This window comes from Lignipirellula cremea (assembly GCF_056501455.1).
The window spans coordinates 3,672,501-3,787,843 of record NZ_CM151415.1; the positions used below are offsets into that span (position 1 = coordinate 3,672,501).

Consider the following 115,343-nt stretch of genomic DNA (forward strand, 5'->3'; position numbering starts at 1 on the left):
GCTCAAGAAGGGGGACCGCGTCGTCGTTCCTTTCACGATCTCGTGCGGTCACTGCTGGTTCTGCGAAAAGCAGCTTTACTCCTGCTGCGACGTCTCGAATCCGAACGCCGAGATGGCGAAGAAGATGATGGGGCATTCGCCTGCAGGGATGTTCGGCTATTCCCATCTCACGGGCGGCTTCGCCGGCGGTCAGGCGGAGTACCTTCGCGTCCCCTACGCCGACGTCGGACCGCTCAAGATCGAATCCGATCTGCCCGACGAGAAGGTCCTGTTTCTGTCGGACATCTTCCCGACCGGCTACATGGCGGCGGAAAACGCCGAGATCGAGCCGGGCGATACGGTCGCCGTCTGGGGACTGGGGCCGGTAGGTCTCTTCGCGATCCAGAGCGCCTGGATGCTCGGCGCGGGACGCGTGATCGGCATCGACCGCGTGCCCGAGCGACTGGAGAAGGCGCGCAACCAGTGCCGCGCGGAGACGATCGACTTTTCCGAAACGAGCGTCTACGAAGCGCTGATGGAAATGACGAACGGGCGCGGGCCCGACCGGTGCATCGACGCGGTCGGGTGCGAGGCGCACGGAACGGGTACGCTCGACAGCGTCTACGATCGCGTCAAGAACGCGATGATGCTGACGACCGACCGGGTGCACGTCCTGCGCGAAGCCATCTTCTGCTGTCGCAAGGGAGGCACGATTTCCGTGCCGGGCGTCTACGTCGGCTTTCCCGACAAGTTCCCGATGGGGGCGTTCATGAACAAGGGTCTGACGATGAAGTCGGGTCAGACCCACATGCACAAGTACATGCCGCCGCTGCTGGCGAAGATCGAGGCGGGCGAAATCGATCCTTCGTTCGTCATCACGCACACCGTCTCGCTGGAGGAAGGCCCCTCCATGTACAAGACCTTCCGCGCCAAGAAGGACGGCTGCGTCAAAGTCGTCATCCAGCCTTAACTGCATCACCCGTTTCGAAGCGGGAGGTCTGTCGATCCATCGGTGGATCTCCCGCTCGTCGAGGCGTCGCCCCGAACGACCTACGCGCGAGCCTTGGCGTTCGCGGGTGCGGAGTTCGTCTGCCGGGCGCCGGACGAGACCGCCTGGCGAACGCCCTTCACGAACTCCTCGAAGATGCCGATGTCGAGCGCGGAGGCGCTCTCGGCTTCCGGATGGAACTGCGTGCCGACGGCGAACCAGTCGTGCATCTCGGACTCGATCGCTTCGATCACGCCGTCCGGGCAGCGGGCGGTGACGCGGAAGCCGGGGGCGAGTTCGTCGATCGCCATGTGGTGCGAGCTATTGACGCGGACCTCGCCGTCGCCGTAAACGCGTTCCATCAGCGTGCCGGGAACGACGTCCAGGCCGTGACGATGGTTGCGATCCTGCGAATCGCGGTGGGGCAGGGCTTCCGGCATGTCTTCCGGCAGATGGTAGAACAGGTTGCCCCCCTGCGAGATGTTCAGGAGCTGCATGCCGACGCCGATGGCCAGCACCGGAATGCGACGCTCGGCGAGGCAGTCGATCAGCATGCGATCGAAGCTCTCGCGACGGGGGTTCATCGGGCGAACCGCCGGGTGCATCAGATAGCCGTCGCGGCGCGGATCGAGGTCGCCGCCTCCGATCATCACGAAGGCGTCCAGCCGATCGAGCGTCGCATGGAGTTCGTCTTCGTCCTCGAACTGAGGGATGACGACGGGCACGCCTTCCGCAGCGCTGATGCAGTCGATGTAGCGAGCGGGCAGGTAAGAAATCGCCGGCGCCGAATCCGTGGCGGGGCGATAATCCATGTTCACGCCGATGATGGGCTTGCACGACATAGCGAACGATCCCTCGTTTTAGGGCCAGAGTTGGACCGCTCCGTCGCAGGGCAGAAGCGTACCCGGGATCCTCGAAAGAGGCGTTCCGTCGCCGAACAGGTCGGAGGGACGAGTCAAAGAGGGAGCGAGCGAGAGCGCCGAAGCTGGCGTCTCGTACCCGGTCGTCCCTGACCGTCGGCGATGCGGAGCTATCCGGAGACTTCGTGCAGTGTGCGTCGAAGCGGGCCGAGAAACAGACAATCCCTTCTGCGTTCGCCTTCGAGGCTGTTCGAGCGCTGCGTCGCGGATCGAAGTCGGGCGAACCCGGCGGCGATTCGAATCGCTGTGTCGGCGGCTCTCCTCAGCGAGCGAGCGTGGTTTTAGCCCTGTCGCTCCGGACGCCCAATAGGGACGCATCATGTCGTGGGTACGACACGAGATGCGCCGCCTCCTAGCGCTAGCAGGCACATGCTGTCGCGATGACGGCAGGCCCCTCCGCCGATGCGTTCGTAGTTCTTAAAGAGCCCTTAAACTCAAAGCGTCGCGGGATTTATCCTCTCCGGTGACCCCCTCAATCACGGCAGGGACTTCTTCTAGTGCTATACAAAAAGCCATGCCCTTAAAATTCTGAAAATCCGAAGAAAACCTCAAGACGTTAATAAGCCCCTAATCGGAAGGGGTTTACGAAAGTGGGTTACCGGACCTCATGAATCGATGTGGCCTTTTCCATTCGCCCGCTCTGCACGTTGCGCCGTTGACGCTTATCGCGATCTCGGCGAACGAAGACTCGTCTAGGTCCGTAGTAGGGCGTGCGGTAGAGTGACCGCCGTTGGGTTTCGCATCGCGCGGCGTCGCGGAGCCTGAAATAGTCGATCAGGGATGTCTCGAAGCAGCGGAGGCTGTCATGCGACTCGCCGCCTTTCTCGTCGGTCTTCTCGTCATCGCTTCGGCGTCGGCTGCGCCCGCCGTCGCACAGACCGTCGAGCCCGCTTCGTTCGTCAAACAGATTCACCAGCGCTATCTCGGTCGCGATCCGTCGTCCGACGAGTTGCGGTACTGGATCGATCAACTGAACCGCGGCGCCCCAGCCAACGACGTGCAAGCGGGCGTTCTCGGCAGCGAGGCCTATTTCAATCGCCATAAGCGCGACGCCGCCGCCTGGATCGACGGCGCCTACGCGATGGTGCAGAACCGCACGCCTTCCGAGGCGGAGCGAAACGCCTGGCTCGTCCGGCTGACGCAGCTCGGCAACGACCGCATTCGCTGGTCGAAGGAATTCCTGACCGCTTCGGGCGCTTCGGTCCCGTCGAACTCGCCTTCGGTGCCGGTTAACAGCGGCATGGCGACTCTCGCGAACCGGCTAGTGACGACCACGAAGCTGCTATCGGAATCTGTTTCGACGGAACTGCCCGGAACGCGTAACTGGCTCGTGAAGGTGCAGGCGACCAACCTGGAAGCGTCGGCCGCATCCTACCGCGGCGTGCTTTCCGACCCCGCGCGAGATCCCGCAGGCGCGCTGGCCGCGCAGCAGAATCTCGTGAAATCCGCCGATTCGCTCCGAGGAGCGCTGACTTCTTCGCAAGCGACGGCGCCGAGTTCCGGCTATTACCTGTCCCAGGCGGAAGAGCTGATTCGCTCGATCGGTTCCTCGCTGTCGGGCGGTCCGGTCGCGAAGCCTCCGCTCGTGCCGATCGTCAACGGCTACGATTCCCAGACAGTCATGCGGATCGATCAGGGGCTCGAACACTTGGCCAGCCATGCACGGGAGACGGCGCTGATCGCCCGCACGTCGGGGCTCCGCGATTACGAATTCGTCCGCGTGCAAAACGATCTCGACGCCTTCGCCGTGCAGACGGACGCCGCGAGGACGAGGCTGCGGACCAGCGCCGCCCGGGCGGACGTTCAGGCGGATCTGGCGTCGCTCCGAACGCAGGGCTCGGTCGTAACCGCGGGTCTGCAACGCAGCGCCGTCGACTCCCGCATCACGAACTCCTGGTACCACACGGTGCAGTCGCTCGATGCGGTTCTGTCCGTCGCTGGCGTCAGCGCTCCCTTCGTTCCGTCGCAACCTCCCGTGATTCAGCCGGTCGACTGGTCGAGCCCGACGCAGACCGACTGGACGAAGACCCAGCGCATCCGCGACGCGGTCGCCGCCGTCCAGGCCGAGTGCGACGCGCTCGTCGCGGCGGTCGGTCCCTACGCGTTCTACTCGTTCCACGTGCAGAGCATGCAGGACGAACTCCGTTCGCTGCGCAGCGCCATGGACGCCGTGAACCAGACCTCGCTCGCGGGCGGAACGGCTCAGCAACTATGGGAGCGGATCGCCGACTCCAACGGCGACTACGCCCAGGCGAAGTCGTACTGGAGGAAGGCTCAAAGCACGGCGGGATTGCAGAACCTGCCGACGCTCGACCGACTGAGCCAGGCGCTCAGCCGGCTCAACGCGGCAGCGGCAGGGGGCTGAGTTTCCGCTTCACGCGTCGGTTCGTTCGACCGACGCTCCCGCCGCCGAAGATTCGTTCGTCTGTTCGAGGATTCCCGCCATGCGCCGCCTGTCGATCTTCGCCCTGTCTTTGTCGGTCCTGAGCGCCTCATCCGGCGTCGCGATCTCCCAACAGGGGCCCGCGCTCGTCCAGGTCGAGGCGAGTACCGTACCGTCAGGCGCCGCGGACGGACTGGGCCGCTTCGAGGCCACGCTCCGGGCGTTCGGACAGACGCTCGCCGAAGCGCCTGCGTACGAAGTCGCGGCTGAAACTCGCTGGGCTGCCGAGCAGCAGGGGCAGACGAGCGAAGGCGCGACGACCGCGCGACTGGTGATGCAGAATCCGAACTGGCTCGCCCTCTCGATCGCCGCGCAGGGGGGAGAGGGAGCGAACTACCGCGTCATCGCAAACGGTTCCTACATCCTCCGCGAACTCGGCGGTCGAAAGGCTTACAGTCTCGACGCGGTCGCGGGCGATCCCCGTGCCGGCATCGAAGCCGACGGAGTGACGCTTCCCGCGCTGCGCTCCGCCGGGATCGACTTCCTCCTGCGCTCCGATCTGCACGGCGCGCTCGCGGCGCAGGCGCTCAGCGCGGTCGAAGGACCGGTGGTCGAGCAAGACGGTCAGAAACTGCAAACCTGGACGCTGACGCTGGCTGACGGCTCGCTGGTGGAACTCTTCGTCACCTCCGGCCCGCGCGTCGTGCCGGTCGCCCGCAACAGCGTCGTCAACGTGCCCCTGGCAGGAGGCGGCGCCTTCACGATGCGAACGTCGACGAGCCTGCGCTGGAACTTCGATGCGCGTCCGGCGCCGGAAACTTTCACGACGGCGCCCACCCCGGGATTCGAACGCGTCTTCGACCTGACGGGCCGCACCGCGCCGGGCGGAGATCGTCTGACCGGCCAAGCCGCTCCCGGCGCTGCGTGGCAGGCGATGGACGGCTCGGTCGTCTCGCTCGGCGAACTCAAGGGCAAGACGCCGGTCGTGCTGCTCTTCTGGGCCACTTGGGCGGCGCCGAGCGCGGAAGCGATGCCCGACCTGCGGAACTACGCCGCCGAGTTCGGAAAGAAGGGCGTGCGGATCGTGGCGCTGAACGTCGGCGAAACCCAGGATCAGATCGACGCCTTCGCGAAGCGGATCGGCTACGACGGCGAACTGGGACTCGATCCGCGTGCGGAAACGATGGCCGCCTTCGGCCTGGAATCGACCCCCTCGGTCGTCCTGATCGATCGCCAGGGCGTCGTCCGCGGCGTCTGGCAGGGCCTCGAAGGCGACGCGAAGAAACGGATCTTCGAGGCGACCGTCGGTATGCTGCAACAGGACGCCGCCGCTCAGGGTCGATAAGTACGTTGCCGCCGAACGTCGAGAATTCTTCGTGTGCCATGGCTGGCTCGCCCAGCCGTGAGGGCGCCCGCGATAGTTCGTCCCTTCAGATCGTCGCTTCCTGAAGCATTCCGTCTCCGTCGAAGAGACGGATTCGAGCCGAACTCGCTTTCCGGGTTGAATCGGTTTTCGCTGCATTGCACGGCTGGACCAGCCAGCCATGGCGCTCGGACCATTCGACGGCTAGACGCGCGAGCTGCGGCACGCCGACCGGCGACGCGTGCTTGATCTTTCGGCACGTTCCGACAAACTAGGGCGACTTCTCGTCCGGTCCGTCGGCGATGCAGGCGCTCCGTCCGGTCGGGGTTCGCCGGCGGCGTTTCGCGCGAGAGCAGCGGCTCCCGCGCCGCAGTCGCCTCGTTCGCCCTCGTCTCTGCCGCGCTCGCAACCGCGTCGATCCGACGTCCGCCATGGCTATTCAAGTCATCTGCACGGGGTGCAAAACCCGCTTCAAGGTCAGCGAGCAGTTCGCCGGTCGCAAAGGGCCGTGCCCCAAGTGCAAGGCGGTCATCCAGATCCCCACGAAGGAGCAGGAGGTCGTCATCCATGGCGCCCCTGGCGCCGGAGCCGTCGAAGGGACGAATGCCCCTGGCGGCTATCGTGCGATTCCGCAGCCGATCTTCCGCGAGGACAAGGGCGTCTCGCCGCTCGCGATCGGTATCGGCGTCGGATCGTTCGTCGCGATCCTGGTCGGTGCGCTTGTGCTGCGGTTCGCCGTGCTGGACATGGACGTCGATTCGCGGGGACGCGAGATCGGCCTGACGTTGCCCTCGCTGATGGCGCTGGCGATCGGGGCGTTCCTCGTCGGCATCCCCGCGTCGTACTACGGCTTCCGGGCGCTGGAGACCGCCGACATCGAGAAGATGCCGGTCCGCGAGGCGCTGCTCCGCTCGCTCATCTGCGCTGCCTGCTATACGGCGCTGTGGGGGCTCGTGTGGGTGTTCAAGGTCTTCGTCTTCGAGCACGGTCCGGGGAACCCGCTCGCCCTGTACGAGATCGCGATCTATGCCCCCGTGATGATCCTCGTCGCCGGCGTCGCGGCCACGGCCAGCTTCAATCTGGATTACGTGAAGGGCCTGCTGCACGGCGGACTCTACATCGCGCTCTGCGTCGCGATGCGACTGATCATGGGTCTGGACGCGTTCTAGTCCTCCCAGGCGAGCGGAGGGCGTCAGCCCTCCGTGTCCCTGCACGAACGGAATATCTCGATCTCGGGGGACTGTCGTCCCCCGCTCAGGGGCGGAAGCGAACGGACGGCATGCATTCCATCCCTGAAGTCGCCGCGTTCGACGGTCCGATCTCCAAGGTCCGTATCCCCGACCAGCTCGACGTTCCGTTCACCGACCGCGTTCGGGCGATCGTCGATTCGCCGCCGTTCCGCCGACTGGCGAAGGTTTCGCAGACGGGCCTCGTCGGGCTCGTCTTTCCCGGCGCGACGCACACGCGGTTCGAGCATTCGCTGGGCGTCCTTCGCAACGCGTCGCTCTTTCTCCGGCAACTTTCGCTGCAAGGGGAGTTCGCCGAGCGCGTCACGCGCGAGGGCGCCGAACGGTTCCTCGTCGCGGCGCTGCTGCATGACGTAGGACACTGGCCCTTCTGCCATCCCATCGAAGACATGCGCCTGCCCGGTTCGCCGCGGCACGAGGCGCTCGCGAAGGAGCGGCTTCTCGACGAGGACCTGTCGAGGGCCCTTCGCCGCGACTGGGGCGTGGAGACCGAGGACGTCGCCCGGCTGCTCGAGAATCGGGGCGAGTCGGTCGAGGAAAAGGTGCTGCAGAGCCTGCTTTCCGGGCCGGTCGACGTCGACAAGATGGACTATCTGTACCGAGATTCGCTGCACGCCGGCGTTCCCTACGGAAGGAACTTCGACGCCCAGCGGCTGATCGGCAGCCTGATTTTGAATCCGGCCGACTCGCGGCTGGCCATCACGCCGAAGGGTCGCACCGCCGCGGAGATGATGGTCTTCGCGCGGTACGTAATGTTCAGCGAAGTCTACTGGCATCACGCAGTCCGGTCCGCGACCGCCATGCTGCAACGGCTGGTCTATGCGCTGGCCCAGGTCGGACCGCTGGACGAATCGCTGACGGCCACGGATCGTCAGTTCGAAGAGCAGGCGCTTCGCGGCGCCGCTCCCCTCGGCGTCGCGCCGCTGGCGGAGGGACTGTTCGGCGATCGACGGCGACTGTTCAAACGCGTCGGCGAATTTTCGTATCGCGACGGACAGGAGGTCTACGACGCGATCGCTCGCCGACCGTTCGCATGGATCGTGCGCTGCAGCGAGCGCTTTCAAGAACTTTGGGAAGCGGACGCGGGCACGAAGCTTCCGCCCGCCGCGCTGTTGATCGATGCGCCGCCGCAGAAGCTGGAGGTGCAGTTCGCGATCGACGTCGGCAGCCCCGATCGCGGCTTTCGACCGCTGGCCGATTCGTCGCCCGTCGTCGAGACGCTCGCCCGGGAGCAGTTCGACCGGTACGTGAAGAAGGTCCGCATCTTCCTGCACCCCGACTTCGCCGGCACGCGGCGTCCCGTCGAACGCTGGCTGCCCCTGCTGATGCGGGCGGTGGAAGAGACGGCGTCGTAGCCGTCGCTCGCAGCCGAATCGAAAAAGGCTCCGGCGCGGAACGCGCGCCGAAGCCTTGCAGGCGAGTCGGGGAGAGATTCGCCTCGGACGGTCTATTCGAAGAAACGCTCGACTTCCGTTTCGGCGACGTCGGCCATTTCTCGATTGGAGAGATCGGCCTGCGAGTAGGCGGCGCCGCTGTAGGCGTACATGCTCGCGGTGAGCGCGTACTGATCGCCGCCGAGCGCGTAGGCTTCGGCGAAGCGTTCGTGCGCCAGGCTCGAGAGCTGCGACTGTCGCAGGCGGAGCGCGAGGTAGTCGCCCGTCGCGTCGGCGGATCCGTCGTCGCCAGCGAGCGTCCCCAGGAAGTAAGCCGCCGCGGCGTAGCTCATGCCCGCGGCGGCGACCGAACCGCCCTGGCCCCTGGCGACGCTCGCAGCGGCGTTGACGTACGATTCGCGAAGCGCGGCGTCGGCGACCATCGCGGAGGGTCGCTTCTTGACCAGCTTCTTCACGTTGACGATCAGCGTGTCGACCGAGACGGCGCCCGCTTCGTCGGTGATCGTCAGCTTGACCTTCGTCCTCTTGCCGACCTTGAACAGACCGCTGGTCTTGCCGGCGGCGGGAGCGGCGAAGCGTACGCCCGGCGCGGACCAGGCGTACGTCAGCGTGTGCCCGTCCGGATCGCTCGAACGAAGTCCGCTGACCGCGACGCGCAGCTTGGGCTTTTTGCTCTTCCGCACCAGGTCGCGACCTGCGCTGGCGAGCGGAGGCGCGTTGACGACGGTGACTCGCTGCGTCGAGGTCGCGACGTTGTTCGCCTTGTCGCGCACGGTCCAGAGGACGTTCGTCGTCCCGAGCGGGAACTTCGCAGGAGCGTCGTTGGTCACCGCGGGCGCAGGATCGACGACGTCGGTGACGCTCGGCGGCGCCAGCGCGACCGTCGCGAAAAGCTCGCCCGGGTCGACCTTCGCGACGAGGTCGGCGGCGACGATGACGATCGGCGATTTAGTGTCGCTGACCGTGACGGTCGTGCTCGCTTCGCCGTTCGCCTTGCCGTCGCTGACGACCACGCGGACAAGGCTCGCGCCGGCGGGATAGCTGAAGACGAAGTCGGAGGCCGAGCCGGGGACAACGTTCGTAACCGTCTGCCGTAGCGTCTCTCCCACGAACCAATGCACCGTCAGACGATCGGCGGCGTCCGGATCGTTCGCGATCGCCGTCAGTAGCACGTTCGTGACCGCGCCGCTCCCTTCGACGGACCTGGCTGCGAGGCCCGCGACCGTCGGCGCCCTGTTCGGCACCAGGACGATACGGAAGGCGGCCTCGTGTCCGGCGGAGGTCGTGCCCGTGCCGACGAGGACACGCCCGTCGTCGGAGCAGTCGTTAATTAAGTCGAACGACGTCCAAGCCGACAGATCGGCGCCGTAGACGGTCTTGAGCAGGTCGTACAGTTGCCGCGGCTGTCGGTTCAGCCAGATGGCGGCGGTTCCGCCCGGTCGCGAATTATTATCGCTCGCTCCGACGATCGTGCTGCCGTTCGCGGAGACGGCGTTGGCGTATGCGGTTCCGACGTTGTCCACGGGCGTCAGGCCCTTCATCCCCTCCGCCTGCGTCCAGACGAACGCGCTGTTCGTGCTCGTAAGTTCGACTTGGGAGTAGCCGACGACGATGTTGCCGTCGGTGGAAACGTCCTGAGCCTGACTATACGTATCGGAGACATTCAAGACCCCTAGGTCGTGTACCGGAACGCCCGGACCGCGGAAGATGCAGGCATGCCCTTCGCTGCCGTTGAACGAAGCCCCGACGATCACCGAGCCGTTCCCTGAAATGGCGGTCGCAGCGCTATTGCCGACGGCGTCGGAAATCGTCCCCAGATCGGTCGGCGTGACCCCGTTCCAGAGGATCGCGTGATTATCTACGAAAGGCGCTCGGCCGAAACCGACGACGATCGTCCCGGAGTCGGACACGTCAGTCGGCCTAGCGACTCCGTCGATGCCGCTCAAAGCCGGTAAAATCACCGATCCGGAGGAGGGGTCGCTACGAAACGCCCTCCAATCGTCGATGCCTGAAGCCTCTCCCCAGCCGATGACCACGGAACCATTGGGCGAGAGACCGGTCCCTTCGGCATAGCGATCCGGAACCGACGCAGCGGCAACGCCGCCGAGATCGACCATTCCGGACGCCGCCGTCCACCAGAAAACGTGCCGGCGCAAAGGGGCGGTGTTCGTCTGATTCGACTGCCCGGTAACGGTCGAACCGTCGTCGGATACGGCGACTCCGGTCGACCGGGGATCCGTCGGATCGAGCACGCCGAGGTTCTGCACGACGGCCGTTTGAGCGAAGAGCGAACTCGTCCAACAACCAGCCAGTCCCAGCATGATCCCTGCAAAGCGCCGCTGCATCTCGCTGACTCCCGCCATCCAGATCGTCGACCACGGAACGGACGAGGAAATTCGCCCCCCAGAAGCCGTAGGCTTGACCGTCAGAGTCTAGCCCTTCGGTAATCCGAAAACCGCGTTCTAATCCGCAAATTCATCTAATTCGTTAGATGAGGCTTCAGCGCGAAGCAGCGCCGCGCGACGTCCCGTCGAACGCTGGCTGCCCCTGCCGATGCGGGCGGTCGAAGAGACGGCGCAGGGCACGACTGTCCGACTACGCGTCGGTCAGCATCCACAGCGGGCGACGCGGCAAAGGGGCGCCCCGTCGTTCGCTGCGGGAGCTTCAACCATTGCTGTCGTCTCAACCAGTAGCCGGTCGCGACGATGACTCCGGGCTTCCGCACAGGGCCGGAACGGTTCCTAAGAAAGCATGCCGTTCGAGGATCAGCGCGGGCGCGGAACGCGTCGATGAGGAGAGCGAGCGCAGGGATTCGTGGCCGTCAGGCCGACCTGCGGCGTCTTCGAACCGCGAAGGGAACGATGCGAATCAGGAACATGGCGAAGCTTGTCGCGGGCGCCGGATTGCTCGCGGCGGTCATTTTCGGAATGACGCAGGCGGGATCGTCGACCAGGCGTCCCGACGGCGTCATCCTGGATGAGGGGGACGACTCGGGACCGATCGACGATCGTCAGCAAGTCGGAGATGCCAGGCAGACCCTGGAATCAGAAAAAAGCCGGCTTAGCGTGCCGCTTTCCTGAAGCGACGAATGGACGGCGGATCCGTGAGGACCTTACCTTGCCGCCAGTCGCCGAAGCGACAGCGAGCTCCTGGCACGGAGCCGCGGGTCGAAACTCGAAGCGGAGTTTCCCCGCAATGCGTCAGCGCCTGGAATCGGCGGAAATCGTGCTGACGATCTGGTCGAACTGGCCGCGAATTCCCGCGTTTTCCCGCTGATCGACGAGAAAAGAGTGGGCATTACAGGACTCGAACCTGTGACCCCCGCCGTGTGAAGGCGGTGCTCTAACCAACTGAGCTAAATGCCCGCGCTTGAATCCGAGAGGCGAGGCGCCTCTTCGATCCAGAGCAGGAAAGATTAGCCGACGTTCGCGCTTTTCGTCAAGCGACGGACGCCTTCGCGGATCGAGAACCGATCGGCGTTCTCCCGCCGGGAACGCGCTCTATTCGACGCCGCCGCCGCCCTGTTTCGCCTCGCGACGACGCTCCCGGGCGAGGCGGAGCCGCTCGGCGATCTCGCGTTCCTTGCCGCGATCGGTGGGGCGATAGTATTCCCGCTCGACGCCGAGGTAATCCTGCGTCCCGATCGCGTCGGGCTCGTCATGCGAATACCGGTAGCCTACGCCGTGGCCGAGCCCCTTCGCCCCGCCGTAATGAGCGTCGCGCAGGAACTTGGGCACGGGCAGCAGTTTGCCCTCGCGGACGTCGTGCCGGGCTTCGCCGATGGCCAGCGTCGCGGCGTTCGATTTCGGCGCGCAAGCGAGGTAAGTGACGGCCTGCGAGAGCGTGAGCTGGCATTCGGGAAGCCCGATCGTTTCGCACGCCTGGAACGTCGCCATCGCCAGGGGTAGCGCCTGCGGATCGGCGTTGCCGACATCCTCGCTGGCGAAGATGACCAGCCGCCGGCAGAGGAAGCGAAGGTCTTCGCCCCCCTCCAGCATGCGGGCGAGCCAGTAGAGCGCCGCGTCGGGATCGCTGCCGCGAAGGCTCTTGATCAGGGCGCTCGAAAGGTCGTAGTGCTGGTCGCCGTCCGCGTCGTAGGGAATCGTCTTCCTGCCTAGCGACTCCGCGGCGGAGGCGATCGTGATCGGCGCCGGCGTGGCGTCCGATCCCAGGACGCACAGTTCCAGCGTCGCCAGCGCCCGCCGCGCGTCGCCTTCGGACTTCTCTGCGATGAAGCGCAAGGCTCCCGGCTCGACCTGCGTGCGGATGCGTCCGAGCCCCCGCTCCCGATCGGCCAGCGCCCGCTCGAGCAGCCGCTCCAGCGTTTCGGTCGCCAGCGACTCCAGCGCGAAGATCTGGCTCCGCGAGACGAGCGCGCCCGTCACCGCGAAGAAGGGATTCGACGTCGTCGCCCCGATGAAGGTGACGATGCCGTCCTCGACCGCGGGCAGCATCGCGTCCTGCTGCGTCTTGGAGAAGCGGTGGATCTCGTCGATGAACAGCAGCGTCTTGCCGCCTGTCGCTTCCAGGCGGTTCGTCGCGTCGGCGATCGTCTCGCGGAGTTCCTTCACCGTCGCGGCGACCGCGTTGAGGGCGACGAACTTTCGCTTCGTCTCGGTCGCGATCAGTCGGGCGAGCGTCGTCTTCCCCGTGCCGGGCGGACCGAAGAAGATCGCCGAGCCGACGCGATCGGCCTGAATCAGCCGCCGCAGGATCTTTCCGTTTCCGAGCAGGTGCTCTTGGCCCGAGAATTCGTCCAGCGTGCGCGGGCGCATCCGCGCGGCCAAGGGCATGGCCGATTCGCGACGATCCCGTTCTTCGGACTCGAACAGCGACAAGTGCAGGCGCTTTCAATAACAGGCGAATTCGGGATCCGCAGAGACGCGGACGTCTGGATCGAAACTCAATCGCGGGGCAGATGCTCTTCGAGAACGAACTTCGGTCGCGGCTGGGAATCGACGTAGGCGGCGATATCGAGCGCGTCCTGTTCGGAGAGGCTGGGATCGCCGAGCGGCATGGCGACCTTGAGCCAGGCGGCCAGCTTCTCGGCATGGGCCAGTCCGGCGCCGTCGTTATACGATTTTTCGCCCCACACCGGCGGACCGTCGTCCGTCCCCAGTCCCTCGTCTCCGTGACAGGAGGCGCAGGATTCTTGATACAAGGTTCGTCCACGCTCTGCGTCTGCCTTGGACGGATCGACGTTAAGGGGCGGGACTCGCCGCGGTCCGAGGGGCGCCTCGGCATTCATGCCGATCTTTTCGTTCGTGGAGAGCCACGTGATATAGCTCGCCACGGCGACCGAGACTTCGCTGCCGCTTTTGGGGCGCGTTCCGTTCATGCTCCGCATGAAGCAGTTCGCGATACGGTCTTCGAGCGTGATCACCTGCTTTTCCCGCGGCGACCATGCCGGGTACGCGGTCGCCGTGCCGAGAAAGGTCGCGGCGTTCGCGTTCGTACCGGCGTCGAGGTGACACGAACTGCAGGTGAGCGAGTTCCCGACGTACGGCTTCGATAGCGGGTGCTCGTTCGTCGACTCCACGATCGAACGGCCAAGCTCCACCGCCTTGCCGAGTTCTCCCGGCGGCAGTCGCGTCGACCGCTCCGCTACCGCGGGATCTTCGGCCTTCGCTCGCGGAGACAAGAAGCAGATCGCCGCCGACGCTGCCGCACCGCAGGCCAGCAGGATGAAGATGCGGCGCTGGACGACGCTTATCCGACGTATGCAGATCATCGACTGCTCGAGTTCGAAGGAATGGGAATCGGCAGATTATTGGCGGATGACCCGATTCAGCGTAGCGTGTTCGTTCGGGAGCGGGCGTTGCGCCACGGGCTGCCGTGGGAACGCGTCGCTGACTAAACTGAGCCAGGCCGGTCGTTATGTGCCGCGAATCGAAGCGGGGCCATGTCTGGCCAGTCGTTCGATCGGTCATTCGAAGCATCGCCGCTCCCGTTCGCTGAATCGCCGTGCGTTCTCTCCCGCCTCTGCTCGCCGCGGTCGACCTGGGCAACTCTGCCGCGAAGGTCGCGATCGCTGCGCCCGATGCGGGACCGGCCGGCTGGCGCTGGACCGGCGAGGTGCAGCGGATCGGGAACTTTCAGCCGTGGGAAGACCTGGCGCTCCCGACCGAATCGATCGTATGGGCCGTCAGCAGCGTCCATGGGCCGAGACTGGCGAACCTGCGCGACTGGCTGGCCCTGCATCGTCCTGACGATACCCGGTTGGAACTGACCTGGCGGGACGTGCCGCTGGATCACGACGTAAGGTCGCCCGAGCGCGTCGGGATGGATCGCTGGATGGGCGTCGTCGCCGCGGCGAAGCGCTGGGGGCCGCGGGCGAGCGGTCTGGTCGTACTTGCCGGAACGGCGATCACGGTGAACCTGCTTCGCGAGGGCGTCTTCGCCGGCGGAGCCATCTTGCCCGGCTTCGACATGGCGCTCGGTTCCTTACATCACGGAACGGATCGTCTGCCCGATCTGGCGGGGCGACTCGATCGGCTGGAGCCGCTGCCCGGTCGCGATACCGCATGCGCCATCTACGCCGGCGTCGGATGGGGGACCGTCGGCGCCGTGCGCGAGATCGGGCGGCGGCTAACGCAGGGGTTGCCAGAGCCTCGCTGGATTCTCTCGGGCGGCAATGCCGAGATGCTTGCGGAAGGTCTCGAAAGCGACGCGGAGGTCGTGCAGACGCTGACGCTCGAAGGGGTCGTCGAAACGTTTCTCGCCAGCGATCGCGAGCCCGATGCGGTTCGTCTGATCGAGCAGGACGACGAGCGATGAGCGCCGTCGAGGTCGATCGATCTCAGGGCGACGACTTGCCGAAGCTGGTTCGCCTGACGGCGCGCGGTCGCGGCGCCGTCGCAGCGCTGAAGCTGGAAGGGGAGGGCGCCGTCGCCGCGGTAGAGCCGTTCTTCCGGCGTCTCGACGGAGAGGCGTCCGCGGCGGAAGGTCTTCGCGAGATCGGCCGCGTCCGGTACGGGCGCTGGCGTCGTACGCCCGGCGAAGGGAGCGCTCTCGCGGAGGATGTCGTTCTCTGTCAGGTCGAGCCCGGCGTGGTGGAGATCCACTGTCATGGCGGCGAACAGGCTCCCACGGCGATCGTCGAAAGCCTCGTCGAGAGCGGTCGCGCGATCCTGATCGAACCCCTTGCGGAGATCGAGCGTCGGTTCCCGGAAGCATGGCGACGCGAGGCGTTCGTGCAGTTGCAACTCGCGACCGCTCCGCTCGCGGCGCGGATTCTGTGGGATCAGTTCCAGGGCGCCTGGCCGCGGCTGCTGAATGACCTTGCGTCGATCGCTTCCGCTGCCGGTTCGCCGGAAGAAGCGATCGATTCCGTGCGCAGCTTGATTGAGCGGGCGCTCTCGTTCGAGAAGCTGGGATCGCGACTCGTCGAGCCGTGGCGGATCGTCCTCGCGGGACCGCCGAACGTCGGCAAGAGCAGCCTGGTCAATCGGCTGGTCGGCTACGAGCGCTCGATCGCGTACGACCAGCCCGGCACGACTCGCGATGTGCTGCTCGTTCGCAGCGTGCTGGCGGGACTGCCGGTCGAGTTCAGCGATACCGCCGGCCTGCGCGACGCCGCCGACGACCTGGAAGCAGAAGGGATCGAGAGAACGCGCCGGGCGATGGCTTCAGCGGACCTCGTGCTGCTGCTGGCCGATGCGAGCGAGCCGTGGCTGTCCGAGTACGACGAGCTGCTCGCGTCATCGCCTGCGGCGATCGTCGTTCATCACAAGAGCGATCTGGCCTTAACTGATTCGGGCGATCGACCAGCGGGACTGGCCGTGAGTTCGCTTACTAACGCAGGCGTCGAGGACCTACTTCGCGAGATCGAGCGCAGTATCGTTCCGACGATGCCCGAGCCTGGCGAGGTCGTGCCGATCAGCGAGGAACAACTCGCGGCGCTGAAGGGGTTGCGCGTGGCATGCGAGGGTGGCGTCGATGCAGTTCAGCAGGAACTACGAGCGCTCAGCGCCGACGGGCCGATGAACGGCGGCGACCTGCTGTAGCCCTGAGCGGAGGGCGTGAGCCCTCCGAGTTTCGATGGATCGTCGTGGCTAAGACTCGGAGGGCTCACGCCCTCCGCTCAGAAGAACTGCTTCTGGCGATGTTCAATCCTCGATGCCCACCGCTGCCCGACGAAAGCGCTTGCCGAGCTTGAGGAAGTCGATGCCGTCGAAACGCGGCTGGCTGCCGTAGCGGACGTCGGCGAGCAGCGGCGGAACGCAGTACTTCTTCAGGTCGGCGGCGTTCGTGCTGATCGAGGCGTCGTCGTCCGCGGCGGGGCGAGGCTGATTGAGCACGATGCCGGCGATCTCGATGCTCTCCTGAAACGCGCTGGCCGCGATCAGCGTCTGCAGCGCCTGGTTGATCGCGCCGAGCCGATTCTCCACCACGACCAGCAGGGGGAGGCCCAGATCGTAGGCGACGTCGGCGTTGAACTCCTCTTCGGCGAGCGGCGACATCAGGCCGCCCGCGCCTTCGACGATGACGAAGTCGCTGTCGGCTTCGATTCGCGCCAGGCCCTCCCGCAGGAGCGCCGCGTCGACCTGCTTCTTCTCCGCCGCGGCCGCGCGGGGGGGCGAGAGGGGGGCGAGGAAGACCTGCGGGCAAACGTCGGAAAGCGTATGCCTGGCGCCGGCGGCTTCGTGCAGGATCTTCGCGTCCTCGGCGATGCGGTTTCCGTTCGCATCGTCGACGGCGCCGCTGGCGACCGGCTTGTAGACGCCGACGCGATGACCCTGCGTCACGAGCGCCCGGGCGATGGCTGCCGCGACGAAGGTCTTGCCGACGCCGGTGTCGGTCCCGGTGACGAAGATTCCGCGAGTGCGTGCCGGTTTGCGTGTCGTCGTCATCGTTGCGTCGCTTCCTTCATCGTTCTAGGATGGCCGAGCCTTCCCGAAGAGATCTTCTTCGATTCTTCCCGCCCGTTCGCCCTGCTTCTTCGCACGAGAAGGACGCCTGCCATGTCCGAGTCGCGTCAATCTAATCGTCGTACGTTTCTCGTGACAGCCGGCGCTCTTTCGGCGGTCGCGCTCGGGCCGAAGTCGCTCTTCGGGCAGAACAGCGCGGCCGAATCGCTGACCGTCGCGGTGATGGGCTGCAACGGACGCGGCACGGCGCTGGCGACCGCCTTCGCGGGTCAGCCCAACGTGCGGATCAAGACGATCTGCGACGCCGACGAACGCGTGCTGGCCAAGCGTCAGTCGGAGGTGGCGAAGGTCGCGCCCGACGTGCAGACGACGTTCGACTATCGCCGCGTACTGGACGACAAGGACATCGACGTGCTGGTCGTCGCGACGCCCGACCACTGGCACGTTCCCGCGACGATCCTGGGCTGCCAGGCGGGGAAGCACGTCTACGTCGAGAAGCCGCTCGCCCATAACGTTCGCGAGGCGGAATGGGTCGAGTCGGCCGCGCGGAAGTACGACCGGGTCGTGCAGGTCGGCACCCAGCGGCGGAGCTTTCCCGCCATTCAGGAAGGGATGCAGCGCCTGCTCGATGGGGAGTTCGGCAAGATCCGTTACACCCGCGGCTGGTACAACAACCGCCGGCCTTCGATCGGACAGGGCCAGGCGGCGGAGGTTCCCGCGGGACTGCATTACGATCTGTGGCAGGGACCGGCGGACGTGGCCGACTACCGCGACAACTACCTGCATTACAACTGGCACTGGTTCTGGCGCTGGGGCACGGGCGAGCTCGGGAACAACGGCATTCACGCGCTCGACCTCTGCCGCTGGGGACTGGGCGTCGAGACGCCGACCGAGGTGACGAGCGCGGGCGAGAAGCTGCGCTGGGACGACGACCAGGAGACGCCGGACACGCACCTGATTACGTGGAAGTTCGACGACGGCAAGATGATGCACTGGGAGTGCCTGAGCTGGTCGGCGCTCGGCTTCGAGCACAGCCAGTTCGGCGCCAGCTTCCACGGCGAAGGGCCGACGATGGTCGTCGACGGCTCGGGCTATACCCTCTTCGACGAGCGGAATCAGCAGATCGAAAAGAAGGGGGGACCGGGAGGCGATAACCTCCACGTCGCCGACTTCCTCGCCGCCGTCCGCGAGAATCGCCGGCCCAACGCCGACGTCTCGATCGGACGCCGCTCGACCGAACTCTGCCTGTGGGGCAACGTCGCCCACCGCGCTGCCCGCGCCATCAAGCCCGCCGACGATCGCGCCGCCGCCGACCTGCAACCGTTCATCGGTCGCGAGTATGCGAAGGGTTGGGAGAAGAAGCTGTCGGATGCGGCGACTTGAGCGAGTCCGATTATCCGCCCGCGGTCGAACCTCTCTCGTTCGTCGACGAGGAGCTCCCGGACGATTCGCTGTCGCCGATCAGGACGCGGCATCGCGAGGAGACGTTCCGGCTTCGCGACGCGCTGATTGCGCTCGCCGTGGGGATCGGCTCCTTCGCCGGCGTCTGGGCCTTGTGGAGCTACGGCCCCGTTCCGGAGATCCTGCTCGAGCGCTTCGACTTGGGCTACGCGCTAGCGAACGTCCTCATCGCGGCAACGGTTCTGATCCTCGCGCGACGTCGCAAGCTGCGGATCGGCGAACTCTTCGTCGCCGGGCGCTGGTACGTCGAGTCGTTCTGGGGCGTAGCGGCGTTCCTCGGCATCTTGATCGGGTTCGAGTTCGCGTCATGGCTGGGTTACCGTCCCGTCGATCCGCTAGCCCAGGAACTCGCTCGCTCCGATCTGCTGACGCGCTGGGAGTTCCTGTTCGTCGCGACCCTGCTCGCGCCGCTGGCGGAAGAACTGGTCTTCCGCGGCGCCATCCAAGGGAGCCTCTATCCGCGGGCGGGCGCGTTCATGGCCTGCCTGTTCCAGGCGACGCTCTTCGGGGCGGTGCATCTGCGCGGCTGGGACGTCGCTATCTCGACAGCCGCGGTCGGGCTCTGTCTGGGAGCGCTGGCGCTCTGGCGGGGGTCGCTGCTCGCCCCGATGGTGGCTCATGGCGTGTGGAACGGAGTCTTCGCTACGTGGCTGATCGTCGCGTATCACCTCACGTATCATGTGCCCGCGGCCACCATGGACGAAGCACGCGTTCCGCCAGCCTGGGCGCACCAGCCGATGACCTTCGGAGTGGCGCTGCATTACTCGGCGGAGGATCAGTTTTTCGCCGCTCAGGAAACGTACGGCGTCCGCGGCTGGATGCTGCCTAAGGACGAAGTTCGCGCGCTGCGTCTGGTTGCAAAGCGCTTCCCCGACGACGAGTTCGTCGGCTGGGCCGGTCAGCGGATCGCGGAGGTCTATCTTGAAGAGCTACGCGATCCCCGCCGCGCGATCGCGATTGGCGAGGAGATACTGCGGCAGCATCCGGAACACGAAGAGATTCAGGCAGCTACGCTCTGGACCCTGATCACCGCCCACGTCGACCTGAACGACAAGGCAGCAGCGGAAGAGCATCTCGCCCGACTCGAGAGCGAGTTCTCGGACGTGGGGGGGATTGCGGACGGCATCACTGAACTTCGAGTCTGGATGGAGGAGACGCTCCCCGAGTGAGCGTCGGCGTTCGCTCACGCGTCACCGAAGATGCCGGTGCCGAGGATGAGGCCGACGAGGAACCCGGCGGCAGCGCCCGCGACGACGCCGACGAGGACGATGTCGCCGGGAAAGCCGAAGAGCGTCGTATTCCGCAGCAGGGCTCGCGATCCGGTCCAGGCGCCGAGAAAGGCGCCGACCAGCATGCATTTCGCCGCACGTTCCAGATCCAGCGCCATCCGCTTCCTCTTCGTCGCCGGGCCGAGCGGAATGCTCGACGGGGCTACGTAGAATTCGCGACGCTTGCGGCGTTCTTAGGCGAAACCGCTTGCGGATTCGGCGCGTAGTCCCGTAGGTCAGGCATTGCCTGACGACGCGGAAGAAGCGTCCGGCGGGACGGTTCGGTCCGTGGGAGGGCGACCCGCGCCGTGCGGGCTTCCCGAAGTAGCCGTCAGGCGATGCCTGACCTACTGGTCGACCAAGCCTTATTCGTCATTTTGAACGAAGAGTTTCGGGTGCCACTGGCTCCGCCAGTGCTGTATCTGGAAAGGTCGTCCAACACGAGCGATGCGGCCTCCGGAAAAGCACTGGCGGAGCCAGTGGCACCCGGAGGAGAGGATGACATTCAGCGATAGACAGAACGGTAGGTCAGGCATTGCCTGACGACGCGGAAGAAGCGTCCGGCGGGACGGTTCGGTCCGTGGGAGGACGACCCGCGCCGTGCGGGCTTCCCGAAGTAGCCGTCAGGCGATGCCTGACCTACAGAAAGTCGATCGCCTACGCTCCCTGCTTTCGCAGGGCGTCGACGATGCGGCTGACGATCGAATCGATCTCGCCGTTCGGCAGGGAAGGCATGTCGGAGACCTTGCAGCCGCCGATGGGCTGGTCGACGAAGCCTTCCTGCGCGAGCAGGCACTGCAGCTCGCGACTGAGGACTTCCAGGCGCTCCTTCTGCACCGTCGCCTGGGGCTGACGGCCTTCGCCGGTGCGGATGCCGCGGAGGCGCAGCGCCGCGCGGAAGCCCTCGGGAAACTCCGACGACAGGATCATCGCGTCGAACAGACGGAGCAGGCGGTACTGCAAGTCTTTTGCTGCGTCGAAGTCGCGGGCGAGCGTCAGCTCGTACAGCCTCCGCGTGATCTCCGGCACGATGCCCGAGGTGGCGTTGGTGCCGCCGTCGCAGCCGATGAGCAGCATCGGCATCAGCGCCGCGTCCCAGCCGGTCAGGAAGGCGAAGTCGGGGCGATGGGGGCGGATCGCGTCGATCATCCGCATCATGTGCGGCAGGTCGCCGGAGGAGTCCTTGATCGCGACGACCTTCTCGCACTCGTCGGCCAGGCGCTGCACCACCTTCACTGTGATCGGCGAGGCGAACATCGGAATGTTGTAAAGCGTGACGTCGATCGGCGAGCGGTCGGCGATCTCCTTGAAGTAGGCGTACACGCCCTCTTCGGAGAGCTTGTAATAGAAGGGCGCCACGATCGCGACCGCCCGGCAACCCAGTTCGTGATACCGCTCGCAGGCGCGGAGCGTCTCGCGGACGTTCGCCTCCGCGGCGCCGGCGAGGATGGGGACGCGACCGTTCACCTGATCGGCGATGATCTCGATCGTGCGGATTCGCTCTTCGAAGGTGAATCGCGTGAACTCGCCGGTCGAGCCGTTCGGATACAGGCCGTGTACGCCGCGGTCGATCAGCCAGTCGACGTAGCGCCGCAGCTCGGCCTCGTTGATTTCGCTGTCGCGATCGAGGGGGACGACGTTGGGCGTGAAGATGCCGGCGAGACGGGCGGCAGGCATAGGATCGTCGGGAAGGAGAGAGGGGGAAGCGACTGTCGCGGCCAGTGTGCGATCCGCGACGGGCGGCGTATTCTGAGGCCCTGTGGATCGCGAAACCGTCGCGGTTCGAGCATCCGAAGGAAGGACGCGTTTGTCTCGCAAGGCGAAACCGAAACCGCACCGTCCGCAGGCGCCTGCTTCGCAGCCGACCGGGCCGCAGCCGGGCTTGCAGCCGAACGCTTCGGCCGCGCAGCCGAAACCGGTTTCGTCGGCGGCGTTCAACTATAGCTGGCGAACCGGCGCCACGCTCGCGGCGTTGACGCTGACTTTGACGATCTTTCTGGCTTTGCCGTTTCGTACGGACGTCGAGGGGCTGGCGATTCCGCGATGGGTCTTCTCCGCCATCGCGATGGGGAATCTTCCCGCGACGCTCGGAGGGGCCCTGAACGCGAACGGAGGCTGGCCGGCGCTTTCGGAACGACTGTTCCTCGCGGGGCACGTGCTGGTCGCATTGACGTTCGCGGGGAGCGTCGGCCTGGGCGCTCTGATGTTCGGATTTCGTCGCCGGGAGCTGGGCGAGGTCGAAACCTGTTCGCTGGCGATGGTTCTGGGGCTGGCGACGCTTTCGCTGGTCACTTTTCTGTCGACCCTGCTCGGCGCGGTGGGCCAGCCGGGGTGGAGCTTCGTTCTGACGCTGGGCCTGCTGCCATTTTCGGTGGCCGCGTCGATCGCAGGGATGCGGAAGCGCTTTCGCGAGCGACCTCCGCAGAGCCCGCCGACGCGACCGGAGTTCCCCGTCAGTCTGTGGTTGACCCTGGGGCTGCCGGCGACGGTTCTCGCGCTGCTGCTCGGCGCGTTGCCGCCGTACGAGTTCGACGTGCTCGAGTACCACTTCCCGATTCCGAATGCGTGGCATGCCGAAGGGATGGGCCGCACGGACGGCAATATCTACGGCGCCATGCCGCAAGGCGCCGAGATGTTCGTGCTGTGGGGAATGGACTCCGGCGGCATGGATTCATCCGGCGGCGAAGGAGGATGGTGGCGCGGAGCGCTGGTCGGGAAATCGATCCTGGCTCTGTTCATTCCGCTGGCCAGTCTGCTGGCCGCATCGATCGCGGGACGTCTCGCAGGAAGAGGGGCAGGGCTCTTCGCCGGTTGGACCGCGCTCGCCGTTCCGTGGCTCTGGTCCGTCGGGACGAGCGGCCTGGTCGATCATGTCTGGGGGGTCTACTTTCTGGCCGCGGCGTGGGCCGCGTTTCGGACGTGGTTCGAAGATGCGGATAAGGACGCCGAGCGCCTCCCTTCCGCCGTGGGACTGTGGCATCTGCGGGCGACGCCTGCGCTGCGCTGGGCGGCTGTGACGGGCGCGTTCTTCGGCGCGGCGTGCGCCTGCAAGTATCCCGCGCTGCCGCTGATCGGCGGACCGCTGCTCGTGCTGCACGTCGTCTGCTTCGTGATCGCAACGCGACGGAGGAGGGAAGCTGGTTCGACCGCTGTCGAACCCGAAGGATTGAAATCGACGACCGAATCGCAGGTTCCGGAAAGCACGGCTGGACAAGCCAGCCATGGCACACGGGCAGAATCCGACGCCGGGGGAAGGCTGATTTCCCAACGTACAAACTTCTGGAAGGCGACAGCGATCGCGTGCGTCGTCGCGTTGATCTTCGGCGGGGGATGGTACGTCAAGAACGCGGCGCTCTACGGGAATCCCGTCTTCCCCCTGGCGACGTCGGTCTTCGGCGATGCAGGCTGGCGAGAGGATCTGCAAGTGAACTGGGCGCGGGCGCATCGCGTGCCGGGCGAGACGGCGTGGCAGCGCTGGTCGCCGCTGAGTCTCGCCGCGTCGGCCTGGCCCTGGCTGATGGCGACTTCGGGCGCGAGCCCCCTCGTGCCGCTGGGGCTCGTCGCGCTGGCTCTCGCGAAGCGTCCGCCGAGACCGGTCTGGATCTTCGCGGCGCTGGCGGGCGGGTTCTTCCTGCTCTTCTGGCTGATGACGCATCGGATCGAGCGTTTCTTCGTGCCGACGTATCCGCTGCTCGCTGTCACGGCCGGGGTCGGCTTCGCCGCCGGACGGTCGTCGATTCAACGGTCGATCCGGCAGGTCGCGTTCTGGCTCGGTCTCGCCTGGTGCCTGGTCGTGATCGGGTTCAGCTTCGTCGACGAGCGCCTTCTGCAACCGCTCGATCGGCTTCGCGTCGGCGACCGGATCGAAGGCGTTGAGCCCCGCATTCCGCCGGCGGTGCAGTGGTTGAACGCCAACGTGAAGGAAGGCACGGCGCTCGCGATCGGCGACGCCCGGGCGTTCGACTATACGGTTCCCGTCGTCTATCACACCTGCTTCGATGAGTGCCCGCTGCAGGTCTGGCTTGACGAGGCGAACGGCGATACCGAGGCGCTGCGAATGAAGCTGAACGCCGAGGGGATCGCGTACGTTTACGTCCATTGGGGCGAGATCGAACGGTACCGCTCGCCCGGCAATTACGGCTTTCCGTTTCCGATCGTCACGCGGGAGAACTTCGCCTTCCTGATGGAGGGGGGCGTTCTCTCGCCGCCGGCGGTCGTCGGCCCGCCGATGGGCGAACAGGGTCAGCCCGCGTGGGAAATCTATCCGGTGGTTCCTGCTTCGCCGGACGATACGCCCCCTTCGACCGACCGGGCGCCGTGAGATAACATCGCGAGTCGATGTTCCTTTCGCACGTTCGCTGATTCGCTGACGCATGGCTATCGAACCCCCGGCGAGATTCGCCGTCATCGGCGCGGGCCCTATCGGACTCGAAGCCGCGCTCTACGCACGCTATCTGGGTTTCGAGGTCGCGATCTACGACCAGGGCGAGATCTGCGAACACGTTCGCCGGTGGAGCCACGTCGAACTCGTGACGCCGTTCGGCGAGAACTCCACGCCGCTGGGCAGGCAGGCGTTGCGAGCGCACGACGAAAACGTCGAACTGCCGACGCCGGAGGCGATGCATACGGCACAGGAGTGGCTCGATCAGTATCTCGTTCCGCTGGCCAGCAGCGATCTGCTGGTCGACTGCTTTCGTCTGCGGACGCGAGTCACCGACGTCTCCCGACTCACGTACATCAAGACCGACGTCGAAGGCCTGCAGATCGACTTCGACGGCGACGAAGAGCGCCGCGACGAGCCGCTGCGGGTGGTGGCGATCGACGCCGAGGGGAAGGAAAGCGTCGATTACTTCGACGCCGTGATCGACGCGTCCGGCGTGCTGTCGCAGCCGCTCGGCATCGGTCCGGGCGGAGCGCCGGCGATCGGCGAACGTGCGGCGGCGGATCGCATCGGTCGGATGATTCTGAGCGACGAGGAACTGACGGCCCTGCCGCGCGGGACGAACGTGCTGCTGATCGGGACGGAGCTTTCTGCCGCGCGCCAGATCGCGAAGCTGGCCGAAGTCGCGGCTCTCGATCCGGAGTTTCGCTGCGTCTGGATCGCGCGCGGCGGACCGCTGTCGATCCGGTCCGATGACTCCCGCGAACCTTACCGTCTCGTCCCCAGCGACATGGAGGGTCCGCGAGGCGAGATCCTTTCGCGGGCGAACGAACTGGCGAAGTCGGCGCCCTGGCTCTCGTTCGTTTCCGACATCGCGGTCGAAGAAATCCGCTTGGGCGAGGAGGGTCGACTGAACCTTCGCTTCGTCGGACGTCATGCGTTTCCGGAACGCTTCGAAGAGCGTCGGTCGTTCGATGTCGTGCTCGCCTTCGTCGGTTATCGCCCCGACTGGTCGTTCGCTGGCGAGTGTCAATTGAAACTCGACACGGCGACGGACGGCCCGACGCGGCTTGCGGCGTCGCTGCTCGACGGCCTGGCGAACACGTACGAGAGCAGACTTCGGTTCTGCGAAAGCGATGCCCTGCTTCATCCGGAGGCCGACTTCTACGTCGTCGGCGCGAAATCGTTCGGCAGGCTCTCGGGCTTTCTGCTGTCTTACGGGTACGGGCAGATCCGCGAAATCTTCGCCTACGTCAACGAGCGACCCGATCTCGACCTCTACGCCCGCGCGGCGAAGGAAGAGGGGCCCGGGCGGAAGGGCGCTTCGACGGGCTGACCGTCCGGACGCGAGAAGCTAGAATCCCGCGTTCTCCCGCTCAACTCGAAAGGACCGCGACGGTGGCCGAAAAGAACTATCGCTCCCAGGTGGACAAGGCGACCGAGGACGTCGACTTCGACGCCCAGACCTATCAGATCTCGCTCGAGACCAATCAGGGCACGATCCTGTGCGATCTCTATCCCGACGTCGCGCCGGGACACTGCCTGAACATCATCGGCCTGACCCGGTCGGGCTTCTACGACGGGATCATCTTTCACCGCGTGATCAAGCGGTTTATGGTCCAGGTCGGCTGCCCGCAGGGGCGCGGCACGGGCGGTCCCGGCTACGAAATCGACGCCGAGTTCAACAGCAAGCCGCACGAACCGGGCACGCTGTCGATGGCCCGCACGAGCGACCCGAACTCCGCGGGGTCGCAGTTCTTCCTCTGCCTGGAGCGCGTGCCGCACCTCGACCGGCAGTACACGGTCTTCGGCAAGACGGCGAACGAAGAGAGCCTGGCCGTGGTGAAGAAGATCGGCGAACTGCCGACCGACGCCAACGATCGTCCGCGTCAGGAAGCGAAGATCGTCAAGGCGACGGTCATCGTCAAGCCGAAGTAAGTCCGGCACGATCCGAGCGCGCTGACGCCGCGACTATCTCGCCGTCAGCGACGAATCGGGTCGCTTTCTCTTTCGGGCGAGCGGGGGACGCCAGTCCCCCGAGTTCGGATAGCGGACTTCAGGCCGCTATCGTTTCCGAAGTACCCCGAACTGCCTCGCTCGCTCTTCGCTCGATCGACGGACTCGGAGGACTGACGTCCCCCGCTCGCCATTCAGTAGCAGGTCTGTCGTTCGCTTAGGTGTACGAAAAAAAGGGCGACGTCGCCTGGCGGGGGCGCGCGGTCGTCGTGGGCCTGTCGAGAGTCGAGGAGCCTAGGATTTCGACTTCGACGCCTGGGCCGGCGATTATCCCCGCCGAATGAACGATAGGCGCTGTCCACTCAGGAAGGCGACACTTTTCTTTCGCCGTGGGCGTGAGCTTGCTTCGCCCATTCGTAGGGCTGGCGCCCTCGCCTGCCATCGCAGCGGAAACCAGCGTCCGTGGCAGGCGAGGGCGCCAGCCCTACGAGCGTCGACGCCCTGTCGATCAGCAGCGCCGCCGGGTTAGTTACCCGACGATCAGGCTCTCGCCGGTCATCTCGGCGGGCTTGGGCAGGCCGAGCAGATCGAGCAGCGTCGGGGCGACATCGGCCAGACGGCCTCCCTCGCGGAGCTTCTTCCCCTTGCTCGCCGCGTCGACGACGATCAGGTCGACGTCGAACGTCGTGTGCGCCGTGTGCGGGAGCTGCGTCGCGGGGTCGATCATCTGTTCGGCGTTGCCGTGATCGGCGGTCACCAGCGCCGCCCCGCCCCGGGCGAGGACGTCGTCGACCAGCAGGCCGACGCAGCGATCGACGGTCTCCACCGCCTTGACCGTCGCCTCGATCGAGCCGGTGTGACCGACCATGTCGCCGTTGGCGAAGTTGACGATGTAGACGTCCTGGCGATCGACCTGCAGTTCCGCCAGCACGGCCTCGGTCACGGCGTCGGCCGACATTTCCGGCTTCTTGTCGTACGTCGGCACTTCCTTCGGCGAAGGGATTTCGAGCTGCGTCTCGCCCGGGAAGGCGCCCTGGATCGGTTCGTCCGCGCGGGTCGGCCCCTCGGGGCTTTCGCGATAGTCGTTGAAGAAGAACGTGACGTGCGGCGCCTTCTCCGATTCGGCGCAGCGGAACTGTTGCAGGCCCTGGTTCGCGAGGTACTCGCCCAGGATGTTGGCCATCTTCGGCGGACGACGAAAGGCGACGTGAACGTCCAGATCCTTCTCATATTCCGCCATCGTGGCGAAGTAGAGATTGTCCAGTCGTTCGCCGCGATCGAAGCCGCCGTTCTTGATCTCCTTCCACTCTTCGTCGGACAGGACGAAGGCCTTGATGATCTCGCGCGGGCGATCGCCGCGGACGTTGAAGAAGAAGACCGAGTCGCCCGGGCGGATCGTTTGCGCCGGATCCAGCTCCCCGTTGGGACAGATGCTGGTCGGCAGCACGAACTCGTCGCCGTTGCGGCTGGTGTCCGTCGGCGCGTCGTAGTAGGCCTGGATCGCTTCGCGGGGCGTCTTCGCCGTTCGCGAAGAACCTTGCGTGAAGAGGCGATAGGCCTGCTCGACGCGTTCCCAGCGATAGTCGCGGTCCATGGCGTAGAAGCGACCGATCACGTCGGCGACGCGTCCGACGCCCGCCTCCTTCAGGCGCTGCTCGATCTGCTCAATGAAACCGATGCCGCCGAAGGGAGATGTATCGCGCCCGTCGAGAATCGCATGGACGAAGAAGCGATCGCCCGGGAAGCCGGCTTCCTTGACCAGATCGATGACCGCGAACGCATGTTCCAGGTCGCTATGAACGCGCCCGTCGGAGAAGAGCCCCATCAGGTGGAAGGAGCCCCCCGTCCGCGCGGCGTGTTCCAGCGCGCCCATCAGCGCTTCGTTCGTGAAGAACGAACCGTCGCGGATCGTTCGCGTGACTCGCATGATCTCCTGATCGACGATCCGGCCTGCCCCGATGTTCTGATGGCCGACCTCGCTGTTGCCCATCACGCCGACCGGCAGGCCGACGTCTTCGCCCGAGGTATGGATCTGAACCCAGGGAAATTCGGCCCGGAGGCGTTCGTCGACCGGCTTGTTCGCCAGATGGACGGCGTTCGCGCGGTCCCATTCATGCGAGGGATTGTGCCCCCAACCGTCGCGAACGATGAGCATCACAGGTCGCTTCGCCGGTCGGTTCATCGTGCTCGCACATCCTTCAGGAGCGGGGGGGCTTCAGAAGCCAGCGGCTTTCGAAGCGCGGCTTTAGAAGCGAAGGGGCCGCGACGCTCGTCAGCTCTGACGAAAACGGCATCGACGAGGCGAGAGCGCCGAACGATTCGGCGAACGACTGCGGTCTCGTCCGGCCCTTGAAACGGCGTTCAAACTATCGGTCCCCTGAGGGAGCGTCAACCAGATGCCGCCGCACGGTCGCTCCCTCGGTCGTCCGAAGCCGGCGAAGATGAAGGTTTCGCAAGCGGGCGAAGCTTTAACGGGAAGGGTTGCCCCGTTAATTGAGTCTGAAGCGAAAGCCGGAAGCCTTTCCGCTTGCGATCGGCGACGATCAATGGAATCATGAAGATCTGTCGGCGCTCTCAGGGAGGTTCGCTTGGGTTCCAAGAAGCTGCAATCGCCTGTCACCGTTCGACTTTCCGTGGTTTCAGCCCGGAAGGTTCCGTGGTCGATCTGCGCCCGTTTCGCGGCCGCGGCGCTGCTGTGGGGCGCAGTCGCTCCGTCGATCGGCGCCGAGCCAGCGGAGACTGAACCTGGAAAAATCGACGCCGCCGAACAGGCGTTCTTCGAGAAGACGATCCAGCCGCTGCTGGTCGCGCACTGCTACGAGTGCCACAGTCACGAGTCGGGCGAAGCGAGCGGTGGCCTGGTCCTCGATTCGCGAAGCGGCTGGGCGGTCGGCGGAGACTCGGGACCGACGATCGTCGCGGGCAAACCCGAAGAGAGCCTGTTCGTCCGCGCGATCGAGTACGACGAGCCTGATCTGCAGATGCCGCCCGACGGCAAGCTCGACGACGCCGCGATCGCCTCGCTGACGGACTGGATCCGCCGGGGCGCCGTCGATCCGCGGGTCGGCTCAGGCGGAACGCCGCAGGCGGCGACCATCGATCTGGAAGCGGGACGAAACTTCTGGTCGTACCGTCCGATCGTCGATCCGCCTCCTCCCGACGTTCAGCGCGTCGACTGGCCCGCGACGAGCATCGACCGCTTCGTCCTGTCCCGGCTGGAGCAGGAGGGCATCGCGCCCGCGGAGGAGGCCGACCGCGCGACGCTGATCCGCCGGCTCTCGCTCGATCTGACCGGCCTGCCGCCGACGCCCGAAGAGATCGACGCGTTCGTGGCCGACGAAGCTCCCGACGCGTGGGAGCGGCTGGTCGATCGTCTGCTCGCCTCGCCTGCCTACGGAGAGCGTTTCGCCAGGCGCTGGCTCGACGTCGTGCGCTACGGCGAATCGATGACGCTCCGCGGCCTGGTCTTTCACGAAGCCTGGCGCTTTCGCGATTACGTGATCGAATCCTACGACGAAGATCGCTCCTGGAATCGCGTGCTTGCGGAGCATGTCGCCGGCGATCTGATGCCCGCTGATACGCTCGCAGAAAGGCGGCGGCGCCAGATCGCGACGTCGTTCCTGGTGATGGGGAACAAGAACCTCGAAGAGCAGGATAAGAAGGCCCTCGATCTCGACGCGGCGGACGAGCAGGTCGACACGCTCGGCAAGGCGTTTCTCGGCCAGACGATCGGCTGCGCCCGGTGCCACGATCATAAATTCGACCCGATCCCGACGCACGATTACTACGCGATGGCGGGCATCCTGCTCAACACGCAGACGCTGGTCCATTCCAACGTTTCGGGCTGGACGGAGAACCCGCTCCCGCTGCCCGCGGAAGACGAGGCCCGCTTCGCCGCTCATGAGGCGGAGACGAAGCGCCTCCAGTCGCTCGTCGACGACGCGAAAAAACAGTTAGCGGCGCTGACGAAAGGCGCTCGGCCTTCGGACGGCAACCTCTCGCCTGGCGCTCTCGCGGGGGTGGTCATCGACGACGTCTCGGCGAAGCAGGTCGGCATCTGGACGTCGTCGAGCTATTCGAAGCCTTACGTCGGCGAGGGGTATCTGCACGACGAGAACGTCGGCAAGGGCGAGAAGACGCTGACGCTGACTGCGAAGCTGCCGACGCCCGGCCACTACGAAGTCCGGCTGGCCTATACCACCGGTCCGAACCGCGCGACGAACGTTCCAGTGACCGTGTTCAGCGCGGAGGGCGAGAAGACGATCCTGGTCGACCAGCGTCGCGATCCGCCGCTCGACGGCGCGTTCGTCTCGCTCGGAACGTTCCGCTTCGAGAAGGACGGCCAGAGCTTCGTGCTCGTCTCGAACGAGGCGACCGACGGCCACGTCGTCGTCGACGCGGTGCAGTTTCTGCCGCTCGACTCGAGCTCCGATATCGCACCGGCGCCCGAAGCCGACACGGCGGCCGCACAGGCTCAACAGGAAGCGGCGGAACTCCGCGCGACGCTGAAACAGCATGAGGCGAATCTGAAGGCTCATCAGACTTCGCTGCCGAAGCGTCCGATCGCGATGTCGGTCCGCGAGTTCCCGAGCGACAAGATCGGCGACGCGCGTATCCGCGTTCGCGGCATGCCGCACAACCTGGGAGAGGTGGCGCCCCGGGGCTTCCTGCAGGTCGCCACGAGCGGCCCGATGCCGGAATTTCCGAAGGATCAGAGCGGGCGCCGCGAACTGGGCGAGTGGCTGGCGTCCGACGCGAATCCGCTTCCCGCTCGGGTCTATGCCAATCGGGTCTGGTTCTGGCTGATCGGCGAAGGCATCGTCGCCAGTCCCGACAACTTCGGCGCCTCCGGCGAGCTGCCGAGCCATCCCGAACTGCTCGACTACCTCGCGAGCCGACTGCACGAAAGCGACTGGTCGACGAAGGAACTCGTGCGGGAGATCGTCCTGTCGCGAACGTATCGCATGAGCAGCGCGGTCGACCCCGCTGCCGAAGCCGCCGATCCAGAGAATCGCCTGATTCGTCGGGCGAACCTGAAGCGGACCGATGCCGAGACGCTTCGCGATTCGATGCTCTTCGTCGCAGGTCGGCTGGATCGCGCCCGCTTCGGGACCGAGCTCCGGCCCAATGTTTCCGCGGACTACGATTACGTCGCCGTGAGCGACCGCCGCACGATCTACCTGCCGCAGCTTCGCAATTCGACGCCGGAGATCGTGAAGATCTTCGACGGCGCGGATCCCAGCGCGGTGACCGGGCGAAGATCCAAGAGCGCCTCCGCGGCGCAGGCGCTCTACCTGCTCAACGACGAGTTCGTCGCCCAGCAGGCGCAGGCGACGGCCAAACGGCTCGTGACGGACGCGACCGGATTCGACGCTCGATTGGAAGGCCTCTATCGGAGCGCTCTCGGACGAAGCCCGCTGGAGGCGGAAGCCTCTGCCGCGCGGTCGTTCGTCGGCGTCGGAACCGAAACCGAAACCGAAACCTCCCGCGCTGAAGATGTCGCCCGGTGGACGACCTTCTGCCGGGCGCTCTTCGCCAGCGCCGACTTCCGCCGGACCTACTAACTTCGAACGCCCGCCCGCCCCGAAATCCCGCCCGACATCGCTTCAGGAATCTCGCCATGAACGGCTATCCCACGCTCTCCCGTCGCGAGGCGTTGAGTCGATCGGCCTGCGGATTCGGCTGGCTCGCCGCGTCGGCCCTGGCGGCGCAGAACCGTGGCGCAGTCGCGAACGAAGCGACCTCGTCCGTCCGTGAGGCGCTCCCCCTGCCGCACTTCGCCCCGAAGGCGAAGCGGGTGATCTTTATCTTTATGCAGGGGGGGCCGAGCCACGTCGATTCGTTCGACTACAAGCCTACCCTGATCGAACGCGACGGACAGAAGCACAGCTTCTTCGACTCCCGCCAGATCGCCAACAAGGGGGAGGTCGTCGCCAGCGAACAGCGGATCATGAAACCGCAGTGGGACTTCCGCCAGCACGGTCAGAGCGGCGCGTGGGTCAGCGATCTGTTCCCGGAGATTCGCGAGCATGCCGACGATCTTTGCTTTCTGAAGGGGATGCATACCGAAGGCGTCGCGCATGGCCCGGCGACCCTGTTTCTGCATTGCGGTTCGACGCAGTTCGTCCGACCGTCGATCGGATCTTGGATCTACTACGGCCTCGGGACCGAGAACGAAAACCTCCCCGGCTTCGTCAGCATCGCCCCCTCGGGCGGCAACGGCGGGCCGCGGAACTACGGCAACGCCTTCCTGCCGCCGACCTACCAGGGCGAGGCGCTCGGAAAGGCAGGCGCTCCGGCCGCGAAGGACGCCATCGCCAATCTCGCGGCCAGGCATGCCGCCGACCCGTCGCGGCAGGAAGAGCTCGAGCTGCTTCAGGAACTCAATCGGGCGCAGCTCGCCGCGCGACCGGGCGACCGGGAGATCGAGGCCGTGATCGAGTCGTACGATCTGGCCTGGCGTATGCAGTCGCACGCGCCGGAGATTTTCGACTTCGCGGACGAGTCGGAAGAGACGCTCGGCCTCTACGGCATCGGCACGAAAGAGACCGACAACTTCGGTCGTCGCTGCCTGCTCGCCCGGCGGCTCGCCGAGTCAGGGGTGCGATATATCCAGGTCACGTACGGCGACGATTCGGCGAATCCTGCCTGGGATCAGCATTCCAACCTGCCGAAGCACGCCGACCATGCCAAGGCCGTCGATCGCCCGGTCGCCGGACTGCTCGCCGATCTGAAGCGTCGCGGACTGCTGGACGACACGCTCATCTGGTGGGGCGGCGAATTCGGCCGAACGCCCTACTCCCAGTCGAACGGAACGGGCCGGGATCACAATCCGGAAGGCTTCACCACCTGGCTCGCCGGCGCCGGGGTCAAGCCGGGCTTCTCCTTCGGCCAGACCGACGAGTTCGGCCATCGTGCGATCCAGGGGAAGGTCCACATGCACGATCTGCATGCGACGATCCTCCACCTGCTCGGCCTCGATCATGAGCGCCTGACCTATCGCTACGCCGGACGCGATTTCCGCCTGACCGACGTCTACGGACGCGTCGTGAAAGAGATCCTCGCGTAGGATTTCGGTCCCGGACGGAACCCGCTTCGCTGGCCGATATCGCTGGTCGCAACCGACACGCTGGCCCTAGCGGCTACCGGTTTCCCCAAGGATCCGGTCCGGTCGCGAGGTTCGCGATAATAAAGCATCGGCGCCTGCTTCGCCGGATTGATGTTCTTGGATGCGTCGCTACGCTCAGGACGCTTCGCGGTCGCTATCGCGGCCACGGCAGTTCGTTCGGAGCGCTGGAAGATGATCACGACGAGAACTGGGCGCAGGACCGCGCTCGTTTCAGGGCTGACCGCGGCGGCGCTCCTTTGGGCCGTGGCGCCGGCGGGGGCGCAGGATTACCGACCTGGCGAAACCATCGAATACAAGGTCGGCGGCTCCGTTCCGGTCGCCTGGGAACGCGGAATCGTGATTCGCCGGCTAGGCGAAGGCAAACAGATTCTCATTCACGAGAAGCCCAGCCAGTTTTTTCCCGAAGGACCTGAGATCGCTTACGCTCTGTCGGATCTGCGTCGACCGCAGGCGACGCCCCTGCCTTCGCCGAACGTACCCTCTTCGCCGGACGGTCCGCCGAAGCCGGGACCCGCGACGCCGCCGCCCGGGCTAGGCGGAAAGCCGATCGCCGTCGGGACGGGCCTGCTGTCGAAGGAGGACGTGCTGGCCTACGCGAAGCGCGCGTTCGGCGACGGCGATCCGTTCGCCCGTCCGGATCGCGACGCCGTGCTGGCTTCGATTCGTGACCACGTCAAATCGCGCGGGACGAACTTTCTTTCCGACCTCGAGTTCTCGAATCAGTTGCACGCGATCGGGGCGTACTCCGTGCACATCGCTTCGGCCATCGAGGCGAACTACGGACCGCCGCCGAAGGCGGAGGATTACTTCGGAACGTTCCTGTTGCGTTCGGCGAACCGCGGCTCGCGCACGCAGACGACCGACGGCTCCCGCGTCGTCATTCGAACCGAAGACGCTCAGTTCGAGTCGGGATCGCTTACGATCGACGAGGACGGGACTTACCTCTGGAAGGTCGCCCGCGATGACGCGCCCGAGAAATGGTTGAGGGGGACCTGGCGGCTCGCGAAGCCGGAGGAGGTCGCCGCATGGGAAGGCGGGCCCGCGCTTTGGCTGGAGAAGGCGCGTCAGGGCGAGGAGTATCAGGTACGTGCCTGTCGCGTTCCGGGCTGGCTCGACTGGATCGACGTCGGCATGGGCCCGGGCCGGACCCCCATCGAGTACGGCCGCCCCGAGTGACCTCGGCCCTGCCGCGATCACGAACGTCGCACGAAAAAACCCGTCGAAACGGATGCTTCGACGGGTCGCAGGAATGGGCGGTACAAGACTCGAACTTGTGACCTCCACGATGTCAACGTGGCGCTCTAACCAACTGAGCTAACCGCCCGAGAATCGTCGCGAACGAGGTGGCGCCGCCGATTTCGAGGGAACCGCTGCCGCGAGCCGGCAGAGAAGGTTTCGTCGAATTCGGGCGACAGAATCGAACTTTTAACACATTTTTCCGGTTTCGCAAGGCGTCGGAAAAGCGACCGCGACCGGGAAAATCTGCCGCCTGCGGGATCGGCCCGAGGAAGCGAACTCGTGCGGGAAAGCGAACGAAAAAAAGCCCGCCGCGTTCAGGACGCGACGGGCTTCGATCAGGTTCGCGTCGACGGGCAGGACGGGGCGAAATCAATCGTTCGCGGTTCTGAGCGCCATGCCCACCTCTTCGAAGGAAGCGTGGGCATGTTCAGGGCCGGCCCAACTTTACACGCCCAACCTGCTGGCGCGACGTGGCATGGCACAGATGACGATGAAGACTGGACCGATCGTTACAGCTTCTTCAGCGTGATGTTGCGCCAGCGGACTTCGTAGGGTCCCTGGCCCTTGCCGATGCCGTGGACCTGCAGGCCGATGAAGCCGGTCTCGTGGCCCGACTTTTCGTCGACCAGGTCGGCGACGGGAACGTCGTTGATCCAGGTCTTGATCGACTTGCCGTCGGCGACGACGCGGTACTTGTTCCATTCGCCCTTCTTTAAGGCCGCCCGCTTCGTTTCGTCCTTCATGTCGCCGTTTTCGTCGGTCAGCCAGCCGGTTCCGAGAGCTTCGCCGTAGATGAAGCCGGCGGTGCCGTTGGTGGCGATTTCGACCTGCGGGCCGTGGACGCGACCGTTGTCCTTGTCAGGCAGGCTGCGCGAGCGAATCTGAACGCCGGAATTCAGCGCGTCGTCGACCTTCACCTCGAAGGTCAGGTCGAAGTTCGCGTATTCCTCGTTCGTGCAGAGGAACGAGTTCGGGCTCCCCTCGTTCGTGGTGCCGAGGACGGCGCCTTCTTCCACCTTGTAAGTGGCGGTGCCGTTCTTCTGCGTCCAGCCTGAGAGATCCTTGCCGTTGAAGAGCTGGATCGTTTCCGACTCGGCGGCGACGACGGGCGATCCGGTCACGAGGAGGGCGGCGACTGCTGCGCTCGCAAGCGCGGCGAAGGGGCGATTCATCAGGAGCGACTCCAGGGGAGGGAATGGGCGAAGGGTAGATCGCGAGCCGCAAAAGGCGCCGCGGCGGAGACGCCATCATCCTTCGGCTTCGGACGCGTTGCAATCCGCTCGAACGGTTCGACGCGTCCGATCGAACAGCGAGAATCGATCGAAAGCGGTCGCCGCCTGCTATGCTGAAACGAATCCGACGGAGGCGACCAACTGGTACAGCTCGCCGTCGTTCTTTTCTGGCTGAGCCTTCTTCTCCCGGCCACCCGCTCTCCCGCCGTTCTCGCTTCGAGGATCCGCATGCTCCGGATCGTTCCGTTTTCCGCTGACTTGCCGGTTCAAGAGAAGCGGTCGGCGTTCGCCTTCGCGGCGGGGCGCCTCCTTCTCGTGGCGGCTTGCTGTTTCGGCTCCGCGGAAGCGTCGGGAGGCGAGGGGATCGACTTCGACGCGCAGGTGGCCCCGATCCTGTCGCAGCATTGTCTGGAATGTCACGGCGGCGCGACGCAGGAAGGGAAGCTCGACCTGTCGCAGAAGGCGACGGCCTATGCGGGCGAAAGCGGAGACGTCCTGGTCGCCGGCGATCCGGACGGCAGCCTGGTCTGGCAGAACGTCGAATCGGACGAGATGCCGAAGGATCGCCCGGCGCTGTCCGACGAGGAGAAGAGGACGCTTCGCGCCTGGATCGAACAGGGGGCGAAGTGGGGCGGCAAGTCGATCGATCCCTTCGCCCAGACGACTGATCGCCGCGCGGGGTACGACTGGCGCTTTCTGCAACCGATCGAGCGACCCGCGCCGCCGACGGTCCGGCAGACCGACTGGACGCGAAACGCGATCGATCGCTTCACGCTCGCGAAACTCGAAGAGCGGGGCCTGGCTCCCGCGCCGGAGGCCGATCGTCGGACGCTCATCCGCCGGCTTTCGTTCGATCTGACAGGCCTGCCGCCGGATGCGAGCGACGTCGCTCGCTTCGTCGCGGACGATTCGGTCGACGCGTATGAACGGCTGGTCGAACGACTGCTCGCGTCGCCCCGCTACGGCGAACGCTGGGCCCGGCATTGGCTCGACGTCGTCCGCTTCGGCGAGTCGCAGGGCTTCGAACGCAACCGCATCCGCGAGAACGCCTGGCGCTACCGCGACTGGACCGTCAGCGCGTTCAACCGCGACCTGCCTTACGACGAATTCGCGAAGCGTCAGATCGCGGGCGACGTCCTGTATCCCGGCGACTTCGACGCCCTCGTCGCGACGGGCTACCACGTCGTCGGAACCTGGGACCAGGTCGGTCACTACGAAGGATCGCCGCCGATGCGCGTCGCGGCGCGTTGGGATCATCTGGAAGATCTGGTCGGCACGTTCGGTCAGGCTTACCTCGGCCTGACGATCAATTGCGCTCGTTGCCACGACCACAAGTTCGACCCCATCGCGCAGGAAGATTACTACCGCGTCGCTGCGCTGCTGGGGGGCGTGCATCAGGAACTCGAAGAGCGGGGCGTCGGCTCGATGGCGCTCGACGCCGACGAACTGGCCGAGATACAGAAACAGTTGCAGCCGGCACGCGACGAGGTCGCGAAACTCGAGCGCGAGCTTCGCGAAAAGTATGCGAAGGAACCTGCGGCGACGCTCGACCCTGCGCTGCTGGCGCTCTACCGGTTCGAAGGAGATGCCTCGGGCACGGTGGCCGATCTGTCGAAGGGGGGCGCTCCGCTGGCGACCGGCGACGCGAAGCCGCGGTACGCGACCGCGGAACCTCCCGCGAAGTTCGTCGCCGCGGCGAAGCGGGCGAACGCCTTCACGCTGGAGGCCTGGATCGAGCCGGCGAAGACGAACCAGAGCGGACCGGCGCGAATCGTGACGCTCTCAGCCGACTCAGGTCGCCGGAACTTCACGCTCGGCCAGGAGGGCGACAAGTTCGACGTGCGCCTGCGAACGACGAAAACCGACGGGAACGGCCTGCCTTCGCTCACTTCGCCGGGCGGCGGCGTGAAGGAGCGGCGAACGCACGTCGTCTTCGTTTTTGCGGGAGGCGTCGGTCGAATCTACGTCGACGGCGTCCAGGTTGCGGAGAAGCGGTTCGACGGGGACCTGTCGAACTGGGACGACAGCTTTCGTCTGGGCCTCGGCGACGAGTTCAGCGGCGACCGGAAGTGGGAAGGAAAGTTCGGCCTCGTCGCGCTCTACGCCCGGGCCCTGTCGGCGGAGGAGATCGCGGGGAACTTCCGCAGCGAATCGAAATCGGTCGGCGGCGGAGAACCGATCGAGGCGCTGCTCGACCGCGCCTCGAAGGAGGAACGAACGGCTTTCGAGCATGCGCTAGATCGCCAGAACCGTCTTCACGCCCGGGCGGAACGGCTGACCTTCTCCGGCAAGCTGCACGTTCCCGCTCTGAAGCAGCCGGACGTTTTTCATGTCCTCGCGCGCGGCGACCATCGGACGCCGACGAAGAAGGTCATGCCAAGCGGACTGTCCGCGTTCGCGCACGTCGGCCTGTCGGACGAGTTCGATCTGCCCGGGAACGCGCCGGAGAACGAGCGCCGGGCGAAGTTGGCCGAGTGGCTGGTCGATCCGCGAAATCCTCTGACGGCACGGGTCTTCGTGAATCGCGTGTGGGGCTATCACTTCGGGCGCGGCATCGTCGCCACGCCGAGCGACTTCGGGTTCAACGGGGCGGAGCCGAGCCATCCGGAACTGCTCGACTGGCTCGCGGCACGATTCCGAGACGACGGCTGGGACGTGAAGGATCTTCACCGGCTGATCGTCACGTCGGCGACGTACCGTCAGGCGTCGAACGTAAGAAGCGAATCGGCGCAGAAGATCGATCCAGCGAACTCGCTGCTCTGGCGCTTCCGTTCGCGCCCGCTCGAAGGGGAGGAGGTGCGCGACGCGTCGCTGCTGGTCGCCGGGGCGCTGAACCTGCGCATCGGCGGAGAGTCGTATCGCGACGTGAAGATCAACGTCGCCGCCAACACCGAGTTCACGAATCCCACCGGCGAGTTCGGCCCCGCCGTCAATCGCCGGACGATCTATCGCCTCTGGGCGAGGTCGGGCAACCATCCGCTGCTCTTGTCGCTCGACTGCCCCGAGCCGAGCGTGATGGCGCCGGTGCGGTCGAAGACGGTGACGCCCCTGCAGGCGCTCTCGTTGTTCAACGATCCGGCGGTCGAACAATGCGGCGAGGCGTTCGCCGAACGGATTCGCAGCGAAGCGGGCGACGATCCGACTCGTCAGGTCGAGACGGCCTATCGTCTGGCGCTCGCTCGCGCGCCGTCGCCGGAGGAAGCGAAGCTGGCCCGGGAGTTCGTCTCCGAGGGCGGACTGGCTCAGTTCTGCCTGACGCTGTTCAACACGAACGAGTTTCTCTACGTCGACTGACGCCGGACTGCGGCCATGAATATTCGGAATTCGAACGAAACCGGCGTCGTCCGCCGCGACTTCCTGAAGGACGCCGCGATGGGCGTCGGCGCGATGGCGCTGTCGGGCTTGTTCGCGCGCGACGGACTGCTGGCCGACGATTCGTCAGGCGCCTCGGCCTTTGCCGGACTGCATCATCCGGCGACGGCGAAGCAGATCATCCACATCTTCCTGGGCGGGGGACTGAGCCACATCGACTCGTTCGATCGCAAGCCCGAGCTGACGAAGTTCCATGACAAGGAGATGCCGCAAAGCTTCGGCAAGGCCGACCCCTTCATGGGCAAGGCGGGGCGGCTGCATAAGCCCCACTATGAATTTAAGCAGCGCGGGCAGAGCGGGCTGTGGATCTCCGAACTCTTCCCGGAACTGGCGACCGTCGCGGACGAACTGACGGTGGTGCGCTCGATGGTCGCCGAAAGCGCGAACCACATCCCCGCGATTTTTCAGGCGAACACCGGATTCCGGCAGATGGGCTTCGCCACGATGGGAGCGTGGCTCTCCTACGGCCTGGGATCGGAGAACGAAAGCCTGCCCAGCTTCGTCGTATTGCCCGACGTCCGCGGCATCCCGAACGCTGCGGGCGGCGCGTTTAACTGGACCAACGGCTTCCTCCCCGCCGAGCACCAGGGCGTGCCGTTCGACACCCGGGGCGAGACGCCGATTCACGATCTGCGCCCGTCGAAGAACGTCAGCGAAGCGACCCAGCGGGCACGACTGGATCTGCTCAAGAAGCTGAACGAGCAGCATCTGGCCGAGCAGGTCGAGACCGATCCGCTGGTGGCGCGGATTCGCAGCTACGAGTTGGCCGCGCGGATGCAGCAGGCGATTCCCGAGGCGATGGATCTCGCCTCCGAGCCGGAGCACGTGCAGAAGCTTTACGGGCTCGATCGGACGGAGACGCAGGACGTGGGGCGGAACTGTCTCGCCGCGCGGCGGCTGATCGAGCGGGGCGTGCGGACGGTGCAGATCTGGACCGGCGACGGCGTCTCCTGGGACGCCCATGAGAACATCCTCGGGAACGGCTACAAGAGCCACACGGGCGAGGCCCTTCGCGTCGACCGACCGCTGACCGGATTGATCAGCGATCTGAAGGCCCGCGGCCTGCTCGACTCCACGATCGTGATGCTGACGACGGAGTTCGGCCGAACGCCCTACGCCCAGGCGAGCAGCGGCACGCTCAGCCGGGGGCGCGACCATCATCCGCAGGGGTTCACGAACGTCCTCGTCGGCGCGGGGCTGAAGCCGGGCTTCGCCTACGGAGAGACGGACGAAATCGGCTACGCCGCGATCGTCAACCCGGTCACGACCTACGACATGCACGCCACGATCCTGCACCTGCTGGGGATCGATCACGAACGCCTGACGTTCTATCACGACGGCATCCAGCGCCGCCTGACGAACGTGCATGGGCATGTGGTGAAGGACCTGCTGGCGTAGGGATGATCTGTAGGGCTGGCGCCTTCGCCTGCCTAGCGGCGGCTCCCCAGTTCTTGGCAGGCGAGGGCGCCAGCCCTACAGTTCGGCAGTCGACCCCTCCCGGAGCCGCCCATGCGCTACGTGATGAAGCAGCATTTCGTGTCGTTCGGCGACGACTTCACGATCAAGGACGAGTCGGGACAGGAGCGCTTCTTCGCCGACGGGCACGCCTTCTCGATCGGCGACGCGCTGACCTTCAAGGACATGCAGGGGAACGTCCTGGCCGAGGTCAGGCAGAAGCTGCTTGCGATCGGCAAGACGTTCGACATCTATCGCGGCGGAACCCGAGTCGCGACGGTCAAGAAGCGGATCTTCACCCTCTTCCGCGACGCGTTCGACGTCGTCGACGAGACGCAGGGGGACTTCGATGCCGAAGGGAACTTCTTCGACCTCGACTACCGCATAACCCGCGACGGGCGCGTCGTCGCGACGATCTCCAAGAAGCTCCTGTCGCTGCGCGATTCGTACACGATCGACGTCGCCGAAGGAGAAGACGACGTCCTGATCCTCTGCCTCGCGACCGTCATCGACATGTGCAGCCACGACGGCGATTGAGCGGGGCGAGCTTGCGGCGGAGGGCGGCGCTTAGGATTCCGAGGGGAACTTTTCGGTCCATCTCTGCGTCCGATACGCCGGTTCCCCGCGGCAGCGGGAACGCGATCACCTAGCCCCGAGGAGCTCGATGCGTACGTACATGAAGCCCATCCTCCTCGCCGGACTGACGTTCGGCTTCGCACTTCTTCCTGCGTCGAGCGCAGAGCGAGAACCCGTCCTTCGCGACGCCGCCGTCGAAGATACGATGCCGGCATCGACGGCGAAACTCTCGGATGCGCTGTCGATCGGGCTGCATCTCGGTCGTGCCGAGCGCATCGCGAGGAATGACGGCGCGCTGTGCGAATTGATCGAAGAGTTGCGAGCCGCCCGATCGATCGCCGCGGAGCGGACGAGCCTGCCGGTCGAGCGTTTCGACGCGATCGTGGCCGGTTTGAACGAGGCCAGCGGTGCCCGCGAAGCGGTCGAGCCGATTCTGGAATTGGAGGAATTCGTCCTGTCGCGATTCCGCACGGACGGCGATTCGCGAAACCCCGTCCGCGACGTCGCCGCCGAATCGTGGATCGGCGAATGGGATACTACCTACGGCACGCTCGTCCTCGCACAGGACGGCAAGCAAACGTTCAGGGGATACTACGGCCCGCTGAAGCATGCCGTGCAAGGTCGACTCACGACCGACGATCCCTCGGTTCTTACCGGAGTTTGGCAGCACACTGACAGCGACTGGACCGGCCGGTTCGAGTTTCGGCTGCTGAGGGAGGACGAGTGGGAGGGTGCGTGGACGTCCGGCGAGGCGGATCCGGCCCTGTCTTCGGTCAACTGGCGAGCGACTCGAAACGACGGTCGCGAGTAACCGCCGACCGTCATTCGACGTCTCGCGGAGTAGCGGACCGCTGATCGACGATTCTTCCGTTCCGTAGTGGTTCGTTTATCGTTGTCTGTCACGTTGAACAGAGGGTTTCGAGCGCCACTTGCTCCGCCAGCGCCGAAGGTCTGCCGATCGCCAAACGCGAGCGATCCGGTCTCCGGAAAAGCGCTGGCGAAGCCAGTCGCGCCCGGAGGAGAGGATGACGAATAACGATGGTCGGACCAGTAGCGTGAACCCGGGCACACCGGTCCGGACTTCTGACGAGCGGCCATGCTGCAGGTCTGTCGCAGGCCGCAAAGAGGGGGGGGCCGAGGCCCACCCTACTAGAAAGCGAGCAAGTCGAAACTCTCACCCCGACGAGCGATCCGCGTCGTGCATGCCCGGGTCGATCTCGACGATGTCGATGGGGTGGCGGTGGGACGATTCGGTGCCGGGCACGACCAGCGGGCCGGGCAGGTTCGCGTCCATGATCCGCTTGAGCTCGTCCGAATCGACGGTTTCGATCTCGACCAGGCGAGCGGTCAACGCGTCGAGGGCGATGCGGCGCATGCGGATGATCTTGCGGACCCGTTCGACCCCTTCGTCGATCATCCGGCGGATCTCTTCGTCGATCTCGCGCGCGGTCTGCTGACTGATCGACCGCATCGCTTCGCGACCGCCGCCGCCGGCGAGGAACGGCGACGTGTTCTGGTCGGAGTAGTTCACCCGACCCAGCCGGCTCATGCCGTACTCGGCGACCATGCGATGGGCCAGATCGGTCGCCCGTTCGAGGTCGTTCTGGGCGCCGGTCGAGACGTCGGCGTAGACGATCTCCTCCGCGACGGTTCCGCCGAGCAGCACCTGGATCGAACTTTCCAGTTCGCTCTTGGTCATCAGGTAGCGGTCGCCCTCGGGGCGCTGCATCGTGTAGCCGCCCGCCGCGACGCCGCGGGGAATGATCGAAACCTTATGCACGGGCGGCGTGTTCGGCAGGCAGTAGGCGACGAGCGCGTGTCCCGCCTCGTGACAGGCGACGCGCTGCTTGACCTCTTCGTCGATGTGCCGCTGCTTCTTTTCGAGACCGGCGGTGACGCGTTCGACCCCTTCGTTGAACTCCGCCATCGAGACCTGCTCTTTTCCCTTGCGGGCGGCGAGCAGGGTCGCTTCATTGACGAGGCTCTCCAGGTCGGCGCCGGCGAAGCCGGGCGTGATCTGAGCGATGTGCCGCAGTTCGACGTCGGGCGCCAGCTTCACGTTCTTGACGTGAACCTTCAGAACCAGCTCGCGTCCCCGCACGTCGGGGCGGTCGACCAGCACGTGCCGATCGAAGCGACCCGGGCGGAGCAGGGCGGGGTCGAGAATCTCCGGACGGTTGGTCGCCGCGATGACGATAATGCCGGCGTTCGAATTGAACCCGTCCATCTCGACCAGCAGCGCGTTGAGCGTCTGTTCGCGTTCGTCGTGGCTGTCGAAGCGGGGGCCGCTGCGGCTCTTGCCGAGCGCGTCGAGCTCGTCGATGAAGAGAATGCAGGGCGCCTTGGCTTCCGCCTGCTGGAACATGTCGCGGACGCGTGCGGCGCCGACGCCGACGAACATCTCGACGAAGTCGCTGCCCGACAGGGAGAAGAAGGGAACCCCCGCTTCGCCCGCGATGGCCTTGGCGAGCAGGGTCTTGCCCGTGCCCGGAGGGCCGACGAGAAGCACGCCCTTGGGAATGCGTCCGCCCAGTTTCTGGTACTTCTCGGGAAACTTCAGGAAGTCGACGATCTCGCGAACCTCTTCGACCGCTTCGTCGACGCCGGCGACGTCGTTGAAGGTGACGGTCAGGTCTTCCTGCGCGTAGAGCTTGCCGCGCGACCGCGCGAACTGCATCGGGGAACCCGCGCCCCCCAGCCGACGAATCATGAAGATGAACAGGCCGACGAAGACCGCCGTCATGAGCAGCATCGGCCCGTAGGAACTCCACGGACTGGGGCCGTCGTCCCAGCGCCAGTCGGAGAAGTTGGCGGCTTCGAACTTCGATTGCAGTTCGCGATCGACGCCGTCCGCGTCGGACTTGGCCGTGACGAAGGCGACGTTCTTCTGATCGACGAGCGTCCCTTCCTTCGGTTCGATCTGCGTGCGATCGACGACGCCAGTAATCGATCGGTCGCCGACCACGACGTCACGAAGATCGGAATACCGGACCTTCCGCTCGCCCAGCGCGTCCTTGAGTTCGACGACCAGTTGCCCGTCGGCGCCCGGCGCGTATTCGCCCGTCTCGGTGCGAGCCGATGCGGAGATCAGTCGGGCCAGGTCGGGATACGCGATCGTCTCCCGGCGGAACGGCAGAAAAAAGAGGGCGACCGAGACCGCCGCAAGCGCCGCGAGCGCGCCGATCCAGATGGCCGACTGAAAATTGAAGGGTCGCTTCGGTTCGCGCGGGCGACGGGGCTCTTCAGAATCGCTGCTCATGCGTCAGGCAATTTCCAGTACGTTCTGTACGTCACAGGCGCCGACATCGATGCTCTTAGAACGTCAGCGGGAAGGCGCGGCACGCTCCGGGCGGATCGGCTCGAATCCGCATCGACAGATTCCCGTCCGGGAACGGTATGATTGTACGGCGCGAAGCGAGTCCAGATCCATCCGCATCGGTATTCGACCCGCGATCGTCTCGTCCCGGTTCACGAATCGCCTTTTCCGAACAGGTCTCAAGCGTGGAGGGTCGTCCGCACGTTCCAGGAGCCGCTCCCGTCGATTCTCCTTCGACGGATTCTTCGACCAGCGGTCGGGCGGCTCCGCGGGGGCTCGCTATTCTCGGATCGACCGGCAGCATCGGGCGGAATTGCCTGGAAATCGTCGCCGCGCACCCGGACCGCTTCCGCGTCGTGGCGCTTAGCGGCCACCGGAATCTGGACCTGCTGAGGAAGCAGGCCGAAGCCTTTCGCCCGAAATACGTCATCCTGACGGACGGTCAGCCGGCCGACGTCGGCGGCTTTCCTGCGTCAACGCAGGCGCTTCGGGGGGACGAGGGGATTCGGCGCGCGATCGAAGATCCCGAGGTCGACCTGACTGTCGGGGCGATCGTCGGCTCGGCGGGACTTTCCGGAGCGCTCGCTACCGTCGAATTGGGAAAACCGCTCGCTCTGGCCAATAAAGAGACGCTCGTCGTCGCCGGTTCGATCGTCATGCGGACCGCGAAGCGGACGGGCGCGGCCATTCTGCCCGTCGACAGCGAGCACAGCGCCATCTTTCAGGCGGCGCTCGCGGGCAAGCCGAGCGAGATCCGGAAGGCCATTCTCACCGCCAGCGGCGGCCCGTTTCGCGATCTTCCCGCGTCGTCGTTTTCGGACGTCACGCCCGAGCAGGCGCTCGCCCATCCCAACTGGGATATGGGGGCGAAGGTCACCATCGACTCCGCGACGATGATGAACAAGGCGCTGGAGACGATCGAGGCGAAGTGGCTGTTCGACCTGACGGCGGACCAGATCGCGGTGACCGTCCATCCGCAGTCGATCGTGCATAGTCTGGTGGAATTCTGCGACGGTTCGGTCATCGCGCAGCTCAGCCCGCCCGACATGCGATTGCCCATCCAATACGCGCTCGGCTATCCTGAACGGCTTGCCGGATGCGTCCGTCCGATCGACTGGACCGACGTGCTGCGCCTGGACTTCCGACCGCCCGATCGGGAAAAATTCCCGTCGCTCGCGCTAGGAGAGGAAGTTCTTCGGCTCGGGGGCACTACGGGCGTCGTGCTTAACGCCGCCAACGAGACGGCGGTCGCCGCGTTTCTCGATCGGCGACTGACCTTCGATCGCATCCCGGCAGTCAGCCGGGCGATCCTGGACGTTCATCATTACGAGGCCGAGCCGACGCTCGAGACGCTGACCGCTCTCGATCGCTGGGCTCGCGCGGAGGCTGCGAAGTGGATCTGTTCTTGAGCGGACTCGGGCTTCTCGACTCGTTTCCCGCCGTCTCGGCGTTCGCCGGGATGAACCTGCTCGCGGCGATGGATCTTCTCGACCCGGCGTTCTGGATCAGCGCGCTGCAGGTAGCGATCGGCCTGGGCTTCGTGATCTTCGTACACGAACTTGGGCACTTCATGGTCGCCAAGGCCTGCGGCGTGAAGTGCGAGAAGTTCTACATCGGGTTCGACTTCTTCGATCTGAAGATCGGCAACGTCGTCATCCTGCCCCGCGCCCTCTTCAAGTATCAATGGGGCGAGACGGAGTACGGCCTGGGGATCATCCCGCTGGGCGGTTACGTCAAGATGCTGGGTCAGGACGACAACCCCGCGAACGCCGAACGCGAAACCGAGCGTACGCGCGTCTACAAAGACGGCGCTTCCGGCGACGACGAGTCGCACATTCCGTCCGGCGATCTGCCGCCCGAACCGACGTCCGACACGCCGCCCGCTTATCAGCTCGACCCGCGGAGCTACACCGCGAAGACCGTTCCGCAGAGGATGGCGATCATCTCCGCTGGCGTGATCATGAACCTGATCTTCGCCGTGATCTTCGCGGCGATCGCGTACGGTCCCGGCGTGCAGTACACGCCGACGATCGTCGGCGCCGTCCAGCCGGGGAGCCCCGCGTTCACGTCCGGCATTCAGCCGGGCGACTACATCATCAGCCTCAACGGCGGCGAGCGTTCGCGGCAGCTTCGCTGGGAACGCGAGCTGCGCATGGCGTTCGCGCTTTCCAGCGGCGAAAAGATCCCGGTCACCGTCGGTCGCGGCGTCGGCACGGGAGACGACGACTTCGCCGAAGAGATCGACCTGATTCTCGTGCCGGAGAAGGCCGATCCGGAAATGCCGGTCGCCACCATCGGCGTGCTTCCGGCGACCGATCTGGTCATCTCCCCGTACACGCTCAAGGGCGGCTCGAACCCGTCGACGGAGCAGGCCGGATTCCAGGCAGGCGATCGCATCGTTCGCGTGACCGGGCCGTTCGGCGAACTCGTACCGAAGACCGGCATCGACGTCCAGCGTCTGATGGCGAACCATCCGGACCAGACGTTGACCGTGGTCGTGAGTCGGATGCCGGAAGACTCGGCGAACGACGATCAGGCGAGGCCCGTCGAGGTCGAGGTCGTTCTGCCGCCGACGCCGCTCAGGACGCTCGGCCTGCAGATGAAGATGCTGCCCCTCGACGGCGTGCAGAAGGATTCGCCCGCCGCCGTCGCCGGCGTGAGGGAAGGCGACGTTCTGATCTCCTTCGACGGTCAGCCGATCGTCGACCCCACGTCGCTCGACGACGCGGCGCTCGCGCTCGCCCAGTCGAATCCGGGGCAGGCGGCGACGCTCGAAGTCGAACGGGGCGGCAAGCGGGAGACGCTGAACATCGTTCCCCGCGAGCGAACGCAGCGAAACGTCATCTCCATGCCGACGATCTCGTCGGGCATCGATTCGCTGGGGATCTCCGTTCCCGTCGATCAGGAAGTCGTCGCCGTCGATCCGGCAGGACCCGCCGCGGAGGTCGACCTGCAGCCGGGCGACCGGATCGTGGCGTTCGCCTTCGAGATCGACGAAGCGACGCAGAAGAAATACGCGGCGAACGACGTCGAGTTTGATCTGAAGAAGCGCGACCTCGACTATCCCAACTCTTGGACCTTCATCGACGCCGTCGTGCAGGAGCAAATGGCGCCGGAAGTTCGGCTCAAGCTGTGGCGCAAGCGGGGCGACGCGGTCGCCGAAGTGACGCTCCAGCCCTCGATCGTCGAGGGGCGCTTCCAGGGCAATCGGGGCGTCGCGCTGGAAGCGCTGGAGCGCCTTCGAGTCGCCGACGGTCCGATCGACGCGATCCGGCTCGGCGTTCGCGAAACGTGGGACGGCATCGTAATGGTCGCCGTCACGCTCAAGAAACTGGCGACGGGCGGCGTCTCCGTCACGGCGCTGGGGGGACCGCTGACCATCGTGCATGCGGCCAAGTCGCAGGCCGATCAGGGCCTTCCGCGGTTCCTGATCTTCCTGACGCTGCTCAGCGCGAACCTCGCGGTCATGAACTTTCTGCCGATCCCCGTCCTCGACGGCGGGCACATGATGTTCCTGATCTTCGAAGGCATTCGCGGCAAGCCGTTGAACGAGAAGTGGCAGATGGGATTGACCGTCGCGGGCCTGTTCATGGTGATGGGGCTGATGGTCGGCGTCATGGCGCTCGACCTCACGCGGTACTACACGTTCTGGACCTCGTGAGCACGTCGCCTCTTCGCCGCTCGTTCGTCGCCTCCGCGTCTCGCTCGGCATGAGCGAGGCGCCGCGGGGAATCGTCTTCGATGCGGTCGGCACGCTTTTCTATGCCGACCCTCCGGTCGCCGAGGTCTACGCCTCCGTCGCGGGACGCTTCGGCGTCGCGATCGACGTGCTGCACGCCCGGCAGCGGTTCAAGATCGCGCTCGCGACGATCGGATCGACCGGGCCGCTAAGCGACGCGGTCGAACGGCTCCGGTGGATCGAACGCGTGCGGTTCGTCTTCGCGGAGAGCTTGCCGGAAAGCGATTCGACGCTGTTCGATGAACTGTTCGAGGCGCTCTGGAACCGCTTCGCGCAGCCGGGCGTCTGGCGGCTGTACGACGACGTCGAGGACGCGCTCGGCCTGGCGCGCCGTCGCGGGTTTCGCCTGTCGGTCGGGTCGAACTTCGACTCGCGGCTGCACTCGGTCGTGGAGGGCCTTCTGCCGGGGCGATTCGATGAGGTGGCGCCTGCCACGGCGCTCGGCGCGGCGAAGCCCGATCTGCGGTTCTTTCGCGGCGTCGAGGCGAAACTCGGCCTGCGTCCGAGCGAACTCACGATGATCGGCGACGAAGTACGGGACGACGCCGCAGGGGCGACCGTCGCCGGCTGGTCCTATCGACTCCTCACCGCCGATCCAGCGTCGAGGACGAGCCGCTCGCCTGGCTCGATGATCGCGATCGTCCGCGAGTTGCCGGCGATACGCCGCGAATAGCGAGACCGCCCTACGAGCCCTGCGAGCCGCCTGTCGGTTCGATCAGTCGGTCGAGGATCTTCATCACGACGGCGCGGTAGACGCTTTCGAGCAGGGGGTACTTCTTGATCGTCTGCATGACGTCGTAGGCCGCCTTGCCGCTCTCGGCGTCCATCTCCTGCTCGATCGACGTGCCGTGTCGGTCGACCAGCGTCGCGACGTAACGCTCGGAGCCGTTCGCCTCGTCGGTTTCCAGGCGGACGTCATGCAGTTGGGCGCTGGAGGTTTCGAACTTGCGTGCGGTCGGCTCCGCCGCCGGGACAGTCGCCCGTTCGTCGAGCTTCATCGCCCGGGAAAGCACGCCGCCGATATCGCCGACAGCCTCTTCCGAAGAGACGGTCGTCAATCGTCCAGCCAGTTCCTCAAGCTGGTCGAGATTCTGATCGCTCGATCGGGCGCGGCTCTGATCGGTCGCCTGATCGACCCACTTCGCGGCGATCGACTCCTCGGGCAACGGAGCTTCGGCAGCGCGGTCGAGCAGCGCTTCGTCGATCAGATCGAACGACCAGTCGTCTCCCCGGGCGACGTGCTCGGCCAGCAGCCTGTCCGGCGTGAATTCGTTCTCCGCCGCCTCGATCGTGACCGTGATCGGTTCGACCCGCTCTGCGACGCCGGCGACGATCAGCACGCGAGGTTCCGGATTCGACGACAGCCAGAGCAGATCCAGCAAACCGAGCAGCGTCAGGCCGACGAGCAGGCTCGCCAGAAAGTGGATCGCGAAGCTCGAACCGACGCCGACGAGCGCGTGTCGAATGCGTCGCCGGGCGCCTGACGGGAAGTCGGCGTCGCTGACCGCGTCGATTGCGACCGCCGGGGCAGTCATCGCGAAGGTTCCGATCTGCGGCGCCTGATCGCCGTCTATGGCACCACCCTGCCTGCGCCCGCCGCGCGAGCGTCAGCCCTGCATCGCCTGAAGCGCCGCGACGATCTCCACTTCCGCCGCCTCCGGATTCGCCGCGTTCACGCGAATCCACGGGGCGGGCGCGTACGACCGGAGAATCTTCGCCCAGCGCGCCGCGAGCGAAGGATCCTCGTCCGGGAGGTAGAGATCGATCAGCAGCCTGGGCGCCGGTTGGTCGGCGACTAGGCTCGAGTCTGCTTCGCCGCGCGACGTCTCCGCCCTCCAGAGTAATGACTCGCCTGGCCAGAAGTCCAGAACGACGACGAGCGGCGGGCCGGCGCCGGACCCCTCAGCAGCCTTCGCGAAGGCCGCTGAGATCGCATCGATGCGCCCGCGAGGATGGTCGCTGGAGGGACCTGCCGAGGCTCGAATCGCGAGCGTGTCGTCGCTCCGGCCCGCCAGGTTTTCCGCGATTCGCGACGCGTCGACGCTCGAAATTCCGGTCAGCATCGCCACGTTCGGCGCTTCTCGCAGATGCCGGGCCATGTTCCCGATCGTCCAGCCGGTTATCGGGTGAATCATGTCGGCGGCGATCTCGGCTGCCGGATCGAGCACGAAGCGCCGGCTCGCCATTCGCGGATGCGGGATCTCGACTCCCTGTTCCCGGCAGACGGCGTCGCCGTAGAGGAGCAGATCGAGATCGAGCTTCCTCGCCTCCCACCGCGTCCGGCGGGTTCTTCCGAGCGACGCTTCGATTTCGAGCAGGGTCCGGATCGTCTCCCGGGGCGACCGGTCCGTCCGGATCGTCGCGCAGGCGTTGAGAAACGTCCCCTGACCGACGGGTCCGCCGATCGGCCTGGTCTCCAGAAACGAGGAGGCCGCGACGAGTTCGATCGCCGCATGACCGGCCAGCGCATCGAGCGCCGAGGTCAGCGTCTCTGCCGGCTCGCCCAGGTTGGCGCCCATCCCGATCAGGCAAAACGGCATCGGCGAACAGGGAAGGGGAGGGAGATGCGAGGCGCGATCGCCGCGGCGGCGTCAGCATTCTGCCCTCCGATCTCGTTGCGGCAAAGGGCCTGCGCGATCGTCGCGATCCCTGCGACCGGCGCCGACGTCGACGAATCGCGACCCGGGGCGTTGCGGAAAGTCACCGAAAATTTGCCGATGCGTTACGGGAGCGTAGCGTTTTCGCAGCGTACGTCTCCGCGCGCTCTGCGGAGAACCGAAAAGCGAAAGATGCCACGATGAAGACGCCAGCCGATCGACTGCTCGAACTGCAAGACGATGGTCCGCGTCGCCGGCGAGCCCGTCGCCGCTCCGAAGAAGAGCGGCGCGCGACGGGGTACGGATTCGGTACCGGCGTCGATCGACCGACCCTCTACCGGATCGATTCGACCGCTTCGGACGCCTCGACCGACGATTCGCCGGCGAACTTCGCGGAACGGGAACGCCGTCGCACGTTGCAGATCGCGGCGCGACTCGCCGGGGGAGAGATCCAGACGCGACTGCGACGGGTCTCCCTGTCGGGATTGCTGGAGGGCCTGCGCCGCCGGTTTCTTTCCTACGCCCTGTCGCGGCGGATCGCGTTCTCGGTCGCCGTGCCGGAGTTCCCCGTCAGTTGCCTGGCCTCGGACGAACTGCTGGAGGCCATGTCGCGGGCGCTGATATGGAACGCCCTCGAATGCGTCCCCCCGGGCGCCGTCGTCCGCGTCGCGACCACGGTCGATCAGGCATCGCAGACCGCGAAGATCGAGATTCGCGATAACGGACCGCTGCTCGCGCCCGAAGAGTGGGAGAGCTTTCGCGCGCAGCTTCACCGGGTCGCTCGACCGAGCGAATTGTTCGAGATGCCTCGCCCGGAGTTCGCGCTGGCGATGCAACTGGCGGAGATGTCGGGCGTGTCGCTCTCCCGGCGCGACCGACTGGCCACGAATATCGTCGAGGCGACCCTTCCGCTGCGCCCCGGCGCGGACGTCCTTTCCCGACTCGCCCGCCGCTCCCATGCCGGCGGCGCCGAGATGCTTTCGGCGTTCTCGCTCGAAGCGATCGGCGTTTCGGCGGAGGATGCGATCGCCGTCGAAGAGATCGCCCTCGGGTCGCTGCCCCCCAACTCGATGGTGTGGCGCACGCGAGTCGACGGCTGGTTCGCCGTCGCGCCGGCGACTCCGCTGGAGTGGTTCGACTGGTATCGCCGGTTCGCCGCCGCGCTGCATCTGGAGGGAATCCGTACGGGTCGCAGGCTTCCGACGCCTGACTGGACCTATCACGGCGCGTGGCCGGCGAAGTCCGACGAATCGGCGCTCGCTTCGCTGATGGGCGTCTTGTCCGAAGAATCTCGCGCCGTCGCAGGCGAATCGCGGCCCAGCCGCACGGCTCCGGCGGTGACCGTTCCGATGCCCGAGTTCTGCCGCGTGGACGAGGCTCAGGACGCTCTCCGACTGCTCGGCTATCGCCGCTTCCGCCAGGAATCGAGCGAGTGGGGCGAAGTCCGCATCGTCGCGGAACGGAGCTGAGCGCGAGGCGTCGCCCCCATCCAGGGCCTCCCGCGAACGGCGATTTCGTCGCGTTCCCTGTGCATTCGACCTGCCGGTCTGCGCATAATGAGCAGGCGTCAGGCGACCTGTGATTTCGTCGCCTGGCCGTCGCTTCCACTTGGCAGGGCCGGATGACCACGCTTCTCGCGCAGGCAGATATTCCGCAGTGGCAGATTCTGTCCGGCTTCTTTCTGGTCGGACTGATCTTCGTCGTCGGGCTGATCGTGCTCGGCGTCTTCGCGCGCTACTTCCGGCTGTACATCCAGTCGTTCATGTCGCGTGCCGGGATCGGCATCTGGGATCTCGTGGGCATGACCTTCCGCAAGGTCCGGCCCGAGGTGATCGTCCAGGCGAAGATCATGGCCGTGCAGGCGGGCCTGGTCGAAGAGCAGGGGATCTCCACCCGCGCGCTGGAGGCCCATTACCTGGCGGGCGGCAACGTGCTGATCGTGGTCAGGGCGCTGATCGCGGCCAGCAAGGCCAAGATCATTCAACTCAGCTTCCGCGAAGCGACGGCGATCGATCTCGCCGGACGCAACGTGCTGGAAGCGGTGCAGACGAGCGTCTATCCGAAGGTGATCGACTGCCCGCCGCGATCGTCGGGGAAGGAATTCCTCGAGGCGGCGGCGAGCGACGGCATTCAGCTTAAGGTGAAAGCCCGCGTCACCGTTCGCACGAACCTGCAGCAGCTCATCGGCGGAGCGACGGAGGAGACGATCGTCGCCCGCGTCGGCGAAGGGATCGTGGCCGCCATCGGCGCGACCGACCACAACCTCGTGCTCGAAAATCCGGACGTCATCTCGAAGCGCGTGCTCGCCCGCGGACTGGACGCCTCGACCGCGTTCGAGATCGTGTCGATCGATATCGCTGACATCGACGTGGGCGAGAACGTCGCCGCCCGACTGCTCGCCGATACGGCCGAGTCGGATACGGCGGTCGCCCAGGCGCTGGCCGAAGGGCGTCGCGCCCGCGCGGTCGCGAAGGAACAGCAGAACGTCGCGATGATCGAAGAGGCCCGCGGCAAGCTGGTCGAATCGGAGGCCGCGGTGCCTCAGGCGATCGCCGACGCATTCAGCGCCGGTCGCATCGGCATCATGGAGTATTACCGCCTTCGCAACGTGCAGGCCGACACCGACATGCGAAATGCCATCGCCGGGCAGGGAACCGCGGCGCCGATGATCGGCAAGTCCGCGTAAAGATCCTCGCCCGAAAGCAGCCAGAGCGACATGTCCGACGATCTAGGCGATTTCCTGAAAGAAGCGGCGCGACGTCGCAAGGAGCGTCGCGAGCGCCAGGAAGGGGCGAAGCCTCGTTCGCGCCCCGTCGAACTGGAGCAGCCCTCCGCCCGGGAGTTGAGCCAGGGAGAGACCGAGGTTCGCCAGACCCTTTCCGATCGATCGCAGTTCGGCAAAGAACAGGCGATGGGGGAGCGCGAAGCGGCTCGCTACGCCGCTCGCGAAAAGCGCCAGGAACGCGTCGGATTCGCCGATCTCTCGGCGGCGGAGAAGAAGCCGCAGGCTGCGTCCCATCCGGGACTTTCCGCGGGTCCCTCGCCCGTGCCCGGGGCGTTCGCTCAGCCGCAGCCGGCCGTGCGAGCGATCGACGTCGCGCGGGAGACCGAAGCCCAGGCCCTGCTGCGCCTGTTGCGTTCCCCCAGCGGCATGCGGCAGGCCTTCCTGATGGCCGAGATCCTTCGCCCGAAGCATCTGGACGGTTAGAGCGCTGCTGTTCCCTGCGGCGCGAATTCGGGCGACATGTCCGGCGTGTCTCAAGGCTGTCCGGTTGGAGCCGTACCTTCGAGCCATGTGCCACGGCAGCCGTGGCACGCAGCCTTTTCACCCGCGAAGTCTCGTCAACGCCGCTTTACAGCACCGGCAGTTCGAACTGCGCCGCGCCGGCGCTCGTCTTCGCGCGGGAGACTTCCTTCGCGACGGCGTAGGCGACCCGCTCGAGATAGGGCGCGATCTGCGGATCGTCGAACGCCGCGGGCGACGTGCCGGCGTCTCCATGCTCCCGCAGCGGGATGTGAATCGGCACTTCGCCCAGGAAGGGGATGCCGAGTTCTTCCGCTGCCGTGCGGGCGCCGCCGTGACCGAAGATGTCGTAGCGCTTGCCGTTGTCGGGGCAGAGAAAGAAACTCATGTTCTCGACCATGCCTAGGATGGGGATCTCGACCTTGCGGAACATCGAGATCGCCTTCACCGCGTCGAGCAGCGCCACTTTCTGCGGCGTGCAGACGGCGACCGCGCCGGTGATCGGCAGCATCTGCGACAGCGTAAGCGGAATGTCGCCCGTGCCCGGCGGCATGTCGATGATCAGGTAATCGAGGTCGCCCCATTCGGTGACCGCGAGGAACTGGGCGATCGCCTTGTGAACCATCGGCCCGCGCCAGACGACCGCCTGGTCGGTCGGAACGAGCAGGCCCATCGACATCACGGGGACGCCATCGACGCGGATCGGCTCGACCTTGTTCTGTTCGTTCGCGTGCGCCATCTCCCGCACGCCGAGTAGCTGCGGCGCGCTGGGCCCGTAGACGTCCGCGTCCAGCAGACCGACCTTCGCCCCGGTGCGATGCAGACCGAACGCGATGGCGGCGGCGATGGTGCTCTTGCCGACGCCTCCCTTGCCCGAGCCGACGGCGACGACGCTCTTCGCCCTCAGTTGCACCTGACCGAGCGGCGTCGGTCGCGACGGGTGCTCGAGCAGGCCGATCTTGACTTCGCGGATCGCCGGGTCAATCGCCTTCAGGCGTTCCTCGATCGCTTCGAGCGTCTCCCGCCAGAGGGGCGCGGCGTGCGTCGTGAGCGCCAGATCGAAGCGGACGACGCCGTTCTCGATCGACAGCTTGCGTACCTGCCCCGTCCCGAAGAGCCCTGCTCCCGTTTCGGGATCGGGGTAATCGGAAAGGACGCGTTCGACCTGCGTGCGGAGTTCGGCTTCGTTCATGTCAGCGTTCGGTTGGTTCGACAGGCGCCTCGGCGTGCGACGGCCAGGGAAGCGCGCGGAGAATCTCGGTCAGCGGATCGACGGCGTCGGAAGGCAACTGGTCCAGAACGCGGCGGCGGAGTCGCCACAGACGGTCGCAACAGGCGATCGACGCCGCCGTGTCGGACCATGTCCAGTCGATCGCATAATGCGCCGGGCGCCTACCCTCCGTACCGAGCCGAATCCAGGTCGCTCGGGAGTTCTCGACGACGCTTCGCATCGCGAAGTCGAGGAAGTCGGCTTCGGACAGGGCCTCGCATTCGACGGCGACGACGCTGGCGGGAGCGGCCGCGAGCGCCGCCTCCAGTTCGGACAGCGTCTCGCACCGCCTGAGCCGATCGCGCGACCGCTGGGCCGGCATGGCGCCCCGGGAGGGCTCGTGCAGTCCGACTGCGGCGCGTCGAAGGGCGTCGCTCCACCGGCTGCCGCGCTCGAACGTCAGAAAGTCGCAGTCGCGGCGGGAGAATCGGACCATGGTCAGTCGGTCTCGCCCTTCCGCAACTCCGTGCTGAGCAGGGCCCATCCGCCCGCGATCAGCAGCAACGCACCGACGGCGAGCATGACGAGGCTGACGACGATCGCGGAGCCCATCGTCGCGTGCTGCTCGCGACTCTGAATCGTCGGCGGCGTCATGCGGGGTTCTTCGTTCAGTTCACGATCGCGGACGAGCTCCCACATGCGGTAGGCGTCGGCGGCCGGCATCTCCCGGACGAACTCGAACTCGGCGTCGAGAGCTTCCTGACTGACTTCGTAGATCTCGATCCGCTCCCGGACGTACCAGAACGTTAGCGCTCCGCCGCCGCCGAGCAGCAGCATCAGCAGGCCGATCGTGAACAGCCCGGCGCCCCAGCCACGTCGGCTGCGAGCGCGGTCGATCTGCCTGGGATCGGCGGCATGCGAAGCGCGAGCGTCGGCCGGCTCGAGCCGCCTGATCTGCATCAGCGTCGGAAGCGACGCCTTGGCGCCGCATTCAGCGCATCGCGACTCGGCGCCTGCCTGATCTTCGGAGACGATCGCGACGTTCCCGCACTGCGGGCAGGGAAAGCGGTATTTCGCCATAGCGATGCGTCGTCACGTTGCGAAGGGAATCAAGCGGAGCGTAGGAACGCGACGGCGATCAGCCGGGCGCGGCCGACCCTCGCGAAGCCCACCAGGGAAGCGTAATTCCGCCGTCGATGAGCAGCGTGCTGCCGGTGACGTAGTCGCTGGCCGGATCGGCGAAGAACATCACGCCGCGGGCCATCTCTTCCGGGGTGCCCAGCCGTCCCAGCGGGATCTTCGAACCGCCGACCTGGAGGGTATCTTCGCTGGCGAACTTGCGCTCGCCCGGCGTGTCGGTCCAGCCCGGCTGCACGACGTTGATGCGGATGCGGTGCTCGGCCGTTTCGATGGCCGCGGTACGAGCCATATGCTCGATCGCCGCCTTCGACATGTTGTAAGCCATCGCCCGGGGCGCGGGGATGTAGGCGTGAGGCGAGCTGACGATCACGATCGAGCCGCCGTGCCCCTGGGCGATCATCTGCTTCGTCGACGCGAGCAGCGTATGGAACGCGCCCCACATGGTCACGTCGATCGTGCGCCGGAAGCCCTTCATGTCGGCTTTGAAGAAGATCTCGCGATCGCTGTAGACCGCGTTCGATACGGCGATGTCGAGCTTCCCGAAGCGCTCGACCGCTTCGGCGACCATGGCCTCGACCGCTGCCAGATCGGAGACGTCGCCCTTGCGCGCGAACGCGTCGCCGCCGGACGCCTTGATCTTCTCGACGACCTCGGCGGCGTCCTTTTCGCTTGAGTGGTAGTTGACGACGACGTTCGCCCCTTCGGCGCCGAAGCCCTCGGCGATCGCTCGCCCGATGCCGAGGCTCGCGCCGGTGACCAGAACGGTAAGTCCCTTGAACCTGTCGGGCATAAGGAGCTGCTGCGAGAAGGGAGTGGGTCCTCGTCCGCTGCCGCATTCAGGCGAATCAAGGACGCGGAAAGCCTTCAGGTCGCGACGAATCGCGATCCCAGGTGTCGCGTCGAAGACGGCATCGGGCGTGCGGGAGCTTCCGCATCGGCGGTTATGTTAGCCCCCTCATTCGCCAGCCACAAGAAACCGTGCTGACAGCGCGAGCAGCGATGCGCAGCCTTCGAAAACTTGTGGGGAACCCCTCGGGCGCCTTTCCTAATTTACCCATTCGCCGCAATTAGTGCGTCGATACTCGGCCGCGTTGACAAGTCCGGGCGGAAGGCGTGGTTCTTCCCCCATAAAATTTGTAGACGCTCCTTAAAGGTTCGTTACAATACCGACGACATTCAGAACTTCGCGGACGGGGCTCGAAACGGTCCCGCCACAAATGGCCCTTCGGGGCACGGCCTGTCAGGACGACGAGTCCTGACAGTCGAAGAGCGTCAGGTCGCGGCAACGAGCGGCGTCGGTCGCAAGACGATCGATCGGTCCGACTCTCCAGCAGGCACGATCTGACTTCGGGGCAGCACTACCAAAGTCTGTCGACATCGGCGGTCGACAGCGAATCTGTAAGGATGCGCGCAGCTTCGTTTCGCTTTCCACCTTGTTCGTCGTCAGGCGTTCTCGCGACGACGACGGCTTTCGCATCAGGACGTTTTTCGAACGTCCAGTGCGAACGGATGCGGTGACGATTCGGACTAACGCGACCTGACGGATTCGACGCGAAAAAGACGCGGCGGTTTCGGGACTTTCGGCAAGGTTCCCGCCTCCCTTTCGTCGGCTTCGATGCGTACTTGCGGCAGGATGTCATTCTCTTTCCAAATGGGCACGTAACCCGGCCGGGAAGAGGTTTAGCGATTAGACTACTGAGTAGCCACGAGTAGCCCGTCGACCATGCCTGCGAAGCATCCAGCGCCGGGAACAGCAGCGTTCGATCGATGCGTCTCGATCGACGTTCGTGAACCGAATCGCTCATCTCGCGTAAGAAGTTCCGTCACGCCCGCCCGACTTTCCGGATCGCGCCGCGGTCCGATCGTTCGAGGGGGCTATTTCACGTTATCGCCGACGCCTTCGTAGCCTGACGCCGCGAAGACGCCCCGCCTGTCCGAGAACACGTTCGCGATCTGTCCGACCGGGAATCCGACGCCGACCGCCGTCGCTCCCCCTCGTCTTCGCGACCCACCGCCCAATTCGATTCGTTGCAGGAGCGCCCCCTTGTTCGACGCGTTGATCGATGACTTCGACGACGATACCGCCCGTGTCCACGAAGAAGACGATGCCTTCGTTTCGGACACCATCGTTCAGGATCGCCTTGACGACGACGACGAGGTCATGCTCGTCGATGCGTCCGACGACGACGCCGAAGTCGCCAAGAAGAAGCCGCGCGACGAAGAAGAGGAAGAAGAGTCGCTGCTGATCGACGACGGAGAGTCCTGGTCGGACGACCCGGTCCGGATGTATCTCACCCAGATGGGCGAGATCCCGCTCCTGACGCGGTACGAAGAAATCCAGCTCGCCAAGAAGATCGAGTACACCCGCCGGCGGTTCCGGACCAAGCTGCTCGAATGCGACTACGTCCTGCGCGCCGCGTACAAGGTGCTGAAACGCGTTCATGACGGCGAGCTGCCGTTCGACCGGACGGTCCAGGTATCTGTCACCGACGCCCTGGAAAAAAACCAGATCCTCGGTCGACTTCCCGGCAATCTGAAGACGCTGGCCGTCCTGCTCAAGCGGAATCGCCGCGACTATCGCATCGCCCTGTCGAAGGGCGAATCGATGGACCGTCGTCAGGCCGCCTGGCGTCGCCTGTCGTCGAGCCGCCGCCGCGCCGTTCGCCTGGTCGAGGAACTCGGTCTGCGTACGCAGCGGATCGAAACCAACATCCGCAGCCTGGAAGAGTTCGCCCGTCGCATCGAGTGGCTCCGTCGCCAGATCTCGAACGCCGCCCAGGAAAAGGCGTCCGATCGCGAGCTTCGCAAATGGAAGCGGGAGTACCGCTCGATCCTCCTGGCCACCCAGGAGACGCCCCAGAGTCTCTCGAACCGCGTCCGGTTTCTGAAGTCGGTCTACGGCGAGTACCAGCAGGCCAAACGCGAACTGTCGGAAGGTAACCTCCGCCTGGTCGTCTCGATCGCCAAGAAGTACCGCAACCGCGGCCTGTCGTTCCTGGACCTGATCCAGGAAGGGAACGCCGGCCTGATGCGGGCGGTCGACAAGTTCGAATATCGCCGCGGGTTCAAGTTCTGCACCTACGCGACGTGGTGGATTCGCCAGGCGATCACCCGCGCCGTCGCAGATCAGAGCCGCACGATCCGCATCCCGGTCCACATGGTGGAGACGATCTCCCGCGTGCGGAACGTATCGCGGCAACTGCTGCAGGAACTCGGTCGCGAGCCGACCATCGACGAAACCGCCAAGCGGGCCAAGACCACGGTCGACGAAGCCCGCCGCGTTCTGACGATGAGCCGCTTCCCGATCAGCCTGGATCGGCCGGTCGGCAACAGCGAAGACAGCCAGTTCGGCGACCTGATCCCCGACTCTCAGGCGGACAACCCCAGCAGCGGCGCCTCGCAGGAGATGCTCCGCAGCCGGATCGACCGCGTGCTGAAGTCGCTCAGCTATCGCGAACGGGAAATCATCAAGCTCCGCTACGGTCTGGGCGACGGCTACAGCTACACGCTGGAAGAAGTCGGCCACATCTTCAAGGTGACCCGCGAGCGTATCCGCCAGATCGAAGCCAAGGCCGTCCGCAAGCTGCAGCAACCCAGCCGCAGCCAGGAACTGGTCGGCTTCCTCGATTAGTTCGCCGGTCCGTGGCGACGATCAAAATCCGAAGGGCCGCGATCCTGTTCAGATCGCGGCCCTTTTTCGTTTCAATGCGAATCCGTGCTTCGAGACTCTTCGTCCGCCCGAAGCGTCCGCCCGAAGCGCCTGACTACTTCTTCCGCCCCTTCCAGTCGACGTTCGACAGCGTCGCGAGGGCGAGGTGCAGGGCGTGCGTGCCGAGGCGACCGTGGCCCTGGGCCTTCACGGCGATGTAGAGCTGGTGCGCCAGCGCGAGACCCGGCAGCGACAGGTTCATCCGCTTCGCCTCTTCGAGCGCGATGCCCATGTCCTTGATGAAGTGCTCGACCATGAAGCCGGGGTCGAAGTTGTCCTTCAGAATCCGGGGCGCCAGGTTCGACAGCGACCAGCTTCCCGCGGCGCCGCTCGACACCGATTGCAGCACGGTCTCCAGGTCGAGCCCCGCGCGGTGCGCGTACAGCAGCGCTTCGCAGACGCCGATCATCCCGGTCGCGATCAGGATCTGATTGGTCATCTTGGCGTGCTGACCGGCGCCGGGGCCCCCCTGGCGGACGATGGTCTTCCCCATCGCCTCCCAGCAGGGACGCAGCGCTTCGACGACCTGCTCGTCGCCGCCGATCATGATCGAGAGTCGCGCTTCCTTCGCGCCGACGTCGCCGCCCGAGACGGGCGCGTCGACGGCATGCACGCCCTTCGCCTTCGCCGCCTTCGCGATCTCCTCGGCCAGCGTCGGTCGGCTGGTCGTCATGTCGACGATGATCGCTCCTTCGCGACAGCCGGCGAGGATCCCCTCCTCGCCCAGCGTGACCCGCCGCACGTCTTCCGGAAAGCCGACGATCGAGAAGATCACGTCGGAACCGTCCGCGACCGCCTGCGGAGTGTCCGCCCACTTGGCGCCCTGGTCGAGCAGGCCCTTCGCCTTTTCTTTCGTGCGGTTATAAACCGTCGCGGAGAAGCCCTTGGCGATCAGGTGGCCGCACATGCTCGACCCCATGACGCCGGTTCCGATCCAGCCGATGCGGGTCTTGCCCGGTTCGACGACTAGGGCCATCGCGAGTTCCTTCGATCAAGCGGGGAGAGACGATCCAGCAGGGAGCGTCGCAGCATAACCAATCGCGCCGAAGCGCGTCACGCCCCCTGCACCGTCACCAAACGCCCGCTTGTCCCGCGGCGCCGCACAGAGAATTTCGCACGTCCGCTCGGCAAGCCCAGCGCTTTCCGGTACGGGATCGGCTGTACGGCGATCTCCCGGCGGGCGGCGATCGAAATCCGGGTTCGAATCGCGAGAGGACGGCGTGCCTCTACTGGGTTGTCCAGCCGTGCAGAGCCCCGAAAACGATTTCGACGTTGCGAGAGGATCCGTCACGAAGTCGCCGCATCGAAAGCGAACGGCCGTCTCCCGGAATACGACGATGTAGGTAGATGAACGAACCGCCGCCCGCTGCGCTGCTGGGCGAGCCAGCCGGGGCACGCCGGGGCGTGACGACGTAGTCACGTCGACTTCTTCAGCGTCCGATCGATCAGGTCCTTCAACTCGTCGTGGTCGAAGCCGAGGTTCGCGGCGAGGTCGGAGAAGATCAGCTTCTCCATGTCGTGCAGTTCGCCGTCGGCGGCCATGATCTTCAGAAGTTCGCTGAGCAGGCGTTCGGCCTCTTCGGGCGTCTCGGGCTTGGGCGAGGGATAGGCCGGATCGGCGGCGTCGGCCAGCGCCTGTTCCACGTCCTGGGCCGAGAGGCCCGACTTGTCGGCGAACGAGAGCAGCCGGCGGACTTCCTCGTCCGAGAACTTGCCGTCCGAGCCTGCCATGAAGATCAGGATCGAGAGAAAATCGCGCTTGTCCATGCGGGTCCGTCGAGTGGCGAGCGGAGGGCGTCAGCCGTCCGTGGAAAAACTGGGCGCTACGTCTCGATGCCAGGGTTACATCGGCGCCGGCAGATCGCGTACGTGGAAACGCCAGGCCCCCATTATGTAACCGGCCAGACCGATCGATAGCAGAATCGCGTCGAATCCCAGCGGTCCCAGGCCGTTCGTCCCGTCCATCGACGAATCGACGCGCACCGCCCAGAGAAGCTGCGGCGCGTCGGAGACGATCTTCACCAGCAGCTTCGGTTCGTAGGCGCTGAAGACGGAGAAGTATCCCAGCCACTCCGTCGTTTCGCTCGCCAGGCCGAAGGTCTTCAGCATCAGCGAGACGATGTAGGCCGACACGACGATTCCCAGCGTCCGCCAGCGATAGCGATCGAACGCCGAGACCGCCGCCGTGACGCCGGCCAGCATGAACCCCAGCGCCGCGAAGTTCCGGGCGCCGACGAAATAGTCCGTCGGGTCGACTTCGTCGCGGAGCGGGATCGTGACCTCCTCGACCCGGTCGAACGGCGTCGGAAAGGGAAGCTGGATCGGCAGCGGCGAGACGTTCCGCTTCTCCTGAACGCTGAACGACTCGATCCCGGCAGTCGTCCCCGCCAACGTCAGCCCGGCGAGCAGCGCCGTGCCGACCGTCGTGACCAGGGCGTGCGTGAAGAAGATCTGCATCCGGCTGACCGGCTGCGCGAGGAGCATTTCCATCGTGCCGCGGTTCAGTTCGCCGCTGACGACGTCCGACCCGCGGGCGATGGCCCAGATCGACAGGCAGAGCACGACGCCCGGCTCGTCGAAGACCAGCGAGATGCGACCCGTGTAGGTGATCAGCCACTCGAAGTCGACCGACGAAAACCGGCGCCAGTCGTTGGGCAGCAGCTCGATGATCTGTTGGAAGCGGGTCATCTCGACCCGACTGACGAACCAGACGCGGATCCAGCTGATCGCGAACAAGGCGATCGCGCAACCGCCCCAGAGGAGCGCCGAATCGCGGACGTTCTTTCGCAGCAGCGCGAAGTGGATCATGACGCCCCGCTCTGGGCGAGGTCGACCGCTTCGCCCGATGCTGCGGTCGCTGCGGCGCCGGCGATCGCGCTCTTACGCTGATGAAAGCGTTCGTAGACCGTATGCAGTCCGACCGGCTCGACCCGCACGTCGTCCGGCGAGAGCGTCGCCAGCCAGGGGAGCACGCGATTCAGTTCGACCGACGTTTCGAAGGCCAGGCTGTGCGGTCCTTCCGTCGGTAGCGGAATCGGATCGAACTCGCCGGGGATCGAGGGGAGGGGACCGGCGACGGAGAGCTTGATGCGGTGACGCGTGGCGAGTTCCGGCATCGACTGAACGTGAACGATCTCTCCGGCTCGCAGGATGGCCGCGCGGTCGCAGGCTTCTTCCACTTCAGACAGGACGTGCGAAGAGAAGACGACCGTCGTACCTGCCTGCTTCGCCTCGCGAACGATGTCCAGCATCTCGCCGCGAACGTTGGGATCGAGGTTCGCCGTCGGTTCGTCCAGCATGATGAGCGGCACCTTCATCGACAGGGCGATCGTCAGCGCCAGTTTTTGCCGCATGCCGGTCGACATGAACCCGACCATTCGCGACAGATCGAGATCGAGCCTTTCCGCGATCTGGTTCGCGCGCGAAAAATCCCCCTCCGCCCGCATACCAGAGAAGAATCTCAGGCACTCTTTCCCGCGCATGGAGCGATAGAGTCGCGCGTCGCCGGGCAGGTAGCTCAGCTTCCGCCGGACGGAGACCGACTGCGTGACGCAGTCGAGACCGAGGATTTTCGCCGTTCCGCTCGTGGGGCGAATGAACCCGAGCAGCATTCTGAGGAACGTCGACTTGCCGGCGCCGTTTGGCCCCAGCAATCCGAAGACTTCCCCTTCGCGCACGGAGAGCGTGCAACTTCGCAGAGCCTGGAAGTCGCCGTAGCGTTTCGCGAGTTCGATCGTTTCGACGACCAACGATTCTCCGCTTTAATGTCACAGGCGGCGCCGGGCTCCGCCATTCTTGAACCGCCGACGCTTCCTAACAATCCCCGGTCGCTGCGAGAGAATCGAGGAACGACCCTGAAGAAACCGCCATCGCCGCCGTCACGTCACGGGGAGCGAAGAGAACGCTTGCCCGGGTACGGTTCTCACGCAGGCTTGGCCGGACCTTTGCCTTTGGTGTTCAGCATCTCGTCGGGAATGTGCAGATCCTCGATCGTCTGGCCGTGCAGGATCGTCCGCTCGACGATGCGGGGAACGTCCTCCGGCGTAACGTGACCGTACCAGATCGCCTGCGGATAGATCACGACCGCCGGGCCCAGTTCGCACTGTTCCAGGCAACCGGCGGAATTGGCCCTGACCTCGGCCTTCAGACCCTGGCGTTCGATCTCCCGCTTGAACGCCTCGCGCAGGCGCTGCGAACCGTCGGGATCGCAGCAGCCGCGGGTATGCCCCGGCGCTCGCTGATTGCAGCAGACGAAGATGTGATGCGTGAAGGGAGCCATGCAGGTCGCAGTCCGAGGTCGTACGAAAGGTTCGCGAAGTCGGACGTCACGCTACCCCGCGGACGATTCTTCGACCAGCGCCGGGGCGGATTCGGGAACGACCGGCGCGGGACGCGAGTAAATCTCCTGCATTCGCTCGACCATCTCCCGGGCGGCGTCCCGGCAGGAGGCGGGTTCCAGTATCTCCGCCTCCCCGCCGAGAGCGAGGGCCTTGGGAATGATCTCCAGGTCGTGTCCCGCCTGCACGCGCAGCAGCACGCTGCCGTCGGGCAATTCCTCTGTCTTCTGGTCGGCCCGCCAGGGATCTTCGAGCACCCAGGGCGCCGCGCGCTTGCTAATCTTCAGCACGTATTCCCGCATCTCGGGAGCGCTGAAGATCCCCAGCCGCGAGCGGACGTACTCGTCGATCTCCTCGTGCGACCGCGGCTTGTACCACTGGTCTAGCGCCGTCGCCTTCTGGAACCGGTCGAGCTTCAGATTCACCATCGGCGCGGGCGTTCCGTCGGGAGTCGGATAGCCGCAGATGATGTAGAGCGACGACTGATACAGCGCGACGGCGTAGGGCTCGATCAGCTTCGTCGCGAGGGGCTTGCCGATCGCCTGATAATCGATCTCCACGACGCGGTGTTCGAGGATCGCCCGATTGATCGTCTTGATGATTCCCTGCTGCTCGGTATACGTCTTCGCGGGCGTGCCGAGGACGTACAGCACCTGGCGGTATTTCTGGTAGTGCTCCCAGACCGGCTCGGTCAGCTCTTCCTGGATGTTCTTCCAGAACGTTTCGATCCCCTGCCAGAAGACCGTCCCCATCAGCGGCGTGAGGAGATCGCGTCCGAGCGAGAGGGCGATCAACTCCGTCGCGGAGGCCGTGATCTTGTGGACGCCCTTGGTGCCGGGGCCGAGCTTCCAGATCTTGCCGCGCTGGCTGTCGTGCGAATCGACGTCGATGCCCGCCGCCTGGAGGGCCTCCAGATCGCGACGCACCGTCCGGTCGGACAGGCCCGACAGGCCCAGGTCATCGACGAGATCGTCGACCAGTTCCTGCAGCGTCTTGCCGAAGCGGGCCCGCTCCAGCAGTTGCAGGATCTTGTGCTGTCGAATCAGTTGCTCGTTGCGAGCCATGCGTCGGTTCCTTTTTCGCTCAGTCGAAACTCGAATCGACGAGACGATCGAGTATCCCAAAGAATCGGAAACTCGTGTCGCCGCATGCTCCACCAGCCGCGACAGCGTTCCGGCGCCGGCGCTCCGCTAGCGCCTGCGACCGAGAGACAGGATCGCGAGCGTCGATGACACGGGAGGTCGATGCGTGTACGGATAATCAGTAAATTCGTTCGAGACCGATCTTACCCGAAACAGGCGGCGAGAAGGGCTTCAGCGAAGAACCCGCAGCGGCGACCGACCGGCAGGGACGAGTCCCGCCGCGACCGCCAGGCGGTTCATTTCGGCGATCGCCCGTTCGCCTTCCTCGCCCAGATCGAGCGTCGCGTCGTTCACGTAGAGATCGACGTGAGCCCAGATCACGTCGTCGTCCAGTTCCTGCGCGAAGCGGCGCATCGAGGCGAGCGTTTCCTCGCGATGCGTCTGGGCGTGCTCGACCGACCGGCGGATGGCGTTCTGCACGCCGGACAGGATCTCCGGCGGCAGATCGAGCCGACCGAAGATGCCGCCGAGCGGAAGGGGCAGCTTCGTCTTCGCGTGCCACAGCGTGCCGAGATCGGCGATGCAGACCAGTTCCTGCTCGTGCCAGGTGAAGCGTCCCTCGTGAATGCAGACGCCGAGGTCGACGCGGCCGTCGCGAAGCGCCGGCAGGATCTCTGAAAAGACCGCCTGCCTCGGGTGATCGAGATCAGGGAACGCCGTCCGGAACAGGAACGTCGCCGTCGTGTAACGCCCCGGGCAAAGCGTTCGGGCCGAGCCCGGCAACGGCGTCGCGATCAGTTGCGGCGCCGCGTCGAACAACGGCGTCCGAAGAGCCAGATGCCGGGCGAGCAGTTCGTCGGAACTCTCGATCGTCGACGACGGCGATCGGGCAACCGATCCGAGCCATCGCTTCGCGAGATCGGGCGTCGCCAGGAGCAGCGGACCGTTGCCGTGCCCGAGCGCCGATCCTGAGGCGAAGACGCCGTATCGATCGGAGAGGTGCAGAGCCGCGTGGAAGCTTCCCTTGGCGACGTCGTATTCGCCGCGGAAGAGCCCCTCGTTGAGCTGCTCGACGTCGAGATAGTCGAAGTCCCATTCCAGCCCCGGCGTCTCGATCCGCCCCTCCATCAGCGCGTGGAAGGCGAACGTGTCGTTGGGGCAGGTGGAGATGCCGATCTTCAGTCGTCGCGTCACGAAGCGGTCCGTTGAAATGCGAAAGGGGAGGCAGCGTCGGAAGCGCCGGCGTCGATGCCCACGGCTTCGTGAACGTTCGCGAAGCCGTCGCGGCGCAGAAGTCTCGCCAGTTCCTCGGCGATGCGCCGGGTGACGCCGGGGCCTTCGTAAACGAGAGCTGTGTAGATCTGCACGAGCGACGCGCCCAGGCGGATCTTGCGGTAGGCGTCCTCGCCGGTGAAGACTCCGCCTGCCGCGATGAGGGCATACCGGCCGCGCGGCATGCGGCGATAGAGTCGTCGCACGCAATCGTCGATTCGGGCGGCGACCGGCCTGCCCGCGACGGCGCCCGGCCATGCTTTCCACACTCGCTCTGGCGTGGAGAGCTTCAGATCGGGCGGCTTTCCCGTCGGCAGATTGAAGCCGAACCCGTGGACGAACGGGAACGGATCGACCTCTTCCAGCAGCCGGTCGAGCGTCGCGTCGTCGGCGACCGGCGGAAGCTTCAGGAAGACCGGGCAGGCGACGCCGAGCGCCAGAAGGCGTTCCAGCAATCGCGTCAGCGGGCCGCGCTCGCCGAACAGATCCTTTCCGCCGACGGCATTCGGACAACTCAGGTTCAGCGTCAGGTAATCCGCCCGGGCGTGCAGCAGGGCGGCGCTCCGTTCGAAGTCGTGGAGAATTGTCGCTTCGTCGGCAGGAGGAGCGTCGGCGCCGCGGTTCGTGTTCACCAGGTTGATACCGAGCGGCAGGCACGGCTGATAACGGTCGATGCGGCTGGCGACCGCTACGGCGCCGTCGTTCGGCAGGCCGTAGTTCACGACGATCGCCTCGTCCTCCGGCAGGCGGAACAGGCGAGGCCTGGGATTGCCGGTCGATGCGTCGGCAGAGACCGATCCGATCTCCGCGAATCCGAAGCCGAGCGCCTCGAGCATCCGCAGCGCCCGACCGCTCTTATCCCAGCCTGCCGCCAGGCCGATCGGATGTTCGAACGAAAGGCCCGCCGCCTTGCAGGCGAGTTCGGGCGCCGAGCAGGCGAGACTCCGTTCGAGCAACGCCGGCACGAGGGGAAGGCGTCCCGCGACGCGACAGGCTTCGATCGTCAGCGCATGCGCCCGCTCCGGATCCATGCGGAACAGCAGCGGTCGAATCAGGGATCGGTAGAGGTTCGCCGGCACGACGCGCAGGTTTCCTAAGACTTGGCGTCGATTGAGCGGAAGAACGTCAGGATCTCGTGGCGTACCGCCTCCAGCGCCTCGTCGATTCGCCAGGCGCTGACATGCCGGTCGCCTGCGACGTTCGAGATGCCGCGGACCATCGCGAACTCCGATCCGAACAGTCGCGCGGAGAGAGCGACGCCGTAGCCTTCCATCTCTTCGATCGCCGCCCCGGGGTGAGCCTCCCGGCGACGCTTCGCGTGGGCCGCATCGCCCGACGCCGCGCAGACCGTTAGAGCCGCGATCCGCGAGACGTTCCCGTTTCCCTCGGTATCGGCCGCATGCAGCGTCCGCGCAGGAAGCGTCGTGCCGATCGAGTCGCCTTCGTCGTCCTGAACGATCGGAAAGCCGAGCTGTTCGACGGAGATGAAGGCGGCGCCTTCGCCCGCGCCGACGCCGTCGAGCGTCACCGCGTCGCACCAGTGCGCCGAACCGATCGGCACGATCCGCTCGTCGTAGTACGCGCCTGCGATCCCGGCCAGCAGCGCCAGATCGGCGCCGTCGCGTGCGAGAAGCTGCGCCGTGCGTGCGGCCGCCGCGACGGGGCCGAAGCCGCAGATCTCCGCCCGCTCCTGAATGTCGGGCGGCAGCGCCAGCCGGGCGAGTTCCATCCGCGTCGGCACGAGCAACAGAACGTCCATCGACGCGAACGGTTCGTGGGAGAGGCATCCTCGCGGAAAGCGCCGCCGAATTTTAACATGGGCGAAGTCATCCGTCGGTTCGGACGAGTTCGCCCCCGCGACTCCGCATGCCCATGCTTCATCTTCAGTCCGATACGTCCGAGCGCTGGCTGCGGCAGGTCGACGAGAATCTCGACGACGTGCTGATCGATCATGCGCACTGCGAAAAGAAGGCGGCGGCCTGTGCGCTTCAGCTTCTGAACGACTACATCACCGACCGGGCGCTCTGCGACGCGATGTCGGAGATCGTCAACGAAGAGCTGGAGCATTTCGGCCAGGTGCTCGACCTGCTCGAAAAACGAGAGGTCCGTTTCCGGATCATCCCGCCCAGCTCGTACGGCAAGCGGCTGCACGCGCTGATCCGCAAGGAAGAGCCGGGACGCGCGATCGACCGGCTGCTCGTCGCGGGCCTGATCGAGGCGAGGTCGTGCGAGCGGTTCTCGCGACTGCGGGAACATATTCAGGACCGGGAGCTGGCCGAGTTTTACGGTTCGCTGTTCGAGAGCGAAGCCCGGCACCACAGCGCCTACGTCCGACTCGCCAAACGCTTCGGTTCGGATGAAGAGGTCCGCGCCCGGCTGGACGAACTTTCGCGCGAAGAAGCGCGGATCATCGAGCAGGGCGACCCGTTCGCCCGGATGCATAGCTGAGCGACGGCTCCGGTGCGTGGCGTGCGTGCTATACGGTTTGCGATCGGCGCGAACGTTCGCCGAATCGATGCGAGAACCGCTGCGACTGGGGTGGCGCTGGTTGTCTCAACCAGCGTCCGCTCCGCGGATCGGAGGCCCCCGGGGCGCGTCGGAATCCTCGCAGCCGGGTTCGTCGAAGCTTTTTCTCGAAGTAGGACGGCGACCTTGTGCCAAATTCGTTCCAAGGAAACCGACGGGCTGCGCCCGCGCCGGTTGAGACAACCGGCGCCACCCAGGATTCGTCGCGTACCGCAAGTCGCCAGGTGATCTGGCCCCCGTGCTGCGACGCCTTTGAGAGGTCGTTCGCGATCCGTCCGATCCGCCTAACCCGCAAGGTCGGAACGCCTCGCCGGTCTCGTTCGACGATGGACGGAACGGCGTAAACGCGTCCAGCGTGGAGTCGACTAGAATCGTCGAATCTGCGTCCCCTCGCTTCTGAATATCCGCCGCCGTGTCGCATTCCGAGATCGATCTTGCCGTGGTTCCGGTGGCGGGCCTGGGCACCCGTCTGCTGCCGGCGACGAAAAGTCAGCCGAAGGAGATGCTCCCCGTCGGACGCAAGCCCGTCGTGCAATACGTCGCGGAGGAACTCGCGCTGTCGGGGATCCGGCGGCTGCTGTTCGTGACCGGCGCCCGAAAGACGCAGATCGAGAACCACTTCGACGAAGACGGCGAGCTGCTGCGGCTGCTTCGTACGACCGGCAAGGAAGAACAGCTTGCCGAGCTGTCGTTCGAGCGGATGAAGATGGAATACTTCTACACGCGTCAGCGCCGGCAGCTCGGCCTCGGCGACGCGATCCGCTGCGCAGAACCGCTCGTCGTGGATCAGCCGTTCGTGGTCGCGCTGGGCGATTCCATCATCGGCCTGCATGCGAAGTCGGACATCGTCCGCCGGATGCGGGAACTCTTCGTGCAGGAGAAGGCGGGCGCGATCGTCGCGTTCGAGCAGGTTCCGCGGAACGAAGTCGATCGCTACGGCGTCGCGGCGCCGAAGGGCGCAGCGGGGGACGTCTTCGAGCTGGCCCGGATCGTGGAGAAGCCCTCCGTCGCGGACGCTCCGAGCGATCTGGCCGTCGCCGCACGGTACGTCTTCGATGCCGAGATCTTCGAGCACCTGCGCTCGTTGCCGCCCGGCAAGAACGGCGAGATTCAGCTCACCGACGCGATCCAGCGCCTGATCGAAAGCGGACGCAAGGTTCTGGGCGTGCGGCTAGGACCCGAAGAGCGTCGCTTCGATATCGGCAACTACGAAAGCTACTTTGAAGCCTTCCTCGAGTTCGCGCTGACCGATCCCAAGCAGGGGAAGAGCCTGCGAAGCTTCGTCCGCCGCTGGCTCGAAGAACACGGCGACGATTGAGGCAACGTTCTTCCTCGCTCCTTCCACGCTCGCAACGCCTCGTCCGCCGCTCGGCCCGCTGATCTATGGATATCGTCCGCGAATACGGTTATGCCAGGCTCGGCCTGCTCGGCAATCCGTCGGACGGTTACGGCGGCAAGACGATCTCGCTGCTGATTCGCGACTACTTCGCGCAGGTCATCCTGTACGAGTGGGAAGAGTTCGAACTGGTCCTCAGCCAGCAGGACCACTGCCGCTTCGATTCCATCGACGGCCTGATCCAGGACGTCCGCACGCAGGGCTACTACGGCGGCATCCGCCTGGTGAAGGCGGCGGTCAAGAAGTTCTTCGACTTCTGCCGCAGGATGAGCGCGGAGGGCGTGGCCGGGTACGAACTGCACGATCGGAAGTTCTCCGTCCGGTACGAGTCGAACATTCCCCGCGCGGTCGGCCTCGCCGGTTCGAGCGCTATCATCGTGGCGACGATGCGGGCGCTGATGCGGTTCTACGGCGTGTCGATCCCGCTGCCGCTCTTGCCGACGTTGATTCTGAGCGTCGAGACGGAAGAGCTGCGGATCGCCGCGGGCCTGCAGGACCGCGTGATCCAGTCGTACGGCGGACTGGTCTACATGGACTTTCATCCCCGGTCGCAGAAGTTCCTGCACGGCATGACGCACGGGCTGTACGAGCCGCTGCCGCTGGATCGGACGCCGCCGCTGTACGTGGCGTTCGCCGCCGACGCGGGCGAGCCGACGGAGATCTTCCACAACAACTTGCGGGCGCGGTACGAGCTGAAGGATCGCGAAGTCGTCGACGCGATGGTGAAGTTCGCCCGCTTCGCGGAAGAAGGTCGCACGGCCATTCTGAACGGCGACCACGTCCGCCTGCACGCGCTCATGAACGAGAACTTCGACGTGCGGCGCTCGCTGGTGAAGCTCCCTCCGCGACATGTCGCGATGGTGGAGGCCGCTCGCGCCGTCGGCGTCAGCGCGAAATTCGCCGGCTCGGGCGGCGCCATCGTCGGGACGTACCCGGACGAGGAGACGTTCCTCGCGCTGAAGGAACGTCTCGCCGCGCTACCCGGGTGTCCCTGCCGGGTCTTCAAGCCGACCCCGGCGACGCTGGAGTCGCTGTAGCGCTCGGCACGACCGGCGCGCGTGGCTACTCCGACGCTTTCAGCTTCTCCAGCGTCTCGAGAAGCAAGACGCTCCGCACTGCGGTCGCGAGTCCGAGGGGCGTGTGCGTGGTCCGCTCTTCGAACTCCGACTCGATCTTGTTCATCTGCCGGATCATGGCAGTGGCGACGCCGACGATCATCGGTTCGCCGTCGACGATCGCCGTGACGGGCGCGCCGCTGTCGCCGCCGAAGTGGGAGTAGTCGATCAGGATCGAGCCGCCCACGGTCGGACGGTTCAGCGGATAGCTCGCGATCGACCCCTTGCGCAGGATCGGAAAGCCCGCGTCGTTCGATTCCACCTTCGCGGGAAAGCAGGGGACTTAGACGTCCTGGCCGACGCGAATCCGCTTCGAGTCGAACAGCGCTTCGCTGGCGATTCGGTCGATCTCGAACGGCGCGACGTCGACATTCTCCGGAAGCTCGACGAACATCGCCGCGACGTCGGCGGTCGGATGCCGGACCCAGAGCGGATCGTCATCGTCGCGAATCTTCAGTTCGGTCTCGCGTCGCGAAAAGCCTCCCTCCTCGGTCTCCACGCGAAAGTGCAGCGCGCAGGTCGCTCCGTCCATTTCCTGAAAGACGTGTGCCGCGGTGACGAGGGCGAAGCGTCTGTTCCGTTCGGCCTGATCGTCGCCCAGATCGACGAAGAACGCCGTCGCGGACGAAGAGCCTTCCGCGATGCGAACGGTTCCCCGCAGGGCGTCTTCGAGCGGTTTTTCCGCCTCGACGCTTCCGACGCATACCAATGTCGCCGCAAGGACGCTGAAAAGCGTCCAGCGAAACCAAACGCGTCGGGGATGGTTCGGTCCGCTCATTCTTCGGGTCCCAGCGGCAGGATCTCCTGCTGCACGCCGCCGGTGACGTGAACGTGGGAGTTGCGATCGACGAAGACGTTGATCTCGCTGCGGATGCCGAACTCGGGCAGATAGATGCCTGGCTCGATCGAGAAGAGCGCGCCCGGCATCACGGTACGATCCTCGACCGTCTCCAGATGATCCATGTGGGCGCCGTTGCCGTGCGTGCTGGCGCCGATGCTATGGCCCGTGCGGTGGACGAACGCGTCTCCGTAGCCGGCGGCGACGATCACGTTCCGGGCGGCGTCATCGACCTCCCACCCCTTGAGCGTCTCGCCCCGGGCGAAGCGATCCCGCACGAGTTCGATCGCCGCGTCCCGCGCGGCGGCGACGATCCCGAAGACGGTCGCGTACTTTTCCGGAACCTCGGAGCCTACGTAGCCCATCTTGGTCAAGTCGCTGAAGACAGCGCCCTCGCGATCGAGCTTGCACCAGAGATCGACCAGCACGAGACTTCCCTCGCGGATCTCGCGATCGAAGCCCGGCTTCGGATCGTAGTGCGGATCGCCGGAGTTCGGCCCCTCGCCGATGATCGGCGCGTGCTCGGTGACGCAGCCGTGCGCCTTGAAGTGGTCCAGGATCGCCTGCTGCACCTCCGATTCGCGGATGCTGCCGCGCTCGCTGACGCCGGAGACGATCGCGTCCCAGGCGACTTCGAAGGCGGACTGCGTGACCCGGTCGGCCTGGAAGTGGGAGTCCCGCTGCTCGTCGGTCAGCAGGGCCTCGAAGAGCTGGATCAGATCGCCGGAGGAGACGACCTCCTTCCCCAGCCGACGGACCAGTTCGATCGTGCCGGCGTCGACGCGACTGACGTAGGGATTGCCGCCGAAGGGGGAGTACTCCATCGCGACGACTTGCTGCCCCTCGGTCAGCCAGGCGAGGCCTTCCTCGAACTGCTGCCAGGTGCGGTAGAGCTTCCGCTCGCCTGGCAGATGAGCCAGAACCTCCGGCTCGATCTGCTGGTTGAGCTTCTTCGGCTGGCCCTGCGCCGGAATCGCGTACGCCCAGCGGCGGGAGGTATGGGCGCTGGCCGGGATCGAGAGGACATTCCGCGCGAGGGGGTTCAGTCCGCGGAAGTCGTACAGGAGCCAGCCGTCGAGGCCCCGATCGCGAAGGGCCTGCTGCACGGCGGGAAGATCGAACGGCATCGGAGCGAACGCGAGGAGGCAGGAAGCTGTCGCCAGGATCGGCGGGGTCAGCATAGCCTCGGGCACGCACGCCGTAAACTCGCGTGCTACGCAAGCAATTCCGTCACGGCGCGTCCCTCGGCCAGCTTGATGGGGCGTCCGTCTTCGGAATCGTTCTCCAGATCAGGATCGATGCCGAGCGCCGTGCAGAGCGTGGAGTGAAGATCGGCGGCGTTCATCTGGCCGTCGACGACGGTCGTCCCGTCCTCGCTGGTCTTGCCGTAGACCTGGCCCGTCTTGATGCCGGCGCCGGCGAAGGCGACGCTCCAGGCGTCGGGAAAGTGGTCGCGGCCCGCCATATCGTTGATTCTGGGGGTCCGTCCGAACTCGCCCATCCAGACGATCGTGGTCGTTTCCAGCAGCCCCCGCTCGGCCAGATCGTCGATCAGCGCCGACATGCCGCGATCGAGATCGCCGCAGAGCGGTTCCAGCGCCGGCTTGTGCTGGGCGTGCGTATCCCAGCCGAGCCCGCCGCCCCCGTGCGCGACCTCGATGAACGGCACGCCCGTCTCGACCAGCCGCCTGGCCATCAGGCAGCCCTGGCCGAACAGGCTGGAACCGTACCGTTCCCGAGCGGCCTGGGGCTCCTTCGAAATATCGAACGCGTCGCTGGCCGAGCTGCGCATCAGGCGGATCGCCTTGTCGACGATCGTCCTTTGCGCAAGCGCGGCTTCCTGGGCGTACTGCTCCGCGAAAGACTGCTGCATGGAGTTCAGCAACGCGAGCCGCTTCTCCCGTCGATCGAGCGGCACGGAACCGTCGGGCAGCAGGTCTTCCACGCGCAGTCGCGGCGCGGGCGCGGCGCCGGCTTCCCCTTCGCCTTCAGGAGCGGACCCTCCCGAGGCGGCGACCGAAAGCGGAGCGTATCGCGGACCGAGGAATCCGGGGCCGAACGCTGCGGGGCTGAGACCGACCGCGGGCGTCACGGTCACGAAAGAAGGAAGGTCGCTGTCGGGCGAACCGAGCGCCTTCGACAGGTAAGCGCCGAGCGAGGGATAGCGAACCGGACCCCCCGGGACTCGCCCGACGTGCATCAGGTAGGTGCCGCGATCGTGGTCGCCCTCGCGCGTATTCATGCCGCGCGCAATGGCCAGCTTGTCGCCGCGCTTCGCCATTTCCGGCAGCAGCGAGCTGATCCGCATGCCGGGCACGTTGGTTTCGATGGCGCCGATGTCGCCGCCGTTCGCGTGTTCGGGCTTCGGATCCCAGGTTTCGAACTGGCTCGGTCCGCCCGCCATCCAGAGCAGGATGCAGGACCGCTTCCTCTGGGCGACTTCGTCCCCACGGACCGCCGCCAGGCGGGAGAACCAGGGAGAGACGCCGGCGCCGAGGAGGCTCGCCGTGGTCAGTCGCAGGACGTCACGTCGCCGCAGGTTCATCGCGAAGTCTCCTGACGAAAAGGAGCGGGGTCGGGAAACCCGCGCCTGGCGCGTATTCGGCCGCTGTTTCCGGATCTTAAGACTTTTCACCGTCGATTGCGAATTTGCGTACCTGCGTCGACGAAGCGCCTGGCGTTCTTGCCGGTACGTCAGGGGTCTGCGAACATAGCGGGTCTTCGATCCAACGCCTCCGCCGTCTTCCTCTCCCAGGACGATTCGCCGTGCCGACGCCCGCGCTCGCCGACATTCCGAAGATCAAGTACGAAGGGCCCAAGAGCAAGAATCCGCTCGCCTTCCGCTGGTACGACGAGAACGAAGTCGTCGAGGGGAAGACGATGAAGGACCACCTGCGGTTCAGCGTCGTCTACTGGCACACGCTCCGCGGGACGGGCAGCGATCCCTTCGGCCCCGGCACGATGGTCCGACCGTGGGACGACGGCAGCGACTCGGTCGAGAACGCCTGCAACCGGGCCCGCGTCTGCTTCGAACTGATCGAGAAGCTCGGCGCTCCCTATTACGCGTTCCACGATCGGGACGTGGCGCCGGAAGGTTCGTCGCTGCGGCAGTCGAACAAGAACTTCGACGCCGTCGCCAAAGTCCTGAAGGAAGAGCAGGAACGCACCGGCGTCAAGCTACTGTGGGGCACGGCGAACATGTTCTCCAACCCCCGCTTCATGCACGGCGCCGCGACGACCTGCAACGCCGAGGTCTACGCCTACGCCGCGGCGCAGGTGAAGAAGGCGATGGAAGTCACCAAGGAACTGGGGGGCGAGAACTACGTCTTCTGGGGAGGACGCGAGGGTTACCAGACGCTCCTCAACACGGACATGAAGCGGGAGCTCGACCACCTCGGTCGCTTCTTCCACATGGCGGTCGACTACGCCAAGGAGATCGGCTTCACGGGCCAGTTCCTGATCGAGCCCAAGCCGAAGGAACCGACCAAGCACCAGTACGACAGCGACGCCGCGGCCTGCATCAACTTCCTCCGGGCGTACGATCTGCTCGACCATTTCAAGCTCAACATCGAGACCAACCACGCCACGCTGGCGGGTCACGAGATGATGCACGAGCTGGAATACGCCGGCATGCAGGGGGCGCTCGGTTCGATCGACGCCAACACGGGCGACCTGCTGCTCGGCTGGGACACCGATCAGTTCCCGACCGACTATTACCTGACCGCGAAGACGATGCTCGTGCTGCTGAAGTACGGGCTCGCGCCGGGCGGCGTGAACTTCGACGCGAAGGTCCGCCGGGAAAGCTTCGAGCCGCTCGACCTGATCTATGCCCACGTCGGCGGCATGGACGCGTTCGCCCGGGGGCTGAAGATCGCCGCCGCGATCCGCGAGGACGGCGAGCTCGAAGGCTTCGTGCAGCAGCGCTACGCGTCGTGGGATTCCGGCATCGGCGCCGAGATCGAGCAGGGGAAGGCGAACTTCGCGTCGCTGGAGAAGTTCATGCTCGAGAAGGGCGAACCCGCCGCCAACGCCAGCGGGCGTCAGGAGATGCTCGAGAACCTGATCAATCGCTATCTCTAAGCGATCGATCTAGTCCTGAGCGGGGGATGAAAGTCCCCCGAGGTTTCGGTAACGCCGCGCCTATACGCCGACGGTCTCTTCGGCCGCGGCGGAGGTCGCCAGGTCGAAGATCTTGCGACCGTCGTGGACGACGGAGACGTCGCCCCGCAGGCCGGTCGACTCGAGCGCTTCGCGGCAACGGTCCATCGGACTGGCGCCCTGATCGTTCAGCAGGATCGGCGTGATCGCGCAGCTGATCGTGAAGCTGACCGAGCTCTTGCCCAGCACGACGCTGCATCCGCCGATGGCGACGCGGAGCCGTTCGGCGACGCGCTCGGCGTCTTCCAGGGTCGAATCCTGCAGCGCCAGGGCGAACGTGTCTTGCCCGTAGCGCCCGATGCGATCGGTGTCCCGCATCGTCGCCTTGAGGAACTGCGTCGTGGTCTTGAGCGCGACCTCGGCGGCGCGGAACCCGCAGGTCTCCACGAGCTTGGAGAAGCCGTCGAGGCGGATCGCCATCGCGGCGCCGCTTTGGCCCTTCGCGGCGACGGAGCTGACGATCGCCGCGAGGGCGGAGTCGAACCCCTCCTTGTTCTGCAGGCCGGTGATCGGATCGGAGCCGCGTCCGCTATCGCTTTCCTGGCGGGGCCTCTCGCTGCGGCTGCGCGACTCGGCACGCTCGGCGACGAAGGGGACGAACTGGTCGCCCGAGCGCCAGTGGCCCTGGTCGCGGCCGCGCTTCTTCGATTCGTAGAGAGCCTCGTCGGCCCGGCGGAGCCATTCCGCGACGCTCTCCCCGGGGCGAAGCTGGGCGAGTCCCGCGCTCGCCGTGACGGTCAGCATCGTATCGCCGTGCCGGACCGGCATCTGACGGACGTTCGCCCGAATGAGTTCCGCGGCCGAGCGGGACGATTCCGCCGACTGGCAAGGAAAGACGACCGCGAATTCTTCGCCGCCGTATCGGGCCACGAACGCGTCGCCTGCGGCGACGGAGAGCGCCTGCGCGACCATCTTCAGCGCGTCGTCGCCGACGAGATGACCATGCTGGTCGTTGAACTTCTTGAAATGGTCGACGTCGAGCAGCATCAGGCTGCTCGGTTCGTTCTTCTGTTTGAGCGCTTCGAGCCGCGCCTGCAGGCGTTCATCGAGAGCCCGGCGGTTCGGAACCTGGGTCAGGACGTCGGTGCGCGCCGCCCGGGATTGTTCCTGCAGGAGTTCGGCTTGCTCGTCCAGACGCTTCTCCGCGTCGCCGAGGCGCCGCTTGAGCTGGTCGCTGGCTTCCAGGATCTCGCGAACGGCGAGCAGAACGTCGGTCGATTCGGCGAGCTCCTTCTCCATCAGGACGTCCGCGATCTGCTGCATCCGCTCGTTATGGTCGCCCACGTCGGTCGCCAGCGACTTCGCGACGGTCTGCAACCGGGCCAGCGTCTCTCGCTGCACCTGCGGCGAGATTTCCGGACGCCGACGCACGAGCCTGGCGACCAGAAGTCCGATCGCTGCGCCCGCGAGCCCGGCTCCGACGAGATAGAGGTATTCCATGGCCGGCCGCGATCATTCGAGGGTCTTGAGGCGCGCCTATTCCCAGCGGACGAATCCGCCAGCGCGTCTCACTCGAATACCTAGGTCGCCTGCGGGGAGGGGTCAACGAACGACCGCCCATTTTCGACCGGAGCAGCCCGAAGAGTGCGCGGACGCAGCGATCGACCGGAGGAATCGTCGGAACCGGCACGATCCCGACCGCCGTCGCTGCGGCATCGGTGCAGGAGCGGATCGGCGACGGGAAAAGGCGACGAGACGCGACGAACTCAGGCGACGGAGTCTTCCTCGACGTCGCTCCCGCGCTCGCGACAGCCTTCGGTGCGCCGCGAGCAGGACATGCAGACCGAATCGCCGTTCGCATCCTTCATGCCCGCCAGGCCGCCGCACGAGCCCTTGATCTGCTTGCCGGAGACGATGACGCCGACCGCCATCGCGAGCGCCGCGAGCGCGAAGACGACGAACGCGATGAGAATGGTGGAGAGCATGTCAGGGTCCTCGGTCGGGCTGTACTGCGTGCGCTCGTCGATCCAAGTCGTCGGAGCGTTTCAGGGGCCGACGACGCGTTCCTCGAAACCGGAAGTCTGCCTCGTGCGGAAGGACGCTCCTTCTCGGAGGATCAGCATGGCCTCGATTCCGGCGCTTTCCGCCAGACGCATGCCCCGTTCTTCGCCCAGCACGGAGAGCGCCGTGGCGTAACCGTCCGCGTCGGCGCAATTCTTCGCCAGGACGCTGACCGAAGCAAGCGACGCATCGACGGGGCGTCCCGTTACGGGATCGATCGTATGCGAGTAGCGAACGCCGTCGACCTCGTAAAAATTGCGATAGTCACCGGAGGTGGCGAGCGCCTCGCCGACGACTCGCACGAACGTTCCGGCGCTGCGACCTTGTTCGGACGGCGTCTCGATTCCCAGGATCCAAGGAGCGCCGTCGGGCTTGGAGCCGGAGGTCAGGACTTCGCCGCCGATCTCGACGTACCAGGATTCCACGCCCGCGCTTCGCAGCGCTTCGCCGACGCGGTCGACGCCGTGTCCCTTGGCGATCGCGGAGAGATCCACTTCGACCTGCGGGTCCGTTTTCCGGAGCGCCGGGGGATCGGGTCGGGTCGAGACCAGGGCGTAGCCGACGTGAGCCTTCGCCGCCGCGATCGCCTCGTCGCTAGGGAACTCCGGCTGCTTCTCTTTATCGGGTCCGAATCGCCACAGGCGAACCAGCGGCATCACCGTGGGGTCGAACGCTCCGTCGCTCTCCGCGGCGATCTCCAGCGATCGTCGGACGACCTGTTCGGTCTCGGCGGAAACGGGGAACCAGTCGGTCGAATCGCTCGCGTTGAAGCGGGAGATTTCCGAGTCGGGCAGATAGGTCGACATCTGCCGGTTGACCTCTTCCAGCTCGGCCTCGATCGCCTCGCCGAGGGAGGCTATTCCCTCGTCAGTCTCGACGCCGAAGAACTTCGCCTCGTACGTCGTCCCCATCGTGCTGCCGGACAGCGCGACAGGTTCCGGCTTCGGAGGGTCGCCGCAGCCCGGGAAGGCCGCGAACGATGCAAGCAGGATCGCGGCGGCCGCGACAGGAAGCGGTCGAGATCGGGAACTCTGACCGGCGCCGGGGGGAAGGAGCATGACGGACCGGATCAACCGCCGAAGTCGTCGTAGGCGATGTTCTCTTTCTCGACGCCGAGTTCGTCCAGCATCTTGAAGACAGCCGCGTTCATCATCGGCGGACCGCAGATGTAGTACTCGATATCTTCGGGCGCCGGATGATTCTTCAGGTAGTTCTCCAGCAGCACCTGGTGGATGAACCCCTTGTACCCGGTCCAGTTATCTTCCGGCTGCGGTTCCGACAGGGCGATGTTGAACTGGAAGTTGGGGAACTCCTGCTCGATCTTGCGGAACTGATCGACGTAGAAGAGCTCCCGCGACGAACGACCGCCGTACCAGAAGGAGACCTTTCGCTTGGTCTTGCGATTGAAGAAGAGTTCGAAGATGTGACTGCGGAGGGGGGCCATACCGGCGCCGCCGCCGATGTAGACCATCTCGGCGTCGGTATCCTTGATGAAGAACTCGCCGTAGGGGCCGGAGATCGTGACCTTGTCGCCCGGCTTCAGGTTGAAGATGTACGACGACACCTTCCCCGGCGGGATGCCGTCGGGAGCGCGGGGGGGCGGGCTCGCGATGCGGACGTTGAGCATGATGATGCCCTTTTCGCCCGGCCAGTTCGCCATGGAATACGCGCGAATGACGGTCTCGTCGACCTTGGAGATATAGCGCCAGAGGTTGAATTTGTCCCAGTCGCCGCGGAAGCGCTCGTGAACCTCGAAGCCCTTGTACTCCACCACGTGGGGCGGGACTTCGATCTGGATGTAGCCGCCCGCCTTGAAGCCGACTTCCTCTCCCTTGGGGAGTTCGAGGACCAGCTCCTTGATGAAGGTGGCGACGTTGTCGTTGCTGCGAACGGTGCAGACCCACTTCTTCGTTTCGAAGACCTCGGGCGGCACCTCGATCTTGAGGCTCTGCTTGACCGCGACCTGGCACGACAGGCGCCAGCCCTCCTTTTCGGCCCGCTTGTTGATGTGGTTCTTCTCGGTGGCGAGGATCTCTCCGCCCCCTTCGAAGATCTTCACCTTGCACTGGGCACAGGTGCCGCCGCCGCCGCAGGCGGAGGAGACGAAGATGCCGTTATCCGCGAGCACGCCGAGCAGTTTGCCGCCCGCCGGGACGGTGAGCTGCTTCTGGTCGTTGACCACGATGTTGACGTCGCCGGTCGCAACCAGTTGCGACCGCGCGGCGAGGATCAGCGCGACGAGAGCGATCACCACCACGGTGAACATGCCGACGCCGAATCCGACCTGATAGAGAATCTGCGAAAGGTCCATGGTCGGTCGATTGAACGCGGAGTGAACCGGACGAACGGAAGGAGCGCTTGGAGGGGGCCGCTCCTTCGGGGTCGTGCTCTTACAGGCTGATGCCGCCGAACGCCATAAAGGCGATCGCCATCAGCCCGACGGTGATGAACGTGATGCCGAGTCCGCGGAGCGGTCCGGGCACGTCGCTGTACTTCATCTTTTCGCGAATGCCGGCAAGCGCGACGATCGCCAGGGCCCAGCCCGTGCCGGTGCCGACGCCGTAGACGCAGCTTTCGACGAAGTTGTAGTCCCGTTCCACCATGAAGAGCGTGCCCCCCAGGATGGCGCAGTTGACCGTGATCAGCGGCAGGAAGATGCCGAGCGCCACGTAAAGCGCCGGGACGAACCGATCGAGCGTCATCTCCAGGATCTGCACCATCGCGGCGATGATGCCGATGTAGCTGATGAGCCCGAGAAAGCTCAGGTCGAGGCTGGCGTAGTCCTCCCCCAGCCAGGCGAGAGCGCCCGGTTTCAGCAGGTACTGGAAGACGAGGTTGTTCGCCGGCAGCGTGATGCCCTGGATCACGATCACCGCGACGCCGAGTCCCAGCGCGGTCTTTACGTTCTTCGAGACGGCGAGAAACGTGCACATCCCGAGAAAGAACGCCAGCGCCAGGTTCTCGATGAAGACCGCCTTCACGAACAGGCTGATCAGGTGTTCGAACATCTTCGCGATCTCTGGTGGGGGCTAGCTTCCGTCATTTCGCAAGAAAGGTTCCGCGGGAAGGATCAACCTTCCTGCTCGATCTGGTCTCGCTTCACGCTGCGCAGGATCCAGATCAGGATTCCGATCAGAATGAACGCGCTGGGGGAGAGCAGCATCAGGCCGTTGGGCGTGTACCAGCCGGTGGCCGACTCGCCGATGACTTGCGGCGCGGCGTAGATCGGCAGGATCTGGAAGCCGAGGAGCTTGCCCGATCCGAGCAGTTCCCGCACGAAGCCGACGACGAGGAGCACGAAGCTGTAGCCGAGTCCGTTTCCGATTCCGTCGACGAAGCTGATGAGCGGGGGATTCTTCATCGCGAAGCCTTCCGCCCGCCCCATCACGATGCAGTTCGTGATGATCAGCCCGACGAAGACCGACATGGTCCGGCTGATCTCCGGCTGATATGCCGCGAGGAGCTGGTCGACCAGGATCACGAGCGAGGCGATCACGGTCATCTGGACGATGATGCGGATGCTCGACGGGATGTAGTTGCGAATCGACGAGATCGCGAGGTTGGAGAACCCCGTGACCAGCGTCACCGCGATACACATGACGATCGTCGTCTTGAGCTGCGTGGTGACCGCGAGCGCGGAGCAGATCCCGAGGATCTGCAGCGCGATCGGATTGTTGTTGAAAATCGGGTCCAGCAGGACGCCGGATAGTTTCGGAGCGGCCATCGGTGTCAGCCTCCGTTCGCCGGATTGGCGGGCGAGTCGATCGGTTTGCCGGGATCGGCAGGAGGTTCAGCGGAATCGCCGGATCCGTCGGATCCCGCGTTCGGAGCGTGCTTCGCGATGAAGGGTCCGAACCCGTCGGGACCGAACCAGTACCGCATCGTGTTCGTGACGCCGTTCGCCGTGATCGTCGCGCCGGAGATGCCGTCGACGTGGTACTCGTGTCCCGGCTCGGCGTTCCCCTTGATGACGCGAACTTCGACGTTGCCGAACTCTTCGTCCTCGACGAAGCCTTCCGGGCCGTAGATGCTCTTGCCCGGCCATTCGTCCATGAACCACTGGGAGCTGATTTCGCCGCCCAGGCCCGGCGTTTCGCCCTGCTTGTACCAGGTGATGCCGTTCACGGTGCGAAGGTCCGGCTCGACAGCCAGGAAGCCGTACATGGTCGACCAGAGCCCCTTCCCCTTGATCGGGAAGACGTACTGCATCAGGTCGCCGTTCTCGTCGCTGATCAGGTAGATCGCGGCGAGCTTCGAGCGGCGCTTGATCCCGGCGAGGTCCTCCTCGGGCGCGATGGCCTTTCCGGTCTCGTCCTTCTTGGCGTCCTGCTCGGCGTCGAACGTCGCGGCGTCGCCTTCGACGAAATCGCCCGACTCCAGATCGACGAGACGGGTCTCGACCTGCTTGAAGAGTTCCTCGATGTCGCGCTTGGCCGGATCGTCGGCGTCGTACAGTCCCGCGGCGAGCAGGATGTTCCGTCGACGTTCCAGTTCAGCGTTCTTCGCCTGGATCGGCCGCAGCGCGACGGCAGCCGTCGAAACGACGGTCGCACAGACCAGGCTCAGGACCAGCGCGACGACGATCGTGCCGAATACGGAATCACGATTCATAGCGCAGCGCCCTCCGCTTGACGTTGGCCTGGACGACGAAGTAGTCGATCACGGGAGCGAAGACGTTGCCCAGCAGGATCGCGAGCATGATTCCCTCGGGATAGGCGGGGTTCACGACGCGTATCACGATCGTCAGCGCGCCGATGAGTATCCCGTAGATCCATTTTCCGCCTCGCGTCATGGAGGCCGAGACGGGATCCGTGGCCATGTAGACCGTGCCGAACGCGAAGCCGCCCGCGACGAGGTGCCACCAGGGGGGCATCTGGAACATCGACACGGTTTCGCTGCCCAGCCACCAGAACAGAGCGCTCAGTCCGACTGCCCCGATCGTGGTGGCGGCCATGATCCTCCACGATCCGACGCCGGTCAGGATCAGGATCGCCGCGCCGATCAGGCACGCGAGCGTCGACGTTTCGCCCATCGATCCCGGCTCCCAGCCGAGGAACGAATCCATCCACGAGATGCTGTTGACGAAGGGGCCGTCGGCTCCCGGAATCGGCTTGCCCTGATAGAGCTGCGGAATGCGGTTCAGAACGTCCATCGACTGGCCCGCCTGAGACGCGACCGCTCCCAGGATCGTGGCGCCGCTGTAACCGTCCGCCGCGGTCCAGACCTTGTCGCCCGAGAGTTCCTGAGCGTGGGCGAAGTAGAGATAGGCTCGGGCGGTCAGCGCCGGGTTGAGGAAGTTCTTTCCGGTTCCGCCGAAGACTTCCTTCCCGATCACGACGCCGAAAATAATCCCGATCGCGACCTGCCAGAGCGGAATCGTCGGCGGCAGCGTCAACGGAAAGAGCATGCTCGTGACGAGGAAGCCTTCGTTGATTTCGTGCTTGCGCAGGATCGAGAAGATCGCCTCGCACGTTCCGCCCGCCGCGACGGTCACGAAGTAGACCGGCACGAAGAAGATGGCGCCGTAGAGCAGGTTCGAGATCGGACTGCTCGGGTCGAACCCGACCCCGGTCATCGCCATCACGTCGCCCTGCCAGCCGTACGCGACGGAGGCCTTGTCCGATTCGGAGACCAGCCCCGAGTCGACGACGCGTTCGATGGCGAGATTCGCCTGGTAGCCCGTGTTGTACAGGGCCATGAAGATCGTCGGCACCAGCGCCACGACGACGATCGTCATCAGGCGCTTGAGGTCGATCGCGTCCCGGATGTGGGTCCTGCCGTGCGTGACCTCGCCGGGCGTGTAGAGAAACGTGTCGAGCGCCTCGTACGCCGGGTAGGCCCACGCGAACTTGCCGCCCTCGCTGAAGAGCGGATGCATCCGGTCCAGCAGGCTGCGAAGGGGCTTCATGAACGATTCCTGGTTCCGGGTCGTGAGCGATCGAAGAGCGAGCGATGCGACGCCTGCGTCAGTCGATCAGCCTTCGAGTTCGATTCGCGTCAGATTCTCGCGGAGCAACGCGGTGTAGTCGTATTTGCCGGGACAGACGAACGTGCAGAGCGCGACGTCCTCCTCGTCCAGTTCGAGACACCCCAGGTCCTGCGCGGACTGCGTGTCGCCGATGATCAGCGACCTGAGCAACTGCGTCGGCAGCAGGTCGAGCGGCATCACCTGTTCATAAGACTCGACGGGCACCATCGCCCGCTTGCTGCCCTGGGTCGACGTCGTGAGCGGAAAACGCTTCGCCGCGCCCAGAACCGTTCCGAGGTAGATCGGCTTGATCGAGTACTTGTCCAGGCCCGGCATCTGCCAGCCGAGAAACTCGCGAGCGTACCCTTCGAGCAACGCCGTGACCTGGTAGCTGTACCGGGCGAGAAAGTGCTCCGGCTGCTGCACGGTGCGACCGAACAGGGCGGAACCTGCGACCAGACGGACGCCTTCGGTTTCGACCTCGCCGGCGCAAAGCTGCAGCAAGTCGGCGCCGAGGGGAACGCGAACCAGTCGCGGGCGAATCGCTCGCGGACCGCAGAGCGGCACGACGCGTTCCGTCGACAGCCGACCTTCCAGGAACAGGCGTCCGATCGCGACGACGTCCTGGTAGTGCAGGAACCAGTTCGTCCGCTTGGGCGATGCCGGCGCCAGGAAGTGCATGTGCGTGCCGGGCAGACCCGCGGGATGCGGCCCGACGAATTCGTGGTACTCGATCCGCTTGTCGAGCGAGGCATCCCGCGTGACGGCGAAGTTCGAGCCGTGACAGACGTAGACCTTCCCGACGGTCAGTTGACTGAGCGCGATCAGTCCCGCACGGAAGGCGTCGTGCTGGCCCTCGAGGACGACGTTCGCTTCCGCGGCGAGCGGCTGCGTTTCGAGCGCCTGCACGAAGATCGCGTGGGGCTGCGTCCCCGGAACGGGAACCTTGTTGAACGGTCGCGTTCGGAGCGCCGTCCAGAGCCCTGATTGCAGCAGTCCCTGCGTGACGAGTTTGCCCGGGAGCGACGCGACGTCGCCGCGGTATTCCGTGAAATCGACCTCGTCATCGCCTTCGCGTTCGATGGCCAGCGATTGAAAGCGGCGCTTCGCCCCGCGATTGACCCCGACGACCTTGCCGGCGACGGGCGACGTGTAGCGAACGTCCGGGTTCTTCTTATCCGTAAAGAGGGTCTGCCCCCGGCGGACCCGATCGCCCTCCGCGACTTCGATCGTCGGCTTCAGGCCGAGATAGTCCGACCCGACGAGCCCGAACTGGGCCACTTTCGGAGCGTCGGAGATCGTCTGTTCGGGAGCGCCCGCGAGCGGGACGTTCAGACCGCGACGAATTCGGATCATGGGCGACTTTTTTGCGGGCGGCGGATGCGCTGCCCACGGAAAGGCGGAGGAGAAAGATCGTGAAAAACTTCACGATCTCGGCTTGGTCAATTCGATAGTCGAGTTCTCAGGGCGTCCGTAACGAGCCGTTCGGGCGGGAAAGGCGAACGGCAGAGCCGCGCGGAGGGCGGACCGCGAAGAGACGACGTGCGGAAACGTCGTTCTTATCCGCCGTGACGCCCTACCGCGAGGGGGAGCCGATCCTGGCGCCCTCGCCGCGCAGGCGTAACCGCAAGTGCCAGCATATCCCGACTCTTCGGACCGATGAAAGAGGACCATCCAAGGTTTCGCACCATTTTCGCGGAGAGGGCGACCTACGCTTGTCGCGCTGCGACGACGCCCCGCCTCTCGACCTGACGATCCGACGATGACCTCCCTCGAGACCCGCCTTCCCGTTCGCGTCCGCGACGCTGCGCTCGCCTTGCAGAAACGCTGGCGGTGGATCGTCGTTTCGGCAGTCGTCTGCGGCGCCGTCGGTCTGGCTTACGCGGCGACGCGCAAACCGGTCTGGGAATCGACCCAGGCGACGGCACTGCGAGACGAAGCGATCGGGGAACTGACCCGGCAGGGTCGCTTCGAAAGCGCCGACGCGCTGAAGAGCGCCCAGGAAACGGCGCTGCAAGTGGCGCGACAGCGCGAAACGGTCGCTGCCGCGCTCGCCGAAGTCGGTCCTCCGCCGGCCTACTTCCGCTTCGACGAGTTCCCCAACGACGGCGAAATCGACGCGTTCCTCAAGGACGTGAGCGTGTCGGCGCCGAAGGGTCTGGAGTTCGGAAAGTCGGAGGTGATGTACGTCACCGTGCGGGCGCCGAACGCCGTTCGCGCGTCGAAGCTGGTGGCCGCGCTCTGCGATCAGGTCGATCTTCATCTCCGTCAGCTTCGCCGCGAACGTGCGAGCGAAGTCATCGCCGAAATGGCGCGGACCGTCGAACTGGCTCAGGCCGAATTGAAACAGGCGACCGAGAAGCTGCACGACGTCGAGCGCCAGGTCGGCAGCGACCTCGGCGAGCTGCGAGTCCTCAACGAATCGGGCGGCGGAGAAAGCAATCTCCGCACGACGCTGAACCAGATCCGGGCCGAGGTCCGACTGCTCGAAGCCGACCGAACCGAAAAGGAAGAGCTTCGGAAGATTCTCCTGGCCGCCAAGGCGGAGCCGGAGCGCTTCGTCGCGACGCCGAATCGTCTGCTCGAAGCGCAGCCCGCACTGCGACGGCTGAAGGACGGTCTCGTCGATGCACAGCTCCGCCGCGCGACGCTGGTGGGCAAGTTGAATCCCGGGCATCCGGAACTTCTCTCCGCGATCGCCACGGAGAATGAGACCAGGCGGAACGTCCTGCGCGAGCTGGAAGGCGCGATGCTGGGCCTCGAAGACGAAATCCGCGTCGTCCAGGCGAGCCTCGGCGATCTCCAGCGACAGCAGGGAGAGGTCGAAGATCGACTGGTTCGACTCGCCGGCATGCGGGCCGACTACGGGAACCTCGTCGCGATCGTCACGCAGCGCAGCGAAGCGCTGCAACTGGCGGACAAGAAACTTTCGGACGCGAAGGCCAGCTACGAAGCGGCCAGTTCGGCGCGTCTGCTCACGACGATGGGTCCGCCCGTTCCCAGCGACGGCCCGGTCGGTCCGGGGAAGATGCAGATCGTGCTGGCCGCCGGCCTGCTGGGCGCCTTCGGATGCGCCGGCGCGATCGTTCTCGCCATGCCGCTGCAACGGGAACGGGGACGTCGCGTGACCGACTATCTGCCGCCCCATCTGCGACCCGCCGATCGCAACTCGGGCCGACGCGGCGTCGATCGCATCGCCGATCCGGCACAACTCGCCGTTCTCTCGCAGACCCCGGCGACGCCGATCCTACCCGTACCGAATCTCGCTCCGCAAACGGCTGCGGCGCATGCGCCGACCGGACGCGGCCGCCGGGCGACAGACGCTCCCGAGACTTACGCGGGGCCGAATCGCCGCCTCGGGGATCGTCGCAGTCCGGCGGTGGAGCAGCCGAGTTCAGGCGCGGTCGACTCGCCGCTTGAAGCAGTCACTTCGCCTTCCGAATCGCGGCTCGAAGCGGCTTCAGAACCGGCGTCTTCGCCGATCGCGTCTCCCGGAGTTGGCACGTCGACCGTCGATTCGGCCCGCAAGGAGGAAGTCGGCGACGAAGGAGGCGAATCGTCGATTCTTGACAATCTCCGCCGGCAGATCGATCTGCTGCGACAGTCGACCGTTCGCGCGGAAAGCCCCAGCGAAACTCGCCGCTGATCGGTCGGCGTTACTCAGGCGCTTCGCCGCACGATTTCCCGCAGAACGTGCGGCTTCGACGAGGCGATTACGGAGAGGGCAGTCGTCGCGGCGAAGGCTTCGTACTTCGGTAGCAGCCGCGACGGATCGCCGTCGCCGCGATGCATCCAGAGAAGGTAACGCAGCGTCAGCGGTCGCTCCGGCCCGAGTGCAAGCGGCCCGTTGCGATTGAACGACGGACCCATCCACCCGTCTGACCGGACGTGCCAGTTCGCCGGCGAGCCATGGTTCTGCGGGTGGTCGAAGAAGGCGATCCCCTCCTTCTCGAAATCGACGCCGGCCTGCGCGGGTACGGGACCGGAATAGTCCATCCAACGACTCGGCTTTCCGAACAGCGCCGCCTCGCCCTGGGCTCCGGTCTCCCCGGTCATGACGCCGCTGCCGAACTGTTCCGACAGATGCTTCGCGACCCGCACGGCCAGAAAGCCGAAGTTCGTTTTGGCTAACTCCGTCGCGCCGGGAGCGGTCCAGGTCGACTGCAATTCGAGCGTCCACTCGCCCCCCTCGTGCAGCCGGGCCGAGGCGATCATCTCCTGCCGCAGCAACGGCGCGGGATCGTGACCGTCGAGCCAGTCGAGAGCGACGGCGAAGCGGGTCTCCTCTTCGCCGTCTTCGATCGCGAGCCATTCCCGCTGACGAATCCGCGGCGTCTTTCCCTCGGACCAGAAGTCGACGCCTGCGACTGCGTTGTGGGCCCACCACACGGAGCGATGGTGGTCGTGGTTCGGAGCGCCCGGGTGACCCATGCGAGTCAGGCAGGTTCCCGAAGGTCCCGCGATCGGAAAGAAGCAGGGCCGCGGCGTCTCGTCGTCGAAGCGCCATCGCGTCCGTTCCCGATCGCCCAGCAGGATCGCGAACTGACGCCCCGGCAGGGGTTCCGTTCGACAGGCAGGCAAGATCATAGATTTCCCTTGGCTGGGGCGCCATCAATGCGGCGTTTCGTCCGGGCCGTAACGAGCAAGGTACTCTTTGACCGGGAGCTTGCGGGCGGTGTTCTCGGAAGACATGTAGCGGATCTTGCCGAAGATCGGTCGCTCCGGACCCCACGCCCGATCGTACCTGCCCAGGACCCAGAAGATGCCGGAGTAGGAATTGGGGTTGCGACCGTCGAGGGCGTACTTGTTGTTGAGTTCGATCATGAACTCCAGCGCCTGCTCGGGCGACTCGGTCCATTCCAGGATCTTCTTGCCCCACAGCATTCGCAGGTAATTGTGAATCCGCCCCTCGCGGATGAGTTGCCGCTGCGAAGCGTTCCAAAGCGGATCGTACGTTCGCGCCCGCTCCAGTTCTTCCAGCGTGTACGTCGGGTTCCGCCGGTCGCGACCATGCTCGGTCAGCGTCTTCCTGGCCCAGTCCGGCAGGGACTCGAACCGTTCTTCGTCGCCTTCGCCTTCTGTCCCCGCCAGGGCGCTGCGATTGAACCCGATCTCCCGCCAGGTGATCAGTTCGTCGAGGAAGGCTTCGACCGGCTCGCTCATCCCCCACCAGCCTTCGCGCTTCGCGGTCGCTTTCGGGGCAAGCTTCTCCGGCGTCCAGTTCTCTCTCCGGATCAGGTCGTGGAACGCCTGATGCACGCTGAAGAAGCCGAAGTGGAGGTAGGGCGACAGCTCGCTCGCGCCGCGGCGGTCCGGCGCGTTGCGATCCTCGCCGTACCGGTCGAGCCGAGCGTCGAGGAAACGCTTCCACTTGCGTTTCGCCTCAACGGAACCTCCCGGTTCGTCGACGGCCTCGACGGAGTGGTCGATCGGGAACTGCGAGAGGTCCCAGTCTTCGCCTTCCAGTCGCTCGCCGAACGAAGGCCACTTCTTCGCGATCGTCGCGGGCAACTCTTTCAATTGCGGCAGGGCGGCGCCGAAGGGTCGCTCCCGCGGATGCGTCTCGAGATGCGGGGGCAGCGTCTTCTGTAGAAACCGACGGAAGTCGACCGCGCGGGAGAAGATCCGATCGGTCGCACGCAGCGGCAGCAGCCCGTTGGAGTCGATGGCGTAAAGCGGCACGTCGATCTGATCGGCTGCCGCCTTCAGCATCTTCGGCAGGAAGAACGACGGGAAGTCGTCGCCGACGACCAGGCACGCCTCCGCCGCCAGCGCGGCCAGCAGGCCCTTCCCCTGACCGCGTCGCTCTTCGACGAAGGGAAAGTAGGCGACGTCCGCCGCGCGGGCCGCTTTCAGGTTGTCGCGCATCCCCTGCAGCACGAACTGATGGAAGCGATCGCTGGCCCAGCGATAGTCCGTACGGAGGGCCTCGAACACGAGCAGCGGGCGATTCAGCTCGCGCGCCCAGTCGACGGCCAGATCCAGACTGAAGTTCCAGTCCATCCGGCGAAAGGCGGTCATCCAGTACAGGACATACTTCCCCTCCTCCCGAATCGCCTGGTCGTTGAGGCGGCGCACCCGGATCGCGGGCGTCCGGCTGTTCGCAGGAAGCGTCTGCGATGAATCGTGCGATGAATCGGTAGGGGAGCGATCGACCATGAGGATCAGGCAAGAGAGGGAGCGAACGGCATCCGAGCGATTCTCTGGGGCGGAACCGCAACCGTCGAAGCAGCGCAACCTCTTTCCAGCAGACGTCGCGATCGCGTCGCAACCTTCCGCCTCGCTCGCGGTTAAGGAAGAAGCAGGCAGCGAATCCGCGACGGCTCCCGCGTCGGGGGACGCGTTATGATAGGAAGCGGCGGCGTACGTCGATCGGTCTGATCCCTGCGACGCATGCCGTCAGGACTCGGTCGACCATTCGACTGCGATGAATCGGCCCTTCGGCCAGCGTGAATCGGATCGTTCGCGAGCGGACTTTTGACGTTGGTATTCCCGAATCCGTCTCCGAGCGGAATGACCCCGACGCCGAGCGGCGTCGTCGACAGACCGTCCGATGAATTGACGCCGTCCGGCGCCTCGCCGATCGAGTCGGCGATCGATCCGGACGCCCGGTTGATGCTGCGCGTGCGGGACGACGACGCTTTCGCTTTCGAAGAGCTCGTCCGGCGCTATCAGAATCGATTGTTGACCGTCCTCGAACATACCGGCAACGGGCGCGATCAGGCGGAGGATCTGGTCCAGGAGACGTTCCTCCGCGTCTTTCGCGCCCGGAAGACCTACCGCGCGGACGCGAAATTTTCGACGTGGGTCTTCACCATCGCACACAACGTCGCGAAGAACGCGATTCGGCGTCGCTCGCGTCGTAAAGAGGTCTCGGCAGAACGGGATTCCTCCACCGATTCGGCGCCCGGCGGCATCGAGGGGCTCGCCCAGGCGAACAGCGGCTGGATGCCCGCGCGTCGGCTCGATAAGGCCGAGGCGGGGCAGATGGTCCGCCTGGCCCTCGACTCGCTCAGCGAGCGGCAGCGCGTGGCGCTGTTGCTGACGAAGTTCGAAAACATGAGTTACCAGGACGTCGCCGACACGATGGGCCTTTCGGTCCAGGCCGTGAAGTCGCTCCTGTTTCGTGCGCGTCTCAATCTGAAGGCGATGCTCGAACCGTACGTCGAACAGGGTCGACGTCCGCACGCCGCTCCGCCTGACGATGCCGACTGAAGCCTTCGACGCATGAATACCGCTTCGCTTACCGATGACGATCGCCGCGACCTGGTCGCGTATCTAGACGGGGAACTCCCGGCCGAAGAGGCAGCGCGCGTCGAGGCACGCATGCTTTCCGACGACCTCTACCGCGCGGAGATGCAGGCCTTGCAGGGGACGTTCGATCTGCTCGAAGATCTGCCGATCTCGACGGTCCGTCCCGACTTCGCCCGCACGACGGTCGAGATCGCCGCGATCGACTACCGCCGGCGCCCGGACGCCGGTTCGTTCGACTTCCGACGGCTGCTGCCTGCGGCGCTGATGCTCGTCTGCCTGATCGCCGCCGGCGCTTTCGGCTTCGCCTGGCAGCGGAATCGCCAGTCGCTTCCCGAACGGGAGGCGATTCGCGAGTTCCCGATTCTGGAGAACTACGACGCCTACGACTGGGCGGGCGACATCGATTTCCTGCGTCAGCTTCGTAACGAGGGCACCTTCGACGGAACGACCTTCGCCGCCTTCGCCCCGAGCGATGCCTCGACGCCGGAAGAAGAGGCCGCCGTCGATCCGACCGAGGAACTGACGGGCCCAGACCTGGCGCCGATCGGATCCCTGACGCCCGAGCAGGTCCAGGCGCGGATCGACCGGATGTCGGCGCCGGAGCGCGAGGATCTTTCCTCCCGCATGAGCCGCTTCGAGGCGCTGCCGCAGGAGGATCGCGCGCGACTGCGCGATCTGCACCAGGCGCTGCTCGTCGATCTGGAGGGCGAAGATCTGCTCCGCGTCGCCCGGCAGTACCGGCAATGGGTCAGCACGCTTACTCCCGAAGATCGGGCGACCCTCCAGACGCTCGCATCGGAGCCGGACGAACTGCTGGCGAAGGTCCGCGAACTGATGAAGTCGGAAGAGGCCCGACAGTTCGCGCGACTCGTCAGCGTGGAAGTGACGCCGGAGGATCACCAGGCGATCGTGACCTGGCTGCGCGACTACGTTTACGAGGAGGAGAACGAACAGCGGTTCCGCGCGCGGATCTCTCCCGACGCCTGGTCGCGGCTGCAGCGAATGGGTCGCGACGATCGCTGGATCTGGACGATCGTGACCTACCGCCGCTACTCCGAAGGCAACGACGGTCTGCCGATCCCCGCCCCCTCGGACGAAGACCTGGCTCGGCTGTCGAAATCGCTGACGAAGACCACGCGCGCGGCGTTCGAGCAGGCGGGCGAGCCCGCGACGAAGCTGCGGCTGCTCGACGAATGGATGCGCGCGGCCGTCACCGCGCGGATGAGCCCCAGCGTCGATCGATCGAAGCTGGAGGCGTTCTACCGCGACCGACTCACCGCCCGGGTGCGTGCGGAACTCGACAAGCTGCCGCCGGAAGAGCTTCATCGCCGGCTGGAGTTCATCTATTTAGCGAATGAGCGCCGGCTGCGGGACGACGAACAACTCGACGTGGACGACCTGCGCGGTTACCTCGGACCGCAGCCGAACCTGCCGTTCCCGTCGATGCGGCGGGAAGGAGGCTCCGGCCTGGATCGCTTCGGACGGGGGCGCGGCCCGTTCGAGCCTCCCTCGTTCCCTCCGCCCCCGCCGCGTCGTCCGGATGACGAAGCGCGAGGCCCCGACGATCGCCCTCCCGGTCCGCGCAGCGGTCCCCCGCTGTCCGACCGCAGCGCTCCCGGCAGCGACGGCGAGGACGACCGTCTCTTCGAGCGAGATTGACGCACGGGCGTTCGCTGCCCGTACTTCCAAGCCTGCCGCGCGTCGAAGCCTGCCCGGTCGCGTTCGTTCCTCGTGTTGTCGGCGTAGGGAGCGATCGGTACGATGCGACGCTCGCACGCCTGCGGCAGGCCGGAACGTCTTATCGCGACTCCTGCCGCGCTGCGTCGCGAACCTGCGAGCGCCCATTCCGGGTCTCGTCTCTTATCCGTCGCGGCTGCACCTCGCGACGAATCGCCGGCCGAGTGGCGGAATTGGCAGACGCAAGGGACTTAAAATCCCTCGTTCCGTAAGGAGCATGCGGGTTCGAGTCCCGCCTCGGCTACTTATCTACCAAAGACTTACGTCGATCAACACAGGTTGCTGCGTCGACCGTCCCACTACGACTCCAACATCGGCGATACGCAAGGTCTGCTGTGTCGGCTACTGATCCGAAGGAAGGCTTGCCCATCGCTCAAAATCCAGGTCCCTAATCTCCACGATTCCACCCTCTCCTGTCCAAACTGAATACGGTGGCGCGAGAGACTGATCATGACGCGACCAGTCGAGCGAAGCGAATATCTTTCCCAGCCGGCGGAAGCGCCTGCCGCCTTCGCAGCGCGTCGCCAGTGCCGTTAGCAGTCCGTTGATTTCCCTGTTCGCGAGAGCCTGAGCGTTCAAAAGGTCGCTGAGCGTCGAGGCATCAGGAGCGGGAGCCGGACGGCGACCGAGATGCTTAAGATCGCTCGATGCGATCCGACGGCGAAATCAGCGAAGCTGGAGAGCCCAAACGCGGCGGAAAGCGCTGCTCCCAGTTCTCCGAACTGTTTCGGCTTACCGGCGCCGAGGAGTTGGCGCAGGATCCGTCCCAAGTTGTAAGCGACGGCGGCGACGAGGTAGCGCTTGCGGATCTTGGCCAGCCCGCGAAGCCAGGTTCTCCTGCCGCCGCCCGTTTCGAGCACGTGCGCGAACGTCCGCTCGACCTTCTCGCTTCGTAGACGCTGCAGCCTGCGACCGCGACGTCCGCGCGCGTTCCGGCGATTGCGACGATAGGCCGCCTGACGACTCGGCGGCTTGCGTTTTCGCTTCCGAGACTTCGCTCGCTTCGGCTGCGGAATATACGTCCGCACGTGCGTCTCGTGCTGCAGCCGGTCGAGCGACTCTTCGCTGTGATAGCCCTTGTCCGCCGCGACCTCTTCCACGTCGCAGCCCGTGCCCGCCTCGCGCAGGTTCGTTCGCGCGGCGTTCACGGTATCTTCGATCGTCCGGCAGTCGCCGGCGGTCCCTTCGTAGACTTCCGCCGCGACGATCACGTCCGTCTCCAGATCGACGGCGTGTTCGACCTTGTACTTGAGATGCGTGCGACCGTCCTTCATCTTCCCGATCCGAGCGTCGGGATCGTGCGGATTGACCCACTCGTCGTTGGAGACCTTCTTGTCCTTCCGCTTCCTGTCGAAGCGGCGCAGCTCCTCGTCGTCCGGGTCGCTTACGCCCGTTTCGGCTTCGTAGAGCTTGCGAACGTACTCCTGCCAGTCGTCGCCGTTCTCCCGGCGGACGATCGACTTCATCGAAGCGTTCGCTTCGAGATCGCTGGCGTCGACGCCGAGCGTTTTGCCCTTGAGCAGACCCTTCTCGTGGCAGAGGCCGAGAACCAGGTCGAACGCGAGCTGATGGATCTCCAGCGGCAGCCGGTTTCGCGTCAGCGTGAGCGTCGAATGGTCCGGCGTCTCCTCGCCGGGACCGAAGCCCAGGAAACGGGCCAGCGAGCGACTGTCGTCGCAGCGCCAGGCGATGCCGCGCTGGCTGTCGATCCCCTCGAAGTAACCGATGAACAGCATCCGGAAGTAGACGCCCGGCGCCAGGCTCTTTCGCCCCGTCGTTTCGTAGTACGGAGCGGCCGCCTCTTCGAGCCGTCCGTCGAATTCGATCTCGGCCAGCAGCCCGTTCAGACGGTCGTAGAAGACGTTTCGCGGACCGCTCCCCAGCTTGTCCGTCGGAACCCAGAACGTCCCCTGCGTCTCCCGCTTCCGCTTGCCCAAGCCCATCGCGATTCCTCCCCCGCGTCGAGATCACGCGAGGATAGCGCAGGCAGGGCGAAAATCAACGGGCTGTTAGGCACTCTTTGTCACTGAGCATCCAGACCGCACTGGCACAAAAATGTTGGAAGTCCGAGCAGTCTCGATACTTAGTGTGCTGGAACTCCTGTACGAACCTTACCAACGGGTGCTCGCGGTTTGCGCTTCGGAAGCTTCCTTGCACAGAGACTAATCCCTCTGCCTTTCCTGTGTAGCTGACCACAGGCACGTAGGACATTCGACGTTCTTCGATCCCCAAGTCCGATTCGTTGATCTCAGCTACTCGCGGGCGCACGATAGACACTCGCGGTTTATCTGCGACCAGGTCAATTTCTGCGAACCGTAGCAGGAGCCGTGCGACCTTTGTTTCTATGTCTCCGTACCCAGCGCCTAGCCATCGGCTTACGCTCGTTCCGAACGCGATCCTCATCCCCATCCTGTTTCTAAATATCAATTCACGGTGGTTCCGATCTCCGTCAACGCTGGCTTCTACTTCCCCTATCGCTGATAGCGGTAGCCAAGTCGCTTCCGCATCGCTCTCGGACTCGAGGATTGACACATGGAGGTAGTCCCATAGGTCCGTTCCTCGCATGAGATGCACGGGTGCACGGTGCATCATCGACAAACGCCAGAAATCCTCCTGCGATAGTCCCGTACGCGTCGCATGCAATACCGGAAGCCATGCCTTTGCGTGTGCCAATCGGAGAAGGTCACTAACTTTGGTCCAGGTGGAATCGCTGTGCCAGCTTCGGTCGGGAGGGGTCCGGGAGGGCGTGAGCACCGGTTTTAGGTCACCGCGAATGTCTACCACGAACGGATCGCCCAGATGGAGCGGGCTTCCGCCCCAACCTAGGCTATACGCCAGTTCGTCACTGTCGTCTTCGCGTCCTGGCTGTCCGCATACGAGTATGCCATCCATACACGTCGCCGACTCCCGGTGCGAACTCTGATACTCAGTGCTCTTGTCCCCGATCGTCAAGAAAAGCTTATGCTCCTTGCCCTTTTCTTTCACCTCAAAAGCTGCTTCGGAGTTTTTGATTGCCGGATTTCCTTTGTCATCCTTGAGAAGCCCGATCCGTATAGTTCCGCCGAGTCTCGGATCGGCCTCGCTTAAGGCGTATTCGATCAGCTTTATGCTCGTAACGCCCGCTTCCTCGAGTCCTGTCTTTCTGTATGCCGGCTTGATCGGAATTTCTACATCGTTGGCGATTTCCTCCACGGAAGTCTTGGCGGCGATCGGGAATTCTGTTGCTAACGCATATCCCCGGGCCACCGCGCAAAGCATTACCTCATCTGCCTGCTCGTCGAGGAAGGTAGGCTTTCGAGGTCCCGTAGCCTCAACCGCAGTCCCGACCGGCTGTTCAGGATGGCCGTCGCGAATAACTAGCAGGCCTCCAAGGCCGTTGATCTCGATTTCCAACGGGTCTCCGTACCCTCTGCCGGGTCCGTAGTCTCGGCGCGTTTTTATCCCAATTCGATCACCGAACATGAAGCACGACATGAAACCGATGCCGAACTGCGAGCAGGGATCGAAATCGACGCCGTTCGCTCGAAACGCAATCCGCTGCTGCGCAAACTCCGGCGAACGATAGTAACTTCGTCCTGCATTGGTCAAGAAGTTGCGCACGATCGACTCATCCATGCCAATGCCATTGTCAGTACAACGCACAACCTGATGACCAGATGAGTCGATGAAGTGTTGAAGCTCAACTCGCCCTCCTTCCCAGTCCGGATGCCCCTTTCCATGTGTGGCGACCCTGTGCCGCAAGGCATCTAGCAGCCCGTTGATTTTCGCCCTGCCTGCGCTATCCTCGCGTGATCTCGACGCGGGGGAGGAATCGCGATGGGCTTGGGCAAGCGGAAGCGGGAGACGCAGGGGACGTTCTGGGTTCCGACGGACAAGCTGGGGAGCGGTCCGCGAAACGTCTTCTACGACCGTCTGAACGGGCTGCTGGCCGAGATCGAATTCGACGGACGGCTCGAAGAGGCGGCCGCTCCGTACTACGAAACGACGGGGCGAAAGAGCCTGGCGCCGGGCGTCTACTTCCGGATGCTGTTCATCGGTTACTTCGAGGGGATCGACAGCCAGCGCGGCATCGCCTGGCGCTGCGACGACAGTCGCTCGCTGGCCCGTTTCCTGGGCTTCGGTCCCGGCGAGGAGACGCCGGACCATTCGACGCTCACGCTGACGCGAAACCGGCTGCCGCTGGAGATCCATCAGCTCGCGTTCGACCTGGTTCTCGGCCTCTGCCACGAGAAGGGTCTGCTCAAGGGCAAAACGCTCGGCGTCGACGCCAGCGATCTCGAAGCGAACGCTTCGATGAAGTCGATCGTCCGCCGGGAGAACGGCGACGACTGGCAGGAGTACGTTCGCAAGCTCTACGAAGCCGAAACGGGCGTAAGCGACCCGGACGACGAGGAGCTGCGCCGCTTCGACAGGAAGCGGAAGGACAAGAAGGTCTCCAACGACGAGTGGGTCAATCCGCACGATCCCGACGCTCGGATCGGGAAGATGAAGGACGGTCGCACGCATCTCAAGTACAAGGTCGAACACGCCGTCGATCTGGAGACGGACGTGATCGTCGCGGCGGAAGTCTACGAAGGGACCGCCGGCGACTGCCGGACGATCGAAGATACCGTGAACGCCGCGCGAACGAACCTGCGCGAGGCGGGCACGGGCTGCGACGTGGAAGAGGTCGCGGCGGACAAGGGCTATCACAGCGAAGAGTCGCTCGACCGGCTGCAGCACGAGACGCACGTGCGGACGTATATTCCGCAGCCGAAGCGAGCGAAGTCTCGGAAGCGAAAACGCAAGCCGCCGAGTCGTCAGGCGGCCTATCGTCGCAATCGCCGGAACGCGCGCGGACGTCGCGGTCGCAGGCTGCAGCGTCTACGAAGCGAGAAGGTCGAGCGGACGTTCGCGCACGTGCTCGAAACGGGCGGCGGCAGGAGAACCTGGCTTCGCGGGCTGGCCAAGATCCGCAAGCGCTACCTCGTCGCCGCCGTCGCTTACAACTTGGGACGGATCCTGCGCCAACTCCTCGGCGCCGGTAAGCCGAAACAGTTCGGAGAACTGGGAGCAGCGCTTTCCGCCGCGTTTGGGCTCTCCAGCTTCGCTGATTTCGCCGTCGGATCGCATCGAGCGATCTTAAGCATCTCGGTCGCCGTCCGGCTCCCGCTCCTGATGCCTCGACGCTCAGCGACCTTTTGAACGCTCAGGCTCTCGCGAACAGGGAAATCAACGGACTGCTAGGCTGTTCTGGATCAGCTCTCGGACAAATAGCGAGTTCATTCTGTAGAGCTTGTCTGTCATAAGCAGCTTCACGACCTCATCTCGCGATAACCCGAATTCTAGATCGGCGTAGCGGTACGAGCTATTTCGCGGGCCGATACGATCGCGGTCGACTTTGCGCGGCAACGAAAGTCGGTAGTGGATAGGTGTATCGCGAGGGAACTCGTCTACGACGCGATGCGACTCGCCAAGCTCAAAGTCGATTGCGTCCATGAATTCATATGCCGCCTTTTGATATGCAGGATGCTCGCAGGCGAGCGTAAAGCGGACTCGCTTTGACGAGATCTCCCAGCCCTCGACTGACCGATGCTTCGACCATTCCAGCAGGCTAACGGCACTGGAAAAGCTTATTGTTCGGAGTAAAGGAGTTGGGGTCCTGTCTCGGTCGAAATCCAAAATGTCTGCGAGACGTAGTATCAACGCGAGGAAGCGGACATTGACCCTATGGCGTCCTATTGCGGCGTCGAGTCGAAATCCATTCTCGTCCGTTAGCCTCGCGGCGGGCATTACGTGCGAAACGCAGAGGCGACCCAGCAAATAAGCCAAGCTTGTGCCTGCCACCGATAGATCGCTGCCGGCCGCGTAGAGACTCTGAACGAGTTGTTCGGCGCGCTCGCCGTGCGTAACCCGAAGGAAGTGCGTGCGGTGCGCGTCGAGGTGCTGCTGCAACTTTGCCGACAAGCCCTGCTTTTCTTGCGAGGTAAACCGAGGGTCGTCGAGTTGACGGCGAATCTCGCGCAGATTCGGATGGTCGATCTCCCACCGGTCAAATGACAATCGGTACTCCGACGAGTCTTGGATCCTCGTCCACTCTTCGGCCTCGGGCACCATGCCCTGATCGTGGAAGAACGCGGACAGGATAAGCAACGAGACTTCTATCGCGTTCAGTTTCTCCAAGTCATCGCCCAAGATTATCGCCATCAGTTCCGTCACTCGGAGGAGATGATCTCGATCGTGAACAGTAAACTCCGGATGGAAATAGGCGAATGGTTTAATTCGTTCAGATGCCGTTCTGCAGGCCTCGCGCACTTTCGTCGTTAGCTCCGACGCTACATCGCGATGCTCCGTCTCGGCGAATCCAGAGGAGAGACGCTTCCAAAGCATTGTGTCTGTGAGCGAGTCGAGTGCTAGGACTGGCATCAGAAACTCCTTCCGGATTGATCAATAGCGGTAGATTAGCTCAGCGACGTCCTGAGCTCGCAGCTGCGGGTGGTGCTTCCGGATGGCGTCATGGGACTCGTGCCGCATGAGCATCATCAGGACGTTCTCCGGAACTCGCATCGCCCAGCGCAATCCGAATGATCGCCTGAAATAGCGGAGACTCGCAGGGCTCGGGGGATCGTCCAGGCGTTTCGGTTCTGAGAAAACGCCGGCGTGACGCGCGATTCTCGTTGCGATGCGCCCAATCGTCTCGCCCTTGGGACGCCTCGTTCAGAACGAGGGGACCGGAACACGTTGCCGCTTCGCTCGAAGGGAGGGGTGAGCGTTAGCAGTGTCGCAAAGTCGCGGGTCAGAGGGTAGATCCGATGCTTCCCGCCCTTTTCCAGAGCGGCGTCGATCGCCGTCACCGGGAACGGCCCGGAGAAATCCAGATAGATGCGATCCTTTCGGTCCCAATAGAGGTTCATCGCCTCGTTCGTCCGAAGGCCGGAAAGCCACATTCCGCTCAGAAACGCCCGTCGTTGATCCAATCGGCGGCAGTTCGTCGGTCTTCGATTCGGAATTCAAACGCCGGTTCGATTGACGGCGCTTGGTCGCGTGTTCGGGATCGATGCACGTTGGGGTTGTCGTTCGCGGCGGCTTTTGCGTAAAAGCTCGCGGGCCTGCGAGTCCCGCTGCGTCGGCGCCGCCTCGCATCGCGGCAAGGATTGCGCGCAAGGTTTGGCGCGTCCTCGCGGGCGAAACAGGGATGTTTCGCGGCCTTGCGCTGCTCGTCGAGCCGCCGACGCGTTCGGCTCAGACTTGATTATCGCGTCGGTTGAATCATGCGGCTGCTTGCCATTTACCGCCACTACTGGCCCGATACGACGCCTTACGCGCTCTTGCTCAAGGCGATTCTTGAGCACGCCGTGGTCGAGGGGCACGAGGTGACCGTGGTGACGGCGCAGCCGAGCTACAACGGCGTGCGTTGCGACCGGCAACCGTGGGAAGAGCAGGTCGGCGGCGTCCATGTGCGGCGCGTGCCGCTGATGAACGAGCGCAAGGGGCAGCGGCTTCGGCGGCTGTCGAACTCGCTCTGGTTCGTGCTCCGCGGCATGCTGCATGCGATGTTCCGCCGGCGCTACGACCTGGTGATCGCCAACGGCCACCCGCCGATCTTGATGGGGCTCGCGCTTTGTACGCTGCGAGCGCTGACGGGCACGCGGTACGTGCTGCATTTACAGGACATTCACCCCGAGTCGCTAAGAGCGGTGGGGAGCATGCGTTCCGGGGCGCTCTTCGCCGCGGCCCGCTGGCTCGACACGCTCGCCTGCCGACATGCGGAGCGGATCGTCACGCTTTCGGAAGATATGGCGGACTCGCTCGCTCGGCGCGGATTCGCGCGTGAGAAGGTGACGCTCATTCAAAATGCGCCGCTGTGCGTGGAGGACGACCGACGAAGCGAGACCGCATCGACGTCCAGTCCCATCGCGCGTCTCGACGATCGCCCCTTGTTTCTGTTCGCGGGCAACCTGGGCAATTTTCAGGCGCTCGATCTGGTCGTCGCCGCTGCGCGTCAGGTCGCCCGGGAGCGACCGCTGCGACTGGCATTCTTGGGGACCGGCGCGGCGAAGGCGCGGCTGACCGAGTTGGCCGGCGCGGAACTGTGGCGTTCGATCGAGTTTCACGACCACGTCCCCACTGCCGAGGCTTTCGCGGCGATGCAGGCCGCCGATTTCGGCGTCGTGTCGCTCCACCGTGACGTATTCCGCTACGCCCTTCCCAGCAAGACCATGACCTACCTCGCGGCGGGGTGTCCGGTGTTGGCCGTCGTCGAGCCGGAAAGCGAACTCGCCCGCATCGTCCATCAAGAAGAGCTCGGCTTCGTGGCCGGCAACGATTCGATCGACGCGGTCGCCGAAGCGATGCACCGCGCATGCGAGCGACGTGCTGCTTTCACTCCTGAGCGTCGGCGAAGTTTGCAGCGTCGCGGGGTGCAGCTGTTCGGCCAGGCGCGAATGCTCGCCGCGTGGTCGAAGCTGCTGACGGAGCTTTCGCCCGAGTCGCCTTTGAAACTTGTCACGCTCGTCGATGCCGTCGCTGTCTCGGAAGCCGACGACGCTGACGCCCGCGCCGCTTGAACCTTCCGCTTCCAGCGAACGATTCCGGACCATGCAACCGCTCGCTTGCCGCCCTTTGGTGATCATCGGCGCCCCGCGCTCCGGGACGAACATGCTGCGCGACCTGCTGGTCGAGTTCGCGGGCGTGAGCACCTGGCCGTGCGACGAGATCAACTTTCTGTGGCGGCGCTACAACGCCGGTCATCCCACCGACGAGCTGCGGCGGGAACATGCCCGGCCGCGCGTGATCAGCTATATGCGGCGGCAGTTCGCCAGCCTCGCGCGCGGCGCCGGCGCGACGACGGTGGTCGAGAAGACATGCGCCAACTCGCTGCGGGTCGAGTTCGTCGATGCGATCCTTCCCGAGGCACAGTACATCTTCCTGTCGCGTGACGGTCGCGACGCGGTCGCTTCCGCGATCGAACGGTGGCGGGGACGCGTCGAGCCGGCTTATGTGTTACAGAAGGCGCGGTACGTTCCGCTGACCGATCTGCCGCGGTATGCATGGCGCTTCGCGACGAGTCGCGTCCATCGGCTGATCAGCCGCGATAAGCGGCTCTCGACGTGGGGACCCCGCTACGCCGGAATGGAACAGACGCTCGTCGAACAGGGACTGGCTGCGGCGTGCGCCGAGCAATGGACGCGGTGCCAGACATCCGCGGCTGCGGCGCTGGCCGAGCTGCCCTCCGATCGCGTGGCGAGCGTTCGCTATGAGGAATTCGTCCAGCGGCCCGCGGTGGAACTTGCCCGGCTGCTGAAGTTCGCGGAGATCGAATTCGACAGGGAGAAGGTCGCTCGCGTCGTCGCGGGGGTATCGACCCGCAGCGTCGGGAACTGGCGCTACGCCGGTTTACCGGAGAGCGTTCTCGCCCGGCTGGAGACGCGTCAAGCTGCCTGAATCCGTTCGCCACATTCCGCTCCCGTGGAGCCGTTTCGCCTCGATGCTCACTCGCCGCCAACAGTTCGCGAAGCGCGCGTTCGACGTGACGCTGGCCCTCGCGGGATTGATCGCGACCGGGTGGCTGATCGCGCTGTGCGTGCTCACCATCCGCGTAGCGACCGGCGACGGCGGGATCTTTCGCCAGGAGCGGATCGGTCGCGGCGGTCGCTCCTTCACGATCTTCAAGCTGCGCACGATGCGGCGCAGCTCGTTGACCGCAACGTGCGTGACCACCAGCGCCGACCCCCGGATTACGCCGCTGGGACGGTTCCTGCGACGGACCAAGCTCGACGAACTGCCGCAGTTGTGGAACGTGCTCGTGGGCGACATGAGTTTCGTCGGACCGCGGCCCGACGTCCCGGCGATGGCGCCGCTTATGCGACGGCACGCGCCGCAACTGCTGGACGTGCGGCCGGGGATCACCAGCCCTGCGTCGCTGAAGTACCGCGACGAAGAGACGCTGCTCGCCCGCCAGGCCGACCCGGAGGCTTACAACGCGGCGGTCGTTTTCCCGGACAAGCTGCGGATCAACGTCCGCTACTTCGCCACGTACCGGTTCCGAAATGACCTGATCTGCATCTGGCAGACCGTCGTCGGCGGCACGCTGGCCGAGTACGACGACGTTGCCGAAACCGCCACGCCTTCTAACCACGAAAACGTTCGGATCGCTATGAGCACGCCCGTCGCCAACGATTCGCCCTGGCCAGCGTTCGACGAGGAGATGGTCGAGGCGGTCGCTCGAGTCTTGCGCTCCGGTCGCGTGAACTACTGGACCGGCGAGGAGGGGCGACTTTTCGAGGCAGAGTACGCCGCTCACGTCGGCTGCCGGCATGCGATCGCGATGGCCAACGGCACGGTGGCGTTGGAGCTGGCGCTGCTCGTGCTGGACGTTGGTCCCGGCGACGAGGTGATCGTCCCCAGCCGCACTTTCATCGCGACGGCCAGTTGCGTGGTCGCCCGCGGCGCCCGGCCGGTGTGCGCCGACGTCGACCGGGAGAGCCAGAACCTGACCGTCGACACAGTGGCGCCGTTGGTGACGCCGCGGACAAAAGCGATCATCGCCGTTCATCTCGCCGGTTGGCCGTGCGACATACCGTCGCTCGTGCAGTTCGCTCGGCCGCGCGGAATCGCCGTCGTGGAAGATTGCGCGCAAGCCCATGGGGCTGAATGGAACGGGCGCCCCGTCGGTTCGCTGGGGGACGTCGGTTGCTTCTCCTTCTGCCAGGACAAAATTCTTACCACTGCCGGGGAAGGCGGGATGCTGGTCACCGACCGCGACGACCTCTGGCAGCGGGCGTGGGAGTACAAGGACCACGGCAAGCGGATCGAGACCTTTTACTCTCCGCAGCCCCCGTCGACTCAGTTCCGCTGGCTGCACGACAGCTTCGGATCGAACTATCGCCTCTCGGAAGTCCAGTCCGCCGTCGGGCGGATCATGTTGCGTCGGCTTCCCGAGTGGCGCGCCGCTCGGACCAGGCATGCCGAAGAGTTGCAAGACGTCTGCGCGAGTTTGCCCGCGCTGCGCACGCCGCGACCCCCTGAGGGCGCGCGGCACGCCTACTACAAGTTCTACGCGTTCGTCCGGCCTGAACGACTGGCCGCTGGCTGGTCGCGGGATCGGATCGTGGCGACGCTTCGCGAGCGGGACGTCGCCTGCTTTTCCGGATCTTGCAGCGAGATCTACCGCGAGGCGGCGTTTCCCGCCGCCTGGCGTCCGGCGACGCGGCACGCCGTCGCCAAAGAGCTAGGCGAAACCAGCCTGATGTTCCTGGTGCATCCGACGCTCACGGAAGCGACGCGAAGCCGGACGCTCGCCTCGCTTCGTGAAACGATGGTCGAGGCGACCGCAATTGCAGGGGAAGCTTATGACAGCGCTGCGGCCTAGGTCCGTGCGCCGGCGGACTTCGTCAGGCGTCGGGCTTTTCTTCCAGGAGCAGCAGGTCCTTCATCTCGCGGACGGCCTGAGTCAGGCCGACGAAGATGCTGCGGCTGACGATGCTGTGGCCGATATTCAGTTCCAGCATGCGCGGAATCGCGGCGACGGGGCGGACGTTGCGGTAGTTCAGGCCGTGCCCCGCATGCAGTCGGACGCCGGCGGCGACGATGCTCTCGCCGGCCTGCACGAGCCGGACGAGTTCCCGTTCGACGGCTTCGCCCTTCGCCAATGCGTACTGGCCGGTATGCAGCTCGATCGCCTCGACGCCGAGGCCGAAGGCGATCTCCAGTTGGCGCGGATCGGGGTCGAGGAAAAGGCTGACGACGACGCCCGCGTCGCGCAGCGCGCCGATCGAGCGCTTCGCCGGTTCAAGCTGACCGACCAGGTCGAGGCCCCCCTCGGTCGTCACCTCCTCGCGGCGTTCGGGAACGAGCGTCGCCTGCTCGGGCTTCGTTTCGCAGGCGATCTGCACCACGCCCGCATCGCAGGCGAGTTCCAGGTTGAGCTTGCAGGCGACGGTCTCCTTCAGCAGTCGCAGGTCGCGATCCTGGATATGCCGGCGGTCTTCCCGCAGGTGGACAGTAATGCCGTCCGCTCCGCCGAGTTCCGCCGCGGCCGCCGCCCAGACGGGGTCCGGTTCGTACGTCCGGCGAGCCTGCCGCAGCGTCGCGACGTGGTCGATGTTGACGCCCAGTTCGATCAGTCGATGCATGGAAGGAAGTCGGTCGAAGCAGGATCGTGGAAGTTCGCGAGGCGAGGACAGCCACACGAGGCGTAGGGTTCGCAGCGCGGATTCTATCCGGCTTCGACGGATAGCGCAGAGCGAGCGCTCCCGGCAGGCTCACCCTCCGAAGAACTCTTTATCCGCCCAAGAGACGATCGCGCCGAGGATGGCGATGAGAATCACTGCGCCCAACGCGAGGACGATCAACGTCATCAGCACCGAGGCCGTTTTCTGGGCGACGACGTTAGGCGGCGCTTCGGAACCGGCCTCGTCGGCTTCCTGCGCGGCTCGAATGGACGCGAGAACTTGAGTCGCTTCCGCGAACGAATCGGCGCTGACGTCGAGCGCGTGATAATGGCGGCCGCCTTCGAGGTGGTAAAGGCTCGAATGGGCGATGTCGATGGTCGAGATCTCCGCGCGGAGTCGCGCAGGAATTCCCCGTGCGATCAACTCGTCGCAGACGAGCGACGCTTCGCCGAAGCTTTCATACCGCGATGCTTCCCTCCACTCAGCGATCTTCGACGAATGGTGGAGCAGACTGCCGCAGTAGGGGCAGTACTGCCAGTCGAGGTCAGGTGCGAGGGGCCTCGCGCATTCCGGACAGGGAAACTTCATGCGGAGGCTCGGAGGGTAGTAATCGGATCTCGGAAGAAACGCCGGGGACGATTCGCACGCCCGACGGGCTCGGAACGCCGATCGTGACGTCGACGTTTGCGGCCTGGTGTTCGATGCGAAGTTCGCCGGCGAGCGCTTCGGCGGCGTCAGGGTCGGGCGCCGCGACCCACAGGGTCGGCCCCCAGGAAGATTGACCGATGCCGCGCACGCCGCGAGCGCGGAGCGACGCGACCAGTCGCTCGGCGAATTCGCTGGCGTACGTTCCCGCTTGAGCGCCCCGGAACAACTCGCCCGACTCGCGACCGAAACGGTAGGCCGACTCGGCGAAGGCCTCGAAGTCCGCAGCTTCGACCGCGGGCACGAGCTCGTCGAACAGTCGCCTTCGCATCTGCTCCGTCACCTCCGGCGGCGTCGGCGGCAGAGCGCGGAAGAATCGATCCTCCGAGGCGCCGTGCGCGCCCGCTTCGCCGAGTTGACGGACGAGCACGAAGCGCCACGAATCAGGAAAGGGCAAGCGTCGTCGCAACGGAGCCAAGGCTTCGCCGTCGCGTTTTTCGTCTTCGGCCAGGAAGCCGCCCAAAAAGAATCCGCGAACGCCGATTCCCGATCGACCGCCGCGTCCGACGAGCGACGCCAGCGCCTGCGGATCGGAGCGCTCCTGACCGATAACCTGATCGAGGGCGAGAGCCGTCGCCAGCGCGAGCTGCGTTCCCAGTCCCAAGCCGACATGCTGTTCCGGGGCCGACTCGCCGCGAATCTCGACCTTAGGGAGCGCTTCCCCGCGTCCGGCGGTCCAGCGACCGGCGAAGGCGGCGATGCGGTCCGCGTGCAGGCCCGAGGGGGCGAAACGATCTGCCGGTCGCACATGCAGGACCAGGCTCGGCTGCTGCAGCATCGCGCCCGCGCCGCCCGACGCGCCGGCTCCCTCGCCGATGGCGAGCAGTCCGAAGTGAAGCCTCGTCGGAGCGACGACGCGAAACTCGCTCGACGGAGTCATGTAGCCGGCGGACAGGGCGAGACAGGTGAAGGGTCGCCCGATTATATCGACCGACGTTCTTTTGTGGCTGCCGGGGAGGGAAGCGCCGCGACCGGGGCGGGGCGAAGCGGCTTGAGGGAGTTCATCTTGCTGGGCCCGCCTACCACGGGGGGTTGCTGGAAGGTTGCCTCGGATTATCCCGGTAACGGGACCGGAAATCGGCACAGCTCATGCCTCGGCCGCAACAGGGGTACAGTTCATCACTCTCTCGTTGAAGCGTCGTGCTGGAAGCGGCTTTACGATGGAACGATCGAACCGAGTGACGGAGAGCCCCATGGTCCATTGCACGCGGGTACTGATCGTCGACGACAACGTCGGAATCCGGACGACCCTGTTTCGCCTGCTCTCGAAGCGACCGGAGTTGCAGGTCGTCGGAATCGTCGGAACGGGCGAGGAAGCCTGCTATCTCACGGCGACCGAGGATCCGGACATCGTCGTGATGGACGTTCAGATGCCGGGCATGGGGGGCGTGGAAGCGACGCGGTGGATTCACTCGCACGTTCCCCGCGCTCGCGTGCTGGGAGTCTCCGCTGCCGACGAAGCGATCGTCGGGATCGACATGAGAATGGCCGGCGCCGTCCGCTTCATCTCGAAGATCGCGGGCATGAGCCAGATCGTCGACGCCGTCAGCGCCGTCGCCTGCGAAGCGAACGGCGATAGGCCTGAACAGGCCTGAACGCCGCGTCCGTTCTTCGGATCGTTCGCCGGGGCGGAAGTTCGACCTTGCCGCTCTTTGTGGTCGCTATCCAATCGCGCCTGATACTGCGCGACACCCCGCGAAGCGGTGGGATGCGCGACCAGGCGTCGACTTGCTCGCGGTTGCAGGTCAGGAATGCGCCGGATCCCCTCGCTCAAGGATGGAATTCCGTCGTCCGGGCGCGTCGCTTGCCCGACTCCTGTTCGGGCTTCGTCGCGTCGACGGCCCGGCAACTACCGCTACGAAGGAGACCTACCATGCCTCAAGACGACTTCGGCCCCTGCATCGAGGCGTGCATTCGCTGTGCTCAAGCGTGCGAGCGCTGTGCGGACGCCTGTCTGAGCGAGAAAGACGTGAAGGCGATGGCCGAGTGCATTCGCCTGGACCGGGATTGTGCAGAACTTTGCTGGACGTCAGCCGCGTTCATGAGCCGCGGATCGCAGTTCGCCCAGGAACTCTGTCGCGTCTGCGCGGACGTCTGCGAAGCCTGCGGCGCCGAATGCGGCAAGCATCAGCACGATCACTGCCGCCGATGTGCGGAAGAGTGTCGGCAGTGCGCCGAGGAATGCCGTAACATGGCGGGCGCGTCCGTTTAGCAGGCTGCTGCAAATGGCAGCGAGCCGTGAGGAACTTGTTCCGAACTTGGCGAGACTGCGAAACGCCTGGAAGGCGTTTTGCAGCAGCCTGTTAGTGCGTGTCGCACAGACCTGTAGCGTACGCGGCGCTCTGAATCGGAGCGTATTCGGCGAACGATCCGCTACAGTTGCGCGATAAGCGCTTTAGCCGATCGCATCGCAGGTAGATGGAATGCTCGAGAAAGCCGCGGTCACGTTCTGCGGAGCTCTCGCGCTGGCCCTGATCCACCTCTTCGCCGCGAGACTCCGTTTTCTGGACGTCGTCCCTCGCAGTCGCTGGCTCTCGCTGGCCGGCGGCGTCTCGGTGGCGTATGCGATCGTACATCTGCTGCCGGATCTGGAGGAACGCCGCCGCACGATCGCCGAGTCCGGCGATTCGCGTTTCCTGGAGCATCTCCTCTACCTGATCGTGCTCGCAGGGCTGGTCTGCTTCTACGGCATGGAGAAGCTGGCGCAGCGTCAGCGCCCGCGCTCGGACCGGGAAATTCAGAACTCGAAGCGCCGCTCGTCGGAGCGCGACGAACCGACGCCGGACGCATTGTTCTGGATCCACGTCGGCTCGTTCGCGGTTTACAACGCGCTCATCGGGTACGCGCTCGTGAAGGAGGATCGGGACCTTCGAACGCTGGCGCTCTACGTCGTCGCGATCGGGTTCCACTTTCTGGTGAACGATCATGGACTTCGCAAGCGGCACCGGCGGCAGTACGAGATCTTCGGCCGCTGGGCGCTGTCGGGAGCGGTCATGGCCGGCTGGGCGCTCGGGCTCTCTCTCGACGTCTGGCCCGTGATCACCGCGGCGATCCTCGGCTTCCTGGCGGGCGGCATCCTGCTGAACACGTTCAAGGAGGAACTTCCCGAGGAACAGGAGAGCCGTTTCTGGGTCTTCAGCGCCGGAGCGGCCGTCTACTCCGCCGCGCTTCTTTGGACGTGAGTGCGAGGAGAATGAGCCGACGCGGCTGCTGCTAGTTCTCTTTCTTTCCTTCGGTCATGCTGGCCAGGGACGATCTCTGCGGCGAATCGCCGGACTTCAGAACCGAGAACGAACCGTCGGTTTCCAGAACGACGCCCTCTACGTTCTCGACTGCAAGGAATCCCTGCGCGCGGATCGCCTGCAGGACTTCCGACTCCGTCACTCGTTCGGCGTTCATCGCATCGTCCAGATACTCGCCCTGGTAGAAGAGCAGCCGCGGTTCCGATCGCACCATTCGGCGGACGAGCCGGACGCGAACCGACGACCAGGTCACCAGAAACTGCAGCGCGATCAACAGCGCGAGCGCCGTCAAGCCCTCGGCGAGCGCGACGTCCTTCGACAGCAGGACCGTGGCCAGCGTCGACCCGAGCGCGACGGTCACGATCAGGTCGAAAGAGTTCATCTTCCCCAGCGTCCGCTTTCCCGAGATGCGGAGCATGAGCACGAGCGAAACGTAGGCGAGCGCGCCGATCAGGAGCGTTCGCCCCAGGCTGGCCCAGCCGTTGAAGAACATATCGGCGTCCATGTCGGTTTCCTTATGCGATGTTCGCCCTTGGGGGCTGAAGGAAGCGTTCGATTCCCGGGCGAAGGGTCAGTCCGATCTCGCCGGGAGGTCGCGATCGAGTCGGTCGATGAGCCGGGCGAGTTCCGATCGCAGCGCGGCGATCTCGCGTGCCTGTTCGTCGGAACCCTCCGGCTGAATACGGTCCTGTCCGACGAGGAGGCTGGCGAGCGTCGCCGTGACGTATCCGAAGATCGCGAAGGCATAAAGGGCGATCAGGAAGCAGAGGATGCGTCCCTCTAACGTCTTGGGCCAGTACTCCGAACCGCTCGTGGTGACGAGCATGCCGGTGAACCAGAGGGCATCGCCGAACGTTTCGAGCCCTCCCTCCGCCTGGCGCTCGAACGCGAACATGCCGCCCGCTCCGAGCAGCGTCACCAGAACCGTCAGCCCCAGCACGTAGCCGAAGCCGAAACGGCCCAGGTTGGCCTTGAGCGTACGCAGTCCGCGGCTGAACGCCGTCAGCACCCGCGCGAGCGTCAGCCCGCGGATGGCGCGACCGTACCGCAGCACGCGGACGACTTTCGCCACGCGAAACACGCGCAGCGCCGGCAGCAGGAGCGCGAAGACGCTGAGCCAGTTCTTCTGCAGAAATCGCAGGCGATTCGGGGCGATGACGAACTTGAAGACGAACTCGACGACGAACGCCGCCCAGATCCACGTGACGAGCGCCTACATCCGCGGGCCGATTCCCCAGACCAGTTCGACGACCAGCAGCGTGACCCAGAGCAGGCTGAGCACGAGCATCGGCGCTTCGAGCCAATCCTCGAGTTGCCGGAGCACCGCGAACTGCTCGCGTCGTTCCGTTCTCTCGATAAGCGGGTCGGCGCCCGAGGTCGCATCGTTCCGGCGCATCCAGGCTCCCGCAGCCAAGGCATCGACGGGGCCGTCTGTTCGGTCGGAGAACGTCGTTCCTCGCCGCTGGACCCTCCGAAGGTAGCTATAGGACGAGACCCGCCGGCTGGCGCCCCCGCGAAGCGGCTCAATGCGCTTGCCGCCCGCCCTGAACCGACCACTTTTGGCAACCGGGGCGCTGCCGTATCATTGACGCGTTCTGGAAATCCGTCCTTCGGTCCGTCCTGCTCGTTTTTCGCCCATGACGCGTAGAGGTTCCGCCTTCGCCGGCGTTTCGGTCGCCATCGTCACGCCCTTTCGCGACGACGCGGTAGACCTGGCGAAACTGCGGGAGCAGATCGAGTTCCAGATCGCCGCCGGCGTGACCTGCGTCGTTCCGGTCGGCACCACGGGCGAGAGTCCCACGCTCGACCGCGAGGAGCGGAAGACCGTCATCGCCGAGACGATTCAGATCGTCGCGGGTCGGATCAAGGTCATGGCCGGGACGGGGTCGAATTCGACCCGCGAAGCGGTCGCGATGACCGAATGGGCCGCGAAGCAGGGCGCCGACGCCACGCTGCAGGTCGGTCCCTACTACAACAAGCCGATGGCCGAGGGCTTCTACCGGCACTTCCGCGCCGCCGCGGAGGCGAGCCCGCTTCCCGTGTGCGTCTACAACGTCCCAGGCAGGACGTCGAAGAACATCGAACCGGAAACGATCATCCGGCTGGCCGAGCTATCGAACATTACGATGGTGAAGGAGGCTTCCGGCTCGATCGATCAGTCGTCGCAGATCCTCGCGGCGACCGATTTGACGGTCCTCTCGGGCGACGACAGCCTGACGCTGCCCATTCTCGCGATCGGGGGCGAGGGGATCGTCTCCGTCGCGGCGAACGTCGTTCCCGAGCGCTTCGTGGAACTCTGCAAGGCCTTCGCGGCGGGCGACGTGAAGCGGGCCCAGGCGCTCCACCTGGAACTCTTCCCGCTCTGCCGGAACATGCTTGGCCTGGCCAGCAATCCGATCCCGGTCAAGACGGCGATGAAGCTGCAAGGCCGCGACTCGGGCGAGCTGCGCCTGCCGATGTGGCCGATGGACGAGGACGGCGTCGCGAAGCTGACGCAGACGCTGAAGCAGGCGAAGGTTCTGTAGTCTTGTAGGGCAGGCGCCCCGCCTGCCGTGCAGCTTCGTCGAGTTGCGGATGGCAGGCGAGGCGCCTGCCCTACAGGAGGGGCGACGGATCGATGTGGAAGGTCACGCTGATCACGGCGATTGGACTCGCCTTCTCCAACGTTTTCATGACCTTCGCGTGGTACGCCCACCTGAAGGATATGAAGACCTGGCCCTGGTTCGCGGCGGCGTTCGCGAGCTGGGGCGTCGCCTTCTTCGAGTACCTGATCCAGGTGCCCGCGAACCGCTACGGCGACGCGGGCGGACTGACGCTGCCGCAACTGAAGATCATGCAGGAGGCGATCGCGCTGGCGGTCTTCGTGCCGTTCGTGCTGCTCTACATGAAGCAGCCGCTGAAGCTCGATTACCTCTGGGCCTGCCTCTGCCTGGTCGGCGCCGTCTTCTTCATCTTTCGCAGCAAGTAGAAGGCGGTATCGGCGAAACCTATCGCTTCGGGACTGATGCCCAGGCGATGTCGAGCCGCGTGATTTCGTCTTCGATCGCTTCCAGCAGATGCTGCATCCGCTGATGCCGGCGCTTCTGAACCTGCACGCGGTCCTGCCGTTCCCGATCGAGTTCCGCCCTTAGCGTTCGCAGTTCGGCCAGCGCCGCGCCGCCGTCGACCTTCTGGTCGCGCTGCAGTCGCTCTTCGATCCAGGTCATTCGCAATTCGACGAACGCCTTCCGCTCCCGTTCGAGCTTTCGCGCTTCGTCGGCCAGGAACCGCTCGCGATCGAGCAGCGCCTCATGCAGGCGGATCAGGTCATGCGACGGGGGAGTCGGCGCCGAAGTCGTCGAGCGCGGTTCGACACGGGCAGCAGGCGCCGCGGATGCTGAAACCGGACGGGACGCTTCCTCGGCGCCGAGGCGATCGGCGTCGGAGCGAACGATGCGAAACGTCGTCGCGCCGGCCAGCTCGCGCATGAGAGCGTGGGCCTCGCTGGTCCGCGCGGCGGAGGCTTCTCCCGGACGACGTCCAGGGGGGAGGGCTTCGACGGGCGGTTGGCCGTCCGAATCGAATCGTCGCATCGTGACCTCGCAACGTCGTTGAAGTTCTTCGATCTTCGCCTGGGTCCGTTCGAGCGCCGCGTAGGCGCTCTGCAGCGTCTCTTCCCGGCGGTCGAGTTCCCGGCGCCGGTCGCTCGCTTCCGCGTCGCGCCGATTCGAGCGCTCTTCCAGTTCTGCGCGCTGCCCGGCGAGAGCGGACCGCTCCCCCTGACTCCAGAGTTCCAACTCGCGACGCATCGACTCCAGACCGGCGAGTTGCGCGTGAATGTCCGCTTCGCGGCGATCGATTTCCGCCTGTCGCGAAATCAGCGCTTCGCCCAGGGATCGGGCGTGCGCGTCGAGTTGTTCCCGCAGCGTCGATTCCGTCGGGACGGATCCGGGCATCTCTCCCGACGAGGCGGTCGCCGCTTGCGCGACGGCGGAAGCGCTCTGCAGGTAGTCCGTCGCGCAGCGTTCCGCCCTGCGACGTCGCGTGCGACGCCCCTGAACGAGTTCCGGCGGGTCGATCCGCCGGGACTTTTCGGGTTGGGCGAAACCTTCCGTCATGGGGGCTCGGTCGACGACTCGTGCGGTCGGCTGGCGACGCCCCGCCCGCGCGGAACGTCCCGGCTTCTGATATCGACGGACCGGGGACGTCGTCGTCGCTGGCGAGGGGCGGCCCATTTCCACCGGCGCTGTCGCGCCAGCCGGCGTCTTCGCGCCAATGCATGCGAGCGGAACGTCTTCCCCGGACGGAGCCTCCGCTCCCTCCGCGACTGGCCCGGTCGAACGTTCGCCGGTTAAGATGGAGGAGCGTCGCCTTAGTAGCACGGGCCAAGGGGCGACGAAGAACACTCGAAGGGCATAGACGAAATGATCAGTTTTGGCTTCCGAAGCTGGGCTCGAACGACCGCGGTCGCGGCGGCGGTCTGCGCCGCTGCCGGAGGGATCGGTCTCGATCGGGCATCCGCCGCGGATCAGAGCGCGGCCCGCACTGCGACCGTGCAGAAGGGCGTCGAATTCCTGAAGTCGCGTCAGGACGAGAGCGGCGCCTGGAGCGCGTCGGTCAGTCCCGCGGTCACGGCGCTCGTGCTTTATTCCATGCTGGAGAACGGCGTTTCGGCTCAGGATCCGGCCGTGCAGCGGGCGGTCAAGTTTCTCGAAGGCTTCCAGCAGGAGGACGGCGGCTACTACGCTTCTGACTCGAAGGTGAAGAACTACGAAACGGCCGTCATGGTGCTCGCGTTGACGCGCCTCAACGAGGACGGTCGATACGACGAAGCCATCAAGAAGGCGGACGCGTTCGTTCGCGGCCTGCAGTGGGACGAGAACGAGCAGAAGGATCGCGACGATCCGTTCTACGGCGGCGCCGGTTACGGCGGCCACTCGCGACCCGACCTGTCGAACACGTCGTTCATGCTCGACGCCCTGAAGGCCGCGGGAGCGGGCGAGGACGATCCGGCCATTCAGAAGGCGCTGGTCTTCGTCAGCCGGACGCAAAACCTGGAGTCGCAGTTCAACACCACGCCCTTCTCGGCGAAGGTCAACGACGGCGGCTTCTATTACACGCCCGCCGCGGGCGGAACGAGCCAGGCGGGCACGACCGAGAACGGCGGCCTGCGCAGCTACGGCTCGATGACCTACGCCGGGCTCAAGAGCATGATCTACGCCGGCGTCGACGAGAACGATCCGCGGGTGAAGGCGGCCCTCAACTGGCTGAAGTCGAACTACACGCTGGAAGAGAACCCGAACATGGGTCAGACCGGCGTCTACTACTACTTCAACACCTTCGCCAAGGCGCTCGACGCGATGGGCGAAGAGGTCTTCGTCTCCGCCGACGGAACGGAGCATCGCTGGAAGGA

At 65.4% G+C, this 115,343-nt stretch carries 93 protein-coding genes and 3 tRNA genes (2 of these 96 cut by a window edge); 45 read left to right on the forward strand and 51 right to left on the reverse strand.

Going from position 1 to position 115,343, the window contains the following annotated elements:
• Positions 1-949 carry the 3' portion of a zinc-dependent alcohol dehydrogenase gene (locus tag SH602x_RS14530; protein WP_479472992.1) on the forward strand. 224 nt of this gene lie to the left of the window's left edge, so only the last 949 of its 1,173 coding nucleotides appear in the window; the start codon falls outside the window, past its left edge; the stop codon is at positions 947-949.
• An 80-nt stretch (positions 950-1,029) separates the two neighbouring features.
• On the opposite strand, the gene SH602x_RS14535 is transcribed toward SH602x_RS14530, so the two are convergent.
• Complete coding sequence (locus SH602x_RS14535; RefSeq protein ID WP_479467664.1) at positions 1,030-1,809, reverse strand: gamma-glutamyl-gamma-aminobutyrate hydrolase family protein; 780 nt, start codon at positions 1,807-1,809, stop codon at positions 1,030-1,032.
• A gap of 883 nt (positions 1,810-2,692) precedes the next feature.
• On the opposite strand from SH602x_RS14535, the gene SH602x_RS14540 reads away from it, so the two are divergent.
• The 4 genes from SH602x_RS14540 (at position 2,693) to SH602x_RS14555 (ending at position 8,235) form a co-directional block, all read left to right on the forward strand.
• Positions 2,693-4,252 (forward strand): DUF4214 domain-containing protein, encoded by a 1,560-nt coding sequence (locus SH602x_RS14540; RefSeq protein WP_479472993.1) that lies wholly within the window; start codon positions 2,693-2,695, stop codon positions 4,250-4,252.
• Positions 4,253-4,331: 79 nt separating this feature from the next.
• Positions 4,332-5,615, forward strand: coding sequence for a redoxin domain-containing protein (locus SH602x_RS14545; RefSeq protein WP_479472994.1), 1,284 nt, complete (start codon positions 4,332-4,334; stop codon positions 5,613-5,615).
• Positions 5,616-6,064: 449 nt separating this feature from the next.
• Positions 6,065-6,802, forward strand: a complete 738-nt coding sequence (locus SH602x_RS14550) for a hypothetical protein (protein WP_479472995.1) — start codon at positions 6,065-6,067, stop codon at positions 6,800-6,802.
• 110 nt (positions 6,803-6,912) lie between these two features.
• Positions 6,913-8,235, forward strand: a complete 1,323-nt coding sequence (locus tag SH602x_RS14555; RefSeq protein WP_479472996.1) for an HD domain-containing protein — start codon at positions 6,913-6,915, stop codon at positions 8,233-8,235.
• 92 nt (positions 8,236-8,327) lie between these two features.
• On the opposite strand, the gene SH602x_RS14560 is transcribed toward SH602x_RS14555, so the two are convergent.
• Positions 8,328-10,637: an HYR domain-containing protein gene (locus SH602x_RS14560; RefSeq protein WP_479472997.1), complete on the reverse strand. Its 2,310-nt coding sequence runs from the start codon at positions 10,635-10,637 to the stop codon at positions 8,328-8,330.
• 513 nt (positions 10,638-11,150) lie between these two features.
• Between SH602x_RS14560 and SH602x_RS14565 the strand changes: the two genes are divergently transcribed.
• A complete protein-coding gene (locus SH602x_RS14565; RefSeq protein ID WP_479472998.1) occupies positions 11,151-11,354 on the forward strand; it encodes a hypothetical protein in 204 nt (67 codons plus the stop codon).
• Positions 11,355-11,565: 211 nt separating this feature from the next.
• Here SH602x_RS14565 and SH602x_RS14570 read toward each other — a convergent pair.
• The 3 genes from SH602x_RS14570 to SH602x_RS14580 form a co-directional block, all read right to left on the reverse strand.
• Positions 11,566-11,639, reverse strand: a tRNA-Val gene (locus SH602x_RS14570).
• A gap of 135 nt (positions 11,640-11,774) precedes the next feature.
• Positions 11,775-13,067 carry a replication-associated recombination protein A gene (locus tag SH602x_RS14575; protein WP_479472999.1) on the reverse strand — a complete coding sequence of 431 codons (1,293 nt, stop codon included), beginning with the start codon at positions 13,065-13,067 and terminating at the stop codon, positions 11,775-11,777.
• 110 nt (positions 13,068-13,177) lie between these two features.
• A complete protein-coding gene (locus SH602x_RS14580) occupies positions 13,178-14,005 on the reverse strand; it encodes a c-type cytochrome (RefSeq protein WP_479473000.1) in 828 nt (275 codons plus the stop codon).
• 233 nt (positions 14,006-14,238) lie between these two features.
• On the opposite strand from SH602x_RS14580, the gene SH602x_RS14585 reads away from it, so the two are divergent.
• Entirely contained in the window at positions 14,239-15,051 is an 813-nt protein-coding gene (locus tag SH602x_RS14585) for a type III pantothenate kinase (RefSeq protein ID WP_479473001.1), read from the forward strand.
• Positions 15,048-16,280: a GTPase gene (locus tag SH602x_RS14590; RefSeq protein WP_479473002.1), complete on the forward strand. Its 1,233-nt coding sequence runs from the start codon at positions 15,048-15,050 to the stop codon at positions 16,278-16,280. The genes SH602x_RS14585 and SH602x_RS14590 overlap by 4 nt, the downstream gene beginning before the upstream one ends.
• 102 nt (positions 16,281-16,382) lie before the next feature.
• Here the strand turns inward: SH602x_RS14590 and bioD are convergent, their stop codons facing one another.
• Entirely contained in the window at positions 16,383-17,126 is a 744-nt protein-coding gene (gene bioD, locus SH602x_RS14595; RefSeq protein WP_479473003.1) for a dethiobiotin synthase, read from the reverse strand.
• A 111-nt stretch (positions 17,127-17,237) separates the two neighbouring features.
• Here bioD and SH602x_RS14600 point away from each other — a divergent pair, with 111 nt between their 5' ends.
• Both SH602x_RS14600 and SH602x_RS14605 read left to right on the forward strand, forming a co-directional pair.
• On the forward strand, positions 17,238-18,527 hold the full coding sequence (locus SH602x_RS14600; protein WP_479473004.1) for a Gfo/Idh/MocA family protein: 1,290 nt from the start codon (positions 17,238-17,240) through the stop codon (positions 18,525-18,527).
• Positions 18,524-19,774: a CPBP family glutamic-type intramembrane protease gene (locus SH602x_RS14605; RefSeq protein WP_479473005.1), complete on the forward strand. Its 1,251-nt coding sequence runs from the start codon at positions 18,524-18,526 to the stop codon at positions 19,772-19,774. Before SH602x_RS14600 ends, SH602x_RS14605 begins: the two co-directional genes overlap by 4 nt.
• A 14-nt stretch (positions 19,775-19,788) precedes the next feature.
• On the opposite strand, the gene SH602x_RS14610 is transcribed toward SH602x_RS14605, so the two are convergent.
• Together SH602x_RS14610 and SH602x_RS14615 are read right to left on the reverse strand one after the other, a co-directional pair.
• The gene (locus SH602x_RS14610) at positions 19,789-19,992 is read right to left on the reverse strand and encodes a hypothetical protein (protein ID WP_479473006.1); all 204 of its coding nucleotides are present in this window, start codon (positions 19,990-19,992) and stop codon (positions 19,789-19,791) included.
• 538 nt (positions 19,993-20,530) lie between these two features.
• Positions 20,531-21,550, reverse strand: coding sequence for a dihydrodipicolinate synthase family protein (locus SH602x_RS14615; protein WP_479473007.1), 1,020 nt, complete (start codon positions 21,548-21,550; stop codon positions 20,531-20,533).
• A 130-nt stretch (positions 21,551-21,680) separates the two neighbouring features.
• Between SH602x_RS14615 and SH602x_RS14620 the strand changes: the two genes are divergently transcribed.
• The 3 genes from SH602x_RS14620 to SH602x_RS14630 all read left to right on the forward strand — a co-directional run bounded on the left by SH602x_RS14620 (position 21,681) and on the right by SH602x_RS14630 (position 26,192).
• Positions 21,681-24,194 carry a hypothetical protein gene (locus SH602x_RS14620; protein WP_479473008.1) on the forward strand — a complete coding sequence of 838 codons (2,514 nt, stop codon included), beginning with the start codon at positions 21,681-21,683 and terminating at the stop codon, positions 24,192-24,194.
• A 52-nt stretch (positions 24,195-24,246) separates the two neighbouring features.
• Positions 24,247-25,590 carry a hypothetical protein gene (locus tag SH602x_RS14625; protein ID WP_479473009.1) on the forward strand — a complete coding sequence of 448 codons (1,344 nt, stop codon included), beginning with the start codon at positions 24,247-24,249 and terminating at the stop codon, positions 25,588-25,590.
• A 62-nt stretch (positions 25,591-25,652) separates the two neighbouring features.
• Positions 25,653-26,192, forward strand: a complete 540-nt coding sequence (locus SH602x_RS14630) for a peptidylprolyl isomerase (RefSeq protein ID WP_479467637.1) — start codon at positions 25,653-25,655, stop codon at positions 26,190-26,192.
• 547 nt (positions 26,193-26,739) lie between these two features.
• On the opposite strand, the gene gpmI is transcribed toward SH602x_RS14630, so the two are convergent.
• Positions 26,740-28,392: a 2,3-bisphosphoglycerate-independent phosphoglycerate mutase gene (gene gpmI / locus SH602x_RS14635; protein ID WP_479473010.1), complete on the reverse strand. Its 1,653-nt coding sequence runs from the start codon at positions 28,390-28,392 to the stop codon at positions 26,740-26,742.
• Positions 28,393-28,798: 406 nt separating this feature from the next.
• Between gpmI and SH602x_RS14640 the strand changes: the two genes are divergently transcribed.
• From SH602x_RS14640 to SH602x_RS14650, 3 genes are all read left to right on the forward strand, one after another.
• Complete coding sequence (locus tag SH602x_RS14640; RefSeq protein WP_479473011.1) at positions 28,799-31,774, forward strand: DUF1553 domain-containing protein; 2,976 nt, start codon at positions 28,799-28,801, stop codon at positions 31,772-31,774.
• A gap of 56 nt (positions 31,775-31,830) precedes the next feature.
• Positions 31,831-33,279, forward strand: coding sequence for a DUF1501 domain-containing protein (locus SH602x_RS14645; RefSeq protein ID WP_479473012.1), 1,449 nt, complete (start codon positions 31,831-31,833; stop codon positions 33,277-33,279).
• A 231-nt stretch (positions 33,280-33,510) separates the two neighbouring features.
• A complete protein-coding gene (locus SH602x_RS14650; RefSeq protein ID WP_479473013.1) occupies positions 33,511-34,515 on the forward strand; it encodes a hypothetical protein in 1,005 nt (334 codons plus the stop codon).
• Positions 34,516-34,589: 74 nt separating this feature from the next.
• Here SH602x_RS14650 and SH602x_RS14655 read toward each other — a convergent pair.
• Both SH602x_RS14655 and SH602x_RS14660 read right to left on the reverse strand, forming a co-directional pair.
• A tRNA-Val gene (locus SH602x_RS14655) sits at positions 34,590-34,663 on the reverse strand.
• Positions 34,664-35,087: 424 nt separating this feature from the next.
• On the reverse strand, positions 35,088-35,750 hold the full coding sequence (locus SH602x_RS14660) for a 3-keto-disaccharide hydrolase (RefSeq protein WP_479473014.1): 663 nt from the start codon (positions 35,748-35,750) through the stop codon (positions 35,088-35,090).
• 288 nt (positions 35,751-36,038) lie between these two features.
• On the opposite strand from SH602x_RS14660, the gene SH602x_RS14665 reads away from it, so the two are divergent.
• From SH602x_RS14665 to SH602x_RS14680, 4 genes are all read left to right on the forward strand, one after another.
• Positions 36,039-39,104 carry a DUF1553 domain-containing protein gene (locus SH602x_RS14665; protein ID WP_479473015.1) on the forward strand — a complete coding sequence of 1,022 codons (3,066 nt, stop codon included), beginning with the start codon at positions 36,039-36,041 and terminating at the stop codon, positions 39,102-39,104.
• A 15-nt stretch (positions 39,105-39,119) separates the two neighbouring features.
• The gene (locus SH602x_RS14670) at positions 39,120-40,580 is read left to right on the forward strand and encodes a DUF1501 domain-containing protein (protein WP_479473016.1); all 1,461 of its coding nucleotides are present in this window, start codon (positions 39,120-39,122) and stop codon (positions 40,578-40,580) included.
• Positions 40,581-40,691: 111 nt separating this feature from the next.
• On the forward strand, positions 40,692-41,174 hold the full coding sequence (locus SH602x_RS14675; protein WP_479473017.1) for an LURP-one-related/scramblase family protein: 483 nt from the start codon (positions 40,692-40,694) through the stop codon (positions 41,172-41,174).
• A gap of 139 nt (positions 41,175-41,313) precedes the next feature.
• Positions 41,314-42,024 (forward strand): hypothetical protein, encoded by a 711-nt coding sequence (locus tag SH602x_RS14680; RefSeq protein WP_479473018.1) that lies wholly within the window; start codon positions 41,314-41,316, stop codon positions 42,022-42,024.
• Positions 42,025-42,387: 363 nt separating this feature from the next.
• Here SH602x_RS14680 and ftsH read toward each other — a convergent pair whose 3' ends face one another.
• The gene (ftsH, locus tag SH602x_RS14685; protein ID WP_479473019.1) at positions 42,388-44,472 is read right to left on the reverse strand and encodes an ATP-dependent zinc metalloprotease FtsH; all 2,085 of its coding nucleotides are present in this window, start codon (positions 44,470-44,472) and stop codon (positions 42,388-42,390) included.
• Positions 44,473-44,714: 242 nt separating this feature from the next.
• Here ftsH and dxr point away from each other — a divergent pair, with 242 nt between their 5' ends.
• The 3 genes from dxr to SH602x_RS14700 are packed head-to-tail and all read left to right on the forward strand — an operon-like array spanning position 44,715 to position 48,941.
• On the forward strand, positions 44,715-45,938 hold the full coding sequence (gene dxr / locus SH602x_RS14690; RefSeq protein ID WP_479473020.1) for a 1-deoxy-D-xylulose-5-phosphate reductoisomerase: 1,224 nt from the start codon (positions 44,715-44,717) through the stop codon (positions 45,936-45,938).
• The gene (locus SH602x_RS14695) at positions 45,923-48,190 is read left to right on the forward strand and encodes a site-2 protease family protein (protein WP_479473021.1); all 2,268 of its coding nucleotides are present in this window, start codon (positions 45,923-45,925) and stop codon (positions 48,188-48,190) included. The genes dxr and SH602x_RS14695 overlap by 16 nt, the downstream gene beginning before the upstream one ends.
• A gap of 49 nt (positions 48,191-48,239) precedes the next feature.
• A complete protein-coding gene (locus tag SH602x_RS14700) occupies positions 48,240-48,941 on the forward strand; it encodes an HAD-IA family hydrolase (RefSeq protein ID WP_479473022.1) in 702 nt (233 codons plus the stop codon).
• Positions 48,942-48,951: 10 nt separating this feature from the next.
• On the opposite strand, the gene SH602x_RS14705 is transcribed toward SH602x_RS14700, so the two are convergent.
• Both SH602x_RS14705 and folK read right to left on the reverse strand, forming a co-directional pair.
• A complete protein-coding gene (locus SH602x_RS14705; protein WP_479473023.1) occupies positions 48,952-49,803 on the reverse strand; it encodes a hypothetical protein in 852 nt (283 codons plus the stop codon).
• 72 nt (positions 49,804-49,875) lie between these two features.
• Positions 49,876-50,808, reverse strand: coding sequence for a 2-amino-4-hydroxy-6-hydroxymethyldihydropteridine diphosphokinase (gene folK / locus SH602x_RS14710; protein ID WP_479473024.1), 933 nt, complete (start codon positions 50,806-50,808; stop codon positions 49,876-49,878).
• A gap of 257 nt (positions 50,809-51,065) precedes the next feature.
• On the opposite strand from folK, the gene SH602x_RS14715 reads away from it, so the two are divergent.
• The 3 genes from SH602x_RS14715 to SH602x_RS14725 all read left to right on the forward strand — a co-directional run bounded on the left by SH602x_RS14715 (position 51,066) and on the right by SH602x_RS14725 (position 54,073).
• The gene (locus tag SH602x_RS14715; protein ID WP_479473025.1) at positions 51,066-52,334 is read left to right on the forward strand and encodes a histidine kinase; all 1,269 of its coding nucleotides are present in this window, start codon (positions 51,066-51,068) and stop codon (positions 52,332-52,334) included.
• A 152-nt stretch (positions 52,335-52,486) separates the two neighbouring features.
• A complete protein-coding gene (gene floA / locus SH602x_RS14720; RefSeq protein WP_479472326.1) occupies positions 52,487-53,551 on the forward strand; it encodes a flotillin-like protein FloA in 1,065 nt (354 codons plus the stop codon).
• Positions 53,552-53,581: 30 nt separating this feature from the next.
• On the forward strand, positions 53,582-54,073 hold the full coding sequence (locus SH602x_RS14725; protein ID WP_479467621.1) for a hypothetical protein: 492 nt from the start codon (positions 53,582-53,584) through the stop codon (positions 54,071-54,073).
• 145 nt (positions 54,074-54,218) lie between these two features.
• On the opposite strand, the gene SH602x_RS14730 is transcribed toward SH602x_RS14725, so the two are convergent.
• Genes SH602x_RS14730 through SH602x_RS14745 form a run of 4 tightly spaced genes read right to left on the reverse strand, consistent with a single transcriptional unit; the run spans position 54,219 to position 57,249 of the window.
• Positions 54,219-55,301 (reverse strand): Mrp/NBP35 family ATP-binding protein, encoded by a 1,083-nt coding sequence (locus SH602x_RS14730; protein ID WP_479473026.1) that lies wholly within the window; start codon positions 55,299-55,301, stop codon positions 54,219-54,221.
• Position 55,302: 1 nt separating this feature from the next.
• On the reverse strand, positions 55,303-55,815 hold the full coding sequence (locus SH602x_RS14735) for a hypothetical protein (protein ID WP_479473027.1): 513 nt from the start codon (positions 55,813-55,815) through the stop codon (positions 55,303-55,305).
• A 2-nt stretch (positions 55,816-55,817) separates the two neighbouring features.
• On the reverse strand, positions 55,818-56,399 hold the full coding sequence (locus tag SH602x_RS14740; protein ID WP_479473028.1) for a hypothetical protein: 582 nt from the start codon (positions 56,397-56,399) through the stop codon (positions 55,818-55,820).
• Between the two features lie 58 nt (positions 56,400-56,457).
• Positions 56,458-57,249 carry an SDR family NAD(P)-dependent oxidoreductase gene (locus tag SH602x_RS14745; protein WP_479473029.1) on the reverse strand — a complete coding sequence of 264 codons (792 nt, stop codon included), beginning with the start codon at positions 57,247-57,249 and terminating at the stop codon, positions 56,458-56,460.
• A gap of 1,254 nt (positions 57,250-58,503) precedes the next feature.
• On the opposite strand from SH602x_RS14745, the gene SH602x_RS14750 reads away from it, so the two are divergent.
• Positions 58,504-60,090 (forward strand): sigma-70 family RNA polymerase sigma factor, encoded by a 1,587-nt coding sequence (locus SH602x_RS14750; protein ID WP_479467619.1) that lies wholly within the window; start codon positions 58,504-58,506, stop codon positions 60,088-60,090.
• Between the two features lie 133 nt (positions 60,091-60,223).
• On the opposite strand, the gene SH602x_RS14755 is transcribed toward SH602x_RS14750, so the two are convergent.
• The 9 genes from SH602x_RS14755 to mqnB all read right to left on the reverse strand — a co-directional run bounded on the left by SH602x_RS14755 (position 60,224) and on the right by mqnB (position 68,618).
• Complete coding sequence (locus SH602x_RS14755; RefSeq protein WP_479473030.1) at positions 60,224-61,144, reverse strand: NAD(P)-dependent oxidoreductase; 921 nt, start codon at positions 61,142-61,144, stop codon at positions 60,224-60,226.
• Positions 61,145-61,584: 440 nt separating this feature from the next.
• Entirely contained in the window at positions 61,585-61,935 is a 351-nt protein-coding gene (locus SH602x_RS14760; protein ID WP_479473031.1) for a TerB family tellurite resistance protein, read from the reverse strand.
• A gap of 75 nt (positions 61,936-62,010) precedes the next feature.
• Positions 62,011-62,976, reverse strand: a complete 966-nt coding sequence (locus SH602x_RS14765; RefSeq protein ID WP_479473032.1) for an ABC transporter permease subunit — start codon at positions 62,974-62,976, stop codon at positions 62,011-62,013.
• Entirely contained in the window at positions 62,973-63,917 is a 945-nt protein-coding gene (locus SH602x_RS14770; protein WP_479473033.1) for an ABC transporter ATP-binding protein, read from the reverse strand. Before SH602x_RS14770 ends, SH602x_RS14765 begins: the two co-directional genes overlap by 4 nt.
• A gap of 173 nt (positions 63,918-64,090) precedes the next feature.
• A complete protein-coding gene (locus SH602x_RS14775) occupies positions 64,091-64,447 on the reverse strand; it encodes a (2Fe-2S) ferredoxin domain-containing protein (RefSeq protein ID WP_479473034.1) in 357 nt (118 codons plus the stop codon).
• A gap of 51 nt (positions 64,448-64,498) precedes the next feature.
• Positions 64,499-65,569: a helix-turn-helix transcriptional regulator gene (locus tag SH602x_RS14780; protein ID WP_479473035.1), complete on the reverse strand. Its 1,071-nt coding sequence runs from the start codon at positions 65,567-65,569 to the stop codon at positions 64,499-64,501.
• Positions 65,570-65,818: 249 nt separating this feature from the next.
• Positions 65,819-66,781 carry a 1,4-dihydroxy-6-naphtoate synthase gene (locus SH602x_RS14785; RefSeq protein ID WP_479473036.1) on the reverse strand — a complete coding sequence of 321 codons (963 nt, stop codon included), beginning with the start codon at positions 66,779-66,781 and terminating at the stop codon, positions 65,819-65,821.
• Entirely contained in the window at positions 66,778-67,938 is a 1,161-nt protein-coding gene (locus SH602x_RS14790; RefSeq protein ID WP_479473037.1) for a quinone-dependent dihydroorotate dehydrogenase, read from the reverse strand. Before SH602x_RS14790 ends, SH602x_RS14785 begins: the two co-directional genes overlap by 4 nt.
• Before the next feature lie 14 nt (positions 67,939-67,952).
• Positions 67,953-68,618, reverse strand: a complete 666-nt coding sequence (mqnB, locus tag SH602x_RS14795; protein ID WP_479473038.1) for a futalosine hydrolase — start codon at positions 68,616-68,618, stop codon at positions 67,953-67,955.
• 107 nt (positions 68,619-68,725) lie between these two features.
• Between mqnB and SH602x_RS14800 the strand changes: the two genes are divergently transcribed.
• The 3 genes from SH602x_RS14800 to SH602x_RS14810 all read left to right on the forward strand — a co-directional run bounded on the left by SH602x_RS14800 (position 68,726) and on the right by SH602x_RS14810 (position 71,818).
• Positions 68,726-69,307 (forward strand): MiaE family protein, encoded by a 582-nt coding sequence (locus SH602x_RS14800; RefSeq protein ID WP_479473039.1) that lies wholly within the window; start codon positions 68,726-68,728, stop codon positions 69,305-69,307.
• A gap of 490 nt (positions 69,308-69,797) precedes the next feature.
• A complete protein-coding gene (locus SH602x_RS14805; RefSeq protein ID WP_479473040.1) occupies positions 69,798-70,703 on the forward strand; it encodes a UTP--glucose-1-phosphate uridylyltransferase in 906 nt (301 codons plus the stop codon).
• A gap of 65 nt (positions 70,704-70,768) precedes the next feature.
• Positions 70,769-71,818: a mevalonate kinase family protein gene (locus SH602x_RS14810; RefSeq protein WP_479473041.1), complete on the forward strand. Its 1,050-nt coding sequence runs from the start codon at positions 70,769-70,771 to the stop codon at positions 71,816-71,818.
• 25 nt (positions 71,819-71,843) lie between these two features.
• Here the strand turns inward: SH602x_RS14810 and SH602x_RS14815 are convergent, their stop codons facing one another.
• From SH602x_RS14815 to SH602x_RS14830, 4 genes are all read right to left on the reverse strand, one after another.
• Positions 71,844-72,158, reverse strand: coding sequence for a hypothetical protein (locus tag SH602x_RS14815; RefSeq protein ID WP_479473042.1), 315 nt, complete (start codon positions 72,156-72,158; stop codon positions 71,844-71,846).
• A 21-nt stretch (positions 72,159-72,179) separates the two neighbouring features.
• Positions 72,180-72,674: a hypothetical protein gene (locus SH602x_RS14820; protein WP_479473043.1), complete on the reverse strand. Its 495-nt coding sequence runs from the start codon at positions 72,672-72,674 to the stop codon at positions 72,180-72,182.
• A complete protein-coding gene (locus SH602x_RS14825) occupies positions 72,671-73,861 on the reverse strand; it encodes a M24 family metallopeptidase (protein WP_479473044.1) in 1,191 nt (396 codons plus the stop codon). Before SH602x_RS14825 ends, SH602x_RS14820 begins: the two co-directional genes overlap by 4 nt.
• An 86-nt stretch (positions 73,862-73,947) precedes the next feature.
• A complete protein-coding gene (locus SH602x_RS14830; RefSeq protein ID WP_479473045.1) occupies positions 73,948-75,279 on the reverse strand; it encodes a DUF1501 domain-containing protein in 1,332 nt (443 codons plus the stop codon).
• Between the two features lie 221 nt (positions 75,280-75,500).
• On the opposite strand from SH602x_RS14830, the gene xylA reads away from it, so the two are divergent.
• The gene (gene xylA, locus SH602x_RS14835) at positions 75,501-76,814 is read left to right on the forward strand and encodes a xylose isomerase (protein ID WP_479473046.1); all 1,314 of its coding nucleotides are present in this window, start codon (positions 75,501-75,503) and stop codon (positions 76,812-76,814) included.
• A 60-nt stretch (positions 76,815-76,874) separates the two neighbouring features.
• On the opposite strand, the gene SH602x_RS14840 is transcribed toward xylA, so the two are convergent.
• The 9 genes from SH602x_RS14840 to SH602x_RS14880 all read right to left on the reverse strand — a co-directional run bounded on the left by SH602x_RS14840 (position 76,875) and on the right by SH602x_RS14880 (position 86,217).
• Positions 76,875-78,332, reverse strand: a complete 1,458-nt coding sequence (locus SH602x_RS14840; RefSeq protein WP_479473047.1) for a GGDEF domain-containing protein — start codon at positions 78,330-78,332, stop codon at positions 76,875-76,877.
• A 266-nt stretch (positions 78,333-78,598) separates the two neighbouring features.
• Positions 78,599-78,817 carry a (Na+)-NQR maturation NqrM gene (gene nqrM, locus SH602x_RS14845; protein ID WP_479473048.1) on the reverse strand — a complete coding sequence of 73 codons (219 nt, stop codon included), beginning with the start codon at positions 78,815-78,817 and terminating at the stop codon, positions 78,599-78,601.
• 60 nt (positions 78,818-78,877) lie between these two features.
• Entirely contained in the window at positions 78,878-79,951 is a 1,074-nt protein-coding gene (locus SH602x_RS14850; protein WP_479473049.1) for an FAD:protein FMN transferase, read from the reverse strand.
• 11 nt (positions 79,952-79,962) lie between these two features.
• Entirely contained in the window at positions 79,963-81,204 is a 1,242-nt protein-coding gene (gene nqrF, locus SH602x_RS14855) for an NADH:ubiquinone reductase (Na(+)-transporting) subunit F (RefSeq protein ID WP_479473050.1), read from the reverse strand.
• A gap of 79 nt (positions 81,205-81,283) precedes the next feature.
• Positions 81,284-81,901, reverse strand: coding sequence for an NADH:ubiquinone reductase (Na(+)-transporting) subunit E (gene nqrE / locus SH602x_RS14860; RefSeq protein WP_479473051.1), 618 nt, complete (start codon positions 81,899-81,901; stop codon positions 81,284-81,286).
• Positions 81,902-81,963: 62 nt separating this feature from the next.
• The gene (locus tag SH602x_RS14865; RefSeq protein WP_479473052.1) at positions 81,964-82,617 is read right to left on the reverse strand and encodes an NADH:ubiquinone reductase (Na(+)-transporting) subunit D; all 654 of its coding nucleotides are present in this window, start codon (positions 82,615-82,617) and stop codon (positions 81,964-81,966) included.
• Positions 82,618-82,622: 5 nt separating this feature from the next.
• Positions 82,623-83,504: a Na(+)-translocating NADH-quinone reductase subunit C gene (locus SH602x_RS14870; protein ID WP_479473053.1), complete on the reverse strand. Its 882-nt coding sequence runs from the start codon at positions 83,502-83,504 to the stop codon at positions 82,623-82,625.
• On the reverse strand, positions 83,494-84,801 hold the full coding sequence (locus tag SH602x_RS14875) for an NADH:ubiquinone reductase (Na(+)-transporting) subunit B (RefSeq protein ID WP_479473054.1): 1,308 nt from the start codon (positions 84,799-84,801) through the stop codon (positions 83,494-83,496). The genes SH602x_RS14870 and SH602x_RS14875 overlap by 11 nt, the downstream gene beginning before the upstream one ends.
• 66 nt (positions 84,802-84,867) lie before the next feature.
• Positions 84,868-86,217, reverse strand: coding sequence for a Na(+)-translocating NADH-quinone reductase subunit A (locus SH602x_RS14880; RefSeq protein ID WP_479473055.1), 1,350 nt, complete (start codon positions 86,215-86,217; stop codon positions 84,868-84,870).
• Positions 86,218-86,623: 406 nt separating this feature from the next.
• On the opposite strand from SH602x_RS14880, the gene SH602x_RS14885 reads away from it, so the two are divergent.
• The gene (locus tag SH602x_RS14885) at positions 86,624-88,507 is read left to right on the forward strand and encodes a GumC family protein (RefSeq protein ID WP_479473056.1); all 1,884 of its coding nucleotides are present in this window, start codon (positions 86,624-86,626) and stop codon (positions 88,505-88,507) included.
• Between the two features lie 14 nt (positions 88,508-88,521).
• Here the strand turns inward: SH602x_RS14885 and SH602x_RS14890 are convergent, their stop codons facing one another.
• Positions 88,522-89,448 carry a DUF6807 domain-containing protein gene (locus SH602x_RS14890; protein ID WP_479473057.1) on the reverse strand — a complete coding sequence of 309 codons (927 nt, stop codon included), beginning with the start codon at positions 89,446-89,448 and terminating at the stop codon, positions 88,522-88,524.
• A 24-nt stretch (positions 89,449-89,472) separates the two neighbouring features.
• Positions 89,473-91,020 carry a deoxyribodipyrimidine photolyase gene (locus SH602x_RS14895; protein ID WP_479473058.1) on the reverse strand — a complete coding sequence of 516 codons (1,548 nt, stop codon included), beginning with the start codon at positions 91,018-91,020 and terminating at the stop codon, positions 89,473-89,475.
• Between the two features lie 354 nt (positions 91,021-91,374).
• Between SH602x_RS14895 and SH602x_RS14900 the strand changes: the two genes are divergently transcribed.
• From SH602x_RS14900 to SH602x_RS14910, 3 genes are all read left to right on the forward strand, one after another.
• Positions 91,375-92,076, forward strand: coding sequence for an RNA polymerase sigma factor (locus tag SH602x_RS14900; RefSeq protein WP_479473059.1), 702 nt, complete (start codon positions 91,375-91,377; stop codon positions 92,074-92,076).
• 12 nt (positions 92,077-92,088) lie between these two features.
• Positions 92,089-93,774 carry a hypothetical protein gene (locus tag SH602x_RS14905; protein WP_479473060.1) on the forward strand — a complete coding sequence of 562 codons (1,686 nt, stop codon included), beginning with the start codon at positions 92,089-92,091 and terminating at the stop codon, positions 93,772-93,774.
• 236 nt (positions 93,775-94,010) lie between these two features.
• Positions 94,011-94,096: transfer RNA gene (locus tag SH602x_RS14910), tRNA-Leu, on the forward strand.
• Between the two features lie 331 nt (positions 94,097-94,427).
• Here the strand turns inward: SH602x_RS14910 and SH602x_RS14915 are convergent.
• Together SH602x_RS14915 and SH602x_RS14920 are read right to left on the reverse strand one after the other, a co-directional pair.
• Positions 94,428-95,795, reverse strand: coding sequence for a transposase (locus SH602x_RS14915; RefSeq protein ID WP_479472661.1), 1,368 nt, complete (start codon positions 95,793-95,795; stop codon positions 94,428-94,430).
• A 55-nt stretch (positions 95,796-95,850) separates the two neighbouring features.
• Positions 95,851-97,467 (reverse strand): hypothetical protein, encoded by a 1,617-nt coding sequence (locus SH602x_RS14920; protein WP_479473061.1) that lies wholly within the window; start codon positions 97,465-97,467, stop codon positions 95,851-95,853.
• Between the two features lie 201 nt (positions 97,468-97,668).
• Here SH602x_RS14920 and SH602x_RS14925 point away from each other — a divergent pair, with 201 nt between their 5' ends.
• Positions 97,669-99,036 carry a transposase gene (locus tag SH602x_RS14925; RefSeq protein ID WP_479472661.1) on the forward strand — a complete coding sequence of 456 codons (1,368 nt, stop codon included), beginning with the start codon at positions 97,669-97,671 and terminating at the stop codon, positions 99,034-99,036.
• 27 nt (positions 99,037-99,063) lie between these two features.
• Here the strand turns inward: SH602x_RS14925 and SH602x_RS14930 are convergent, their stop codons facing one another.
• Complete coding sequence (locus SH602x_RS14930) at positions 99,064-100,257, reverse strand: HD domain-containing protein (protein WP_479473062.1); 1,194 nt, start codon at positions 100,255-100,257, stop codon at positions 99,064-99,066.
• 845 nt (positions 100,258-101,102) lie between these two features.
• Here SH602x_RS14930 and SH602x_RS14935 point away from each other — a divergent pair.
• The 3 genes from SH602x_RS14935 to SH602x_RS14945 are packed head-to-tail and all read left to right on the forward strand — an operon-like array spanning position 101,103 to position 105,202.
• Positions 101,103-102,398, forward strand: coding sequence for a glycosyltransferase family 4 protein (locus tag SH602x_RS14935; RefSeq protein WP_479473063.1), 1,296 nt, complete (start codon positions 101,103-101,105; stop codon positions 102,396-102,398).
• A gap of 31 nt (positions 102,399-102,429) precedes the next feature.
• On the forward strand, positions 102,430-103,275 hold the full coding sequence (locus SH602x_RS14940; protein ID WP_479473064.1) for a sulfotransferase family protein: 846 nt from the start codon (positions 102,430-102,432) through the stop codon (positions 103,273-103,275).
• 43 nt (positions 103,276-103,318) lie between these two features.
• On the forward strand, positions 103,319-105,202 hold the full coding sequence (locus tag SH602x_RS14945) for a DegT/DnrJ/EryC1/StrS family aminotransferase (protein WP_479473065.1): 1,884 nt from the start codon (positions 103,319-103,321) through the stop codon (positions 105,200-105,202).
• A 22-nt stretch (positions 105,203-105,224) separates the two neighbouring features.
• Here SH602x_RS14945 and SH602x_RS14950 read toward each other — a convergent pair whose 3' ends face one another.
• From SH602x_RS14950 to SH602x_RS14960, 3 genes are all read right to left on the reverse strand, one after another.
• Positions 105,225-105,965, reverse strand: a complete 741-nt coding sequence (locus SH602x_RS14950) for a pyridoxine 5'-phosphate synthase (RefSeq protein WP_479467581.1) — start codon at positions 105,963-105,965, stop codon at positions 105,225-105,227.
• Positions 105,966-106,094: 129 nt separating this feature from the next.
• Complete coding sequence (locus tag SH602x_RS14955; protein ID WP_479473066.1) at positions 106,095-106,592, reverse strand: hypothetical protein; 498 nt, start codon at positions 106,590-106,592, stop codon at positions 106,095-106,097.
• On the reverse strand, positions 106,549-107,589 hold the full coding sequence (locus tag SH602x_RS14960; RefSeq protein ID WP_479473067.1) for a hypothetical protein: 1,041 nt from the start codon (positions 107,587-107,589) through the stop codon (positions 106,549-106,551). Before SH602x_RS14960 ends, SH602x_RS14955 begins: the two co-directional genes overlap by 44 nt.
• A gap of 280 nt (positions 107,590-107,869) precedes the next feature.
• On the opposite strand from SH602x_RS14960, the gene SH602x_RS14965 reads away from it, so the two are divergent.
• From SH602x_RS14965 to SH602x_RS14975, 3 genes are all read left to right on the forward strand, one after another.
• Positions 107,870-108,304, forward strand: a complete 435-nt coding sequence (locus SH602x_RS14965; RefSeq protein WP_479473068.1) for a response regulator — start codon at positions 107,870-107,872, stop codon at positions 108,302-108,304.
• A gap of 278 nt (positions 108,305-108,582) precedes the next feature.
• On the forward strand, positions 108,583-108,921 hold the full coding sequence (locus tag SH602x_RS14970) for a four-helix bundle copper-binding protein (protein WP_479473069.1): 339 nt from the start codon (positions 108,583-108,585) through the stop codon (positions 108,919-108,921).
• A 211-nt stretch (positions 108,922-109,132) separates the two neighbouring features.
• Positions 109,133-109,891 (forward strand): hypothetical protein, encoded by a 759-nt coding sequence (locus SH602x_RS14975; protein WP_479473070.1) that lies wholly within the window; start codon positions 109,133-109,135, stop codon positions 109,889-109,891.
• 31 nt (positions 109,892-109,922) lie between these two features.
• Here the strand turns inward: SH602x_RS14975 and SH602x_RS14980 are convergent, their stop codons facing one another.
• Positions 109,923-110,456, reverse strand: a complete 534-nt coding sequence (locus tag SH602x_RS14980; protein ID WP_479473071.1) for a DUF421 domain-containing protein — start codon at positions 110,454-110,456, stop codon at positions 109,923-109,925.
• 66 nt (positions 110,457-110,522) lie between these two features.
• Positions 110,523-111,149: a potassium channel family protein gene (locus SH602x_RS14985; RefSeq protein WP_479477109.1), complete on the reverse strand. Its 627-nt coding sequence runs from the start codon at positions 111,147-111,149 to the stop codon at positions 110,523-110,525.
• Positions 111,150-111,588: 439 nt separating this feature from the next.
• On the opposite strand from SH602x_RS14985, the gene dapA reads away from it, so the two are divergent.
• Together dapA and SH602x_RS14995 are read left to right on the forward strand one after the other, a co-directional pair.
• A complete protein-coding gene (dapA, locus tag SH602x_RS14990) occupies positions 111,589-112,476 on the forward strand; it encodes a 4-hydroxy-tetrahydrodipicolinate synthase (protein ID WP_479473072.1) in 888 nt (295 codons plus the stop codon).
• A gap of 92 nt (positions 112,477-112,568) precedes the next feature.
• A complete protein-coding gene (locus SH602x_RS14995) occupies positions 112,569-112,919 on the forward strand; it encodes a DMT family protein (RefSeq protein WP_479467572.1) in 351 nt (116 codons plus the stop codon).
• A gap of 19 nt (positions 112,920-112,938) precedes the next feature.
• Here SH602x_RS14995 and SH602x_RS15000 read toward each other — a convergent pair whose 3' ends face one another.
• Positions 112,939-114,048 (reverse strand): hypothetical protein, encoded by a 1,110-nt coding sequence (locus SH602x_RS15000; RefSeq protein WP_479473073.1) that lies wholly within the window; start codon positions 114,046-114,048, stop codon positions 112,939-112,941.
• A 306-nt stretch (positions 114,049-114,354) separates the two neighbouring features.
• Here SH602x_RS15000 and SH602x_RS15005 point away from each other — a divergent pair, with 306 nt between their 5' ends.
• On the forward strand, positions 114,355-115,343 hold the 5' portion of the coding sequence (locus tag SH602x_RS15005) for a prenyltransferase/squalene oxidase repeat-containing protein (RefSeq protein ID WP_479473074.1). 133 nt of this gene lie beyond the right edge of the window; 989 of the gene's 1,122 nt are visible here — the first part of the coding sequence; its start codon is at positions 114,355-114,357; its stop codon lies beyond the right edge, outside the window.

What these genes read in the sequence shown, in the direction of transcription:
- SH602x_RS14535 (WP_479467664.1), bottom strand. Translation starts at nt 1,809, where the DNA reads ATGTCGTGCAAGCCCATCATCGGCGTGAACATGGATTATCGCCCCGCC.
- SH602x_RS14540 (WP_479472993.1), top strand. Translation starts at nt 2,693, where the DNA reads ATGCGACTCGCCGCCTTTCTCGTCGGTCTTCTCGTCATCGCTTCGGCG.
- SH602x_RS14545 (WP_479472994.1), top strand. Translation starts at nt 4,332, where the DNA reads ATGCGCCGCCTGTCGATCTTCGCCCTGTCTTTGTCGGTCCTGAGCGCC.
- SH602x_RS14550 (WP_479472995.1), top strand. Translation starts at nt 6,065, where the DNA reads ATGGCTATTCAAGTCATCTGCACGGGGTGCAAAACCCGCTTCAAGGTC.
- SH602x_RS14555 (WP_479472996.1), top strand. Translation starts at nt 6,913, where the DNA reads ATGCATTCCATCCCTGAAGTCGCCGCGTTCGACGGTCCGATCTCCAAG.
- SH602x_RS14560 (WP_479472997.1), bottom strand. Translation starts at nt 10,637, where the DNA reads ATGGCGGGAGTCAGCGAGATGCAGCGGCGCTTTGCAGGGATCATGCTG.
- SH602x_RS14565 (WP_479472998.1), top strand. Translation starts at nt 11,151, where the DNA reads ATGGCGAAGCTTGTCGCGGGCGCCGGATTGCTCGCGGCGGTCATTTTC.
- SH602x_RS14575 (WP_479472999.1), bottom strand. Translation starts at nt 13,067, where the DNA reads ATGCCCTTGGCCGCGCGGATGCGCCCGCGCACGCTGGACGAATTCTCG.
- SH602x_RS14580 (WP_479473000.1), bottom strand. Translation starts at nt 14,005, where the DNA reads ATGATCTGCATACGTCGGATAAGCGTCGTCCAGCGCCGCATCTTCATC.
- SH602x_RS14590 (WP_479473002.1), top strand. Translation starts at nt 15,048, where the DNA reads ATGAGCGCCGTCGAGGTCGATCGATCTCAGGGCGACGACTTGCCGAAG.
- bioD (WP_479473003.1), bottom strand. Translation starts at nt 17,126, where the DNA reads ATGACGACGACACGCAAACCGGCACGCACTCGCGGAATCTTCGTCACC.
- SH602x_RS14600 (WP_479473004.1), top strand. Translation starts at nt 17,238, where the DNA reads ATGTCCGAGTCGCGTCAATCTAATCGTCGTACGTTTCTCGTGACAGCC.
- SH602x_RS14610 (WP_479473006.1), bottom strand. Translation starts at nt 19,992, where the DNA reads ATGGCGCTGGATCTGGAACGTGCGGCGAAATGCATGCTGGTCGGCGCC.
- SH602x_RS14615 (WP_479473007.1), bottom strand. Translation starts at nt 21,550, where the DNA reads ATGCCTGCCGCCCGTCTCGCCGGCATCTTCACGCCCAACGTCGTCCCC.
- SH602x_RS14625 (WP_479473009.1), top strand. Translation starts at nt 24,247, where the DNA reads ATGGCTATCGAACCCCCGGCGAGATTCGCCGTCATCGGCGCGGGCCCT.
- gpmI (WP_479473010.1), bottom strand. Translation starts at nt 28,392, where the DNA reads ATGAACCGACCGGCGAAGCGACCTGTGATGCTCATCGTTCGCGACGGT.
- SH602x_RS14645 (WP_479473012.1), top strand. Translation starts at nt 31,831, where the DNA reads ATGAACGGCTATCCCACGCTCTCCCGTCGCGAGGCGTTGAGTCGATCG.
- SH602x_RS14650 (WP_479473013.1), top strand. Translation starts at nt 33,511, where the DNA reads ATGATCACGACGAGAACTGGGCGCAGGACCGCGCTCGTTTCAGGGCTG.
- SH602x_RS14660 (WP_479473014.1), bottom strand. Translation starts at nt 35,750, where the DNA reads ATGAATCGCCCCTTCGCCGCGCTTGCGAGCGCAGCAGTCGCCGCCCTC.
- SH602x_RS14665 (WP_479473015.1), top strand. Translation starts at nt 36,039, where the DNA reads ATGCTCCGGATCGTTCCGTTTTCCGCTGACTTGCCGGTTCAAGAGAAG.
- SH602x_RS14670 (WP_479473016.1), top strand. Translation starts at nt 39,120, where the DNA reads ATGAATATTCGGAATTCGAACGAAACCGGCGTCGTCCGCCGCGACTTC.
- SH602x_RS14675 (WP_479473017.1), top strand. Translation starts at nt 40,692, where the DNA reads ATGCGCTACGTGATGAAGCAGCATTTCGTGTCGTTCGGCGACGACTTC.
- SH602x_RS14680 (WP_479473018.1), top strand. Translation starts at nt 41,314, where the DNA reads ATGAAGCCCATCCTCCTCGCCGGACTGACGTTCGGCTTCGCACTTCTT.
- ftsH (WP_479473019.1), bottom strand. Translation starts at nt 44,472, where the DNA reads ATGAGCAGCGATTCTGAAGAGCCCCGTCGCCCGCGCGAACCGAAGCGA.
- SH602x_RS14700 (WP_479473022.1), top strand. Translation starts at nt 48,240, where the DNA reads ATGAGCGAGGCGCCGCGGGGAATCGTCTTCGATGCGGTCGGCACGCTT.
- SH602x_RS14705 (WP_479473023.1), bottom strand. Translation starts at nt 49,803, where the DNA reads ATGACTGCCCCGGCGGTCGCAATCGACGCGGTCAGCGACGCCGACTTC.
- folK (WP_479473024.1), bottom strand. Translation starts at nt 50,808, where the DNA reads ATGCCGTTTTGCCTGATCGGGATGGGCGCCAACCTGGGCGAGCCGGCA.
- SH602x_RS14715 (WP_479473025.1), top strand. Translation starts at nt 51,066, where the DNA reads ATGAAGACGCCAGCCGATCGACTGCTCGAACTGCAAGACGATGGTCCG.
- floA (WP_479472326.1), top strand. Translation starts at nt 52,487, where the DNA reads ATGACCACGCTTCTCGCGCAGGCAGATATTCCGCAGTGGCAGATTCTG.
- SH602x_RS14725 (WP_479467621.1), top strand. Translation starts at nt 53,582, where the DNA reads ATGTCCGACGATCTAGGCGATTTCCTGAAAGAAGCGGCGCGACGTCGC.
- SH602x_RS14730 (WP_479473026.1), bottom strand. Translation starts at nt 55,301, where the DNA reads ATGAACGAAGCCGAACTCCGCACGCAGGTCGAACGCGTCCTTTCCGAT.
- SH602x_RS14735 (WP_479473027.1), bottom strand. Translation starts at nt 55,815, where the DNA reads ATGGTCCGATTCTCCCGCCGCGACTGCGACTTTCTGACGTTCGAGCGC.
- SH602x_RS14740 (WP_479473028.1), bottom strand. Translation starts at nt 56,399, where the DNA reads ATGGCGAAATACCGCTTTCCCTGCCCGCAGTGCGGGAACGTCGCGATC.
- SH602x_RS14745 (WP_479473029.1), bottom strand. Translation starts at nt 57,249, where the DNA reads ATGCCCGACAGGTTCAAGGGACTTACCGTTCTGGTCACCGGCGCGAGC.
- SH602x_RS14755 (WP_479473030.1), bottom strand. Translation starts at nt 61,144, where the DNA reads ATGGCCCTAGTCGTCGAACCGGGCAAGACCCGCATCGGCTGGATCGGA.
- SH602x_RS14760 (WP_479473031.1), bottom strand. Translation starts at nt 61,935, where the DNA reads ATGGACAAGCGCGATTTTCTCTCGATCCTGATCTTCATGGCAGGCTCG.
- SH602x_RS14765 (WP_479473032.1), bottom strand. Translation starts at nt 62,976, where the DNA reads ATGATCCACTTCGCGCTGCTGCGAAAGAACGTCCGCGATTCGGCGCTC.
- SH602x_RS14775 (WP_479473034.1), bottom strand. Translation starts at nt 64,447, where the DNA reads ATGGCTCCCTTCACGCATCACATCTTCGTCTGCTGCAATCAGCGAGCG.
- SH602x_RS14780 (WP_479473035.1), bottom strand. Translation starts at nt 65,569, where the DNA reads ATGGCTCGCAACGAGCAACTGATTCGACAGCACAAGATCCTGCAACTG.
- mqnB (WP_479473038.1), bottom strand. Translation starts at nt 68,618, where the DNA reads ATGGACGTTCTGTTGCTCGTGCCGACGCGGATGGAACTCGCCCGGCTG.
- SH602x_RS14800 (WP_479473039.1), top strand. Translation starts at nt 68,726, where the DNA reads ATGCCCATGCTTCATCTTCAGTCCGATACGTCCGAGCGCTGGCTGCGG.
- SH602x_RS14810 (WP_479473041.1), top strand. Translation starts at nt 70,769, where the DNA reads ATGGATATCGTCCGCGAATACGGTTATGCCAGGCTCGGCCTGCTCGGC.
- SH602x_RS14820 (WP_479473043.1), bottom strand. Translation starts at nt 72,674, where the DNA reads ATGAGCGGACCGAACCATCCCCGACGCGTTTGGTTTCGCTGGACGCTT.
- SH602x_RS14825 (WP_479473044.1), bottom strand. Translation starts at nt 73,861, where the DNA reads ATGCCGTTCGATCTTCCCGCCGTGCAGCAGGCCCTTCGCGATCGGGGC.
- SH602x_RS14830 (WP_479473045.1), bottom strand. Translation starts at nt 75,279, where the DNA reads ATGAACCTGCGGCGACGTGACGTCCTGCGACTGACCACGGCGAGCCTC.
- SH602x_RS14840 (WP_479473047.1), bottom strand. Translation starts at nt 78,332, where the DNA reads ATGGAATACCTCTATCTCGTCGGAGCCGGGCTCGCGGGCGCAGCGATC.
- nqrM (WP_479473048.1), bottom strand. Translation starts at nt 78,817, where the DNA reads ATGCTCTCCACCATTCTCATCGCGTTCGTCGTCTTCGCGCTCGCGGCG.
- SH602x_RS14850 (WP_479473049.1), bottom strand. Translation starts at nt 79,951, where the DNA reads ATGCTCCTTCCCCCCGGCGCCGGTCAGAGTTCCCGATCTCGACCGCTT.
- nqrF (WP_479473050.1), bottom strand. Translation starts at nt 81,204, where the DNA reads ATGGACCTTTCGCAGATTCTCTATCAGGTCGGATTCGGCGTCGGCATG.
- nqrE (WP_479473051.1), bottom strand. Translation starts at nt 81,901, where the DNA reads ATGTTCGAACACCTGATCAGCCTGTTCGTGAAGGCGGTCTTCATCGAG.
- SH602x_RS14865 (WP_479473052.1), bottom strand. Translation starts at nt 82,617, where the DNA reads ATGGCCGCTCCGAAACTATCCGGCGTCCTGCTGGACCCGATTTTCAAC.
- SH602x_RS14870 (WP_479473053.1), bottom strand. Translation starts at nt 83,504, where the DNA reads ATGAATCGTGATTCCGTATTCGGCACGATCGTCGTCGCGCTGGTCCTG.
- SH602x_RS14875 (WP_479473054.1), bottom strand. Translation starts at nt 84,801, where the DNA reads ATGAAGCCCCTTCGCAGCCTGCTGGACCGGATGCATCCGCTCTTCAGC.
- SH602x_RS14880 (WP_479473055.1), bottom strand. Translation starts at nt 86,217, where the DNA reads ATGATCCGAATTCGTCGCGGTCTGAACGTCCCGCTCGCGGGCGCTCCC.
- SH602x_RS14885 (WP_479473056.1), top strand. Translation starts at nt 86,624, where the DNA reads ATGACCTCCCTCGAGACCCGCCTTCCCGTTCGCGTCCGCGACGCTGCG.
- SH602x_RS14890 (WP_479473057.1), bottom strand. Translation starts at nt 89,448, where the DNA reads ATGATCTTGCCTGCCTGTCGAACGGAACCCCTGCCGGGGCGTCAGTTC.
- SH602x_RS14895 (WP_479473058.1), bottom strand. Translation starts at nt 91,020, where the DNA reads ATGGTCGATCGCTCCCCTACCGATTCATCGCACGATTCATCGCAGACG.
- SH602x_RS14900 (WP_479473059.1), top strand. Translation starts at nt 91,375, where the DNA reads ATGACCCCGACGCCGAGCGGCGTCGTCGACAGACCGTCCGATGAATTG.
- SH602x_RS14905 (WP_479473060.1), top strand. Translation starts at nt 92,089, where the DNA reads ATGAATACCGCTTCGCTTACCGATGACGATCGCCGCGACCTGGTCGCG.
- SH602x_RS14915 (WP_479472661.1), bottom strand. Translation starts at nt 95,795, where the DNA reads ATGGGCTTGGGCAAGCGGAAGCGGGAGACGCAGGGGACGTTCTGGGTT.
- SH602x_RS14920 (WP_479473061.1), bottom strand. Translation starts at nt 97,467, where the DNA reads ATGGATGAGTCGATCGTGCGCAACTTCTTGACCAATGCAGGACGAAGT.
- SH602x_RS14925 (WP_479472661.1), top strand. Translation starts at nt 97,669, where the DNA reads ATGGGCTTGGGCAAGCGGAAGCGGGAGACGCAGGGGACGTTCTGGGTT.
- SH602x_RS14930 (WP_479473062.1), bottom strand. Translation starts at nt 100,257, where the DNA reads ATGCCAGTCCTAGCACTCGACTCGCTCACAGACACAATGCTTTGGAAG.
- SH602x_RS14935 (WP_479473063.1), top strand. Translation starts at nt 101,103, where the DNA reads ATGCGGCTGCTTGCCATTTACCGCCACTACTGGCCCGATACGACGCCT.
- SH602x_RS14940 (WP_479473064.1), top strand. Translation starts at nt 102,430, where the DNA reads ATGCAACCGCTCGCTTGCCGCCCTTTGGTGATCATCGGCGCCCCGCGC.
- SH602x_RS14945 (WP_479473065.1), top strand. Translation starts at nt 103,319, where the DNA reads ATGCTCACTCGCCGCCAACAGTTCGCGAAGCGCGCGTTCGACGTGACG.
- SH602x_RS14950 (WP_479467581.1), bottom strand. Translation starts at nt 105,965, where the DNA reads ATGCATCGACTGATCGAACTGGGCGTCAACATCGACCACGTCGCGACG.
- SH602x_RS14955 (WP_479473066.1), bottom strand. Translation starts at nt 106,592, where the DNA reads ATGAAGTTTCCCTGTCCGGAATGCGCGAGGCCCCTCGCACCTGACCTC.
- SH602x_RS14960 (WP_479473067.1), bottom strand. Translation starts at nt 107,589, where the DNA reads ATGACTCCGTCGAGCGAGTTTCGCGTCGTCGCTCCGACGAGGCTTCAC.
- SH602x_RS14965 (WP_479473068.1), top strand. Translation starts at nt 107,870, where the DNA reads ATGGAACGATCGAACCGAGTGACGGAGAGCCCCATGGTCCATTGCACG.
- SH602x_RS14970 (WP_479473069.1), top strand. Translation starts at nt 108,583, where the DNA reads ATGCCTCAAGACGACTTCGGCCCCTGCATCGAGGCGTGCATTCGCTGT.
- SH602x_RS14975 (WP_479473070.1), top strand. Translation starts at nt 109,133, where the DNA reads ATGCTCGAGAAAGCCGCGGTCACGTTCTGCGGAGCTCTCGCGCTGGCC.
- SH602x_RS14980 (WP_479473071.1), bottom strand. Translation starts at nt 110,456, where the DNA reads ATGGACGCCGATATGTTCTTCAACGGCTGGGCCAGCCTGGGGCGAACG.
- dapA (WP_479473072.1), top strand. Translation starts at nt 111,589, where the DNA reads ATGACGCGTAGAGGTTCCGCCTTCGCCGGCGTTTCGGTCGCCATCGTC.
- SH602x_RS14995 (WP_479467572.1), top strand. Translation starts at nt 112,569, where the DNA reads ATGTGGAAGGTCACGCTGATCACGGCGATTGGACTCGCCTTCTCCAAC.
- SH602x_RS15000 (WP_479473073.1), bottom strand. Translation starts at nt 114,048, where the DNA reads ATGACGGAAGGTTTCGCCCAACCCGAAAAGTCCCGGCGGATCGACCCG.